100 protein-coding genes, 1 pseudogene and 2 riboswitches (2 of these 103 running past the window's edge) are annotated in these 115,343 nt (G+C 43.3%); of the genes and pseudogenes, 50 read left to right on the forward strand and 51 right to left on the reverse strand.

Annotated features, from left to right (window positions below; all coding sequences use genetic code 11):
* From QL886_RS02970 to QL886_RS02985, 4 genes are all read left to right on the forward strand, one after another.
* A protein-coding gene (locus QL886_RS02970; protein WP_290177593.1) for a LysR family transcriptional regulator crosses the window boundary here: on the forward strand, positions 1-268 show its final stretch. It extends 623 nt beyond the left edge of the window; only the last 268 of its 891 coding nucleotides appear in the window; the start codon falls outside the window, past its left edge; its stop codon occupies positions 266-268.
* A 39-nt stretch (positions 269-307) separates the two neighbouring features.
* The gene (locus QL886_RS02975) at positions 308-718 is read left to right on the forward strand and encodes a DUF2177 family protein (protein ID WP_290177594.1); all 411 of its coding nucleotides are present in this window, start codon (positions 308-310) and stop codon (positions 716-718) included.
* Between the two features lie 151 nt (positions 719-869).
* Complete coding sequence (locus QL886_RS02980; protein WP_290177595.1) at positions 870-1,430, forward strand: acyl-CoA thioesterase; 561 nt, start codon at positions 870-872, stop codon at positions 1,428-1,430.
* A gap of 207 nt (positions 1,431-1,637) precedes the next feature.
* Entirely contained in the window at positions 1,638-2,726 is a 1,089-nt protein-coding gene (locus QL886_RS02985) for a cation diffusion facilitator family transporter (RefSeq protein ID WP_290177596.1), read from the forward strand.
* A gap of 156 nt (positions 2,727-2,882) precedes the next feature.
* Here QL886_RS02985 and dps read toward each other — a convergent pair whose 3' ends face one another.
* The gene (gene dps, locus QL886_RS02990; protein ID WP_290177597.1) at positions 2,883-3,365 is read right to left on the reverse strand and encodes a DNA starvation/stationary phase protection protein Dps; all 483 of its coding nucleotides are present in this window, start codon (positions 3,363-3,365) and stop codon (positions 2,883-2,885) included.
* Between the two features lie 482 nt (positions 3,366-3,847).
* Between dps and uvrB the strand changes: the two genes are divergently transcribed.
* From uvrB to QL886_RS03015, 5 genes and pseudogenes are all read left to right on the forward strand, one after another.
* Positions 3,848-5,959 carry an excinuclease ABC subunit UvrB gene (gene uvrB, locus QL886_RS02995; protein ID WP_101206411.1) on the forward strand — a complete coding sequence of 704 codons (2,112 nt, stop codon included), beginning with the start codon at positions 3,848-3,850 and terminating at the stop codon, positions 5,957-5,959.
* A 306-nt stretch (positions 5,960-6,265) separates the two neighbouring features.
* Positions 6,266-7,318 (forward strand): histidinol-phosphate transaminase, encoded by a 1,053-nt coding sequence (locus QL886_RS03000; RefSeq protein WP_290177598.1) that lies wholly within the window; start codon positions 6,266-6,268, stop codon positions 7,316-7,318.
* Between the two features lie 300 nt (positions 7,319-7,618).
* A complete protein-coding gene (locus tag QL886_RS03005) occupies positions 7,619-7,996 on the forward strand; it encodes a hypothetical protein (protein WP_057760896.1) in 378 nt (125 codons plus the stop codon).
* A gap of 84 nt (positions 7,997-8,080) precedes the next feature.
* Complete coding sequence (locus QL886_RS03010) at positions 8,081-8,521, forward strand: transposase family protein (protein WP_290177599.1); 441 nt, start codon at positions 8,081-8,083, stop codon at positions 8,519-8,521.
* Positions 8,522-8,529: 8 nt separating this feature from the next.
* Positions 8,530-8,913: pseudogene (locus QL886_RS03015) on the forward strand (transposase family protein); the annotation flags it as partial.
* Between the two features lie 98 nt (positions 8,914-9,011).
* Here the strand turns inward: QL886_RS03015 and QL886_RS03020 are convergent.
* The gene (locus QL886_RS03020; protein WP_101206414.1) at positions 9,012-9,401 is read right to left on the reverse strand and encodes a hypothetical protein; all 390 of its coding nucleotides are present in this window, start codon (positions 9,399-9,401) and stop codon (positions 9,012-9,014) included.
* A 184-nt stretch (positions 9,402-9,585) separates the two neighbouring features.
* Positions 9,586-10,101, reverse strand: a complete 516-nt coding sequence (locus QL886_RS03025) for a hypothetical protein (protein ID WP_057760892.1) — start codon at positions 10,099-10,101, stop codon at positions 9,586-9,588.
* Positions 10,102-10,418: 317 nt separating this feature from the next.
* Here QL886_RS03025 and recJ point away from each other — a divergent pair, with 317 nt between their 5' ends.
* On the forward strand, positions 10,419-12,263 hold the full coding sequence (gene recJ / locus QL886_RS03030) for a single-stranded-DNA-specific exonuclease RecJ (RefSeq protein ID WP_290177600.1): 1,845 nt from the start codon (positions 10,419-10,421) through the stop codon (positions 12,261-12,263).
* Positions 12,264-12,345: 82 nt separating this feature from the next.
* Here recJ and QL886_RS03035 read toward each other — a convergent pair whose 3' ends face one another.
* The 6 genes from QL886_RS03035 to QL886_RS03060 all read right to left on the reverse strand — a co-directional run bounded on the left by QL886_RS03035 (position 12,346) and on the right by QL886_RS03060 (position 18,011).
* Entirely contained in the window at positions 12,346-13,011 is a 666-nt protein-coding gene (locus tag QL886_RS03035; RefSeq protein WP_057760888.1) for a trimeric intracellular cation channel family protein, read from the reverse strand.
* Positions 13,012-13,082: 71 nt separating this feature from the next.
* Positions 13,083-13,718: a trimeric intracellular cation channel family protein gene (locus QL886_RS03040; RefSeq protein WP_201567407.1), complete on the reverse strand. Its 636-nt coding sequence runs from the start codon at positions 13,716-13,718 to the stop codon at positions 13,083-13,085.
* A 100-nt stretch (positions 13,719-13,818) separates the two neighbouring features.
* Positions 13,819-14,976, reverse strand: coding sequence for a multidrug resistance efflux transporter family protein (locus QL886_RS03045; protein WP_290177601.1), 1,158 nt, complete (start codon positions 14,974-14,976; stop codon positions 13,819-13,821).
* A gap of 75 nt (positions 14,977-15,051) precedes the next feature.
* A complete protein-coding gene (gene queE / locus QL886_RS03050) occupies positions 15,052-15,783 on the reverse strand; it encodes a 7-carboxy-7-deazaguanine synthase QueE (protein WP_057760883.1) in 732 nt (243 codons plus the stop codon).
* Positions 15,784-16,008: 225 nt separating this feature from the next.
* Positions 16,009-16,830 carry a 2,3,4,5-tetrahydropyridine-2,6-dicarboxylate N-succinyltransferase gene (gene dapD, locus QL886_RS03055; protein ID WP_057760881.1) on the reverse strand — a complete coding sequence of 274 codons (822 nt, stop codon included), beginning with the start codon at positions 16,828-16,830 and terminating at the stop codon, positions 16,009-16,011.
* 224 nt (positions 16,831-17,054) lie between these two features.
* Complete coding sequence (locus QL886_RS03060; RefSeq protein WP_290177602.1) at positions 17,055-18,011, reverse strand: alpha/beta fold hydrolase; 957 nt, start codon at positions 18,009-18,011, stop codon at positions 17,055-17,057.
* A 384-nt stretch (positions 18,012-18,395) separates the two neighbouring features.
* On the opposite strand from QL886_RS03060, the gene QL886_RS03065 reads away from it, so the two are divergent.
* The 8 genes from QL886_RS03065 (at position 18,396) to QL886_RS03100 (ending at position 25,334) form a co-directional block, all read left to right on the forward strand.
* Entirely contained in the window at positions 18,396-19,592 is a 1,197-nt protein-coding gene (locus tag QL886_RS03065; protein WP_290177603.1) for an FAD-dependent oxidoreductase, read from the forward strand.
* A 250-nt stretch (positions 19,593-19,842) separates the two neighbouring features.
* Positions 19,843-20,835 (forward strand): arsenosugar biosynthesis radical SAM (seleno)protein ArsS, encoded by a 993-nt coding sequence (gene arsS, locus QL886_RS03070; protein ID WP_290177604.1) that lies wholly within the window; start codon positions 19,843-19,845, stop codon positions 20,833-20,835.
* Positions 20,836-20,956: 121 nt separating this feature from the next.
* Positions 20,957-21,778, forward strand: a complete 822-nt coding sequence (locus QL886_RS03075) for a DUF547 domain-containing protein (RefSeq protein WP_290177605.1) — start codon at positions 20,957-20,959, stop codon at positions 21,776-21,778.
* 30 nt (positions 21,779-21,808) lie between these two features.
* Positions 21,809-22,528 carry a TIGR04283 family arsenosugar biosynthesis glycosyltransferase gene (locus tag QL886_RS03080; protein WP_290177606.1) on the forward strand — a complete coding sequence of 240 codons (720 nt, stop codon included), beginning with the start codon at positions 21,809-21,811 and terminating at the stop codon, positions 22,526-22,528.
* Positions 22,529-22,612: 84 nt separating this feature from the next.
* Positions 22,613-23,275 carry a TIGR04282 family arsenosugar biosynthesis glycosyltransferase gene (locus QL886_RS03085; RefSeq protein ID WP_290177607.1) on the forward strand — a complete coding sequence of 221 codons (663 nt, stop codon included), beginning with the start codon at positions 22,613-22,615 and terminating at the stop codon, positions 23,273-23,275.
* A 98-nt stretch (positions 23,276-23,373) separates the two neighbouring features.
* Complete coding sequence (locus QL886_RS03090) at positions 23,374-23,721, forward strand: IS630 transposase-related protein (RefSeq protein WP_165597456.1); 348 nt, start codon at positions 23,374-23,376, stop codon at positions 23,719-23,721.
* On the forward strand, positions 23,702-24,214 hold the full coding sequence (locus QL886_RS03095; RefSeq protein WP_240990771.1) for an IS630 family transposase: 513 nt from the start codon (positions 23,702-23,704) through the stop codon (positions 24,212-24,214). Before QL886_RS03090 ends, QL886_RS03095 begins: the two co-directional genes overlap by 20 nt.
* A 76-nt stretch (positions 24,215-24,290) precedes the next feature.
* Positions 24,291-25,334, forward strand: a complete 1,044-nt coding sequence (locus QL886_RS03100; RefSeq protein WP_290177608.1) for a methyltransferase domain-containing protein — start codon at positions 24,291-24,293, stop codon at positions 25,332-25,334.
* Between the two features lie 160 nt (positions 25,335-25,494).
* On the opposite strand, the gene mtnP is transcribed toward QL886_RS03100, so the two are convergent.
* Positions 25,495-26,388 (reverse strand): S-methyl-5'-thioadenosine phosphorylase, encoded by an 894-nt coding sequence (gene mtnP, locus QL886_RS03105; RefSeq protein ID WP_290177609.1) that lies wholly within the window; start codon positions 26,386-26,388, stop codon positions 25,495-25,497.
* A 483-nt stretch (positions 26,389-26,871) separates the two neighbouring features.
* Between mtnP and QL886_RS03110 the strand changes: the two genes are divergently transcribed.
* From QL886_RS03110 to QL886_RS03120, 3 genes are read left to right on the forward strand one after another with little or no spacing between them, the layout of a single operon-like run.
* Positions 26,872-27,891, forward strand: coding sequence for a TAXI family TRAP transporter solute-binding subunit (locus tag QL886_RS03110; RefSeq protein WP_290177610.1), 1,020 nt, complete (start codon positions 26,872-26,874; stop codon positions 27,889-27,891).
* Positions 27,869-28,432 (forward strand): DUF1850 domain-containing protein, encoded by a 564-nt coding sequence (locus QL886_RS03115; protein WP_102092356.1) that lies wholly within the window; start codon positions 27,869-27,871, stop codon positions 28,430-28,432. The genes QL886_RS03110 and QL886_RS03115 overlap by 23 nt, the downstream gene beginning before the upstream one ends.
* Positions 28,433-28,442: 10 nt before the next feature.
* Positions 28,443-30,446, forward strand: coding sequence for a TRAP transporter permease (locus tag QL886_RS03120; RefSeq protein ID WP_290177691.1), 2,004 nt, complete (start codon positions 28,443-28,445; stop codon positions 30,444-30,446).
* A gap of 144 nt (positions 30,447-30,590) precedes the next feature.
* Here the strand turns inward: QL886_RS03120 and lipA are convergent, their stop codons facing one another.
* Both lipA and QL886_RS03130 read right to left on the reverse strand, forming a co-directional pair.
* On the reverse strand, positions 30,591-31,634 hold the full coding sequence (gene lipA, locus QL886_RS03125; protein WP_057760861.1) for a lipoyl synthase: 1,044 nt from the start codon (positions 31,632-31,634) through the stop codon (positions 30,591-30,593).
* Positions 31,635-31,782: 148 nt separating this feature from the next.
* Positions 31,783-32,193 carry a carboxymuconolactone decarboxylase family protein gene (locus QL886_RS03130; protein ID WP_057760859.1) on the reverse strand — a complete coding sequence of 137 codons (411 nt, stop codon included), beginning with the start codon at positions 32,191-32,193 and terminating at the stop codon, positions 31,783-31,785.
* 420 nt (positions 32,194-32,613) lie between these two features.
* On the opposite strand from QL886_RS03130, the gene acnB reads away from it, so the two are divergent.
* The 3 genes from acnB to QL886_RS03145 all read left to right on the forward strand — a co-directional run bounded on the left by acnB (position 32,614) and on the right by QL886_RS03145 (position 36,527).
* Positions 32,614-35,217: a bifunctional aconitate hydratase 2/2-methylisocitrate dehydratase gene (gene acnB / locus QL886_RS03135; protein WP_290177611.1), complete on the forward strand. Its 2,604-nt coding sequence runs from the start codon at positions 32,614-32,616 to the stop codon at positions 35,215-35,217.
* Between the two features lie 219 nt (positions 35,218-35,436).
* Positions 35,437-35,880: a DUF805 domain-containing protein gene (locus QL886_RS03140; protein WP_257019962.1), complete on the forward strand. Its 444-nt coding sequence runs from the start codon at positions 35,437-35,439 to the stop codon at positions 35,878-35,880.
* 206 nt (positions 35,881-36,086) lie between these two features.
* Positions 36,087-36,527: a PACE efflux transporter gene (locus QL886_RS03145; RefSeq protein ID WP_290177612.1), complete on the forward strand. Its 441-nt coding sequence runs from the start codon at positions 36,087-36,089 to the stop codon at positions 36,525-36,527.
* A 107-nt stretch (positions 36,528-36,634) separates the two neighbouring features.
* Here QL886_RS03145 and QL886_RS03150 read toward each other — a convergent pair whose 3' ends face one another.
* On the reverse strand, positions 36,635-37,432 hold the full coding sequence (locus tag QL886_RS03150; protein WP_290177613.1) for an enoyl-CoA hydratase-related protein: 798 nt from the start codon (positions 37,430-37,432) through the stop codon (positions 36,635-36,637).
* 339 nt (positions 37,433-37,771) lie between these two features.
* Here QL886_RS03150 and QL886_RS03155 point away from each other — a divergent pair, with 339 nt between their 5' ends.
* Positions 37,772-38,584, forward strand: a complete 813-nt coding sequence (locus QL886_RS03155) for an alpha/beta fold hydrolase (protein ID WP_290177614.1) — start codon at positions 37,772-37,774, stop codon at positions 38,582-38,584.
* Between the two features lie 154 nt (positions 38,585-38,738).
* Here QL886_RS03155 and QL886_RS03160 read toward each other — a convergent pair whose 3' ends face one another.
* The 5 genes from QL886_RS03160 to QL886_RS03180 all read right to left on the reverse strand — a co-directional run bounded on the left by QL886_RS03160 (position 38,739) and on the right by QL886_RS03180 (position 44,574).
* On the reverse strand, positions 38,739-39,803 hold the full coding sequence (locus QL886_RS03160; RefSeq protein ID WP_228153145.1) for an HpcH/HpaI aldolase/citrate lyase family protein: 1,065 nt from the start codon (positions 39,801-39,803) through the stop codon (positions 38,739-38,741).
* A 65-nt stretch (positions 39,804-39,868) separates the two neighbouring features.
* Positions 39,869-41,050: a cysteine protease StiP domain-containing protein gene (locus tag QL886_RS03165; RefSeq protein WP_290177615.1), complete on the reverse strand. Its 1,182-nt coding sequence runs from the start codon at positions 41,048-41,050 to the stop codon at positions 39,869-39,871.
* A gap of 65 nt (positions 41,051-41,115) precedes the next feature.
* On the reverse strand, positions 41,116-41,946 hold the full coding sequence (locus tag QL886_RS03170; RefSeq protein WP_290177616.1) for an HAD hydrolase family protein: 831 nt from the start codon (positions 41,944-41,946) through the stop codon (positions 41,116-41,118).
* Positions 41,947-41,988: 42 nt separating this feature from the next.
* Positions 41,989-43,305 (reverse strand): phosphoribosyltransferase domain-containing protein, encoded by a 1,317-nt coding sequence (locus tag QL886_RS03175; protein WP_290177617.1) that lies wholly within the window; start codon positions 43,303-43,305, stop codon positions 41,989-41,991.
* Between the two features lie 42 nt (positions 43,306-43,347).
* Positions 43,348-44,574, reverse strand: coding sequence for a trypsin-like peptidase domain-containing protein (locus tag QL886_RS03180; RefSeq protein WP_290177618.1), 1,227 nt, complete (start codon positions 44,572-44,574; stop codon positions 43,348-43,350).
* 720 nt (positions 44,575-45,294) lie between these two features.
* Here QL886_RS03180 and QL886_RS03185 point away from each other — a divergent pair.
* Positions 45,295-46,002, forward strand: a complete 708-nt coding sequence (locus QL886_RS03185; protein ID WP_290177619.1) for a hypothetical protein — start codon at positions 45,295-45,297, stop codon at positions 46,000-46,002.
* Positions 46,003-46,125: 123 nt separating this feature from the next.
* Positions 46,126-46,866 carry an MHYT domain-containing protein gene (locus QL886_RS03190; protein WP_165596807.1) on the forward strand — a complete coding sequence of 247 codons (741 nt, stop codon included), beginning with the start codon at positions 46,126-46,128 and terminating at the stop codon, positions 46,864-46,866.
* A gap of 126 nt (positions 46,867-46,992) precedes the next feature.
* Here QL886_RS03190 and QL886_RS03195 read toward each other — a convergent pair whose 3' ends face one another.
* Positions 46,993-48,144: an ATP-grasp domain-containing protein gene (locus QL886_RS03195; RefSeq protein WP_290177620.1), complete on the reverse strand. Its 1,152-nt coding sequence runs from the start codon at positions 48,142-48,144 to the stop codon at positions 46,993-46,995.
* 288 nt (positions 48,145-48,432) lie between these two features.
* Between QL886_RS03195 and QL886_RS03200 the strand changes: the two genes are divergently transcribed.
* Complete coding sequence (locus QL886_RS03200) at positions 48,433-49,707, forward strand: TerD family protein (protein WP_290177621.1); 1,275 nt, start codon at positions 48,433-48,435, stop codon at positions 49,705-49,707.
* Between the two features lie 123 nt (positions 49,708-49,830).
* Here the strand turns inward: QL886_RS03200 and QL886_RS03205 are convergent, their stop codons facing one another.
* From QL886_RS03205 to queC, 12 genes are all read right to left on the reverse strand, one after another.
* Positions 49,831-50,439: a TerD family protein gene (locus QL886_RS03205; protein WP_057760836.1), complete on the reverse strand. Its 609-nt coding sequence runs from the start codon at positions 50,437-50,439 to the stop codon at positions 49,831-49,833.
* A 76-nt stretch (positions 50,440-50,515) separates the two neighbouring features.
* On the reverse strand, positions 50,516-51,268 hold the full coding sequence (locus QL886_RS03210; RefSeq protein ID WP_057760834.1) for a TIGR00266 family protein: 753 nt from the start codon (positions 51,266-51,268) through the stop codon (positions 50,516-50,518).
* Positions 51,269-51,473: 205 nt separating this feature from the next.
* Positions 51,474-52,049: a TerD family protein gene (locus QL886_RS03215; RefSeq protein ID WP_057760832.1), complete on the reverse strand. Its 576-nt coding sequence runs from the start codon at positions 52,047-52,049 to the stop codon at positions 51,474-51,476.
* A gap of 454 nt (positions 52,050-52,503) precedes the next feature.
* Positions 52,504-53,424 (reverse strand): glutaminase, encoded by a 921-nt coding sequence (locus QL886_RS03220; protein WP_102078669.1) that lies wholly within the window; start codon positions 53,422-53,424, stop codon positions 52,504-52,506.
* 248 nt (positions 53,425-53,672) lie between these two features.
* Positions 53,673-54,740 (reverse strand): DUF475 domain-containing protein, encoded by a 1,068-nt coding sequence (locus QL886_RS03225; RefSeq protein ID WP_101206443.1) that lies wholly within the window; start codon positions 54,738-54,740, stop codon positions 53,673-53,675.
* Between the two features lie 227 nt (positions 54,741-54,967).
* Positions 54,968-55,543: a TerD family protein gene (locus QL886_RS03230; RefSeq protein ID WP_057760825.1), complete on the reverse strand. Its 576-nt coding sequence runs from the start codon at positions 55,541-55,543 to the stop codon at positions 54,968-54,970.
* A 278-nt stretch (positions 55,544-55,821) separates the two neighbouring features.
* The gene (rlmKL, locus tag QL886_RS03235) at positions 55,822-58,128 is read right to left on the reverse strand and encodes a bifunctional 23S rRNA (guanine(2069)-N(7))-methyltransferase RlmK/23S rRNA (guanine(2445)-N(2))-methyltransferase RlmL (protein WP_238052423.1); all 2,307 of its coding nucleotides are present in this window, start codon (positions 58,126-58,128) and stop codon (positions 55,822-55,824) included.
* A 150-nt stretch (positions 58,129-58,278) separates the two neighbouring features.
* Positions 58,279-59,463: a mechanosensitive ion channel family protein gene (locus QL886_RS03240; protein ID WP_290177622.1), complete on the reverse strand. Its 1,185-nt coding sequence runs from the start codon at positions 59,461-59,463 to the stop codon at positions 58,279-58,281.
* A gap of 147 nt (positions 59,464-59,610) precedes the next feature.
* A complete protein-coding gene (locus tag QL886_RS03245; RefSeq protein ID WP_290177623.1) occupies positions 59,611-61,101 on the reverse strand; it encodes a dihydrolipoyl dehydrogenase in 1,491 nt (496 codons plus the stop codon).
* 144 nt (positions 61,102-61,245) lie between these two features.
* Positions 61,246-61,743, reverse strand: coding sequence for a peroxiredoxin (locus tag QL886_RS03250; RefSeq protein ID WP_114700306.1), 498 nt, complete (start codon positions 61,741-61,743; stop codon positions 61,246-61,248).
* A gap of 175 nt (positions 61,744-61,918) precedes the next feature.
* The gene (locus QL886_RS03255; protein WP_179798272.1) at positions 61,919-62,248 is read right to left on the reverse strand and encodes a hypothetical protein; all 330 of its coding nucleotides are present in this window, start codon (positions 62,246-62,248) and stop codon (positions 61,919-61,921) included.
* Positions 62,249-62,592: 344 nt separating this feature from the next.
* On the reverse strand, positions 62,593-63,369 hold the full coding sequence (gene queC / locus QL886_RS03260) for a 7-cyano-7-deazaguanine synthase QueC (protein ID WP_101205716.1): 777 nt from the start codon (positions 63,367-63,369) through the stop codon (positions 62,593-62,595).
* A 287-nt stretch (positions 63,370-63,656) separates the two neighbouring features.
* On the opposite strand from queC, the gene ttcA reads away from it, so the two are divergent.
* Complete coding sequence (ttcA, locus tag QL886_RS03265) at positions 63,657-64,826, forward strand: tRNA 2-thiocytidine(32) synthetase TtcA (protein ID WP_290177624.1); 1,170 nt, start codon at positions 63,657-63,659, stop codon at positions 64,824-64,826.
* Between the two features lie 125 nt (positions 64,827-64,951).
* Here ttcA and QL886_RS03270 read toward each other — a convergent pair whose 3' ends face one another.
* The 6 genes from QL886_RS03270 to ccoN all read right to left on the reverse strand — a co-directional run bounded on the left by QL886_RS03270 (position 64,952) and on the right by ccoN (position 71,142).
* The gene (locus QL886_RS03270; RefSeq protein WP_057760810.1) at positions 64,952-65,533 is read right to left on the reverse strand and encodes a FixH family protein; all 582 of its coding nucleotides are present in this window, start codon (positions 65,531-65,533) and stop codon (positions 64,952-64,954) included.
* 218 nt (positions 65,534-65,751) lie between these two features.
* Complete coding sequence (ccoG, locus tag QL886_RS03275) at positions 65,752-67,161, reverse strand: cytochrome c oxidase accessory protein CcoG (RefSeq protein WP_290177625.1); 1,410 nt, start codon at positions 67,159-67,161, stop codon at positions 65,752-65,754.
* A 527-nt stretch (positions 67,162-67,688) separates the two neighbouring features.
* Entirely contained in the window at positions 67,689-68,834 is a 1,146-nt protein-coding gene (locus tag QL886_RS03280; RefSeq protein ID WP_290177692.1) for a c-type cytochrome, read from the reverse strand.
* Complete coding sequence (locus tag QL886_RS03285; RefSeq protein ID WP_290177626.1) at positions 68,834-69,013, reverse strand: cbb3-type cytochrome c oxidase subunit 3; 180 nt, start codon at positions 69,011-69,013, stop codon at positions 68,834-68,836. Before QL886_RS03285 ends, QL886_RS03280 begins: the two co-directional genes overlap by 1 nt.
* Positions 69,013-69,651 (reverse strand): cytochrome-c oxidase, cbb3-type subunit II, encoded by a 639-nt coding sequence (gene ccoO, locus QL886_RS03290; RefSeq protein ID WP_290177627.1) that lies wholly within the window; start codon positions 69,649-69,651, stop codon positions 69,013-69,015. Before ccoO ends, QL886_RS03285 begins: the two co-directional genes overlap by 1 nt.
* Before the next feature lie 9 nt (positions 69,652-69,660).
* Entirely contained in the window at positions 69,661-71,142 is a 1,482-nt protein-coding gene (gene ccoN, locus QL886_RS03295) for a cytochrome-c oxidase, cbb3-type subunit I (protein ID WP_057760799.1), read from the reverse strand.
* Positions 71,143-72,008: 866 nt separating this feature from the next.
* Here ccoN and QL886_RS03300 point away from each other — a divergent pair.
* Positions 72,009-72,398, forward strand: a complete 390-nt coding sequence (locus tag QL886_RS03300) for an SCP2 sterol-binding domain-containing protein (protein ID WP_057760797.1) — start codon at positions 72,009-72,011, stop codon at positions 72,396-72,398.
* Between the two features lie 144 nt (positions 72,399-72,542).
* Here QL886_RS03300 and QL886_RS03305 read toward each other — a convergent pair whose 3' ends face one another.
* The gene (locus QL886_RS03305) at positions 72,543-73,517 is read right to left on the reverse strand and encodes a hypothetical protein (RefSeq protein WP_201547824.1); all 975 of its coding nucleotides are present in this window, start codon (positions 73,515-73,517) and stop codon (positions 72,543-72,545) included.
* Between the two features lie 443 nt (positions 73,518-73,960).
* Here QL886_RS03305 and QL886_RS03310 point away from each other — a divergent pair, with 443 nt between their 5' ends.
* The 3 genes from QL886_RS03310 to QL886_RS03320 all read left to right on the forward strand — a co-directional run bounded on the left by QL886_RS03310 (position 73,961) and on the right by QL886_RS03320 (position 76,409).
* Positions 73,961-75,196, forward strand: coding sequence for a lipoprotein-releasing ABC transporter permease subunit (locus tag QL886_RS03310; protein WP_102092330.1), 1,236 nt, complete (start codon positions 73,961-73,963; stop codon positions 75,194-75,196).
* Between the two features lie 57 nt (positions 75,197-75,253).
* Positions 75,254-75,934, forward strand: a complete 681-nt coding sequence (lolD, locus tag QL886_RS03315; RefSeq protein WP_057760792.1) for a lipoprotein-releasing ABC transporter ATP-binding protein LolD — start codon at positions 75,254-75,256, stop codon at positions 75,932-75,934.
* 169 nt (positions 75,935-76,103) lie between these two features.
* Positions 76,104-76,409 carry a hypothetical protein gene (locus QL886_RS03320; RefSeq protein WP_057760791.1) on the forward strand — a complete coding sequence of 102 codons (306 nt, stop codon included), beginning with the start codon at positions 76,104-76,106 and terminating at the stop codon, positions 76,407-76,409.
* Between the two features lie 73 nt (positions 76,410-76,482).
* On the opposite strand, the gene QL886_RS03325 is transcribed toward QL886_RS03320, so the two are convergent.
* Entirely contained in the window at positions 76,483-77,058 is a 576-nt protein-coding gene (locus QL886_RS03325) for a DUF2062 domain-containing protein (RefSeq protein ID WP_227522947.1), read from the reverse strand.
* 245 nt (positions 77,059-77,303) lie between these two features.
* On the opposite strand from QL886_RS03325, the gene QL886_RS03330 reads away from it, so the two are divergent.
* The 4 genes from QL886_RS03330 to QL886_RS03345 all read left to right on the forward strand — a co-directional run bounded on the left by QL886_RS03330 (position 77,304) and on the right by QL886_RS03345 (position 83,565).
* Positions 77,304-80,261 carry a ComEC/Rec2 family competence protein gene (locus QL886_RS03330; protein ID WP_290177628.1) on the forward strand — a complete coding sequence of 986 codons (2,958 nt, stop codon included), beginning with the start codon at positions 77,304-77,306 and terminating at the stop codon, positions 80,259-80,261.
* Between the two features lie 222 nt (positions 80,262-80,483).
* The gene (gene sppA / locus QL886_RS03335) at positions 80,484-81,536 is read left to right on the forward strand and encodes a signal peptide peptidase SppA (RefSeq protein ID WP_238069481.1); all 1,053 of its coding nucleotides are present in this window, start codon (positions 80,484-80,486) and stop codon (positions 81,534-81,536) included.
* A 281-nt stretch (positions 81,537-81,817) separates the two neighbouring features.
* Positions 81,818-82,708, forward strand: a complete 891-nt coding sequence (locus QL886_RS03340; protein ID WP_290177629.1) for an alpha/beta hydrolase — start codon at positions 81,818-81,820, stop codon at positions 82,706-82,708.
* Between the two features lie 68 nt (positions 82,709-82,776).
* Positions 82,777-83,565: a CPBP family intramembrane glutamic endopeptidase gene (locus tag QL886_RS03345; protein ID WP_290177630.1), complete on the forward strand. Its 789-nt coding sequence runs from the start codon at positions 82,777-82,779 to the stop codon at positions 83,563-83,565.
* An 81-nt stretch (positions 83,566-83,646) separates the two neighbouring features.
* Here QL886_RS03345 and dusA read toward each other — a convergent pair whose 3' ends face one another.
* From dusA to QL886_RS03360, 3 genes are all read right to left on the reverse strand, one after another.
* The gene (dusA, locus tag QL886_RS03350; protein WP_290177631.1) at positions 83,647-84,630 is read right to left on the reverse strand and encodes a tRNA dihydrouridine(20/20a) synthase DusA; all 984 of its coding nucleotides are present in this window, start codon (positions 84,628-84,630) and stop codon (positions 83,647-83,649) included.
* A gap of 112 nt (positions 84,631-84,742) precedes the next feature.
* Entirely contained in the window at positions 84,743-86,047 is a 1,305-nt protein-coding gene (locus tag QL886_RS03355; RefSeq protein WP_290177632.1) for an MFS transporter, read from the reverse strand.
* Between the two features lie 222 nt (positions 86,048-86,269).
* On the reverse strand, positions 86,270-87,913 hold the full coding sequence (locus QL886_RS03360; protein ID WP_290177633.1) for a phospholipase D family protein: 1,644 nt from the start codon (positions 87,911-87,913) through the stop codon (positions 86,270-86,272).
* Between the two features lie 427 nt (positions 87,914-88,340).
* Between QL886_RS03360 and QL886_RS03365 the strand changes: the two genes are divergently transcribed.
* The 4 genes from QL886_RS03365 to QL886_RS03380 all read left to right on the forward strand — a co-directional run bounded on the left by QL886_RS03365 (position 88,341) and on the right by QL886_RS03380 (position 92,263).
* Entirely contained in the window at positions 88,341-89,633 is a 1,293-nt protein-coding gene (locus QL886_RS03365; RefSeq protein WP_290177634.1) for an O-succinylhomoserine sulfhydrylase, read from the forward strand.
* 111 nt (positions 89,634-89,744) lie between these two features.
* Positions 89,745-90,074, forward strand: coding sequence for a YbaB/EbfC family nucleoid-associated protein (locus QL886_RS03370; RefSeq protein ID WP_045445429.1), 330 nt, complete (start codon positions 89,745-89,747; stop codon positions 90,072-90,074).
* Positions 90,075-90,193: 119 nt separating this feature from the next.
* On the forward strand, positions 90,194-90,787 hold the full coding sequence (gene recR / locus QL886_RS03375; RefSeq protein WP_057760773.1) for a recombination mediator RecR: 594 nt from the start codon (positions 90,194-90,196) through the stop codon (positions 90,785-90,787).
* A 135-nt stretch (positions 90,788-90,922) separates the two neighbouring features.
* A complete protein-coding gene (locus tag QL886_RS03380; protein WP_290177635.1) occupies positions 90,923-92,263 on the forward strand; it encodes an HRDC domain-containing protein in 1,341 nt (446 codons plus the stop codon).
* An 80-nt stretch (positions 92,264-92,343) separates the two neighbouring features.
* Here the strand turns inward: QL886_RS03380 and QL886_RS03385 are convergent, their stop codons facing one another.
* From QL886_RS03385 to gcvT, 5 genes are all read right to left on the reverse strand, one after another.
* Entirely contained in the window at positions 92,344-93,033 is a 690-nt protein-coding gene (locus tag QL886_RS03385) for an alpha/beta fold hydrolase (protein WP_290177636.1), read from the reverse strand.
* Positions 93,034-93,240: 207 nt separating this feature from the next.
* Entirely contained in the window at positions 93,241-96,138 is a 2,898-nt protein-coding gene (gcvP, locus tag QL886_RS03390) for an aminomethyl-transferring glycine dehydrogenase (RefSeq protein WP_290177637.1), read from the reverse strand.
* A 64-nt stretch (positions 96,139-96,202) separates the two neighbouring features.
* The gene (locus QL886_RS03395) at positions 96,203-96,961 is read right to left on the reverse strand and encodes a nitroreductase family protein (RefSeq protein ID WP_102092319.1); all 759 of its coding nucleotides are present in this window, start codon (positions 96,959-96,961) and stop codon (positions 96,203-96,205) included.
* 350 nt (positions 96,962-97,311) lie between these two features.
* Positions 97,312-97,692, reverse strand: a complete 381-nt coding sequence (gcvH, locus tag QL886_RS03400; protein WP_057760766.1) for a glycine cleavage system protein GcvH — start codon at positions 97,690-97,692, stop codon at positions 97,312-97,314.
* A gap of 117 nt (positions 97,693-97,809) precedes the next feature.
* Positions 97,810-99,003 carry a glycine cleavage system aminomethyltransferase GcvT gene (gene gcvT / locus QL886_RS03405; protein ID WP_290177638.1) on the reverse strand — a complete coding sequence of 398 codons (1,194 nt, stop codon included), beginning with the start codon at positions 99,001-99,003 and terminating at the stop codon, positions 97,810-97,812.
* Between the two features lie 168 nt (positions 99,004-99,171).
* Positions 99,172-99,320: riboswitch (glycine riboswitch) on the reverse strand.
* A 69-nt stretch (positions 99,321-99,389) separates the two neighbouring features.
* A riboswitch (glycine riboswitch) is annotated at positions 99,390-99,529 on the reverse strand.
* A 249-nt stretch (positions 99,530-99,778) separates the two neighbouring features.
* Between gcvT and QL886_RS03410 the strand changes: the two genes are divergently transcribed.
* The 5 genes from QL886_RS03410 (at position 99,779) to QL886_RS03430 (ending at position 105,032) form a co-directional block, all read left to right on the forward strand.
* Positions 99,779-100,099 carry a YcgL domain-containing protein gene (locus QL886_RS03410; protein WP_057760762.1) on the forward strand — a complete coding sequence of 107 codons (321 nt, stop codon included), beginning with the start codon at positions 99,779-99,781 and terminating at the stop codon, positions 100,097-100,099.
* A 261-nt stretch (positions 100,100-100,360) separates the two neighbouring features.
* Complete coding sequence (locus QL886_RS03415) at positions 100,361-100,957, forward strand: hypothetical protein (protein WP_290177639.1); 597 nt, start codon at positions 100,361-100,363, stop codon at positions 100,955-100,957.
* Between the two features lie 299 nt (positions 100,958-101,256).
* Complete coding sequence (locus QL886_RS03420) at positions 101,257-102,120, forward strand: MoxR family ATPase (protein ID WP_057760758.1); 864 nt, start codon at positions 101,257-101,259, stop codon at positions 102,118-102,120.
* A gap of 159 nt (positions 102,121-102,279) precedes the next feature.
* On the forward strand, positions 102,280-103,503 hold the full coding sequence (locus tag QL886_RS03425) for a VWA domain-containing protein (RefSeq protein WP_290177640.1): 1,224 nt from the start codon (positions 102,280-102,282) through the stop codon (positions 103,501-103,503).
* 311 nt (positions 103,504-103,814) lie between these two features.
* Positions 103,815-105,032 carry a globin domain-containing protein gene (locus tag QL886_RS03430; RefSeq protein ID WP_290177641.1) on the forward strand — a complete coding sequence of 406 codons (1,218 nt, stop codon included), beginning with the start codon at positions 103,815-103,817 and terminating at the stop codon, positions 105,030-105,032.
* A gap of 215 nt (positions 105,033-105,247) precedes the next feature.
* Here QL886_RS03430 and QL886_RS03435 read toward each other — a convergent pair whose 3' ends face one another.
* From QL886_RS03435 to QL886_RS03445, 3 genes are all read right to left on the reverse strand, one after another.
* Positions 105,248-106,060, reverse strand: a complete 813-nt coding sequence (locus QL886_RS03435; protein WP_290177642.1) for a phosphodiester glycosidase family protein — start codon at positions 106,058-106,060, stop codon at positions 105,248-105,250.
* Positions 106,061-106,165: 105 nt separating this feature from the next.
* On the reverse strand, positions 106,166-107,980 hold the full coding sequence (locus tag QL886_RS03440) for an FMN-binding glutamate synthase family protein (protein ID WP_290177643.1): 1,815 nt from the start codon (positions 107,978-107,980) through the stop codon (positions 106,166-106,168).
* A gap of 163 nt (positions 107,981-108,143) precedes the next feature.
* Positions 108,144-108,971: an IclR family transcriptional regulator C-terminal domain-containing protein gene (locus QL886_RS03445; protein WP_290177644.1), complete on the reverse strand. Its 828-nt coding sequence runs from the start codon at positions 108,969-108,971 to the stop codon at positions 108,144-108,146.
* Between the two features lie 176 nt (positions 108,972-109,147).
* On the opposite strand from QL886_RS03445, the gene QL886_RS03450 reads away from it, so the two are divergent.
* Positions 109,148-110,332, forward strand: coding sequence for an acyl-CoA dehydrogenase (locus tag QL886_RS03450; RefSeq protein ID WP_290177645.1), 1,185 nt, complete (start codon positions 109,148-109,150; stop codon positions 110,330-110,332).
* 198 nt (positions 110,333-110,530) lie between these two features.
* Positions 110,531-111,748 carry a CaiB/BaiF CoA-transferase family protein gene (locus tag QL886_RS03455; protein ID WP_290177646.1) on the forward strand — a complete coding sequence of 406 codons (1,218 nt, stop codon included), beginning with the start codon at positions 110,531-110,533 and terminating at the stop codon, positions 111,746-111,748.
* Between the two features lie 53 nt (positions 111,749-111,801).
* On the opposite strand, the gene QL886_RS03460 is transcribed toward QL886_RS03455, so the two are convergent.
* Positions 111,802-112,572 carry an IclR family transcriptional regulator gene (locus tag QL886_RS03460; RefSeq protein ID WP_290177647.1) on the reverse strand — a complete coding sequence of 257 codons (771 nt, stop codon included), beginning with the start codon at positions 112,570-112,572 and terminating at the stop codon, positions 111,802-111,804.
* A gap of 220 nt (positions 112,573-112,792) precedes the next feature.
* Here QL886_RS03460 and QL886_RS03465 point away from each other — a divergent pair, with 220 nt between their 5' ends.
* Together QL886_RS03465 and gabT are read left to right on the forward strand one after the other, a co-directional pair.
* Entirely contained in the window at positions 112,793-114,256 is a 1,464-nt protein-coding gene (locus QL886_RS03465; RefSeq protein ID WP_156410706.1) for an NAD-dependent succinate-semialdehyde dehydrogenase, read from the forward strand.
* 201 nt (positions 114,257-114,457) lie between these two features.
* Positions 114,458-115,343: the 5' portion of a 4-aminobutyrate--2-oxoglutarate transaminase gene (gene gabT / locus QL886_RS03470; protein ID WP_290177648.1), read on the forward strand. The gene runs 374 nt beyond the window's last position; the window shows 886 of its 1,260 coding nt (coding positions 1-886); its start codon is at positions 114,458-114,460; its stop codon lies off the right edge, out of view.

The following is a 115,343-nucleotide window of genomic DNA, read 5'->3' on the forward strand; positions in this document are numbered from 1 at the left end:
AACTCCAGTTAAACTGAATTTTCATATGACTGGAAGTAGCGGCGAGACCTTACGTCAGCTATGTTTAAATCACCAAGGTATCGCTTTACTTTCACATTTTATGATTGGTGAAGATTTGGAATCTGGCAGATTGGTTGAAATATTGCCTGAGGCGATAGTCAGACCAAACAACCGTGAAGCCATACAGGCGGTATATTACAAAAACAGTGCCGTATCTTCACGTATTCTGGCATTTTTAGACTTTATCCAACCACGACTAACACTATAAATTTTATCCGTTTTTATTCATTTTATAAGAGGTAATATCATGGGTTACGTTTTTACTTATCTCGCTGCTGTGGTTATCTTTTTGGGTGTCGATGCTGTATGGCTGACGACCATGAAAGGCGCCTTTTATGAGTCGCGTATCGGGCATCTATTGGCTGATGAACCGAACATGATGGCGGCTGGCGTGTTTTATATGTTTTATATATTGGCGCTTTGTATTTTGGTTCTATATCCGCAAATCAAAGCTGGCGCATCCGTTGGTCATATCTTCTTACTCGGCGGGCTGATTGGCTTGATGGCTTATGGAACATACGACTTTACCAATTTGGCACTGTATAAGGGCTTTACGCTAGATACAGCGTTGGTTGACTTTGTATGGGGTGGTATTTTGACCGGTTCGGTTAGCGCCATAGTAGCGTGGCTTGCGTATCGCTTTCACTGGTTAAGCTAGCGCCTATATCTTGGCCTATATAACGCTGTTTAAATAGCCCTAATTTACACAATTTAGACTGTCTAATGACAGAGGGCTGTTTGTGCTATACGGCGACCTGCTGTATAAATGGTAGGCATAATAAATAAGTGTCAAACCATTAAGGAATATTATGCCGCAATACAATACCAGCTCCACTGCCAAAAAAGCCCCATTAAACCATGAGCTATACATGTCAGTACTTATGACGCCTGATATGGCGAATTTCATTGGCAATGTGCATGGTGGGGACTTGCTCAAGATGCTTGATCAGGTCGCTTATGCTTGTGCCAGTCGCTATAGTGGTAACTATGTGGTGACACTGTCTGTCGATCAGGTGATGTTCCGTGAGCCGATATATGTGGGTGAGTTGGTTACTTTTGCAGCCAGTGTCAATTATGTTGGTAATACCTCGATGGAAGTAGGTATCCGCGTCGAAGCAGAAGATGTGCGCGGTCGTACCGTCCGTCATACCAATAGCTGTTACTTTACGATGGTGGCTATTGATGACAATGGTAAACCGACATCCGCACCGCCACTCGATATAAAAAACAAGATGCAGCAGTGCCGAGCTGATGCGGCTAAAGAACGAAAGAAGCTGCGTATGGAAAGCTCGCATCGTCCTAGCTGCGACTTTGAAGAGATTAACAAGCAGTTTAGCGAGAACGAAGAAAATGCCGAGGTGGAAAAGTAGTCCAAGTTATTCAAAGCTATCTAAAGTTATTTAAAGCTATCTAAAATTGTATAAAGTTATCTAGGTTTATTGAGTTAATAATTCATACAACGACTCACTAAAAAGACACTGATATTGTAGAGCGCTTATTTTAAGCTGATGTATGTTTCAAGCCATTTATCTACGGTAAAAATTCTACTATCAATACGTTATTTCAGTGAGTCTAGCATGAGTCTAAAGCCATCTATTGCTAATCCGCAGCGCCATTTACCAGCCTCTCCTAAAGCGCAAACACCTCGCGCGCGTGGGGCAGGTAATCCTAAAATTCTAAATGACCCTGAATTAAAACATACCCTTAATCAAAGCCCTGAAACCAATGATGAGCATTCAGGCTCACTTATCACTGTGTTAATTGCAGTCGGAGCCAATCTGGTTATTGCAATCGCAAAAACCGTTGCCGCCTTTATGACAGGCTCAGCCTCCATGATTGCAGAAGCAGCTCACTCATGGGCAGATGCTGGTAATGGTACATTACTCATCGTCGCAGAAAAAAAATCCATCAAACCTGCTGATAAAAGCCATCCACTAGGCTATGGTAAAGAGTCTTATGTTTGGTCGATGATTGCGGCTTTTGGTGTCTTTACAGCAGGTTCGATTGTCTCTATCTATACGGGTATTAAAGAATGGAATGCTACTGAGTCTGAGGCTAACTATACGATTGGCTTTATCGTATTGGCAGTGGCGTTTGTGCTCGAAGGGATCTCATTGGTTCAGGCATACAGACAAAGTAAAAAGCATGGTGAAGCGCTCGATATAAGTGCACTTGGCTATGTCGTAGATACGTCTAACCCAACGTTACGCGGTGTATTCTTTGAGGATTTAGCAGCGGTCATCGGCTTGGTGATTGCCGCTGCTGCTATGGGTATGCACGCTTATACGGGTGAACCGTATTGGGATGCGTTAGGGTCTATCATCGTCGGTCTACTATTGGGCGTCGTCGCGATATTCTTGATTAGTCGTAACCGAGATTTCTTAGTCGGCCATAGAGTCACTGACCGTATGCACGAATATGTTTTAAGCGAGCTGCTAAATCATCCAGATATCGACAGTGTGTCCTACCTGCACCTAGAGTGGGTTGGCCCAAAGAAGATATTTATGGTGGCGGCAGTAGATATCGCTGGCAATCAAAAAGAAGAGCATATCGCTCAGAAGTTTGAAGAGATTGAAAATCTATTCAGAGGTAACCCAGTCTTTCAAGAGGCTATCTTGACGCTGTCAGAACCTAATGCTGAGCTGCTAAGTTTAGAGAATATTTGATTTAGAGGTTTCGTAGATTAGACGTGTGGTAGTGAGCCTTATCGAATGCTTTTAAGTACGCTTTCTAAATTTAAAAGCTCAGACACAAAAAAGCCGTCAACTATGACGGCTTTTTTTATAACTCTAGTGCTTAGTGACTAGTTAAATTAAATGCTATTATTTTTTCGGTGCGTTTGCGCCGATAAACCATGCGTCTTTATCAACGATACGGCTAGCTTCTGTAAATAAGTCAGCGGTGTCTTCATCACCTGCGTCGCCAGCAGTAGCAATCGCTTCGCGCAATGTCTCTGCGACTTTCTTGTAGCGGCTAGTCAGCTCACTAACATGCTGATCTACTTCAGTAATGTCGGTTGGATAATCATCTAGGATAGACTCTTTGACTACGCGACTTGCCAAACCGTTTGGTTGGCCACCTAGGATTACAATACGCTCTGCGATAGTATCTGATACTTCAAGGATACGATCTGATGTCTCATCTAATAATTGATGCACACCGATAAAGCCAGTACCTTGTAGATTCCAATGGCACTGTTTGCCATCTAAGGTTAAATCAATAACATTTGCTAGGTTAGCGTTTAGCAAATCAATCATTTTTTTCGCAGTTTCGTCTGAAATACCACTTGCGTAACGTTCTCTCATATTTTACTCCGTCATTTATTTAAAATTATTATATTGAATGAAAGTTCAATGTATTTTTATTGGTCTTCTGTTCGATGACAATCAAGTTAAAGCTAATGATATGAATTGGTATAAAGCTATCTATTCATTAGTACTGATCACTAGTACTGAAAAGTCATCAACTTGTTAATTCAAGAACGATAATAGCAGCTTAACTCAGTGTTGGAACCCTTGAGTGTTAGGCTTTGTTAGGTGGTCGTGTAACGAGTTTGTTAACCATGAAAAGCTTTGTAAATTTATCGAATACTATGTGCGTTTTTTATAACGATGTAAGTTTTATCCGCTAATATTAAGCCTTAACTTTTGATAAATCGTACATTCATATACTCATGTTTTTGGCAGCGAGAGAGCGTTTCGACTATAAGATAAGACTCCTTATTATCCTTTAAAAACCGCTGCTCAGACCCCATATTGTTATAAACCTTAAGAAGAAGAAAGCCATTATGCGAATGCCTGAACCGCGCTCATCGCGTCAGTTAAATCAATTGGCCACTCAGCTCCAAGGCGAAGCTGAAATTAGTGGTGTTAATGCGTCAGGGACGCAAATATCAAGTCGTGCCTTTGAGATGGTTACTGACTTTGAGCCAGCAGGCGACCAGCCGCAAGCCATCAAAAAGCTAGTTAACGGTATCAATTCGGACATGGACGAGCAGTTGCTATTGGGTGTGACTGGTTCTGGTAAAACCTATACCATGGCAAAGGTCATCGCTGAAACTCAGCGTCCAACCATTATTATGGCGCATAATAAAACGCTAGCCGCTCAGCTATATGGTGAGTTCAAATCATTTTTCCCGAACAATGCGGTCGAATATTTCGTCAGCTATTATGATTACTATCAGCCAGAAGCATATGTCGCTGCTAGTGATACCTTTATCGAAAAAGACAGTGCCATTAACGATCATATTGATCAGATGCGCCTGTCAGCCACGCGTGCTTTGTTAGAGCGCCGTGATGCGATTATTGTCGCTTCGGTATCCTGTATCTATGGTTTGGGTGATCCAGAGAGCTATCTAAAAATGCTATTGCATGTCGTCGTAGGCGATAACATCGACCGTACAGCGACTATCAAGCGTTTGGTTGAGATGCAGTACACGCGTAATGAGCTAGATTTTGGCCGTGGTACGTATCGTTTGCGTGGAGAGCTGTTAGATATCTATCCTGCTGAGTCTGAGCAGCTAGCCGTACGTGTGCATTTATTCGATAACGAAGTCGAAAAGATTACGTGGTTTGATCCTTTAACGGGTAAGACGGTGCGCAGTGTGCCACGTATTACCATTTATCCAAAGTCGCACTATGTGACGCCGCGCAATAAGTTAGAAGCCGCCAGCCATACTATTCGCGCGGAGCTTGAGCCACGTTTAGAGTACTTCCGTGATAACAATAAGTTGATTGAAGCACAGCGTCTCAAAGAGCGTACCCAGTATGACTTGGAGATGATTCAGCAGCTTGGTTACTGTAACGGTATCGAAAACTACTCACAGCATCTCTCTGGGCGTCCATCAGGGGAAGCGCCGCCGACGTTGTTTGATTATATTCCAGAAGATGCCTTGTTATTTCTCGATGAGTCGCACGTGACGGTTTCACAGATTGGCGCGATGTATAAAGGCGATAGATCGCGTAAAGAGAACTTGGTCAATTACGGTTTCCGCCTACCAAGTGCGATGAATAACCGCCCAATGAAGTTTGAAGAGTGGGAACGTATCAAGCCCAAAACCATTTATGTCAGTGCCACGCCAGCGCTATATGAGCTTGAACATAGCGAGCAAGTCGTAGAGCAGGTCGTCCGTCCGACGGGTCTGATTGACCCTGAGATTGAGATACGTCCTGTCTTGACGCAAGTTGATGATGTGTTATCAGAGATTACCAAACGCCGTGAAAAGGACGAACGTGTATTGATTACCACATTGACCAAGCGCATGTCAGAAGATCTGACCAGTTACCTTAAAGAGTACGATGTAAAGGTCGCTTATCTACATTCGGACATCGATACTGTGGAGCGTATGCAGATTATTCATGAGCTCCGTACTGGTGTGCATGATGTGCTGGTCGGTATCAACTTATTACGTGAAGGCTTGGATATGCCTGAGGTATCATTGGTAGCGATATTTGATGCTGATAAAGAAGGTTTCTTACGTTCTGAGCGTTCGCTTATTCAGACCATTGGCCGTGCAGCGCGTCATTTGAATGGTAAAGCCATTCTCTATGCTGATCGCATTACACCTAGTATGCAAAAGGCGATAGATGAGACGGATCGTCGCCGTGATAAGCAGATTGCCTTTAACCTTGAGCATAACATCACGCCAAAAGGTGCTCGTCGTAGTATCACGGACAAGATTGATACGGGTGAAAGCTTGGATGCCAATGACAATCAAGCTATCCCAGTTAAGAGTAACCTGCCAGATGTCGATATCAATATCTTGCGTAGTCCTGATCTGCTTGCCAAAGAAATCAAACGATTAGAGAAGCAAATGCAGCAAATGTCGCGTGATTTGAAGTTTGAAGAAGCAGCAAAAACGCGTGACAAAGTGCTTGAGTTAAAAGCACATTTAATTTGATAGATTGGGTTAAATATTGAGGTTAAAAAGAGGCTAAACAATAGCTAAGGTGGGGTGCTTTTTAAGTACCTCACTTTTTTATGGTTTATTCAATATGGGAATGTGCAGAATACTTGTAATACAGCGCATTGCCACTTACCATATCCGCATAAACCTCACCATCCATAGAATGTTTCAAAAATTTAGGTCATGAGCGAACAAGCCGAGAGTGAGTAACGCTCTAGCTAGGCTTGCTTTTCTTATAGATCACACTGTCAACACAGACTAAATTTTTGGAATGGACATAATCTAGGCGTATTATTCACTGTGCTTACCAACAACTTAATAGAATTAAACTCTAACGAAAATTCACTCGGCATGTCAGATGCGGCCAAACAAGCCGTTATCGACTCTTTAGACATCGGCTTTCGTTATCCCGATGACCAACGTTCGGCTCTGATTACCAAAGTCGCTGAGACAAACGGTGTGACAGAGAGTCAAATTTCTCTAGGCAGTGGCTCTAGTGAAAATATTCGTACTGTCGTCCAAATGCTACAAAATCAAGCTTTGGTAGAAGGCAAAAAATTCCAAGTTATCGTGCCGCATCCAACCTTTGCCTATGCTGAGTTGTATGCGACATCTATCGATGTACCTGTGGTAAAAGTACCACTGACGACTGAAAATTACGCCTTTGACTTGCAAAGTATGCAAAAAGTCGCTGATGACTTTGACGGTATTAGCTTGTTTTATCTATGCAATCCAAACAACCCAACCTCGACTATTACTGACACAGCAAAGCTCAAAGAATGGGTAGGGCATGCACCAAGTAACCATTACTTTTTATTAGATGAAGCTTATTCAGAGTATGTGACTGATCCAAGTTTTGAGAGTGGTGTTGCATGGATACGAGAGGAGTACTCAGAAAATATCGTTGTGGTGCGTACTTTTTCAAAGCTATGTGCACTCGCCGGTATGCGTGTCGGCTATGCAATTGCTAGCTCGCAAATGATTGCTAGATTAGAAACATTTATCTCGATTGATAATACCAACTTAGCAGGTGCTGTAGCTGCGTTAGCGACTCTTGATGATGAAGATTTTTTGGCATTGAGCTTACGTACGGCCAATCAATCGCGTCAGCTGGTCGAGCAAACATTAGATGAGCTTGGCTTACGCTATTTGCCATCGCAGGCAAGCTTTATATTCCATGAAATAAAAGGCGATGTGCAAACCTATATCGATAGAGTGCGCGAACATGGCATTGCTGTCGGGCGTGAGTTTGCGCCAATCAGTGGCTTTAATCGCTTAACACTTGGCAGACCTGATGAGATGGCAGTATTTGTAGAGGTACTCAAATCATTTCGTGAGAAGGGCTGGGTCTAACTCAGTTAGTCAATGGAGTTCGATAATAAAAAAGGGAAGTTGCTTATTGGTCGCTTCTTTTTTTGTTGAGTCTATTTTTCTGGTTCTGTTTCGTTGGGTCTATATCCCATTCAAAGTCAATCGCACATTTTTACCAACATCAAACGCAGTTTTACATATCGCACCTTAAATAATCTAGCACTATCTTATACGATAACTGAGTAAAGCATGACCCGTTAATCACGCAGATGAATACTGGGTAACAGTCACAGTGCTCGGCATGCTCACGTATCTTATAATTATAAAGTTAGGGATGTACCTATGTTCGATATCAAATCATTTTTTAAACGAGAAGTAGAGAAAAAGCTTATCAATGTAGATGACTATATTTTTATGCCAGAACGCGTAGAGATGGAAATTGAAGGCGGACTATTAAATTGTGTGTTGAATAGTGATGGTCGCGTAGATATTTTTTATAGCAAAGACGGTGTCACTGAGGTGGGTTCAGCGTCGCGCAAGCACCCATTTACAGCATTTGAAAAAGAGTTATATCATGGTATTTATGATGACGTAATCAATGATTTAATTAAGGAAGTAGATAAGATTATTGATAGCACCTCGAAGTATTTCCGTCGTAGCCAATCATTACCTTTTACGGCATCTATAACGTCTCAACCATCTGATACAAATAAATTTTAGGCTAATTAATTGAACCAATAGACCTCTTGCAAAAGTAGTTGTAATACACAACGTATATTATTGAACTCTACTTACTTAATAGATATGCCAAACATAGATAAGCTACTCAAACAAAGTGACGCTGGTTTTAAACGCTACACAGGCATTCATAAAGCCACCTTTTATGACATGCTTGAGGCCATGCAAGAGCATGAAGCATCTAAGACCAAATCAGGCAGACCAAGTGTGCTCAATATTAAGGAGCAGATACTACTAGCCCTGACTTATTGGCGTGAATACCGCACGCTTTATCATATCAGTATGGACTTTGGTATTCATGAGTCTTCTGCTAGCCGTATCGTTCGTAAAGTAGAAGACACACTGATTGACTCTGGCAAGTTTGAATTGCCCAAAAAGCTGCCTAGTCGTGTCGATGAGGACATCAATTGGTCAGTCGTCATTGTCGATGCCACCGAAACCCCAATTGAGCGTCCAAAAAAAACCAAAGAGACTACTACAGCGGCAAGAAAAAACAACACACCTTAAAAGCGCAGGTTATCGTCCATTGGCAAACCGGCTTGATACTTGATGTGCAAACCTGCAAAGGGTCAATCCACGATTTTAAGCTCTATAAAGATACTTGTCCTGATTGGCTTCCTGACAATGCTAAATTACTAGCAGATAGTGGTTATCAAGGGTTAGCAAAGCTACATAAGCAAACTTTCACACCATTTAAGAAACCTCGTGGTGGTCAGTTATTGGAGATATGCAAACAGGCCAATCACTATCTGGCAAAGTTCCGTATTGTGGTTGAGCACAAAATAGGCTTAATCAAGTTATTTAAAATCGTGGCTCATAAATATCGCAACCGTCGTCAGCGCTATGATCTTAGAATGAAGCTGTTTGCTGGTATCATTAATTCCGAGCTTAAACTATGACTTTTGCAAGAGGTCTAATCTATTAGCAATAAAAAGGGTGCGTTATGTATAACGCACCCTTTTTATTATCTTCTATTCTAACGAATTATTTGATTGTTCTATTGAACAAAGCTTGTATAGCAGCTCTGTAGAGATTTGGCGACGACTTGTGCGACTAACTGAGTACGGTACTGAGAGTCAATCGCGGCATTGCCCAGCTCAACAATCGTCACTTGCTGCGGTGCTTGCTCACTGACACAGCCACAAACATTGGTTTTAACAGATTCTTGCTGTGCTTCTGTCATGGCGACGCTTGCAACACGCCATGCGTTTTGTTTTTCAATTTGGCTACGGCATTGGTTGTCGATCGCAGCTCTAAAAACATTCATGCCGATCTCGTTTGCGGTACCGATTGCTGTACCTGTACCGTTGTTTGTAGTACCTGTTGAGGTACATCCCGCCAAGGCAAAAGTCGCTAGCATCATCGTTGAAGCCAAGATTTTTTTCATAAGTTAGTCCTTTAAGGTGTCTGTCATAAATAAAGCTGTATATTATCAGTAAAACCTAGCAATGACATCATTAACCACAAGCGCATGTTATTTTAGAACTCTATGACCTATTTGTATAAACCACAAAAAAGCCAGCTAAGTAATCACTTAACTGGCTTGATATAGGCTAAGCTATTTGGCTTATTTATACGTTTTTGCCGTGTTCTTTTTGCTGGATATCTTTTGCCAATTTATAGCATTCGTTGATATGGTCATTAGCGATTTTCTTAAAAATCGTATAGCCCATAGTCGCAGCAACCAATTGACCGCCAAGTGGGATAAACTTAGTCACTTGTTTGGCAGCGATACGACCACCGAAACCTTGAATGGTTTTCTTAACGATACCGCGTGTTGCCATGAGTCCAGCGAAATCTACCGTACGATCTTTTACTGCGCTCCAGTGCACTTCGCGAGATTCCAAGTTAATGGCTGACTGACGGTCTTCAATGAGACCGAAACGCTCACTAATTTCTGGAATCAACTGCGTCAACATGCCCGCGTCAACTGCCACATCAAAAAATGGTACTGGCACAACCGCTACACCAGCAGAAACTCTAGCGCGTCTTTTTACCATTCCCTGACATTCTTTTTTAACTTTATCAAGGTCTAGGTTAGGGTCGATAGTATTTGGAAGTTTTTCAGCAAGTGGCGTGGTTTTCATAAAGTGTCCTTATAAATAATTAAAATATAAATGATAAAAAGTTCAATAGATAACAAATCCTTCAGTTGCTTACTATTTTATGGATTTATGCGTGGCTTACAATCATTGCTTTGTAGCAAAATGAATGAAATTACTCACACTGTGCACCTTTTTTGTAAGTGATTAAATGAAGGTGGTTTATATAAGCTATAAAAATGGCAGTCTCAATTATCACTAATATATGGGCATTATTCATCAAGTTGTACAATGCCTAATGATATACAGAGGTAGTATAAATTGTCATTGTGACCCTCTACTAAAGCCAGTAGAATACGCTCATGCTAAATTTAACCCCCCGTTATACCAGCACTCGCATCGACGAGTTGCCCGCCGCGCTGCAACCATTTGCCGCTCAATCATTCACGCTTGCCCGTCTGTATGCAGGGCGAGGTATCACTGCGCCTGATGAGCTGGAGACTAGCCTATCAGGTCTATTGCCTGCTGAGGCCCTGCACGGTGTCACAGAAGCCGTGCGCTTATTAGATGTGGCCATTGATGAGCATCAGCGCATCCTGATCGTTGGTGACTTTGACTGTGATGGTGCTACCAGTACGGCCTTAATGATGCGAGCGCTCACAAAGATGGGTGCGGTCGTTGATTTCCTAGTGCCAGATCGTTTTAAGTACGGTTATGGCCTGACGCCAGAGATTGTCGAGTTAGGTATTGAGACTTTTCAGCCAGATATGATAGTGACGGTTGATAATGGCATCTCAAGTCATGAAGGGGTAGCGCGAGCCCAAGCTGATAGTATCACGGTGATTATCACTGACCATCATCTCACGACCAAAGAGACGCCACCTGCGGAAGCGGTAGTCAATCCCAATCAGCTAGGTTGTGACTTTGCCAGTAAAGCACTGGTCGGAGTTGGAGTCGCGTTTTATGTGCTCGGACGCTTAGCAAAGCTGCGCCGCGAAGCTGGCAAGTCTACGGTACAGGTTAGCCAATATTTGGATTTGGTCGCACTTGGGACGATTGCAGACGTTGGGGTACTCGATAAAAACAACCGTATCTTGGTATATCATGGATTATCGGCTATTCGTCAAGGCCGCTGCTGTATGGGAATATTAGCATTGCTTGAGCAAGCGGGCCGTGATCCCAAGCAGCTTCATGCACAAGATTTCGGTTTTGTATTAGGGCCACGTATCAATGCAGCTGGGCGTATGGATAATATGCGCATCGGTATCGAATGCTTATTAACTGAAGACTGGAGCACCGCACAACGTTTGGCACAAGAGCTTGAGCAGCTGAACCGTACGCGTCGTCATGTAGAGGGCGAGATGCGTGCGCAAGCTGATAGTATCGTACAAGCATTGGCTAATAAAGATGATAGCGACGAGAGTATGAGTGGCGATATCAATGATAATGATAATACCAGTAACGATGACACAATTACTCAAGCTGTCTCCACTTCTAAAGCCAGCAATGCAGGCGCGCGTAGTATTATTCTGTACCAAGACGACTGGCATCAAGGAGTCATCGGCATTGTCGCTGGCCGCCTAAAAGAAAGCCATTATTTACCCAGTATCGTTTTTGCACCAGCAGACACTGAACAAACGGATGAAGATAGTGCCATTAAAGGTTCTGCGCGTTCTATCGCTGGCGTACATATTCGTGATGCGATTGAACAAGTTGCTGAGCGTTATCCAGACTTGATCAGTCACTTCGGTGGGCATGCGATGGCGGCAGGTTTAACCCTCAAGCGCCGCAACTTTGAGGCATTTGTCACCGCTTTTAATGAAGTGATGGCTCAGATGGATGATGAGGTATTTGCAGAGCAAAAATTCACCGATGGACCTTTGCAAGCAAGCGATTTTAGCTTATGGTTTGCCGAGCATTTAGCCGATGCCAGTATCTGGGGTCATGGGTTTGCGCCACCAATATTTGATGGTGTGTTTGAGGTATTAAGCTTCAAGATTTTAAAAGACAAACATCTTAAGTTATCGCTGCGCTATCCAGACGTTCAATATCCGATAGAGGCAATTTGCTTTAACTTCGATAATGAGGCGTGGGATTACCGTGCTAAGCAAGTCCATTTGCTATTTCAGCTAGACATCAATGAATGGAATGGCAAACAAAGCTTACAGCTGATGGTCAAGGATTTGGCTGTGGTAGAGCAAGGGTAAAGCGACAATGTCAAACCGATAATACTAAACGCGCTCAAATATGGGCGCGTTGGTATTTTTGAAATGAAGACACGCCCTAGTATTAGTATTTCCACTCTAATGTGGGGAACTGCCAATCGTAACGAATGGCCAGCATACGCAAAGTAAAAATCGTACTCATCGTAGAGATGTCAGCTACCCAATCTGTCACGCCTAAATTCTTTAGAGCAAAGTACAGAACCCCACCTGTCAACGCTGCGGTGATATAAATCTCTTGCTGTAGTACCAATGGAATCTCATTGCAAATCATATCGCGAATGATGCCACCAACCACGATGGTAATCACACCTAACAATAGTGCTACAGGCACATTGGCACCCATACTATCAGCGACTTTGATACCGATCAGCGTAAATGCTGACAAGCCAATGGTGTCAGATAGTTTGAGGAATTTATCCACTCGTCTGGAGTTTGGATGAAAAAATATCTGCATCGCTAGCGATGAAATCGTAATGAGGGTCAGATAGCTCATATCTACCATCCAAAATAACGGATGGCGATCCAGAATGACATCACGTACCGTACCGCCACCGATAGCAGTGACAATAGACACGAGCAGACAGCCGAAGACGTCAAAGTTTTTGTGCTTGGCAAGTATCGTTCCGGAGACGCTACAGGCGATGATGCCAATCATATCGAAGAAATATATCAAAGAGCGCGGGTCAAAAGTAGTGATCAGTACGGTAGGGTCCAATACGATAGCCAACATGGGCAGTTCTCACTATTTTCAATTATTGTCAGTCAAACAAAGGCTATCTCAGCAGAGTCTTGCTCAATTAATCAGTTTACGAGCCGAATAGAAGGCAGATGCCAGTCGAATCTGAGCGCGAGCATACGTACCGCGAAGATGACAAACAGCATAATAAATTCGTTGAGACTGGCGCCCACCCCAAAATACTGTAAGCATAAATAGGTCACAGACCCTGCGATACTGGCAGTAATATAAATCTCACGCTGTAGTACCAGCGGAATCTCATTACAAATGATATCACGTAGCAAACCACCAATGATGGCAGTCCAGACGCCCATCATAATAGCAATGAGGGGAGACATATCTAGGGTTAAGGCCACCTTAAAACCAATGACACTAAAAGCGGCCAACCCAATGGCATCAAAGAGCTTTAACGCATTATCAATCTTATGATAAAGGTGAAAGAATATTTGTAAGATAAGAGAGGTCACCGTGATAACGATCACGTAATTAAGGTCAGTCATCCAAAATAGAGGATGGCGGTCGAGAGCCATATCACGTAATGTACCACCGCCGATGGCATTGACCATCGCTACCAGAATACAACCAGCGATATCGAAGCCTTTATGCTGCGCAAGCAAAGTCCCTGCAATCGCGCAGGCAATAATGCCAACCATGTCCAATAAATATAATAGAATATCAGGAAAAATCAAAGCATTACCCATGGTTATAGTACCAAATCGAGATCATCAAAGTGATAGGTGTTTTTTAGGTGGCTATTCAATGTATAAATTTGACGAAATGGGCGTAGTGTTATAGCGCCATTTAGCCATCTTTTGCAAAGAATATCAGCCCTACAATAATTAGCCCTATACCGACCAGTCCCATCGCCGAAGGTATGGCGTTATCTAACAGTAATATACCCCCAATCAAAGCAAAGATAACTTCACTGGCTTGGGTTGAGTCAACGCCTGCAACCTCGCTTGAAGTAACAGCTTGCTCGCGCGCATACAAAAATATAGTGGTCGCTGCCACGCCTGCTAATAGAGCAACGAGCAACGTATTGATTATTTGTGAGGCGTGGGGCTGGTCAGGGCGCACTATAATGCCCAAAAACAGCCAAAATGGCAAACACCCAAGAGTCATTAGCCACACTTTGTTAAAGGCATTTTGCAGTAGCGTGGTTTCGATAGAAGGAATACGAGCAATTAGATTTTGTAGGGATGAGGTTGCCGCAGTGTTGTTACTTTGAAGTACGCTATCGAGGTCGGTAGCATCATATGTCGTAGCTGGCAAATCATAAGCTTCGGATATGAGCGGTTCACTCTGCTCACTGATATCAATACCAATACTGATGCTAGATTGTTGAGCATTCAACTCTGCTGCCTTCTGCAATTCAGTATTGCGCTGGCGGGCATTATGAGAAGCCTGCCAAACCAGCTGGTTACCAATTGGGTAGCTAAAAGCGGCGATAAGAGCGGGTAGCGCACCGTAGAGCAGCATGTCAGACATGGGGACGGTGTCGGTTATAGAAGCAGCATGCAGACCTTCACTGATATTGACGAGTGCTACACCGATAAAGACAATGACAGCATATACGATGAATTTTTTATCAAAACGTTGACCAAATGCTAATAGCACAAGCAAACTGGTGACGACGGTAAACATAAAGGTAGCCGCTACTACCCATCCCGCAACATGATCTGCGGCATAGCAAATACCGGTGTAAAACAGTCCAAACCCAATACTGCCAGTAATGCACCAAAAGCCCCAATGCTGTAGAAAAATTCTCATTAGCGCTTTAATACGACCAAAGCCATGTTGCATCGTAATAACGGCGGTGATAATCAATAGCATAAAGACATAGCGCAGACTCGCTGACCAAAACCAATGTCCACCTGCGCTACTCATAAGCTCATTTAAGATAAATGTTGAGCTAAAAAACGCACCTGCTAGCAAGCCCAGTAAAATGAGTTTGATCATACCGCTACCTTATCCATGGCACTCAACGTGTTCACACTTTTTGTTTGTTACTTGCTGATAATTACTTGCTGATAGTTACTTGCCTTTGGCATCTGCCCAAATGATTTTATGTAATTGCAGCTGAAAGCGAACTGGCAAGGCATCAGCCAACATCCATTCTGCTAGCTCGCGCGCCAATACAGGTACTTCAGGGCTTAGCTGTTCATCGACATCATCTGCGACGTTAAACATTGGAGAGAACCACACCGTACCGACCAATTCGTTTAGCTTATACTCGGTCAATTTAGCTTTTGCCCAGTCGTAATCTGTACGATTCATAATGACAAACTTGATCTGGTCGTGCTGAGTGAGGTAGTCGAGGTTTGACCATAGATTTTTATCGACTTCGCCTGAGCTTGGCGTTTTGAGATCCATTACCTTACTGACTGCTGCTGGCACGTTTTCTACCGTGAGTGCGCCTGCGGTCTCAAGGGATATCTCATACCCATCGCTCAGCAAACGTTTCATCAACTCAATGGCATTTGGCTGTGCTAATGGTTCACCACCAGTCAGACAGATGCGCTTGCACGGATAACCTTTGATGGTTTCTATGATGGTTTCTAATGATTGACGTTCGCCGCCAGTAAAAGCATATTCGGTATCACAATAGACGCAGCGCAGCGGACAGCCTGTTAGACGTACAAATATCGTCGGCAAGCCTGAGGTGATTGCCTCACCTTGTAAGGAATAAAAAATCTCAGTCAGACGCAACCCTGCTTCAGGGTCAGTGACAGGGATAGCGGCGGTGCGTAATGATGATTCACTCATAATATTTCAAATACAGTTAAAGGTCGATAAGACGATGAAGCGCTTATCAATCGTAATAAAAAGGCAGGGGATGGTACGAATGATTTTGTGTTTGTATAAAGACAAACTAAAAGAGGATTATAACGTAACGCGTTATATTAAGCTGCAAAAAAGATGCTGGAGTCATCCTCCAGCATCTTCATATAAAACAATATTATGTACCAAATAATGGTACGTACTAAGTATTTAGGCTAGGCGTAATAGCTCGTTTACTGATGTTTTTGCACGAGTTTGCGCGTCAACTTTTTTCACAATGATAGCAGCGTACAAGCTGTGAGTGCCGTCTTCTGACGGTAAGCTACCTGGTACAACAACAGAACCTGCTGGTACACGGCCACGATGAATCTCGCCAGTCTCGCGATCATAGATGCGCGTCGATTGACCGATGTAGACACCCATAGAGATGACAGCGCCTTCTTCAACGATAACGCCTTCAACGATTTCAGAGCGCGCACCGATGAAGCAGTTGTCTTCAATGATAGTAGGGTTTGCTTGCAATGGCTCTAATACACCACCGATGCCAACGCCGCCTGATAAATGCACGTTTTTACCGATTTGAGCACATGAACCAACAGTCGCCCATGTATCAACCATTGCGCCTTGATCGACATATGCACCGATGTTGACGTATGACGGCATCAATACTGCGCCTGCTGCGATGAATGAACCTCTACGAGCAACAGCTGGTGGTACAACGCGTACGCCTGCTTCTTTAAACTGTGCTTCAGTCCAGTTAGCAAATTTAGTCGGTACTTTGTCATAGAACTGTACGTGTTCGCCAGCAGCTTGGACGTAGTTGTCGTTTAGACGGAAAGACAATAGTACGGCTTTTTTGGCCCACTGATTGACAACCCATTCGCCATCTTTCTTTTCTGCTACGCGCAGGCTACCGTTATCTAGTTGCTCAAGTACTTGGTTGATAGCATCGCGCACGTCTTGTGGCATATTGGCTGGGCTGTATTCGTTGCGATTTTCAAATGCTTGTTCGATGGTTTGTTGTAATGACATAAAGGTTCCTAAAATGAATGAAAGGGAGGGTGATCTTAATGTTATGGTTAAAGGCTTATATGACCCAGCCTAAAGAAAATTCAAGGTATGGCTTGGTCCAAAAACTTGCTTGCCGTATTGTCGCTAATTTGACCGCTTTTAGCAAACGCGTTGAGGGTCTTATTGTGACAATATTAAATGAGTTATTTTCAGATATCCCCTCAAAACAACTCATTAATCATGATTTAATCGTCTGTCGTGTTGGTCTCTATCCACTCTAAAATATCTTGATAAACGGTCTGTTTATCCTTTTCGTGCAGCACTTCATGGCGCATATTAGGATACAGCTGAATATCGACATGACTGAAATGACGCTTGTCCAAACGTGTGACAACCCTACGTATACCGCGACCCATTTCACCAATCGGATCATCTTCACCGCTAATAAACAGCATTGGGAAGTTTTTGGCAATAGTGGTAGCCCAATTTTTATTTAGTCCAGTATCCATGAGCGTGAACAATGTCATAAAGCCATTATTGGTAAAGTCAAAACCAGTCTTAGGATCGGCTTCATAGGCTTCAATGTTTGCGGTATTTTCACTGAGCCACGCAAACTGTGAGGACGAATTGCGATCAGATAGTTGGCTGTTCAGGACTTTATTCATTACCTTGGCAAAAACTGTATTCGGTTGTCTTGGGGCGACTCTGGCCAGTAGCTTGTTAATAGGTAGTAAAACCTTGGCCAGTGGGTTAGTGTCTGCGGAACCCATTAGGATGGCACCTGTGAAATTATGCGCATGATGCTTGAGTACATTGCGTACGATAAATGAGCCCATCGAGTGACCCATCACAAAATGCGGGACGTCTGGATGACGGTCTTTTAGGCTATCGGCCATGACTATCACGTCTTTCAAAAGCGACTGTACCGGATGCTCTTCACCAAAAAACCCAAGATCGGCTTCAGTCTTGATAGTCTGTCCATGACCCAAATGATCATAAGTCGCCACAGCGATACCATTATCTGCCAAAAACTGTGCAAAATCGCTATAGCGCCCGCTGTGCTCTGCCATGCCATGCACAATCAATAAAGTCGCGCTAATCTCGACGTCTTTGCTACTTGGTTCAAAAAAATCATGGTGCAAGTAGTGAATATTGTCAGAAGACAAAATGTGATCGTTATTGGTATCGATATTGGTACTCATGTAAGGTTCCTTGATTACTTATAATTTTCATTAACGGTTTTGACGATGTTTCTCAAATAATGGGTCAAGCAGCGCAATTTATTATGCGGCTCTTATAATGTCCTATTGTACTGGGCGATGATAAATAATTTCACCTTATTTTATGATTTTAATTCAGTTATACAAAATATCATTCTACTAATAACGGTTAAAGCAGTAACTATGATTGAATCCGTATAAGTCACATGAATCACATAAGCCATTTACGCTCTTACTGTTCATCCGCAACAGACTGGTCTTATTTATATGATACTTTTAAATGAGTTTTTAAAGTCATTTATATCAATCAACATCCCATCAAACACTAACAGCAACCAACCGCCAACCCCTTTGATAAAATCATCTATGACAAAATTTTTACCGAAAAAGACACTACTATTGGCAGGCGCAGGTCATGCTCACATTGGCATGTTGCGCCAACTTAGCGCAGCGCGTTTAAAAGACGCTGATACGACAGAGGCAGACATTCACTTAATTAGCGAGCAGCCGCAAACCATCTATTCTGGCATGTTACCGGGTTGGATGGCAGGGCATTATCAATTGCATAATATCAGTATCGATGTCAAATCGCTTTGTGTGCGAGCAGGCGTGCGATTCATTCAGCAATCGCTTGTACAAGTAAACGCAGCGTCAAACAAGGTGGTTACGACTGGCGATGAACAAACGGATTTTGACTATGATGTCTTGTCTCTAAATACGGGCGCAGATACAGACATGCGTTGGCAACCTGACCACAATAGCTACAACGAGTACAGAAGCGACAGTAACGATAACAATACTGGCGCTACCAATAATGATACTGACGTGATTGCCATACGACCGTTATCAACATTCATCACACAATGGCAGCGGATTCTAAAGGAAGCTCAGCAGTCTGAAAAGTATCAATTGGCTATTATCGGGGCAGGTGCTGCGGCCATAGAATTGGTGATGGCAGCCCAAGTCGCGCTACGGAACATCAATCGTAATCATCAGGTGACATTAGTATGCGGTGAGAATCTATTGTCAGGGTTTAACTCAGGCTTTCGTCACCGAGTTGTTCAGCAGTTACATCGCCATGGCATTACGATAATTCGAGAACGAGCGACCGATTATCGTGATGGCAAATTATCGACCACCCATAAATCATTGCCCATCAATGCTGTCATCGCTGCGACTGGCGTCATAGGGTCGGCATGGACAGCTTCTACGGATTTGGATATAGAAGGTGATGGGTTTGTCGCGGTAAACGATAAGCAACAGAGCGTCTCTCATTCTAATGTGTTTGCGGTTGGTGATGTGGCGACACGAATCGATAAATACGTGGCGCACTCGGGGGTTCACTCGGTGCATGGTGGTGCTGTCGAAGCCGATAATCTATTGGCCTATCTGGGTGACAACGTAATGAGGAGTTATCAGCCAAAATCACGCACGCTATATCTGCTGTCTTGCGGTGATAAATACGCCATTGGTAGTTGGGGTAATGTAAACCTACAAGGCCGCTGGGTATGGCATCTCAAGAAGTATATCGATAAGCGTTTTATCGAAGTTAATAAGAATTGACGAAGCTGATAAGAACTAACGAAGGTTAATGCTCATTTAGAATAAACCATAAAATCCATATGATTAGTTGTCAATGCTTATTGATAATCAGGTATGATTGATTAGATAAACCGTAAAGTGAGCAATCAGGTTTTACGTTGTAAATCTTATAAATAAACAGTAAAAGCAATGCGCTATCTGTGTTTTCTAATCTTTAATGTCACGTTGCTATCCTTTTTTAGTTGTACTGCTAACAGGATTTTAGACCACCATGAAATCAACTATCGAGTTACTTGAGCATACTGATTTTCCAGCGATAAAACGACGTCAATTGACGATATTACAAGTCAATATGGGCTACTTATGCAATATGTCCTGTGTGCACTGTCATGTGGCTGCAAGCCCTTATCGTACTGAAATGATGTCACGTGAGTTGGTTGAGCTGATACCAGAGGTATTGCAAGCACAAAACATCGATATGCTTGATTTGACCGGCGGTGCGCCTGAAATGCATGAGGATTTTAAGTATTTGGTTAAGGCCGCTCGGGCATTAGGTGTCAAAGTAATAGACCGCTGTAACCTGACCATTCTCATGGAAGAGGGTTATGAGGGTATGGCGCAGTTTCTAGCAGATAACCAAGTGGAAGTGGTGGCTTCTTTGCCTTGTTATTCCTTAGAAAATGTAGACAAACAGCGCGGTAAAGGCGCGTTTGACGACAGTATATTGGGATTACAGAAGCTCAATCAGCTGGGGTATGGCAAGCTTAATTCAGATTTAACATTAAACTTGGTTTTCAATCCGCAAGGTGCGACGCTACCGCCCAATCAACAACAGCTTGAAGCCGACTATAAGCGTGAGTTAAAAGCGCACTTTGATATTGAGTTTAACCATCTATTTGCCCTAACAAATATGCCGATTCAGCGTTTTGGGGCGGTGCTACTGGCAAAAGACCAGTTCCACCCGTATATGGATTTGCTTAAAGCCAATTATATGGCTGCTAATCTGGCCGAAGTCATGTGCCGTTCGACCATTAGTGTCAATTGGTTGGGTGAGCTGTTTGACTGTGATTTCAATCAGCAGTTAGAGATGCCTGTACCAAATAAAACACGGCGACACCTAAGTGATTTGTTAACGCAGAACCCGTCTGGCGATGACATTGCCATTGCTGACCACTGCTATGGCTGTACAGCAGGACAGGGTAGTAGCTGTGGCGGCGCGTTAGAAGAAGAGGCAGTAGAGCCAGTGCTAGCAGACACGCCTTAGCCATTCTAATGTAAGCACTTTCAATATAAGCACTTTAAACATAGGTGCTTTAAGCCTAAGTGCTTTTAGTATAAATAAAAAATTTAAGTAAAAAACAATCAGTGTAAACGGAGTAAGTCCTATGTCAGTATTTAACTTTTCCGCGAAAACATTGTTCGCACAACCAGTGATTGCCACGACTATTTTATTAGCAAGCGTGGCCGCTCATGCTGACTTTAATCATCAGAGTTGGGATAGTTTATTAAATAAGCATGTGACCATGACCAACGGTGGTAAAGCTTCAGTGGTCAATTATGCTGGCATGAAAGCAGATAAGAGCAAGCTGACAAGCTATCTAGAGGCGACGAGCAAAGTGTCTCAATCAGAATTCAATCGTTGGAGTAAAAACGAGCAGTTGGCATTTTTAATCAACGTTTATAACGCTGGTACGGTTGATTTGGTATTGACGAAATATCCAAACGTCAAATCTATCAAAGACATCGGCGGACTGTTTGGGTCACCATGGAAGCAAGAGTTTGTTTCGCTACTTGGTAAGACGCGTTCACTTGATGATATCGAGCACAATCTCATTCGTGGCTCTAAACGCTACAACGATCCGCGCATTCACTTTGCAGTCAATTGTGCCAGTATCGGTTGCCCTGCATTGCAAGATAATGCCTTTACCGGCAAGCGTTTAGACAGTCAATTAGAGCAGGCAACGTCTAAGTTTTTAGCAGACAGTAGCCGAAACAGTCTTAAAGGCGATAGGCTAAGAGTGTCACCAATTTTTAAATGGTATAAAGAAGACTTTGCAACCAATTGGCGTGGCACAAAAGATTTAGCAGGGTTTTTGGGTCGTTATAGCTCGTCACTAGGATTGAGTAAAGCTCAGACAGCGGATCTCAAACAAGGCAAGATAAAAATAAGCTATACCGATTACAACTGGAATTTGAATAAAAAATAAGCCAGTTTTTAATCTTAATCGCTGATTAACGTGACGGTATATCCATTGAACCTATCAATTATTGTTCCATTATTAAATGAAGCGGACAACTTGCCTGAGCTTATGGCTCATATTGTCCGTCTCGATCCAGCACCGCAACAAGTGATATTGGTCGATGGTGGTTCAGTGGATGGTTCGGTTGCTATCGCCAAGAGTGTGCTCAAAAATGCAGAGATTACTCAATCAATCATTGATTGGTATATTATCGAATCTACCGTAGGACGTGCTCAGCAGATGAATGCGGGCGCTATGTTAGCAACAGGTGATGTGTTGCTATTTTTACACGCTGATACCGAGCTGCCTACTGACGCGATAGACAACGTTCAACAAGCAATAGCTCAGTACGATTGGGGCCGTTTTGATGTCCGTTTAGACAGCCGTGAGCCATTGTTAAAAATCGTCGGATTAATGATAAACCAGCGCTCGCAATTAATGGGTATAGCCACTGGCGATCAAGCAATATTTATCAAAAAGTCTTTGTTTGAGCAGATTGGTGGCTATCCTGATCAACCACTGATGGAAGATATCGAGCTCTGTAAGCGGCTAAAGAAAATTGCTCGCCCAGCTTGTCTAAAAAGCAAAGTCACGACCTCAGCGCGGCGTTGGCAGCAGCATGGTACATGGCGGACAATTTTTCTAATGTGGCAGTTGCGCTTTGATTATTGGCGCGGCGTATCGCCTAGCGTCTTAAAGCAACGCTACTATAATTAGTGAAGTTGTTTGATTTATCAACATGATAGACAAGATAAGAAAGAGTTCATACTGGTGCATTTGACTAATTGAGAGACCGTTATAATGACAGCTGATTCATCTGCAAGACAGCAAGATACCTGCATCATTCTGTTCGCAAAATATCCAGCGCCCAATAAGGCGAAGACCCGTTTGCAGCCAGCGCTAGGATTAGATGGTGCTGCACGTATGGCAAGGCAACTATTACTGCATAGTATTGAGCAGACCATTGATACTGGTTTTCCCGTTGAGCTATGTGTGAGTCCAGCACCAATAGATCCATGTTGGCAGGCGCTTGATTTGCCTGACTCATTACGTTGGTCTGCGCAGGCCGACGGTGATTTGGGTTTGCGTATGTTGATAGCCAGTCAGCTCGCATTGCAACGTTTTAAAAAGGTTGTGTTAATTGGTACGGACTGTCCCAGTCTTACGACAGCACGTATTCAGACAGCGGTACAGCAGCTAGATCAACACGATGCGGTCATGCTTCCAGCGACTGATGGTGGTTATGTGTTGTTAGGGTTTAAGCGAGTTGATGAAAGCCTGTTTTCGGACATAATCTGGAGTACGGCTAGCGTAGCCGCTGTCACCAAGCAGCGCATGGCGGCATTAGGTTGGACACTGGCACTATTTGACCCTTTGCGCGATATTGATGAGCCTAAAGATCTAGTGCATTTACCGTCAGGCTGGCTAGATTCTTACATCAATATTAAGGTCGATAATAGCTGATAACGCATAATTAATAACTAGGTCAATAAACTCACTATAGTCAGTCCAAAATAGAAAAGGTACAATGCTTTTAAACCAAGCAAAGAGAAATATAAAAGATGACCTACTCAGCAGATTTTCGAGCACAAGTTATCAAAAACATTGAGCAAAAAGACATGAGCATCCGTCAGGCCTGTATTTTTTATAATATCAGCAAGAGTACACTACAGCGCTGGCTTATAGACCCAAGCATCCAAACGACCAGAGTCAAAACGCCAAGCAGTATACCCAATGAAGCCCTTCTACAAGACGTTAATCAATACCCAGATGACTACCTGTATGAGCGAGCTCGTCGTTTAAACTGTAGTAAATCAGGTATTGGCTATGCCTTAAAAAGATTAAATATTAGCCAAAAAAAAGACCTTAGCACATCCAAAAGCGTGTCCAATAAAAAGAGCGGTATATAAGAATAAGCTTGATCATTTTAAGCAGCAAGGCTATCCCGTTGTCTATATGGATGAGAGTGGCTTTGAGGCTGAAACTATTCGTCCTTATGGCTACGCACCGATAGGTAAACCTTGTATTGATAGCTACAATTGGCAAGCTAAAAAACGTACCAATGTCATCGGTGCTCTGTATGAAAAGATGCTTTTTGCGCTTGATTACTTTGAGAAAAACATCAATGGCGATATATTCTATGACTGGTGCAAATACACGCTCATTCCAAGCCTTAAAACTAAATGCGTGATCGTCATGGATAATGCCAGTTTTCATAAACGAGTGAAAAGTCTTCTGAATAGGCATGGTCACAGGCTTTTATTTCTACCATCCTATAGTCCTGACTTAAATCCTATTGAAAAGAAATGGGCACAAGCTAAGTTTCTACGACAAGGTTGGATGGAGAATAATCTACCTAAACTATTTCATAATATGGGTTGTACTTCTTTTATTTTGGATTGACTATAACGTAGTTGTATATTCTAAAATGATTTACTAAGACTTTTAATTGGATGGCACATTCAATAAGGATATTGTTATGCATGACGTCGTGCAAAATTACTATGGGAAAGAGTTACAGAGTACCGATGATTTAAAGACTTCGGCTTGTTGTGATATTAGCAATATGCCTGAGTGGCTCAAGCCCTTACTCGCAAATATTCACGATGAAGTATTGAGTCGTTATTACGGCTGTGGTCTGGTGTGTCCAGCGCTGCTTGAAGGCTGTCGAATTTTAGACTTGGGCAGTGGTTCAGGCCGAGATGTCTATGCACTAGCACAATTAGTTGGCGAGAGTGGCCACGTAGTCGGTGTTGATATGACCGATGAGCAGCTAGCCGTTGCCAAACAGCACCAAGCTTATCATGTCGAGAATTTTGGCTATGACAATGTGACATTTTTGCATGGCTATATCGAGAAACTAGATGAACTAGACCTTGAAGCTAATAGCTTCGATATTATTGTCTCAAACTGCGTTATCAATTTATCACCAGATAAAGCTTCGGTCATGGCCAGTGTGCAGCGTTTGCTGAAACCTGGTGGGGAGTTTTATTTTTCTGACGTCTATGCCGATCGCCGTATCCCGCAACACTTAATTGATGACCCAGTCTTATATGGTGAATGTTTGAGCGGTGCATTGTATTGGAAGGATTTTAACCGTTTGTCACGAGATGCAGGATTCTTAGACGTACGTTTGGTTGAAGATCGCCCACTTGAGATTACAGATCCTGCTTTGGCAGCCAAAATTGGTGATATTCAGTTTTTCTCTGCAACTTACCGTTTGTTTAAGATAGCATCGCTTGAGGATGCTTGCGAAGATCATGGACAAGCGGTGATATACAAAGGAACTATCGAGCAGTCACCGCATCGGTTTGATTTAGATAAACATCATGCTATCGAAGCTGGTCGGGTACTCCCAGTATGTGGCAATACGTTTCGCATGCTGCAAGAGTCTCGCTTTGCGCCGCATTTTGAGTTTATCGGTGATGACAGTCGTCACTACGGTATTTTTGCGGGCTGCGGTGAGTTAATGCCGTTTAATCAACCTATGACGCTGGCATCTGGTGCAGGTGGTTGTTGCTGATATCAAAGTGATATATTTAGCATCAATTTCGAATATACATGCTAAATTATAAAAAAGGCCATTATTTTAGATAATGGCCCTTTTTTATATGCATAGTATTATAACGTTTCTCTTGCTATCTTTATTTCAGATAAACATCTATTCAACCACTTTTTATTGTCTAAGGTAGCAAGGCGGCTAGTCTGATCTTGGTATGCTCGTCCATCGCATATATAGGTGTGACCAATGCTTGTGCAAGAGCATTATGGGCGATTGAATCAGGCAGTTCAGCGGCAATTAAAGCAACGGCTTCCCTTATTACTTTTTGAGCATTATCCGCATTTTTCATTAGGTTTTTTATCGCATAGTCGGCACTGACGGCTTCTTCTGTCGGATGCCAACAGTCGAAGTCTGTCACCAGAGCTAAGGTGGCATAAGCAATACTGGCTTCACGTGCCAATTTGGCTTCTGGCATATTGGTCATGCCAATGATATCTGCCTCCATCTGACGATACCATTCTGACTCTGCCCGAGTTGAGAACTGAGGGCCTTCGATGCAGACATAAGTTGCTTTAGAATGACTGCTACCTTCTGTAATATCCGCTTTGTCATAAGCGCGCGTCAAGAGTTCTGCTAGGGCAGGGCATAGTGGGTCTGCCATAGATACATGAGCGACGGCGCCCGCGCCAAAGAAAGTACTCACTCGCTGCTTGGTCATATCAATCATTTGATCAGGCACGACCATATCTAATGGCTTAAGATGCGCTTGCAATGAGCCAACTGCTGATACGGAGACGATATAGCGTACCCCAAGCGTTTTTAGCGCATAGATATTGGCTCGATAAGGTACTTCGGACGGCGTCAGTCTATGTCCCTGACCATGCCTCGTCAAAAAAGCAACGGTCACTCCCTCAAGCTCACCTAAGACAATATCATCAGATGGACTGCCATAAGGCGTCTGTATCGTCACACTGCGTTTGTTGGTCAGTGATGACATTTGGTAGAGACCGCTGCCACCGATGATAGCAATATCAGCAGATAATGTTGCTAGTACTTCCGTGTGAGGTATTGTCATAAGGACTATCCGAATGGGTTAATAAAAGAGAGACACAGACTAGTGCCATGTAATATCCTGAACCAAAAAATAGCTCAGATAAAATATAGCAGAACTTTTGTCCTTATAGTTATAAATTGAGATAGTTATAAATAGAGAATTCTCATTAATTTGCTATATCTAAAGATTCCTAAGAAATAATGCGATATGACAATACTCTTTAAATATCGATAAAGGTTTACAATAGCAACAATTTTTGTTTTAATATTTATTAAATGAAACTTTGTTTCGCATAGCAAAACATACATATATATTAGTACAATTGATGAATGACCTATATTTTCTCTAATAGCTTTAAATATAAGGTATTGAAAGAAAAATAGAAAGTAAGCTAAGGTTTATTTATTGACAGAATTGCTATATTATTACTCGTCTGTAACGTATTTATGTATAAATACGGATATTGTTAAACGTATAAAACCGATTACTTCAAGGATGAATTCAATGCTTAATTCTTTAAAATCCCCATTACTTTTGTCAGCTATGTTGAGTGCTGCGCTAGGTCTAACCGCATGCTCATCTCCAAGCTCAGAGGGCAGTGATACTGCATCTGCAGATAGCGCGGCAACGGATACTGCAGCAGATAAGCTTGATACTAAGTTTTTGACCATCGCTACTGGCGGTGCATCTGGCCCTTACAACATCATTGGTACTTCATTGTCTGAAGTCTATGTCAAAACTTTTGGTGTAAACTCAAAAACTCAAACCACTGGCGCATCGGTTGAAAACGTCAATCTATTAACCCAAGGCAAGGTCGACATGGTCTTGGCATTGAGTGACGTAGTGACGGATGCTGTCGAAGGTAAAAACAACTTTGAGCAGCCAATCACTAACATTCAGCAGATTGCTGTTTTGTACCCTAATGTGGTGCAAATCGTAACCTCAAAAAAATCTGGCATCAAAAACATTGAAGATTTACGAGGCAAGCGCATTGCTGTAGGAGATCAAGGTTCTGGTACAGAAGTAAATGCTCGTACTTTACTAGAAGGGTTTGGTATCACATATGATGATGTCACCGTTGATTATCTAGGCTTTGCTGAAGCTGCTGATGGTATGAAAGCAGGTAAGATCGAAGCGGCATTCTTTAGTAGCGGCCTACCAAACTCATCTTTGATGGAGTTAGAACAAGGCTTAGATTTGCAGATTGTCACTATCAACCAAGACAAGCTAAAAGAAATCATTGCGACCAAGCCTTACTTCAAAACCTTTGAGATTCCTGCTGGTACTTATGGCAACGAAACAGCCGTACCAACTGCAGCAATCATGAATGCATTATTGGTTAGCTCTGATCTGTCTGAAGCAGATGGTTATAAACTAACCAAAGCATTGTTTGAAAACTTGGACGGCCTAAAAACAGCTCACCAAGCGGCCAATGATATCAGTCTAGAAACCGCTCGTGATGGCATGGTAGCCCCAATCCATCCTGGAGCTAAAAAATACTATGACGAACAAGCAGCCAAGTAATTCATTATGGTTATCAACTGGCGCGGCATTTATTGCAGCGCTGGTTTTTTTTACGCTATGGTTAGGCTCTACGCTTCAGTCTGTCGTTGAAGTGCGAGTCGCAGGCGTAGACGGTGCTGATGATAAGGTTTGTTATTTCACTGAGCCTGATTTTCAGCTACGTTGGATACATTCTGTAGAAAAACAGTGGTGGGAAGAACAGTATCAACGCATAGACGGCAGCAGTACAGCAGGTGCGGAGCTGTTACTGACCACGACCTATTTTGAAGCGTTCGGTGCAGGGACGCCCTCCACCGAAATGCTCGCTCCTATACAAAAGCCTGGCTATCTGGGTTATCAAATTAACGAAAAACTGCCTCGCCTTAATTGGGTCGTATCTAGACTGACCAAAGGTGAAATGGATTATGGTGGTCATCGTTTCTTGATTCACCAGTGGGTGCCAGACTATTCTGAAGTGGTGATCATGCCTAAGACGTATGATTTAATTGATAGATTTAAAAAGGACTTTTGTCATGAACTCCCAAGTGACGGATCAAGGTAGTGTGCCTACCATGCCAGATGCTCAAGTTGATAACGATGCTGAGGCGGATGCGGTCAACCGAGCAGTATTGGAAAAATATGACCGAGAGTCAATCACGCGTCATATCACTCAAGGACCAGTGAAGTATTTTATCGCTGGCATTTGTATACTCTATTCACTGTTTCATTTATATATCACTTTTAATCCAATGCCGGCACTGTTACAGCGCTCTGTACACGTGGGTGTTGGTTTTGCATTGATATTCCTGATTTTTCCAGCCAGTAAAAAAAGTAGCCGAAAAAGTGTGGCATGGTATGACTGGATTTGGTTTGCCCTGTCTCTATCCGGTATGAGCTATCTCATCTATGAATATCAAGATATCGTGACCTCGCGTGGCGGTATGGCCAATCAGGTCGATGTGATATTTTCTTTGATTACGGTAGTCTGCGTACTAGAAGGCAGTCGCCGTATCACTGGTTGGATTTTGCCAATCTTGGCAGGCATATTTTTGGCCTATCCATTTGTCAGTCATTTAGACTTTATGCCTGACAGACTTTTGACTCGCCCTTATGATATGGGTGATATCTTTGGTCAATTATTCTTAAAAACAGAGGGTCTATATTCTGTTGCGATTGGTGCATCGGTCACCTTTATCTTCTTGTTCATTCTGTTCGGTGCGTTTTTAGCACGTTCAGGAATGGGGCAGTTATTTAATGATTTGGCATTGGCTATCGCTGGTCACAAAAAGGGTGGCCCTGCAAAAGTAGCAGTCATCTCTAGTGGTTTTATGGGTAGTATCAATGGCTCAGCTTTATCGAATGTGGTTAGTACAGGTGCCTTTACCATTCCGTTGATGAAAAAGGTCGGCTATCACAAAGATTTCGCAGGTGCAGTTGAAGCCAGTGCTTCGGTCGGCGGACAGATTTTGCCACCGATTATGGGTGCCAGTGCCTTTATTATGGCTGAGACAACAGGCTTGCCGTATAGCACGATTGCCTTAGCAGCATTATTACCAGCGATATTGTACTATTTAGGCGTCATCGCGCAGGTGCATTTCCGCGCTGGACGTCGTGATCTAAAAGGTATTGCTAAAGAAAATCTACCAGCGGTCAAAGAAGTATTGAAAGCCCGCGGTCATATGCTATTGCCGATTGTCTTTTTGATTTTCTTATTGATCAGAAACGTACCTGTGGGATATGCAGCAGCTTATACCATTGGCTTTACCGTTGTGATCAGTATGCTACGTGCCGAAACGCGCATGAGTTTTTCTGATATTTTGGGTGCATTAGAAGATGGTGCGCGCCAGTCATTAGCGGTTATGGCGGCTTGTGCGGTCGTTGGTATTATCATTGGGGTTGTGAGTCTGACCAGTTTTGGTACGGTGATGACGTCATCTATCGTGACCTTAGGTGCAGGATCGCTATTCTTTACCCTTATCTTAACGATGTTGGCATCAATGGTCTTGGGCATGGGATTACCGTCTATTCCTGCCTATATCATCACGGCGACGATGGCTGCGCCAGCATTGGCCGGTTTTGATATTCCAATCTTATCAGCGCACATGTTTGTTTTCTATTTTGGTATCTTTGCCAATATTACACCGCCTGTATGTCTTGCAGCCTTTGCGGGTGCAGGTATATCCGGTGGTGATCCGATGAAAACAGGGTTCTTGTCCCTCAAACTTGCTCTCGCGGGATTCATCGTGCCGTTCATGTTTATCTATAATCCAACGATGTTGATGATAGATCCAACTGGCCTGGCAGTTACGGCAAAAGATTTCCCGCTGCCACCTATTGTAGATATTATTACAGTAGTAGTGACTTCAGTGACAGGTGTCATTGCACTGAGCTCGGCACTTGAAGGCTACTTCAGAGGCGGTATGAATACGGTGACTCGTATCATCTTAGCTATTGGTGCTTTACTATTGATTTATCCTGAGATTACGACTGGTATTGCAGGTGGTATTATTGTCCTTGGTATTGCTGCATTCAATATAAAAACAGCTGGAAAGCCAACGCCAACTTTAACCGTGTAAAGCGTTAGGTTTAATCATTCTTAAATTTAACAAAGCTCAAAAAAAGGGTGAATAACAAATTTGTTATTCACCCTTTTTAATATTCTTAAGAAATGTTTTAGCGACTGCTGTTCGCAACCACTTTCACATCACTTTTTTGCTAAATTAGCAGCCAAGTTTGCCTTCAGCTTCTAATGCTTTTTTGCTACGGATAGGTGCTGGGCAGTCTTCGCCGTAGTACTGACGATCGGCAAAGTAGCTTGAACGTACCATTGGACCTGCCCAAATGCTAAAGAAGCCAATCTTTTTACCGTAGTCCATATAGCGTTGGAACTCGTCTGGATGGACATAACGATCGACAGGCGCGTGGTTTTTACTAGGCTGTAGATACTGACCAATCGTGATCATATCTACATCATGAGCTTTTAGATCATCGAGTAGGGCATAGATCTCTTCTTCTGTCTCGCCAAGACCAACCATAAAGCCGCATTTGGTGGCGATATCAGGACGACGCTCTTTATAAATCTTAAGCAAATCTAGCGAATGCTGATAGTCAGAACCTGGACGGAAGGCTTTATATAGACGTGGCACCGTTTCGATATTGTGGTTAAACACATCTGGCGCAGTCTCTGTCAATAAATCCAACGCAATATCCATACGACCACGGAAATCTGGTACTAGGATTTCAATCAAGCAATTTGGGCTAAGCGCTCTTGACTCGTTTAGGACTTCTACAAAATGTCCAGCACCGCCGTCTTTTAGATCGTCACGATCGACAGAAGTGATTACGGCATATTTAAGCTGTAGACCTTGAATCGTCTCAGCGGTATGACGCGGCTCATCCTTGTCTAGCTCATTAGGACGACCATGACCTACATCACAGAATGGGCAGCGACGCGTACAGATATCACCCATGATCATAAAGGTGGCTGTACCATCAGCGAAGCACTGTGGCAGGTTAGGGCAGGCCGCTTCTTCACAAACGGTATAAAGCTTTTGCTCACGTAAGGTTGCTTTGATACGAGCAACTTCAGCAGGCGAGGACATTTTTACCCGAATCCAATCAGGCTTTTTCTTTGCCTCGACAGTCGGGATTACTTTAATTGGGATACGGGCAACTTTGTCATAGCCACGTAGCTTTTCGCCTTGGATGGCTTTTTTTGGTTTGGCCTTAGCAGCAGGTACATGTGTTTGTACGGCAGTTGTCATAATGGAGTTATCTCTTAACCCTTTATATTATAAGGGTTTATGGAATTATCAGAATGTTTTATGAGTGTAGATATTATAGCAGAAATTTGGTCGTCAATTTTTAAACAATATTGTTAAGATTACTATGATTGCTCGGACGACCATAGTTTTAAATATCTATATCGATTTCTAACTCATTCAGTATATCTATGGCAGCGCGAAACGCTTCTTGAGTAGCAGGTGCACCGCAGTACGGCAAGCTATGCATGAGCACTTCTCTAATCTCAGCGACACTAGCCCCGTTGTTAATGGCACCGCGTATATGACCTTTCAACTCGTTTGGGCTTTTTTGGGCAATTAAAAAGGCAATAGTGATTAATGAGCGATACTTGCGTGGTAATACTGAGTCATCTTGCCAAGTGCTGCCCCAAGCGTGTTCGATAATCCAGTCTTGCAACGGTTGGGTAAATCCTGTGGCAGCATCAAGCGAGCGTTTGACATGCTGCTCACCCATGACCTCAGTGCGTACCTTGAGACCATTGTCATAGTTAGGATTGTTGTCCGTATTGCTATCAGTCATATCGTCGTCCTTAATGTTTACACCAAAATGTTTTTACCAAATCGACTGTTAATACATCGACTATTAATAAATCTAAGTTGCTACATTTTTTTAAGCGAAATTTTATCGAAGTTGTTTCTTACAAAATCGTATATCAGTCATATGGTGTCTGCTCAGTCATAAAGCAAGCGCTTATTGATAAGCGTAATCAGGCAAATGCCAGTTATAATGAGCGCTACAATCATATTATTGATGGCACTATTTTTATAATAAATGTTCAATATGGCCTTACTATGCGCCTTTTCAGAGCTGAGCCATTAACATTTAAAGCGTTTTAAGCTATGATTGCACGGATAATTATTTCATATAGTATATAGACGCAGGCAGTCATACTGACTACCCACGTAATGTGCTACACCCCAACTGACGAGGACGACTATTGTGTTAGAAGCTTATCGTAAACATGTCGAAGAACGTGCTGAGCTAGGAACTGTACCCCTACCACTAAATGAGAAACAAGTAGTAGAGTTGGTTGAATTATTAAAGAACCCGCCTGCAGGCGAAGATGCGTTCTTGATGAACCTATTAGAAAACCGTATCCCTGCTGGTGTTGACCAAGCAGCATACGTTAAAGCGGCATTTTTGGCCGCTATCTTAAAGGGTGAAACATCATCACCACTTATCAGCAAGCAAAAAGCTGTTGAAATTCTAGGCACTATGCAAGGTGGCTACAACGTTCAGCCACTAGTTGCTGCACTAGATGATAGCGAAGTTGCACAAGACGCTGCTGAAGCATTAAAGAAAACTTTGCTAGTATTTGACGCGTTCAATGACGTGACTGAAAAAGCTGAAGCTGGCAACACTATTGCTAAAGAAGTAATTCAGTCTTGGGCTGACGCAGAATGGTTCTTGAACCGTGCTGAAGTACCAAAGAAAACCACTTACACGACGTTTAAAGTAACTGGCGAGACCAACACGGATGACTTATCACCTGCGCAAGACGCATGGAGCCGTCCTGATATCCCATTGCATTCACTAGCCATGCACAAAAACTCTCGCGACGGCATCAATGCTGACGAAGAGGGCGTTGTCGGTCCAATGAAGCAGATCGAAGCGCTAAAAGAAAAAGGCCATCCACTCGCTTATGTTGGTGACGTGGTTGGTACGGGTTCTAGCCGTAAGTCTGCGACCAACTCAGTACTGTGGCTGATGGGTGAAGATATTCCTAACGTGCCAAACAAACGTGGTGGCGGTTTAGTATTAGGTAACAACATCGCTCCTATCTTCTTCAACACGATGGAAGATTCTGGCGCATTGCCAATCGAAAAAGTAGCGGTTGATAATCTAAACATGGGTGATGTTTTTGACATCTATCCGTACGAAGGCAAAATCACTAAACATGACTCTGATGAAATATTATCAACGTTCTCACTAAACTCACCTACTTTGCTTGATGAAGTTCGTGCTGGCGGCCGTATTCCATTGATCGTTGGTCGTGGTTTGACTAACCGTGCTCGTGAATACATGGGTCTTGGTCATTCAGACATCTTTGCTAAGCCAGAAGAGCCAGCTGATACTGGTAAAGGCTTTACGCTTGCCCAGAAAATGGTTGGTAAAGCTTGTGGCCTGACAGGCGTACGTCCAGGTATGTACTGTGAGCCTAAGATGACTACGGTTGGCTCTCAGGATACCACTGGTCCGATGACGCGTGATGAGCTAAAAGACTTGGCATGTTTGGGCTTCCAAGCGGATCTCGTGATGCAGTCATTCTGTCATACTGCCGCTTATCCAAAGCCAGTTGACGTTGAGACTCAGCACACACTACCTGACTTTATCATGAACCGTGGCGGCGTAAGCTTACGTCCAGGTGATGGTATCATTCACTCATGGTTGAACCGTATGCTACTTCCAGATACCGTTGGTACTGGTGGTGACTCGCATACTCGTTTCCCAATGGGTATCTCATTCCCAGCGGGTTCTGGTTTGGTTGCTTTCGCAGCTGCGACTGGTGTGATGCCACTTGATATGCCTGAATCTGTCCGTGTTCGTTTCGTTGGTGAGCGTCAAGCTGGTATCACGCTACGTGACCTAGTACATGCGATCCCTTACCAAGCGATCAAAGAAGGTTACTTGACAGTTGATAAGAAAGGTAAAATCAACGAGTTCAACGGCCGTATTCTTGAGATTGAAGGTCTAGAAGATTTGACCGCTGAGCAAGCATTTGAATTATCTGATGCCTCAGCTGAGCGTAGTGCTGCTGGTTGTACCATCACCTTGTCTGAAGCGTCAGTGACTGAGTACCTAAACTCAAACATCACGCTGCTTAAGTGGATGATCTCAGAAGGCTATGGCGATGCGCGTACGATCAGCCGCCGTGTTGAGCAAATGCAAGAGTGGTTGGCTAACCCAAGCCTCATGCGTGCTGACGACGATGCTGAATACGCTATCGACATCACTATCGATATGAGCGAAATCAAAGAGCCTATCCTTTGCTGCCCGAACGATCCAGATGATGCAAAAACGCTAGCAGACGTGGCTGGTGATACCATTGATGAAGTATTCATTGGTTCATGTATGACTAACATCGGTCACTTCCGTGCCGCTGGTAAATTGCTACAAGACGTACCAGCAGGTAGCTTAAAGACTCGTCTATGGATTGCACCACCTACTAAGATGGATGCACGCCAGTTGATGGAAGAAGGTTACTACAACATCTATGCACAAGCCGGCGCCCGTACTGAAATGCCAGGTTGTTCACTATGTATGGGCAACCAAGCACGTATTGCACCGAAATCTACTGCGGTATCGACCTCGACTCGTAACTTCCCGAACCGTCTAGGTCAAGGCGCTAACGTATACCTAGCGTCTGCAGAGCTTGCAGCAGTCGCAGCGGTACTTGGTAAATTGCCGACTAACGATGAGTATCAGCAGTATGCTGGTATGCTAAACAGCATGGGCGATGAAGTCTATCAATATATGAACTTCGACCGTATGGAAGACTATACTGAAGAAGCAGACAAGATTAACGTTGCTCAGTTGACCTAATCTTGAGTATATAAGCTTTTAAAATTAGAAGCTTTATACTAAAAACTTTATACGTAAAATAAAGAAACCCCGTATCGTCATGATGCGGGGTTTTTTATTGATGACTCTAAGAAAACTAGTATTCATTTACAAACTTTTATTGAGTATCTATAATCAAAGCCAATTGTTGATAATTTTCACTGACGATTTCTACTTTTCACGACCGAGATAAAAAGCGCTATGGAAAATAATATTAAGCTTGATAAAGCGACTCCGCCGCCACTGCCCAGATCTACGATGGCTAACAATCATAATGCTGAAGCAAATTATGGAATCATTGATTGGTTCAAAAAGTGCATGAGAAATTATGTCAATTTCTCTGGTCGGGCACGCCGTAAAGAGTTTTGGTATTTTTCTTTGGTATATATGATCTTGGCAATTTTTGCGATGATAATAGATGCAATTATTTTTGACGCAGAAACAGGGCCTGTTTATATAGTTGTAGCGCTTGGTCTTGCTTTACCCAGTATTGCTGTTGGTATTCGCAGGTTACATGATACGGGTCGCTCAGGATGGTGGTTTTTAATATCCTTAATACCACTGATAGGCGGCATTGTGTTTCTTGTATTTTGTGCTAATGATACTAAGCCTGAAACCAATCAATGGGGCCCGCCAGCAAAATAGTCTGGCCTAGGATAAAGTCGGTTTTTGATAAATCTGTTTACGTCTGTATAAATGTACTGGCTGATTTTCTACGCTATGTTATGTATAATATAGGGGCAGGCGGAAACCGTGGCTCTGCACTTCCTTTATCTTTTCTATCTCGGGACGGACCGATACTTTGATACGCACTTCTTTGTTTAAGAACAGGTGCTTTGGAGTCTTGGTTGATGACCTTATCACCGCTTAAACGTCGCTTAATTTATGTGACCGCTTTCGAAATTATCGCGATTATCTTATCTACCCTTATATTGATGAAACTCAGCAACAGTGATGCGTCAGAATCGTTGCCTGTCGCGATGATGGTATCGCTGGCTGCCATCATTTGGAACTTTATATATAATACCGCTTTTGAAGCGTGGGAACGTCGCAAGCGCATTGTACGTCGCACATTATGGATACGCAGTGCTCATGCTTTTGGTTTTGAAGGTGGGCTGGTATTAATCTGCTTGCCACTATATATGATTTGGTACGATGTTGGTCTAGTAAAAGCCTTTATGATGGAAGTGGCGCTACTGCTATTTTTCTTAGTTTATACGTTTACGTTTACTCTGATTTTTGACAAGATATTTACCTTACCTTATCACTATAAATCCGCGAATGCCTCTTAACTAAAGGCCTTGAACAAAAAAAGCTGCCTATATATGGGCAGCTTTTTCGATGATACTATTCAATAGAATCGTTGCAGTTATTCAAATTTATTATGCTACAGCATTATTTACTTACCTTGATAAACAGGTTTACGCTTCGCTATAAAGGCGCTAACCCCTTCGATAAAGTCATCAGTTTTTGCCATTACGGTCTGTTGCTCTACTTCCGTATCTAACGCCGCGCTCAAACCAGAGAAGGCGTGTACATTGAAACTCTCTTTCATAGCGGCCAACGCTTTGCCTGGTAGTTGGCTCAATCGTAGCGCCAATGCTTGTACGGTGGCTTCTAGCTCGTCAACACTTACCACGTTGTTCACTAGATTTAAACGTGCCATGTCTTCGGCTTTTAACTTATCACCCAACATCACAAGCTCAGTGGCTTTTGCGGCACCAACCAATTGGTTTAATAAGTAAATACCACCTGCATCTGGCACTAGGCCAATATTAACGAACGCTTGTACAAACTTCGCATTGTCTGCGGCAATTCGGAAGTCGCAAGTGAGTGCCAAGTTCATGCCAGCACCTGCCACGGCACCTTCTAGTTTGGCAATAATCGGCTTATGGATATGACGCAATTTTAAGCTGACTTCGCCTGCACCTTCTACCATACCTCTTAATTTTTTTGAAACAATATCCTTGTCTAATCCTTCAGACAACATCTCTTTAATATCGCCGCCGCTTGAGAAGTTACCACCAGCCCCTTGTAAAATAATCACTCGTACTTGATCATCTGCAGCCGCTTTATCTAGCGCTATCAAGACTTGGTTTTTTAAGGGTGTGCCAAAGGCATTTAAGCTTTTTGGATCGTTAAAGGTAATGGTAGCAATGTGCTCTGCAACTTGATAATCGACGAGAGACTGTGACATTTGAGATTTCCTTATTTTAAATGACTGTTTTAATATTCTGTATCAATGACAATACTTTGAGATAAAGGTAAAAATGGTTCAATGCTGATTACTATAGCAGCTTGCTACGATTATAAAAGCATGTTTTGTGGGCGCTTAAGACACATCTACATACTGGTAAACTTTACTATTCTATTGTAAAAGCTGATGCTAGCTAATGAGACAAAACGACTGGCTCGTAAAAAGGCTATGACCTAAGGGGCTAATGGATTATGCTAATATGCCAGGTTGAGCGTAAAAGAGTCGTAAAAGACACAAGGGTACGCTCGAACTTTTCATTGATCAAACAAGGATGTGGTTATGCCAACTATCACTGTAAATAACGCTGATATTTATTACGAAGACAGTGCACCGAACGACACGCAAAAGCCCGTTATCGTATTTGCTCACGGTCTACTGTGGAGCTCACAGATGTATGATAAGCAAGTAGAGCATTTTCAAACAGACTATCGTTGTATTGCTTTTGATTTTCGCGGGCAAGGTCAGTCGCAGGTTACTAAGTCTGGCTATGATATGGAGACGCTGACTGACGATACGCTTGGCTTGCTTGCAGCGCTTGGTATTGATAAGTGTCACTTTGTTGGGCTATCTATGGGCGGGTTCGTGGCTCAACGTATCGCGCTCAAACGCCCTGAGTTGCTGTTGTCATTGACGCTGTTAGAAACCTCTGCTGACCCTGAAGATCCAAAAAACATACCTCAGTATCGTAAGCTGGTTAAAGCGATTCGCTGGCTAGGTATGAAGCGTGTGAGTAATAAGGTGATGCCAATCATGTTTGGCAGTACTTTCTTGGCAGATAAGTTACGCAAATCTGACCGTAAGCAGTGGCTAACGATGCTACAAAGCAATCGCAAGGGCGGCGTGGTCAAAGCAACAATGGGCGTGATTGAGCGTACAGGTACTTATGAGCAGCTGGGTGAGATTACAACGCCAACACTAATTGTGGTAGGTGATGAAGATGCTGCCACGCCTTATGCCAAATCTGAACGCATGCATTTTGCTATCGCTGGGTCCAAGCTTGCTATTATCAAAGGTGCGGGTCATACATCGACAGTAGAAGAGCCTGATCAAGTGAACCAAGTCCTCCGTCAGTTTTTGGAAAGTTGTGCTTAATGTAGATACTGTTCGAGAGCTTTAAAGCCTCATATCTATACAGAACCCTAAGCAAATATCTATATAAAAAAGCCGCTACCTATTATTTGATAGCGGCTTTTTGTATGGTGCAAGTTGTTAAGTAGCAGACAGCTAGCTATATCAGCGATAACAGTTACATTCGTGAGCTGTACTGGCTATGTCCATCATCAATAGTTCCAAAGGCTTCTGCACGATTGACAATCTCAGTCGCCCAAGCACGGTGCGTCGCAGGCTCTAGCATCGTATTATTGTACTTAAATACTGCTTTGGCTTCAGTGTGAAGGATCGCTTGTGCTTCATCCAATGTACTCAATGGCACACAGTAAGCTTGCTGTACTAGGGCGATTTGGCTTGGATGAATGACAGTTTTGCCCACCATCCCTAAGCTGACATCTCGGTTTAGCTCTTGCATAAACAGTGTCGGCTGATCCAAATATTCAAATACTGGCGCGGTAAGATAAAAACCATGCGGCACAAAACAGCCAAGCATTTGATAAGCCAACGTACCGATAGGCGAGTCATAGACAATACTGTTTTTTGGGCGACGTAAGCGCAATGCTGCGAACAAGTCATTTCCACCGATACGCAATGCAAAAACTGGCTGGCTAAACGCTTCTTTAAAAGCGATGGCAAGCTCCTGATTGTGATGCGGATTAAACAGCGCTGCGGTTTCGAGCGTCGGCATAAGTAGTTGATCTACTTTTAGGTTCTGACAAGCCATGCGCCAGTTAGATAGGCTATACATATCGACTTTTGGCATAACGAAACCATCGATAAGGTCAATATGGGTGTAGTCAGCCAGTTGCTGTAGCATCATTGGGCTACGTGGACGTATAAAGACCAGTGGACGTGTCGGGTGTTGAGCATGAATTTTCGCTGATTTAGATGGCGCATTGATGCTATTCACATGTTCTGCCCATGTCTCCAGAAGGGTTCGCAAACGCTCAAGCGCTAACTCAACATCCTGCTGACTGACCGCATCTTCTAGACAGATAATAATACTATTAATCGTCGGTAATTTATCTCGCTTGATGACTTGCCAAATATCTTGGCGAGTCGCAGGCATGTATAAGCTAGCACCGAGCTGATATGGATGGTGCGTGTGCGGTTTGACCATCGCATGACGCTCAGTGATCAGATGCGCATAAGATTGGGTATCATTGTAAAGGTCTGACTCGGTTTTTAGCATATCTGACATAATTGGCATCATAAGTAGAGGGTATAAGAGAACGGAAAAGAAAGTATTTAATACCGTTAAATGTATTAAGTGTCTTGGGAGCGCTGCTTGATAAGCGTGATGGCTTGATAAGGCAGTATTTTATCACCTAATACACTGATAGTGATATTTCGTTGTGCACATAAATGGCGTAGCAGTACGGTATCAGGGTGCTCAGCAGTGGCGAGCAATATACGTTCGGGATCACGGCGTAATATGGCACGTGTTGCCTCAGCAATAGTCGGCTTAATACGGTTACGATTGATAATCTTATAGTCTGCGGCCAACGTCTCTATCAACGCCGCAGTCTGGTAGCGTGGCTGCTGGTAAATCGGTAAACGCGCTAGAGTGGTAGCCAATGAACGTCTCACGGCATCGATACGCTCAATAAATGCCAAACTGTGATCTACCTCAATTAAATCATCATAAAAGACACTGCGATGCAGACCTGATGAAGGCTCTGTATACAAGCTACGTGAAATTAATCCTGATACGGTGCTATTTAACAAACCCGATGGGATCAACCAGTCTTCTTCACTAGCCGCCATCCAAGCAACACCAGCAGGATCGGCAAGGGTCAGTAGCGGAATGACATCAGTGCCTTGATGAAAAATGTTGGCAAAATTAACATGAGTAGAATCGCTAAACGTCTCTAGACTACGAGCCAATTCTTGATAAATAGCACCTTTACCTGTCCAGCCATCGACGAATACGACTGGACTGTTTGGATAAGCCTCTAGTAGCATTTGCAGTGCCACTGGATCAAGACCACGATCCCGAATAATACTGATGCCATAATGTACACTTGGCAAGTGATAGCTACTGTCTGTATCCGACAGCGCACGTTGCAATAACACACCAATCGGTAGACCAGCTCGCACCAAACTGACCAAAACCAGTGGGTGCTCATCACTCACATTCTGCTGGAACACATGATGTAGCGTATGAGACAAATGAGCGATATCGGTCGCGGTCCTTGTTGAGCCTTGCTCTAATGCTTGTATGTATAGCTGCTCATGCATTGCAGTAGGTGCTTGCTCTAAGGTCAACATGTCAGAGTAATGGCGTTGTCCACTTTGGATAAGTGCTTCTTTTTGACTGACGGGCACATCGGTAACCGCGTCCTTATCTACCATATCGAGTAGGACAGTGACATCGCTTGCAAGATAGCTGCCTGAGCCATAGTTTTTTAAATCGGCTCTTTTTATCTGTATATTAGGAAAAGTCATAGTATGAATAATAGCACTCGGAATGATAACAGTGGATTTGCGTGGCTGTTGTTTAAGCTGATGGTTTAGCCTGACGATTTAGACGGGTATTGCTCATGCAATTGGCCATGATTGGGCATACCGTACCAGTCTAATAACTGTAAGAAAGGCAGGTCAGCTAAGCTATCACCAAAACCAAAACTGGGACGCTGATGGTCTAAATGATGCTCTAATAAAAACTGTACCGCATGACGCTTATGAACCGCATGGGGCAATATCGCTAGGTTATTGGCATTCACATGCACATAGAAATCTTGATCAAAATCACGTATCAGAGTGGGCAGTTTCTCAGCTAAATCTACGAGCGCTTGATGATCTTTCTGCGCATGTTTGACAGCCAGATAAATGGTTAGCTCTTCATCAACAGAACCATTGTTAAAGCTATCGATATGCGGTGTGAATACTAAATGACTTTGCTCGCTTTGACTATGACTGGCAAATAATTCGCTTAACTTATTAAGCTTATTTTGCAATGGCGCGAGCTTACTATACATATGCTGCTGCCAACTGCTTAGCAGCGCTCCGTCAGACGTTAAAATAATCGCCCCATGAGTTAATACTTGCCAACTATCAAAAGGCAGCTTCACACGTTTTATTTCACTACGATCCCGTGCCGTTACTACGATTAATTCAGTACTAGCAAGCAACCAATTAAAAAAGGTTGCTTGGCGCTGGCTCATAAAACTCAAAGGCTCGTCTTGTTTATTGACCGTCGCACAAACCAAAGTTTCACGCTCAGTAGTGGGTAAGTCCCATGCATCAATTTTACGCTGGGTTTGGAATAACGTATCGTCTAAATCCATCAAGGCATAAGGCTTGATGATATCTGGGTTGGCTTTAAAAAATGAGGTAGTCATGGTGTCGTCCGTAAATAATAGGTTTGAAAGTTAGAGAGCAATTTAAAGACTAGGGCCCACCACCAGCACGTTATCTAAACCTCGCCACATAGCATCCACACTATCAGCTGATGTTTCTATACACAACACAATCAAATCCCAATCACTAGGCTCAACGTTATAAGCAAAGTTGGTCATACCAAGCCCGTAATTATCGCTAAAGCTCAGCATCGTGGTAATCGCTCCACCAAGCGCAATCGGTGAGCGGGTTAATGCGCTAAAATTAACCATGGACGCTGTATCTTCGTTGAGCTTGCCGGACTCTGTTTCAAGCCATTCAGCCAATAGAAACGGCAACCAAACAAACTCATTGCTGCCCAAGACTAAGATTTTTCTTGGTAGCTGAGTAACATCAAAGTTTTCTTGGCCATCGAAGCGCGTAAATGCACTCTGAAAACTTGAAAGATAGTTAGCAAACCCATCTGTACTGTCTAGCGTTGGAAAACGCCCCCAGTTGCCCGTATCACCGAGCGCCTGACTACCAGCGGCAGTAGTATCAACAGATGGCATTGTAATAGGTTCAGGATTGGGTGCATCAGTCCATTGCCATGCGCCAGACAGTAAATGATGACGATGAAACTCAATACCAGCGAGACGATCGGCCATACGTGTAGGCTTAGCATCTGACTGTGGATTAGATGTTTCTTGATCTAATGACCAGTCTACCAATGTTGTTAGATGCACTTGCTCTAACTGGCTCAGTCCTGCTTCACGTAAGGCAGTGACGACATTCACACAGGTATTGCCCGTTGAGGCTTCATCATCGACCATAATCAGTGTTTTACTGGCCAGGAGCTGCGCTTGAGTAACGCTATCTTTGCTCTGATAAATCAAATGCTGGCTCGCATGACTGTGGTCTTCACAAAATGTCGTCAGCAAGGATTTGGTACCATTTGGATCACTACTTTCATTGTGCTGTGCATGACGCGTAGAGTTTAATAGCAGCGCTTGAGGATAGCGCGTTTGCAATGCTTGATGGACGCCAGCAGATAGACCAACAGCGGTCTCTGCCATACCAATGACTAGCACTGGCTCGGCCAAGTCACTAGGCACTAAGTCAGCTAAATCAGTAAATGCCTCTCGCATAGTGCTTGGCGCAACGGGAATATGACGACCTAGTACTTTTGAGACAAACAAAAACGCACGCTTTGGATTAATACGCTGGGCAAATCCTAGCAAATCTTCTAACTGATAATGGGCGTGTTGTTCTGCGCCATTTTTATTAGTGACTGATTTATTAGTGGCTGAGTTAGTTTGATAAGTCAGATCTAGCGTACCACGGGGTAGGGTGATGGTCGTACTGTGTTGCTCATTTAACATTCATATTCCTTGGCGCTTTTATTTATATATCGTATAGATTTCTTAACCCTGACAGCCAACCAGCCATAGGGCACTGCGACTTTGCTTGCTTAGCTGAGGTGTGGTAAGAGGCGTAGCATTGGTCAAATCAGACGTGTTCTCCAAACTGATGCCAGCGCTCGCCAGTAGGGCAGATAATAACTGAAATTTCACCGCATAGTTCATATTTTGTGCATGTTCATGAACCAGACTGGATGTGACCATACCGACGACCTCTCCAGTCGGCAATAATAAAGGACTACCACTAGATCCAGGCTGAATGGGTGCAGTGAATTGTATATGACGGATATCGTTATTTAAACCTGTCAATCCTGATATACAGCCTTGGGTGACTTGCAGTTGGCTACTCAGTCCTGATAACGGAAACCCCAGTGTGGTAATGGTCTCACCCAATATATCAACACATTGCTGCGCCAATGGGAGGTAGCTAGGCAAAGGATCGCTAACTCTAATAATGGCTGAGTCGCTTCCGATATCGCTGAATACGACTTGTGCCTCGCGATCAGGCTGACCTTGCTGACGTATGCCAATCATTGCTGCTGACTCAATCACATGATAGCAGGTCAGCAGATGATAGGGATCAATAGCAAACGCTGTTCCTGTCCAAGTCTCGCCTGCTTGTACATGACGGGGAGGGCGAGCTTCGTTGTTTGGTTGAGTACGCTGCTGCTGTTGTGCTTCTTGAATAAGTGTATGTGTGCTAGGTGGACGAATATCCAGACTAACCTGTACATGATGTTCAAGGCTCGCTAAGCCTTGGGTTGATGCCTCGCCAAGCGCACGACATTTGAAATGTCTATTACGTTGATATATTTCTAATATAATCGCCGCTTTGACATGCCGCTCGTTCGTTGTGAAGTTATAGCGAACATCCCCGTTGTTGAGCGTGAGGCTTACGTCATTTAACTCTACCGCTGGCAAGTTTAGGCTTGGCTCATGATAAACATAAGCAATCAGTTGTAAGAAATTAACGCCAAGTGTATCAAATAACTGGGGTAAATCTAACTGCCATGCGCTTGGATTATCCTTGTTATCGAGCTGAGCCCAGTCTTTAGACTCATGTAAATAAGCAGGACTACAAACTGCTTTACGGTGGGCATCTAATGGCAACCATAATAGCCCAAGCTGCTGTCCAAACTCTAATGGTTTAGTAGTAGAAAATGCGATCGAGCATTTTGGATTTTCGATAACCGTATTGGCTCCTAGCACTAATTCGACTTGCTTCGACATCACATTTCCTTAGTTTATTTGCGCGATTATAATTATTTTATTGTTTAATGATTTTATCCTTGAGACTAAAGTTTGACTACACAAAGGGTTTTGATTTTATTTTGAACCTATCATTCTACAAAGAGAAAATATTAATAGGGGTTTTAATATACAGTTAAGATTAATTGCATAATAGATATATCAAGATATATAGGTTTAAATAATTTCGGAATTCCTTTTAATAATTAATTACTTTTAGGAAATAATGATGAAGTTTTACAGTCTAGCCATTTGTCGGCTAATGAAGCCACTTATCGGACAAAGCCATATAGTGTATTGCTACAAAACAGGATTCCGGTGATAATACAGTCAAAATCTATTGCTATTTAGTAACTCTACTGTGACCAAATATTATCTGTAAAGTCTGAAAATAGTATTTGATTTAAACCTATTAATTCTAATCTTATTTTCAAGCTTGTTACTGTTTCTCGATTAATGAATTTCTAGTAGTTAGAGCACTTGTATGCTTAATAACTATAAAAGTCGAAGTTTCATCTACTGAATATATTTCATTTCTTATAATATAAAAGATATACAAAAACTATTGTGTGGTTGATGTCTGAATATTTTTTATATTGTGAGAAAGTCAGTTGGTGGACCTTTGAAACGTTATTCACATTAGTTTATCTAGATAGCTTGATATAAGAAAGCGTAGCAGTATTTTAAGAAAAGGAGTGCTCTGTGAAATTCTCTTGTGCATTAGAAACGTCTTCTGAACGTATTCGTCTGGTCAATGTTATTTCGCCGCTTATCAAAGCAGGTTATCAGCTAGTCTCCCAAAAGCAAGAACCTTCAGAGAATGGTGGTAATATCATTCATGTGATCGCAAGAAGCCTAGGCTCTAAAACGCAGGAAGATCTAATCGATGACTTGTCTTCAATTGAAGGTTGTACGCTTTTTAATCTAGAAATAGAAGAAGAAGGCGAATCGTCAGTTGCCCCTGCAAAAAAGACATTGGATGAGAAAAGTGTCTTATCAGCCATTGGTGCTTATTACCCTAAAATAGCAGATATTGTCAGCCAGTATGAAGATAGTTTACCTATTGAGCGACGTGTGACGGCATTGCAAGAGTTGGGTCGTAAGGTTGGCGGCGGTATTTACCAGCGTGATTATTCACTTGGCAGTCCACTGAAGATGCCTACTACGATCACTCGTGAGCTTGTGCCAGCACTGAAAGGTCTGTCTAAAGTTAAAGCAAAAAACAATGTGATCTATTTAATCAAATGTCCGTTCTGTAAGTCGTCAGATCATACTCACTCAGGATGTCATTTTATTGTGGGCTATATAGAAGGCTTTTTGGCAAGCAACCCTGCTATAGATGTGGTTCAAGTTGAAGAGACTAACTGCGGCGCCGGTAGTACCAATATTTGTGAGTTTACCATTGGGTAGGAAAAATTGTGTGTAGATAATTTCATGTCTATGCAAAAAAAATCAACGAGCGAATGACGCACCGTGTTGCAATAAAAGTAACGTTATTTGACTCAATTCTTATGATAGATAAAAGGCAAAAAAATGATGGAAGTTGAATATAACTTACTTTTGGTGTTGGTCTCATACGCCATTGCAGTATTTGGTTCTTATGTTGGCTTAAACCTTGCCATTCGAGTACCTTCTGCTAAGCCAGGAACGGATTTGTATTTTTGGGTAGCGCTATCATCGATTGCTATCGGTGGTGCGATTTGGTCTATGCATTATATTGGTATGATGGCAGTAGATATGAAAATGCCTGTGACTTATGACTTGGGTCTGACGATTGTTTCAATGCTACTCGCGATTTGTTTCGTTGCAGTCGGTATTGTCATCGTAGGTCGCGGTGAACCAAGCGTTGCTAAGTTAATCGGTGGTGGTGTGCTTACTGGACTGGGTGTTGCAGCTATGCATTATACCGGTATGGCCTCCATGCAGATGGACGCTACCATGTCATACAATATACCGCTGCTTATCTTATCAATTGTGATTGCTATTGCAGCTGCTATCGCTGCGCTATGGTTAGCATTCAATCTACGTGGTACATTACAGCGTTTTGGTAGTGCCTTCATCATGGGTCTTGCAGTTTGTGGTATGCATTACACTGGTATAGCCGCGATGGAAATGACGATGACGGATCACTCGATGTCTATGGATTATACGCATGCAGGTGCCATATCTTCATCAATTATGATCTTCATCGGTTCAGCAATCGTACTTAGCTTACTATGGGTCATTGCTTCTAAAAATGCACCTAAGCAAGCAACATTAGCATTTGGCGAGTAATTTTAAACGCTCATTTTTAATACCAATTGAACAGAAAATAAAAAAGGTTTTTAGATTAATATCTAAAAACCTTTTTTATTTTCTGTTCAAATCATTTACTAACCACGAGCATGCCTAGCGGACTATTTATTCATCACCCTTTTCAATTTTCACACTCAACATAATAGAGCGTACTTGGCATGGTTCAATATGCTGAATATTGGTCTCTAAGTTAGGTCTCTCTGATAACCCCAACCAATAAGAAAAGCCGACTTGCGTCAGGTCAGTTCCACTATGAGAAGTATAACCAATACCACCTGATGGACGACTATTGATCTCAAGAACACGGTGCTGACCGCTATCATCAGCTTTGGTTTGTACACTGACGATGCCATCACAGCCAAAAGCCCTAATCAGTGGGATTACGACATCCATGACAGACTGCTCATAACCAACATGTTGTATTTTTCCTGTTTTATGACGAGTGACAGCAGCTAGGACTTCGCCATATTCACAGACTACATCGATAGAGTACTCTTGCCCAGATAGATAAGGCATCAGCAACATGGGAATAGGGCGCTCGTGTACCATTTGGCTGTTGGTATAGGCATTCACAAATTGGGCTGTGTTGATTTTTTTCTCTTCAGTGAAGTATAAGTGCTCAAAGCTGTCGTACTGCTCATCATATTCTTTACCAGTGTCTAGTCGCCAAAACCCTTGTGCAAAAATACCGACGACAGGTTTCACACATAGAGGCTGGTCGCCATGCTCGGCGAGTAAAGCCTCAAGTTCAGCAGTATTGTTAAAACGCCATGCGTCTGCCACTGGAATATTATAAGTGTGACAATGCTGCATAAAAGCAAATTTATCATCGATTGATTCTAGTGCCGCCACGCTGGTTGCACCTGTTAACAAGCGAATACCAGCAGCGTCAAATTTTTCACGATGCACTTCATAATCGATACCATTGCGCCCAGTCAGTAGTACTTTTACGTTATGCTTTTGAGCTTGCTCTAATACGAACTGCCAGCGTGGTATAGCAGGTTCGCTAGTCGTCTGGGCATCAGTATCCACAGCTGAATTAGATGGCTCGCGATAAACCATATCGGCGAATTCGAAAATCTCAGGTCTATCATGACGGTGTGAGGCAATAACTTGAAAAGGGTTGTTTGAAGGACTGCTTGATTTGCTCTTTAAACTTTGTAAGCTATCTAACATATCACGCTGGCTAGATTGACCTTCAGCTAACCACGCCGCTACTGGTATTGAAGGGTTACTATTGTCAGCAAGATTATTCATAATTCTCTCAGCGTTATCATTAGGTGTAGGGGAATGGGCAAGTCAATATTGCTACTGCAAATCTAGTAGTAATATTAGCAAAGGTATACGGTTTAATAGGACGTATTATATACAAATGATATGCGTTATAAACGCCTCTAATAAAATAGTCATAGGGATTTGTAAGGACGACTTTAGCGCTTATATCGCGATTGTCTGGTTCAAAATTTTCATAATATCCATGCTACTATATGACGACAGTCAGCATGACAATGACAACAGCATAATAAATAATCTAAAGGACGTATGATGAGTCAAAACCAACCTCAAAAACTAATTGCAGGTGCCAATGCGCCACTACCGACTGACAATATTAGCATTCGTATTTTAAGCCAAAATGCCATCGATTGTGCTGCTTATCGCCTGACTAATGACGGCAAAGTGCGCGGTGATGGTGACATGATATTTTATGGTCAGACACGTAGCGATGATGGTAGTGTTAGCTTCCGTGGTCATGACAGTGATGGTTTTTTTGATGTCAATTTGTCTGCACAGCCTGCAACTATTGAGAAAATTGCCCTAGCGTTCTCTAGTGCGCAAACATTGTCGCAAGTTGGCGATGTGGACATTCAAGTTCTGCAAGGCAATCAAGTGCTAATGACTTGTCAGCTGAGTAGCGCTGGACGTAATGAAAAAGCCATTATATTGGCTGAATGCTATCGCAGACAAGGAAGCTGGAAATTTCGTTTTATCGCCCAAGGATTTGAGGGAGGGCTAAAACCTTTGTCTGAGCATTTTGGTGTGGAAATCGCTGATGACGCGCCTGCCCAAAATCATAACCCTGCACAAAGCCAACCTCAACCTATCAACACGCAGCGACCAATCAATACGCAAAAAGCAGGCAACACGTCTCAAGCTAACAACCCGCCACCGATTCCCGCTAACCCTTCGATTAACTTAAGTAAAATAACATTAACTAAAAACCAATCTAGCATTAATCTTAAAAAACGTGATGACTTTGGCAAAATTTCGGTCAATTTAGACTGGAACCAACGCCCGCAAAATGATAAATCAACACCTAAGAAAGGCATACTGGGTGATTTATTTAAGCAGCATCAATCAAGCGGTATCGATCTAGATGTCGGCGCTATGATTCATCTAAAGAATGGTGAAAAAACCCTGATTCAAGCACTGGGTAATCGCTTTGGTAGTTTACAATCAGCGCCTTATGTTTGCCTACGTGCTGATGATAGAACGGGGCAGGTAAGCGGCGGTGAATGGCTAGATATTAACGGTCAGCAATGGTCACAGATTGAAGAAGTATTTATCTTTGCGTTTATCTACGAAGGCGCACCTAACTGGGAAAAAACCGATGGGGTTGTGACTATCCATGTACCCGATCAATCACCGATTGAGACACGTTTGACCGAAGGTGCGGGTAATCTACCAATGTGTGCCATTGCCCGTTTGGTCAATCAACAAGGCAGTATCAATGTTGAGCGTATCAACCAATATTTCAAAGGTCATCAAGAGATGGACAAAGCGTTTAATTGGGGCTTTAGCTGGAAGCGTGGACGTAAATAGTGTTTTTTAAGATCTAAATAATAAACATAAAAGAGCGGCCCATCTACTGATAGATGGGCCGCTCTTTTTTGAAATAAACTATTTAACTAGATTGGTAATAATCCAGTTAAAGTCTTCAGTCAATTATGCATGTGGTGTGATAGCAGGCATTAAGTCGTGGAAGGTGCGGCCAGAAGCTGTCTCGCCAATCGCATGCATTTTCCATTCATTGTTGTGACGATAAACCTTTGCCATTACCATCGCTGTATGTCCACCTTGGGCAGACAAGTTATAACGTGCTACTTCGCTATTGTTATTGGCATTAACGATACGGCAAAAAGCATTTTCTACTGTCTCAAACGTTTGACCAGTAAAGCTATTGACCGTAAATACCAATGAGACCACATTAGCAGGTACTCTTGAGAGGTCAACGTTTATGACTTCATCATCGCCATCACCGTCGCCAGTACGGTTATCACCAGTATGCACGATACTGCCGTCTTTCGATTTTAACTGACTGAACCAAATGGCATCGACCGCTTGCTTGTTAGCATCGAACATAATGCATGAAGCATCTAAGTCGATAGAGTCGCCACCAGAACCGCCGCCGAATAATTTTCCTAAGAAGCCACCTTTTTTATCCTGTGGCCCTTGCGCGACATCCCAGCCTAGACCTAGTTTAACTTGAGTAAGCTCGCCACCAGCTTCTTTGCTTAGGGAGATTTTTTGACCTTTTTGAAGACTAACTGCCATGTGAGTATCCTTATAATAACTGTGAGTAAAACCGTTTAAAAATAAAGTTAAAAATTGGTATAAATTGTGAAAGGTGCTATAAGATATTGTCTAAGAAGCCACCGCCGCCGCCACGTCCGCCTGAGCTACTACCTAGGACGCTTTGTATCCAACCTTGATAACTGTCGCGATTGCGCGAGCAAATAATGACTTTGCCACTTCCTGAGAAGTTCAGAACCATACCCTCGCCACTAGTAACAGAATTGATAATATTGCTCATGATGCCTTTTTTCTTACTGGTCGAAACTGACAATTTGTATTCAAGATTCGAATCCCAACAGACCACATGACCGTTATCAATGATGACGTCTTTGTCTGGTGTGACATCAATCTCAAACAACGAGCCAAAACCAGATACCACGACTTGGCCTTGGCCTTGGGTCTGCATCACCATGAAACCGCCCGTATCACCAAACACTGCGCCGCCTAAATTGCGCTGAATATTGGCTCTGATATCGACGCCAGTTTGGGCCGCGACAAACGCACCATCACTCAATGTATACTGCTGCTTGCCAACTTCTATGATTTGCATATCACCATCAAGCGTGGGCGCAAGCAAACAGTCGCCCTCACCATTAACCGCTTCAATCTGCTGTTGGAACAATGATTCATCGTTTGCAAAGCGGCGCATCAGTGACTGCATCAGCCCACCTTGTAGCTTACCTTTCAGCTCAAGATTGGACTCCATCATCACCATCGCGTTGGCTTCACAATAAATTGAATCGCCTTTTTTAAGATTACAATGCAAAAAAGGTTCAATAGTACCGATTAAACTGAATGTTGCGGCCATGGCTTGCAAATCCTTATTCTAATATCTTTGTTAAATGCTCTTAATATGTGCGTGTGCTTTTAGGTGCTCTATAGCTTTTATGATAAGCCAATTAAATTTAAAGCCATCAAATGCGTTAAAGGGGCACACTTGATGGCTTATTAGATCACAACCAGACGTCTGATTATGATAATCGGCTTGCTAAACGTTTACGTTGGTTTTAACGTTAAACATTTACGCCATAAGAAGCTGCTAATGGTCCTAGACCACCGCTGAAACCTTGACCGACCGCACGGAATTTCCAATCACCGCTGTGACGATATAATTCACCGAAAATCATCGCTGTTTCAGTGCTGCCGTCTTCTGATAGGTCATAACGAGCGATTTCAGATTCGCCATTGTCGTTTACAACGCGAATATAAGCATCACCAACTTGACCGAAGTTTTGATTACGTGCTTGGCCTTCATAGATGATGGCACAGATAGCTACTTTGTTGACGTCAGCTGGAATGCTCGCAAGATTGATTTTGATTTTCTCATCATCGCCATCGCCTTCGCCAGTACGGTTATCACCAGTATGCTCAACAGCGCCATTGTCTGACTTTAGGTTATTAAAAAAGATAAAATCTTGGTCGTTACGGACTTTGCCTGCTTCGTTAATCAAGAAACCGATTGCATCTAAGTCAAACTCTTGGCCGTCAGTGGCACGTGGATCCCAGCCTAGACCGACTGTAATGTTAGTTAAACCTGGCGCTTCTTTTGATAAGTTTACGTTGCCGCCTTTTGTTAAGCTAATAGCCATACAAATATCCTTTGGATTAATAGTTAAGTGGATTGATTGATAAAAAATAAACTAAAAGTTGTGCAGTGACTGATATCTCAGAGCAAATAATAAAAACTTACCTGTACGCTATGCCCTGCATATCATTACGTTTTACTATACTAAGCGTTTGCTCACTAAGCAAGGCGTATTTTGTGCGCTTACTATATGCTTACTAAGGGACATAATACTTCTGTATCTTTGATAATTTCTAATCAACTTAGCAATAGTCGTTAAGATATTGTTATGAAAAGTAATGTTTCATACAAAAGGGATTTAGCACAAAGGTAGCTTAGATAAAACAATCGCTTTAAAAAGCACCGACTGACTATATGGGCTTAGAACAAACTAACTCATGGCTTAGGTATGCTTCGCAGCTAGTATGAGAGCTTGGCATTATATAAAAAACCTATTTAGACAAATAGACATGTATCTCTTATTCTGCAAAAACCGACCAGCCAGTTTTTTGTACGAAGCGCTCTAGTGCTTTTAGTCCAAGCTTAGAGTTACCTACATGATCAAGCCCTGGCGACCAGACAGCGATAGACCCTTTACCAGGTGCTATCGTCAAAATACCGCCACCAACACCACTTTTGCCTGGTAAGCCCACACGGTAAGCAAATTCGCCAGAACCATCATAATGACCACACATCATCATCAATGAGTTAATACGGCGTGCTCTTTTTTCATTGATTACACGTACTCCTGAGTGCTTATCAACTCCGTTAGACACTAAATAAAGACCGGCACTAGCCAGCTGTTGACAGTTCATTGCAATCGAGCACTGATGAAAATACGTACCTAATACATTATCCACATCGTGTTTTAAACGACCAAAGGATTTCATAAAGTGCGCCAGAGAGGCATTTCGGTCCTTGTGCGCCATCTCAGAAGCCGCTACTTTATGATCAAAGCGAATTGACTCATCATCTGCAATGAGGTGAACAAACTGCAGGATTTCACCCAGTGTTTCTTTAGGTTTATGCCCCATCATAATAGCATCCACCACGGCAATGGCACCAGCATTGATAAATGGGTTGCGCGGTCGGCCAGACTCATGCTCGAGCATCACAATTGAATTAAAAGGATCGCCAGATGGTTCGCGTCCGACGTGTGTCCAAAGTGTATCGCCTAGCTTGCCAAGACCAATGGTTAAGGTAAATACCTTAGAGATACTTTGGATGGAAAACAGAGTGCTTGCATCACCTGCTGCATACATATGCCCATCAGGAGTCGCTACGGCTATACCGAACTGATTAGGATCAATATGAGCCAATTGAGGGATATAATCTGCGACTTTGCCGCGGTCAGTTTCTCTTGCCATCTCTGCAGCAATATCATCAAGAATTTTTTGCATATCGTTTATAGGGTCTTTTTTCGACAAGTTATTTAAGGACGAAGATTTTAACCGAAGATAGGGTAATAGTAACAGGGCAAACGTAATTTTAACCATTGATTGTCTTAATTATGGGTTATTCCGATATTTTGGGGCTTCCACAAGACCTAACAGTATGACAAAAACAGTATGACAAAAAAACAGGCCATACCTGATGATATGACCTGCTTAGATGTATAACTAGATACAGACTACACTGAGAACACGCCTTAGTTTAGGCTTGCTTTCTCAGCTTTACGATGCTGAAGTGACGCTAGCAGCGCCCAACCAATAAAGGCAATACCAATCAAACCAGTGATAATCTCTGGCACATGGAACTTCACTGACAATAGCATAATCAGTGCCAATGCGCCGATGGCATAATGTGCGCCATGCTCAAGATAGATGAACTCGTCAAGCGTGCCTTTGTCTACCAAGAAAATAGTCATAGAACGTACGAACATCGCACCAATTGCAAGACCTAACATGATAACAATCACGTCATTGGTGATTGCAAATGCGCCAATCACACCATCGAAACTGAATGAAGCATCTAGGACTTCTAAGTATAAGAAACCAATGATACCGCCCTTCATAATGGCACTGGTCGCCGCAGCGCCCGAACCATTTTCTTCGTTTTCTAGGTCTTCTTCCAGATCGCCCTCAAGCATACCCGATACAACCTGTACGCCCAGATAAACCAAGATACCCCAAACACCTGCGATTAGGACAGCGCTTGACTGCTCTGCATTGGCCCATGATACCGCGATCATCAAGACGATAAGCGCTACAAATACGCTCATAGCATCGACTTTACCTAGCTTGGCTAAACGGCTCTCAAGCCAGTCAAACCAATGCACGTCTTTGTCATCAAAAATAAAGTTCAAGAATACCAATAGTAAGAAGATACCACCAAATGCTGAGATTTCTGCATGGTGTGCCATCAGTCTTGCTGAGTACTCTTCAGGGCTATATAAAGCCAAGTTGATGACTTCCATCATACCAAGGTCGGCAGTAACCGCGACGATGACAATAGGGAAGACCAATCGCATACCGAATACGGCGATTAGGATACCAACGGTTAAAAATATCTTTTTCCAAAATTCGTCCCAGCCCTTAAGGACTGAAGCATTGACCACCGCATTATCAAAAGATAATGAAATCTCCATGACGGCCAAAATAGCGGTAATAGAAAGAGTGGCTATCATGCCACCCATACCGCCATGTGAATATCCCCACCATGCTGCTATTGCCAAAGCAATTGCGGTAAAGATAAAGTCTAAATAAAAATGTCTCATGACACATCCTGTATGGTTGCGTAAAGCTAAGGTCTACCTAGTATAGGCATGAACCGCAAAAAAGCGGTTATTACTAACCACTTTTTATGCATAATTTTAAACGAAACGTAAAGCATTACTAGTCATTTGGCCATTAAAAATTGTGACTATTTGCAACGATGGCAGTTTACTGTTTTGGACGTGATGACGGTGACTAATAACTGACTAAATACCAGTAAATAATGGTTTTAGATATCGACACCGTATTGCTGACACATCGCTTGCAAACCGCCTGAATAGCCTTGACCAACAGCACGGAATTTCCATTCGCCGTTGTGACGATATACTTCGCCAAACACCATTGCTGTCTCAACAGAATAGTCTTCTGCTAAATCAAAACGTACCACTTCAGTGCCTGTTTCCTCATTGACGACGCGGATAAAGGCGTTTGCGACCTGACCAAAGTTCTGGCTACGAGCAGCAGCGTCATGGATAGTCACTGTCACGACTACTTTATCTACGTCTGCAGGTACTTGAGTGAGATTTACTTTGATAACCTCATCATCACCGTCGCCTTCGCCAGTACGGTTGTCGCCAGTATGCTCGACAGCGCCATTGTCAGACTTCAGTTGATTATAGAAAATAAAGTCATGATCGCCGCGTACTTTACCTGCGCCATTTAGCAAAAATACGCTAGCATCAAGATCGAACTCAGCACCAGAAGTGGCACGCTCATCCCAGCCAAGACCGATAAGTAGCTTGGTTAAATTTGGGTCAGTTTTCGTTAGCGATAAATTACCGCCTTTATTAAGTGATAAAGCCATGGTGTTATCCTTTTTATTAGACGTTAGTGGTTTATGAGGTCATCGAAAAAAGGCGATGCTTACGCAATAACTGCGCAAATCCATCGCCTAGTAACGCTCTATCATAGCAACAAAAAATGGCCCAATCAAAGCTGATTGGGCCATTGTTATATTTCATATACATTCGGCAAAAAACAGAAGTTTCAGGTACTTATACTGCCACTATAAATATTCAACTTTATTTATCAAAATCCTGTTTACGGACTTTAGATTCTAAACTATAAACCTAAAACTTCGAATTATAGACTTTGACGATGACGAATCTCAAAGCTTTGATGAATCGGTTTTTTGATATTGAAATCAAAGCCAATGGTTTTTTGCGTAATATCAATGATGTCATAACGCTGAGTCAACTGCTCATCTAACTCAAAACGCGTAAAGTTGTTAGAAAAGTACAAGACGCCATCAGAGGTTAGGCGGTTCATCGCACGATTAATCAATGCAGCATGATCACGTTGCACATCAAAAGTACCTTGGAATTTCTTAGAGTTTGAGAAGGTTGGTGGATCAATAAAGATAACATCGAACTGTTCGGTATTGTCTTTAATCCACTCAAAGATATCGGCAGCAACGAACTGGTACTTATTGCGGCTAACATCCAAACCGTTCAAGACAAAGTTTTGTTTGCCCCAATCTAGATAGTTCTGTGACAAATCAACGCTAGTGACTTTTTTCGCACCAGCAAGCGCTGCATGCACACTTGCAGTACAAGTATAAGCAAACAGGTTAAGTACTGCTTTACCGCGGCTGTTATCTTTGATACGAGCACGCATATTACGGTGATCGATAAACAGACCAGTATCTAAGTAATCGGTAAAGTTGACATAAAGGTAAGCACCATCTTCGCGCGCAACATGAAACTTGCCACGTTTTTCTGTGGTGTTCTGCTTGCTGTACTGATCGTTACCAGACTGACGAGCACGCGTTTTGATAAAGATCTGTTCACGGTTAATATCAAAGACTTCACGGATACCCATCAATGCCAAGTTAAAGCGCTTTTTTGCAGTCTCAGGTGGGATGGTCTTTGGCGGCGCATATTCTTGCACATGCGCATAATCACCGTATAAATCGATTGCGACTTTGAAATCAGGTAAATCAGCATCGTAAACACGAATGTTGCTTACATGGTCTTTTTTGGCCAGTTTCTTGAGTTTAGCAAGGTTTTTTTGCAGACGATTAATGAAGTCTTGACCCTCTTCTACTTCAATCTCGCGTTTCTCAAAACGACTGACAAGGTTGCCTGTTTGCCCAGCGATAAGCGTGCCGTAGCGGAAATAGACAGTGATAGCACCGTTATGACAACGTAACGTTTTTGGTTCTTTGATCGGTAGAATATCTACTTGTTCGACATGAGAGGCCAATATGCCAAGCATCGGGTCAATGCCACTACCGGCAAAGCTGTCTTGCAATATCAGCCCAATCGCTTGATACAACGGCTTAATCATTTCTTCATCGCCTAAACGCTCACCATACGGTGGGTTGGTAATGACCAAAGGATTGCTCAATCGACCATCATTGACTAATGGCTTGAGCACGTTACTAAGTTGGTCAAGCGCACGATGTTCGATATCGAGTAATGGTAAAAGGTCTTGTAAACCTGCGGCAATTAAGTTTTTTTCTGTGGCAAGAATCGCACCACTATCAGCATCAAAGCCCAACATAAGCGGCAATGTATCAGGCTGCTCATTGGCAATCTCTAATGCTTCGCGGAAACGTGTTTGAGCATCATCAATCATCTCTTGCCATAGCGTCTCATCATGATGCTGCCACTGGTAAAAGCCAAATTGATTGGCGGCTTTGTCGATGCCCACGGCATAGTCGCAATGCATCAATAACGCTTCGATAAGGAACGTTCCAGAGCCGCACATTGGGTCGATTAACGCATTATAAAAAGGTGCGTCGCCAGCTTCATTTTTCTTGTGCCAACCAGCGCTATAGAGTAGGGCGGCTGCCAAGTTTTCTTTTAATGGCGCTTCTGTCATGGCCACGCGATAACCACGGCGATGCAAACTGGTACCGGATAAATCTAAATACAGCTCGGCTTGCTTGTCATTGATGGTTGCAAAAACAGAGAAGTCTGGGTTTTTGCTATCGACGTTAGGACGGCTGTCGTAAACTTCGTTAAAGGTATCGGCAATCGCATCTTTGATACGTAGCATGGCAAACTGCTGACTGACGGCGACACGCTTATCGACAGACAGACGAATAGCAAAGGTTTGCTCTAGGCTAAACTGCTCAGTCCAATTGACCGATTTTGCCAAGCCGTATAGCTGCTCCGCAACGTCGTATTCTGCATTGATGTTTTTACGTTTAATTAGCATCAATACCCGCGATGCCACGCGTGACCATAGGCAGATAGTATATAGCTCACGTAAGCCACCAGTGACAGCTAGACGGCCGGTACTTTTGATTTCGCTGTCAATGCCAAAACTGGTTAGCTCAGTCTGCAGTGGTGCCTCAAGCCCATCGGCACAGGTAATAATAAGATCAAGCGACAACTCTGGTGAAGCTGCTGTTAGAGATGCGGGCGCGGTTTGTTCGGTCATACGGGTACCTGTGGGCTAAATTGACAAAAAAGCAAATAATAAGATAATCGGTGTAACCGGCAATTTTACCATAATTCACAGTAGGATGGTTCAAAGTAGCCGTGTTTAAGATTTTAAGATGTGATAGTCAAATACGTGAAAATAAATTCTCTACTTACCCTTCGTCAGTGGTAATTCCTCTGGAACGATTTGAGTGGTGGTTGCAAAGGGCTTGGTCGCAATAGGGTAGTCAACATCCTTTGGCATTAGCAGGCGCATATGCGGATAGGGCGTAGAGATATTAGCCGCGTCAAACGCGATTTTAATCTCTTCTTGCAGCACTTCTTTGATTTTGGGTATGCGGGCAACGGCTGCTGGTTTGACCCAAAAGCGTACGATAAAAAATACCCCATACTCGCCAATTTCTGCCACAGTCGCTGAGGTTTCAGGACGATTAAGCACCGCATCGGTATTGCTGAGTACTTGCAAGATTTCCTTGCGAGCCGTTTCTATATCATCTTCGAATGCGATACGTACACGAATATCAAAACGGATAAAGTTTTTGGAAGTTAGGTTGATGACTTCTGATGAGGCAACGTTGGAGTTTGGGATAATGACAGTAATATTGTCTCGAGTGAGGATATGAGTGGTGCGCAAGGCGATAAGTACCACCCGCCCTTCATTATCATTGATATGAATCCAATCACCGACTTGAAAAGACTGCTCAAGCAGAATGGTGATACCAGCGATAAAATTAGCAAGGGTAGACTGAGCGGCGAAACCAACCGCCAAACCAACAATACCTAAACCCGCCACTAACGATACGATGTCAAAACCAAATTGCGCCATGACGCTGGCAAGCCCGAGTACCAGTAGTAGTACAGATAAAATATTTTTGAGCAACTGTTCTATGGAAGCATTGAGACCATAATGCTGTAGGACTCTGTGAATGATTTGTCCTGATGATGCCCAAAGTACGTAATAGATACCTGCCCAAGTGCTTGCCTTTGCGGTGGCTTTGATGGTCTCTGGTTCAAAGTTTATCTGACTCATAATCGCTATCAGACTGGCGACAATCCAGACATAGCGCAAAACTGAACGGATAATCTTAGTGCGGCGATCATTTAAACGAATTTTGGCTCTGCTTTGCTTGAGAATATAATTGGCCAACCAATAAAAAAATCCCAATACCGCAAGCAGTATTAGGATCTTTATGCCAGTGCTAGCAAGCTCTACTGCTTGAGAAGACCAATTGAGCGACTCTTCATCTATAGATCCGCCAAGCGCAAGGTAGAGACTAGTATGTAGGTCACGAATGATTTCTTTAAAAAAGTCGGTAACACTAGCGATTGACATTGCTTCGTCCATGCAGGGTGTGTGTATACAAGGTTTGATAAATGAGGTGTCCGGTCACACGTCACCTCAAGTTGTCTAGTCAATCAAATATAGCATGAGTGATGACTAAGCCTAACTCTATTTTTTAGAGCAAGACCTAACTGTAAATTAAAAATTGTCTTCTTGCGCGTCTTGAGATTGATAGGGTATCTCCATTTTGTACTGCACATCACGTAACGCCGTACGTAGTCCCTCTAGTATCGTCGGATGATAAAAAGGGGTGTCGAGCATATCTTTAATACTCAAATCATTGGTAATCGCTGTAGCAAGTATATGACCGATATATTCAGCATCAGGACCGACCATACTGGCGCCTAAAATTCTGTCTGTCTTTTTGCAGCCATAGATATGTAGTAAGCCGCAGTTGACACCCATCACACGGCTACGTCCTTGATTATCAAAGCTCACACTACCGATAACAAATTCGAGTTCTGAATCTTTTTGAATTTCTGGTAGCGACATACCAACATTAACGATTTGCGGTGAGCAAAATACGATAGAGAAAGGAGTCGCAGGTGGGCGAATATAGGCCGCTTCTGTGTTTTCGCAGACCATACTGCCCGCACTATAGCCTTCATCGCTAGCCACATGCAGTAACGGAATATTAGCATTAGCATCCCCAACGATATAAACGTTTAAGTCACCAATCTGGCCTGTTTTTTTACTTAAATCTTTTGGACGGTTTTTATCGTCTAGCTCGACACCTAAGTTTTCGACACCTAGCTGCTTAATATTGTTGCGACGACCAGTAGCAACTAAGACGTACTCGCCTTGCCATTGCTGAGACTCACCAGCACTATCTTCATATTTGATAAACGCACTTTTGTTACCTTCACCTGCTTTTGTGCCTACATCGGTAATTTCGCTACCTAGATGCATGGTTAATTCATGACTTAAGCAATCCATGGCTTTATTATTAATATCATCGTCTTTTAGACCAGCCACTTGTTTGGCACGGTTTAGCAGCGTGACTTCTACACCTAAACGTGTGAATGCTTGTGCAAGCTCTAGACCGATGGCACCAGCACCGACGACAGCCATCGTTTTCGGTAAGTCTTCAAGTTCAAAGACACTATCAGAAGTGAGCATGGTATCACCAAGCTTATCCGCCCACCCATCAGGAATAAACGACGAGCTACCGGTGGCGACAATGATTTGCTCAGCAGCAATGAGCTCATCATTGACCTCGATTAGCCCTTGCTCATTGATATGAGCACGACCGTCGATTTTCTTATGGTCAGGCCAGCTGTCTACTTGCTTTTTAATATAGCTGGCAAAATGACTGCGCTCATCACGTACACGCTCCATAACTCGTTTGCCATCAATTTGCGCGGTCGCATGAATACCAAACTCAGCAGAATGGTTGGCATCATGTGCGCGATCAGCAGCTGCAATTAGCAGCTTACTAGGCATACAGCCGACCGCAATACAGGTCGTGGTCCAAAAACCTTCATTAATAATGACCACATCATCTTTGATTTTACTTGCTTGGCGAAACGCATTTTGACCTGCGGTACCCGCGCCGATAATAGCGACAGATACTTTACGCGTGACTTCTTTTGGCGTATCGTCAGTGGTCGTGTCAGATTGTTTATTCAAATTATTCTCTAATAGGGTAAAGGTTATATTCAGTAATAGACTAAATTCTCGGCTTATATTTTTTATTCTATTTTTATCGTTCTTATGATGAATATTGACTTAATTATAGTGCCAATAATACTGATTTAAGTACAGAACCAGTAATTATGGCGCCAATATAGTCAGTAAGCGACTGGTATAGTCTTTAGCACGTAAGTTACGCTGAGCATGAGTCAGCTCACTGTTTTTATCGAATACAAATGCCGAACGTACAAGGCCTAACGTAACTTTGCCGTACATATTTTTTTCTTTGATAACATCAAAATACTGGCATAGCTTTTCATCAGTATCACTGATGAGTGGAATCTGTAAGTCATATTTGTCGATAAATTTTTCATGAGATTCAACACTATCACGAGAGACGCCAATAATGTCGTAGCCCAATTCATCAAAGTCATGAAGGTGCGAGGTAAACTCTGTTGCCTGTGTGGTGCAGCCTGGCGTGTTGTCTTTGGGATAAAAATACAGAATAAGGCCTTTATCGGTATTGGCAACCATTTCTTTTAAATTGATTTCATCATGAATAAAATTACCAGCAAGCTTGCGTACTATGGTTACTGGGAAATCAGGTAGGTGAATGGTTTCTGTTGTTGGCTTGGCCATTGTAAAATCCTTATTAGTTTTAGTTGTGTGTATTGGCTTAATGATGGTTCTATTTATAGTGTTCTTATTATAGGCAGATTAGTAGAAATAAATAATCAGTTTTACACTTTGCCCATTCATTGGCAACAAAAAAGACTGGCAATAGCCAGTCTTTTGTATATCAAACGATTAGAGGTTAAGCAGGTTTTTGTGGCTTCTTCAAATCCAAGCCAACGGTGCACTGCTGCAAATCTTTTTGCATCGCTTTCACATATGGCAGATTAGAAGGGTCTTTCTTATCTTGCGCGTAGCTTTCGATTTCCCACATTTGACCGATAGTCATGTTGCTGCGCACACCAATAGTACAGTTACATAGTTTGGTTGCGTTGCTTTTGTCAGCGACTTTATATTTGACTGCGCCATTGACACATGAATTGATATTATCTTGCTTAATGTCAGCAGCGTTAGCTTGTGGCAAGGCAAACAGGGCCGCTAAGGCTAGGGGTAGTACTGGCAAAAACTTCATAAATTTCCTCTTACGGGTAGCGTCAATTTTTTATCTTTTGCTCAATGCAAAGTCAACTCATCAATATATGAGTGACCGATATCGTCATGTACATCTTTCGATAAATATAATCGTTCATACGATAGCAAGTATGTCGATTAGAATACAAGAACGACGTGCTGTGTTAATGCAAGCGAATGTTGCGCGAATGTTGATGGGTATCGTCATTCCACGCAATATTTAGCGTTAATACATAGTTGTCTTAATATGCTTTGGGTACAAGGGAGATAAGTAGACGTACTACAAGTAGTGGACTAAGCACGCCTGATACCGTATCCAACTGATATAGGACCGACTAAAATTAATTAAGACTGATAATGAGTAGGGTCGGTTACGCCAGCTTGGGCAAAGCCCTGACGACGCAGTGCGCAGCTATCACAAACACCGCAAGCAAGACCATTGGCATCTGCACGATAACAAGAAATCGTCTGGCCGTAATCGACACCTAATGACAGACCAAGCTCAATAGTTTGGGCTTTTGATAATTGCTGCAATGGCGTTTGAATCGATAAGCGATGGCCAGTAACGCCCGCTTTTGTCGCGAGATTGGCCATATGTTCAAAGGCAGCTATATACTCTGGGCGACAATCAGGATAGCCAGAATAGTCAACTGAGCTGACACCGATGACAATATGATTTGCATCAGCGACTTCGGCGACTGCTAACGCGTACGATAAGAATATTGTGTTGCGCGCAGGCACGTAGGTATTAGGAATAGCGTCGTTATCGATTTCGTCGCGCTTTTTGCTAGGGAATTTGTCCGAATCACCGTCTGGCACGATCATACTGTGGTCTGTTAATGATGAGCCACCCAGTTGTGCGATATCAATATCGATGATTCTATGATTGACGCCTGCTGTCTCAGCGATGGTCTTTGCGGCCACAAGTTCACTATTATGACGCTGACCATAGTTAAAGCTGACTGCTGTCACTGATGCATAGCGTGCTTTTGCCCAATATAAGCAAGTCACCGAATCGAGACCGCCAGATAAAAGGACAACCGCATTTTGGCTTTTGGTAAGGGCAGCTAAATCAGCATCTGATACTTGATTGGGGGTGTTTTGCAAAGTAACGTTAGTCATAGTGATATCTATTATTGGTTTACGAAAACGGCTATTTTAGCAAAAATACGTCTACTACAGAACCACGAAGCGACCAATCACCCGTCACTAAGCTGCTAAAGCAAATTTAAACAGCATCGTAATAAAATAAAGTCGGTATTACTGTCATCTTTTCAATCTGTTAGCAATATTTGTTATAATCGCAGCTTTTAAAGTATCAGTCACATAACATTGGTGATAATGCTTTAAAAGCCTTATCGCAAATCGCTTTATAGTAAAACCACCCTTATAAAGATATTGAGTAACTTATGACCGCAGCAACCTTATTTACGCCAAATATTCCTTCTCAAGCTGATGATGTATCTGATGCAACGAGCTTTGATACTCAGGCTTTAGACATCAGTACTGACAGTAGAGAGTACGATGACGTCTCTGAAGATGGCAATGATGAGGACATGATTGATGAGCAGTTTGCCGATGCGCAAGCACCTACCGAATCAGCGTACTTTCGTAAACTACAAAAGAAGCTGCGTCGCCAAGTCTCTTGGGCAATCCGCGATTTTAATATGATCGAAGATGGCGATGTGGTGATGGTCTGTGTTTCGGGTGGTAAAGACAGCTATACCTTACTCGATATTTTATTGCTGCTAAAACGCATTGCACCGATTCATTTTGATATCTTCGCTGTCAATCTTGATCAGAAGCAGCCAGGCTATCCGGAAGACATTTTACCTGCGTATCTAAACGAGCAGGGCATTGCCCACTATATTTTAGAAAAAGACACATATAGCATCGTCAAAAGTGTGGTGCCAGAAGGCAAGACTTACTGCTCTGCGTGCTCTCGTCTGCGCCGCGGCTCACTATATGGCTTTGCTAAACAAATTGGCGCGACTAAGATTGCCCTTGGCCATCATCGTGACGATATGCTAGCGACCTTCTTTTTGAATTTATTCCATGGTGGTGCGCTCAAATCCATGCCGCCCAAACTGCTGAGTGATGACAAGCAAAATATGCTGATTCGCCCATTGGCCTATGTCGAAGAGAAAGACATTATTGAATATGCCAAATTAAAGGAATTCCCAATCATTCCTTGTAACCTATGTGGCAGTCAAACCAATCTACAGCGTGCCATCATCAACGATATGCTGCGTGAATGGGATGATGCTCATCCGCAGCGTTTGGCTTCTATCTTTAAGGCCATGCAAAACGTCGCGCCATCACAGTTAGCTGATCGTGAATTGTTTGATTTTGAAACACTCAGTCTTGACCGTGATAACGATGAGCGTTTATTTGAAGGCGACAATATTCAAGCTGGGCAGACAGATAGTTTGGCTGAGATTGGTTTACCTGTCTCGCCAAGGACGCAAACGTTCAATCCTAAGTTCGCTAGTGACAAGCCTTATTCAACAGAGACGGACAAAGCCGCGCAAAACGAGCGTAAAGCACAGAAAATCCCAACGATTAACCCTGTGATTTAGTAGTTATGAATCAGGGTTATATTAAATAGTACCTATTCATTAGTAGAATATTAAATAGCTCAAAAAAAACCAGCCGATCTCTGACGAGCGGCTGGTTTTTTTATGTCTAGATGCTACTAACAGCATTAACTTTTAGCAAAAACGGGTAGCGGGTCAAAGCTGACCTTTGAACGAGGCAGTTTTGCGACATCTTGCATACGCCAATCATCTTTACCGTCGTTGCTAACCTGTAGGTAATATTTGGCTTTTACAGGATCAATATCGACTTGTGCGCTGTATTTATTTCCCTCAACATGCTTAAGGACAACATCGCGGTCTTTTTTGATATCCGTCGCATGAGAAATAGAAAGTTCCAACGTATCAGGATAAGTAAGTGGTGTGCCGTTTAGCAGCTTGCCTGACTGGACGCTTTGCTCAGGGTAGTTAAGATAAAACACAATATCGCCATTTTCTGCAAACTGCATTTGTCCATGCAAGTCTAAGTCATACGTGAGCTTATCACGGGATACATCATGATAGAGCGTTTTGCCATCCATATACCAGTCGTCACGTACCACGCTATCACGGATCTGGTAAGAGTAATAAACAAACCAAATACAAGCGATCACGACCGCAGCAGGCATGCCAATCACAAAGATAACGACCATGTAATTTTTATACCATGGCTGCTTATCTTGATGTTTAAAGTTCGGTGCTGGAGTAGACATAAAATACCTATGCATCAGATACGCATTCAATAGATAGCTGTTCATTAGACATCTACAAATGGTATCAACGGATAATTCGGCGGCTAAGTGCTGCCAGTTTAATGATAAAACGTGTATCCAATAGCCTTTCGCTAGAACAATTAGTTATTTAATTACTTGCACTAGCTACAGACTACCGAATGATATACATGAAATTAAACAATAGGTCTGCTAATCATTTACTGACCTTGGGTCGTAAAGATATTTTGCTTACTTACCTTGTACTTACCGTTTTCGCTGCTCACATTTAGCGTGACAGGCGTTTGGCCAAACTCTATCACATCAGGATCACCATAAATACTGACTGGCATATCAAAGCTTTCGCCTGCTTCTAACGGTACATCATTAAAGCGCAGCTCTAAGCTCAACCCTTTTTGCGGTGCTAGTGTTATCGTGTAGGTATGAGTATCCTGTGTCTTATTGGTTAGCTTAACGATATAGCTGTTTTCGATCATGCCTTGATTATTGATAGACGACAACTGATTACGGTCACGGCGGATATCAATCTCTAAGGGCACGCGATCGGTTAACGCATATATCACACCGCCACATAGCACAGCTAATAACGTCAAATAAGCAAATAATCGTGGGCGTAGTACGCGGCTTGGCTCTTTTTCTGCTAACTGACGTTCGGTCGTATAACGAATCAGTCCACGCGGATAGCCGACCTTGTCCATCACTTCGTTACAGGCATCAATACAAGCTGCACACTGGATACAGCCAACTTGCAAACCATCACGAATATCGATACCAGTAGGGCAGACCTGCACACACATGGTACATTCAATGCAATCGCCTAAGTGCTCTGGATTTGTGCCTTTTTTACGGGCACCACGTGGCTCACCGCGTTCATAATCATAAGATACGATCAATGTGTCTTTATCAAACATCACACTCTGAAAGCGGCCATAAGGACAAATCTGTACACACATCTGCTCACGCATGTAGCCTGCATTGGCATAAGTAGCAAAGGTGAAGATAAACATTGAAACCCATACCCACGTTGGCCAGTCAGGGAATGGAATTACTCCTATTGACTGCCAGCTATGATATAGAGAGTCTGTTCCCGCCACATAACTAACAAAGGTCGCTGCTGTAATCACAGAAAGCAAAAACCAAACTGAATAGACAACTGTGCGCTTGAACACTTTGCTCGCACTTAACGGTGCTTTATCAAACTTGATACGTTTATTACGATCGCCAATTACCCATTTTTCAACATATTGGTATAGATGCGTCCATATCGTTTGAGGACAGGCGTAACCGCACCAAACGCGTCCTGCATATACCGTCACCATAAACAGCGTAAACGCGGCAATAATGGCAAATGCAGCAATAAAATAGAAATCTTGCGTCAAAAACGTCATGCCAAAAATATAATAATGCTGCGATGGCACATCAAACCATATCGCTTGTCTATCATTATAGCGCAGCCATGGCAAAAGTAAAAAAGCCGCCAAAAGAGCATACATCGTGATGACACGAATATTTTGATAAAAACCTGTTACAAACCTTGGGTGTACACGATGCTTGGTTGCATCAAGATCGACTTGTTGTACAGGAATTTTATTGGATTGTTGTGCTGACATAAACGTGCCTCTTTAAAAAAAGAATCAGTCTGCTGGCATGATGAACAAACACCTCTAGCGTCGAGGTATATGAGTGTATGATGTTATCAATGTCAGTAAATAGCGGATAGAAAATGCAATAAAAAATCTTCTAATCTGCTTACCAAATGATCGATTGTAAATATAGTCGGTTCAACATAGTTTTGATGCAAGGAAAGGGGAGCAAAGGTACTACAAATAGTAGACTAAACAAGCCTGCATCTAATTTATGTGAAATTGACTATCGTGTTATGTGATTGAGTCAGAGCGATATAAAGCCATGACCAATAGACTATTTTAAAAAATAGCTATTTTAGCATTCTCCTTACTAATAATGGGGTGATAATCATAAAAAGCAACGAATATATGAGAACGATTTCTAGTGTTTATAGCCGCTCATCATTGTCATTTCTAAATGAAAATCAATACCACTATACGAAAAAGGGAGAACTGCAATAACAGTTCTCCCTTCATTAAATCTCGTCCATATTCAGTACAGTAACAACGTCTTAGTTAGCAGTTGCTTCTTCAGTTGCTACAGGCTGAGTAGCTGCAGTAACTGGTGCTGATTCAGGTGACTTGCCTGTTTTATCTGATAATGAGTAGATATAAGCAGCAAGTAGCATGATACGCTCATTACCTAGCTTAGTTTCCCACTGAGGCATAACGCCAGCACGGCCATAACGTAATGTGTTACGTACAGTCTCACGCTCACCGCCATATAACCAGATATTGTCAGTCAAGTTCGGTGCACCTGCTGAAATCATACCTTTACCGCTTTCAGAGTGACATAGTGCACACTGCTGCTTAAAGATAGCTTCGCCTTGATTAACCAAAGTTTGGTCAAGTTCACCGTTACTCTTACTACCGTTGTTTGGAGATAGTGACAATACATATTCAGAAGCTGCACGTACACCGTCTTCGCCGATCTGATCGCGCCAAGCAGGCATACCGCCGATACGACCATTGTGTAGCGTGGTCAGAATGTTGCTAGCTTCGCCGCCATATAACCAATCATTATCTGTTAGGTTAGGGTAGCCTGTCGCACCTTTAGCGTTAGAGCCATGACATACAGAACAGTTCTGTAGGAACAAGCGGCTACCAACTTTTAAAGCATTTGGATTTTCAGACAGTTTTTCGACATAAGGAGCAAGTTCTGCAACTTTTTCGTCAATTTTAGTCTGTAGATCTGCTGGCGGGTTTTCGCTACGACGCATGGTCGCTTGTAACTCGTTTAGCGTACCAAGTGTCGCAGTCGCACCTGCAGCATCTGCTTTTACCAAAATGCTTTTTTCAAAGTTATCGGTAAATACTTTGTTGTTGCTTTCAAGCTCACTGAACAACTCGTTTTTAGAGGTCCAAGGTACCGTTTCGCCATCGACTTCTACTGTGGCAATACCGTCCCAATGCTTAGGGAACATGGCTGGGAAAAACACCCAGTAAGCGATGCCCCAGACGATTGAGCCAAAAAATATCACTAACCACCACTTGGGCAGGGGTTTGTCGTATTCTCGGATGCCATCATATTCATGACCTGTTGTACCGTCTTCTTCTACTTCTGGCTTGTACTTTAGAACCATCAAAAGGACGCCAAGAATAAATAGCCAACAAGCAAAACTAAATACAGTGATCCAAGAACTCCAAAAAAATGTCATCATTTATCCTTATTGCGCTGCTCTTCAGACAGAGATTTTATATCCTTGTCATCAAGCGCAAGTTGTGCATCTTCTTCGAAGCGTTTTTTGTTTTTTGGCGAATACGCCCACCATGCAACGCCTACGAAGGCAATAAAGGCAGAAACGGTCGCAATTGTTTGTAATTCACCAATACCCATTAGCGCTGTCCTTCCATTGCGGTACCTAACTGCTGTAGATAGGCGACCAAAGCGTCAAGCTCAGTAGCGCCAAGCACTGCATCTGGAGCGCCTTCAATGTCTTCTTCAGTATAAGGAACACCGAAGCGATCGCGGAATAGACGCATTTTAGCTTGAATGTTTTCGCCATCTACTTCGTTAGTCGCCAACCAAGGGAAACCTGGCATAACTGACTCAGGCACTAGCGAACGTGGATTGATCAAATGTTGCTTTTGCCAATCTTCAGAATAACGGCCACCAACACGTGCTAAATCTGGTCCAGTACGTTTCGATCCCCATAAGAATGGATGATCCCACGTCGACTCGGCGGCACGTGAATATGGTCCATAACGTTCAACTTCTGCACGTAATGGGCGAACCATTTGAGTATGACAAACGTGACATCCTTCACGGATATAAATATCACGACCTTCAAATTCAAGCGCTGTCCAAGGCTCCATGGCAGGAAGGGGAGCGTTCACCCCACCTTCTTCAGGACCGTTGTTGTCATAGATCAATGGCACGATTTCAACTAGCGTTGCAAAACTAATAGCAATCACGATACCAATGACTAACAAGCCTGTATTTTTTTCAATAATTTCATGCGGTGTACCAGCCATGATCGCTCCTTATACGTTAGCTGTCGAAGGTTTTTCGACACTAGGTTCATGATCCGTTGGATCAGCGACATCTACAGGCTTACCTTCTGGCATTTTGAGTGTTTTATAGCAGTTATAAGCCATTACAAACATACCCGATACATATAAGAAGCCACCAAATGCACGGCCAATATATGGAAAATGCGAGAATTCAACAGTATCAACGAAGCTATATACCAAAGTACCGTCTGGGTTAGTAGCAAGCCACATCATGCCTTGGCCAATACCTGAGATCCACATAGACACGATATAGAAAATCGTTCCTGCAGTCGCAAGCCAGAAATGCGTGGTGATTAAGCTGATAGAGTACATCTTCGGTTTGTTATAAATACGTGGTAACAGTACGTATAGCGAACCAATGGTAATCATACCAACCCAGCCAAGTGCGCCTGAGTGTACGTGACCAACTGTCCAATCAGTATTATGCGATAGCGCATTCACTGTTTTAATAGACATCATTGGGCCTTCGAACGTCGACATCGCGTAGAACGACAATGCAACAATCATAAAGCGAATGATTGGATCGGTACGCAGCTTATCCCAACTACCTGATAGCGTTAGTACACCGTTAATCATACCACCCCAAGATGGTGCGAACAGGATGATTGAGAAGACCATAGCAAGAGACTGCGTCCAATCAGGAAGCGCTGAATAATGCAAATGGTGACCACCGGCCCACATATATGAAGCAATCAATGCCCAAAAGTGAACGATAGACAAACGATAAGAATAGATAGGACGGCCAATCTGTACAGGAACGAAATAATACATCATTCCAAGGAAGGCTGCCGTTAAGTAAAAACCTACCGCATTATGCCCGTACCACCACTGCACCATCGCATCAGTTGCACCGCCAAATAGCGAATAAGATTTGAACGCGCTAACTGGAATCGCCATGCTGTTTACGATGTGTAGTAGTGCAATCGTAATGATGAAAGCGGCAAAGAACCAGTTAGCCACATAGATATGTGAGGTTTTACGTTTGATGAGCGTACCAAAAAATACAATGGCATAAGAGATCCATACCAAGGCAATTAGGATATCGATCGGCCACTCAAGCTCAGCGTATTCTTTAGTTGAGGTCAAACCTAGAGGAAGGGTAATAACAGCGGATACGATAACCGCTTGCCAACCCCAAAAGGTAAACCAAGCCAAATATGGCGCAAATAAACGCGTCTTACAGGTACGCTGAACGATGTAGTAAGACGTTGCGAACAGGGCAGAGCCACCGAACGCAAAAATCACCGCATTGGTATGCAGTGGTCTTAAACGACTAAAGGTCAGCCATGGAATGTCAAAGTTGAGTGCTGGCCATGCTAACTGTGAAGCAATGAACACACCAAGACTCATGCCGACGATGCCCCAAACGACAGCCATGATCGTAAAAAATCTTACGATAGTAATTTCATACTCACGGTCAACTGGGGCGACTGCTGTGTTTTGTAAACTCATTGGATGATTCCTTTACAGCCCGAATTATCAACAGAATTAACCAACAATCTATGTTGTCTGCACTATAAATACTCTCAAATCTGTATTTATACTAGCGCCAACACATGTTGTTTTTTGGCTTATTTAGCGCAATGACGTCATTAACTATCGATTTAGGCCCTTACTGTCTATTAGTTAATACTAATAAATAGAAATAGGCATTTCGTACATCTTACTTAAGGTCAATCGATAGTAGGATTGTTAATAGATCATCAAGGTAAATAAGAAGACGCGCCGTTTTGAGCATCAAACATCTCATAAGGCTAAATATGTATCTTAATTATTACGAAAAAATCTGTACTAATGAAGATAGATACCCATATCTATAGGGCTATTAAAACGCATTGACCATAGACGTATGCTAGCGGCGGCTGACAAAAAACACGATTATGTAATGTTTGGTTAAAACTCCCGACTCTGTTTAAGGGTATTGTAACGCAATCCTAATTAAATATCATCAGAACTATGCGCCAAAATACAAACTCTTTGGTATAAATGTTAGCGAGCAACTTATTATTGCTGTGCTACTCCTCTATTTTATACACAATTTTGTCACTATTCTAGATGCTTATTTTGATTGAATAGGGGAAGCGCTCGCTAGACATAAGCGTAGGCTTGCAAAGAAATTTTGTAACAATAACATTGCTGAGCCGATAAATAGGTTTTACTTCTTATCAAGTCGCCCTTTATAATGAGGCTGAACGTCATTAATGGCTATGTATCGCATAGGTCTATTGATAGCAATCATTTTAATAATTCTAATAGTTAGGCCAATAGTGCCTCAAGGGATATTGGTCTGACAGAATATCAATTAAGGATAATATAATATGGCAGTTTTTTTGACAGATGAATGGTTTGAGCAAGTAGAAAAAATGGGCAACGAAGCAGGTGAGTTAAATTTACCACCAGTACTTGCCAATATGGTCGTCAACCTAAAAGTGGCTGAAGCTGATAAAACTATCGAAGCCAATTTTGCAAATGGTTTGCTGCATCGTGGCTTAAATGATAATGCAACGACGACGCTGCTATTAGATCGCGATATCCTACAGTCTATCATCACTGATTTTGATACCAACCAAATCATGGGTGCGTTTATGAGTGGCAAAATCCGTGTCGAAGGCGATATGTCACAGCTAATGGCCGTACAGACTGCACGTCCAAGCGCAGAGCAAAAAGAGCTATATACTCGCATCAAATCAATGACGACGATGGCTTAATCATATACCTATACGATTTTTACGTTACGTTTTGCATTGAAAGAATTCATAAGACACAGAAAAGCCCCTAATTCATATTAGGGGCTTTTTTATTGCGTAAGTACATAAGTAAGCATGAAAGCTAGAGAAGATTTCTCAAACAGGCTAGCTAGCTTTTGATTGCTGCGTCACATTTGATTGGTTTTCTTTGTATATCGCTGCTTGTAGCCATACGTTCGCTTGAACGTAGTCATGTACTTTAATACTATTAGTTTCAGCAGTATTAAGCGCACCGATACGCACTACAAAAGGATCTGCATCTTGCTCACGTAGCGTTACCACATCAAACAATATGATAGATTTACCGTTAAACACGGTTTCTTGCTTGCCAAGCACTTGCCCCTGACACCAAGCTTCGTCTTCTTGTCCTAGCGTATCGCCAAACAAGTAAGCGCACATATGGCCTAAATTAATCTCAACAGGTGCCATTTGCTCTTTGGTTTCAGGTTTCCATTCACTGATTTGCTCTTGCAGATCATCAGGGATTTTTCCGTCATTTGCTGCCACGATGTCATTAAAGGCACGGTGATAACGGATAGACTCTTGATCTTCTACCATGATGACTTCGTTTTGCTCGCTTAGCTTAATTTCGTGCGCCCAAGCACTAAAGTTGACATAATAAGAGGTGTCGCGCTGATATAGATGACGGTTGGTCGTATAGAGCTGATCAAACGCATAAATAATGCTGCCATCAGCAGTACGTAAGCGCAACACGGCATCGTGCGAGTTGTCATTGGCGATGACACGCTCAATTTTGCAGTTCAATCCGTAAGGACTATCGACACAAGGATAGGCATTGATAAAGCATTCTGGCTTACCATCTTTCATCGCGAGCACTTGATTAATATGGCATGGCTGATCTTCTGATAAAAGCAGGCAGCTGTCTTTTGCACTGACGTTGTTGTTCAGGCCTTTAGGCATCGCTGCGACTTCGATCATTTTTTGTAGCCATTCAGGCACATCATGACTCATATCATCGGTCAGAATACGCCAGTGATCGGCGTGACCTGCAGACTGCTCATCGGTCAACGTGATCTTGGTGGGAGATTGAATGTTTTTGTATTGATAATTTATGGTCATGAAAATACTCAAAATTAAGTCAGCGTGAGGTTTGTATCTAATACTGTGTTTGCTTGTGTACCATCCAACATTTTAAATGATTGGTTTATGATGGTCAGCAGCCTAGCCAGTAAAAGATCAGAAACCTCAATGAGGGGTTAATGACAATTGTCTTTAGCATATAATATATAGGTATTGGTACAGCTAATAGCAAGCCCCCTATAAAAAATAATAACAAAACCCAGTTTTTTGGTAAAAAATACTCTCAGTTGTTGCTAATGACTGGCACATATCAGCTAGTTTGTGTCAAACTAGCTCCCTTTTGACAGCTGTTATTGGCTCGTCTGACACCCTGTTTTTGTGTTTGATTTATATGTGAGTAGTAGCAACTGTATGATGCATTTACTACTGCTCGTTATGCAACCTATATAAAGTCGCACGTAGATAAGATAAAGAGTTTGAATATGTTTCGTCCTTTAGCGTTATTTATCGGCTTACGATATACCCGAGCAGAACGTAGTAATGGCTTTATCTCCTTTATATCACTCATCTCGATGATTGGTCTGACGCTTGGGGTTGCCGTATTGATTACGGTGCTATCAGTGATGAACGGCTTTGACCGTGAACTGAAAACCCGTATTTTGGGAATGGTACCGCAGGCTACTGTGGTCTCATCAGAAATTATTGGCGACTGGGAACAGCTAGCCGATCAGATCAAAGAAGACCCAGAAGTGGCAGCTGTGGCACCATTCATTCAACTGCAAGGGATGCTGACATCAAATGGTCAGGTCGCAGGGATCATGGTGACAGGCGTCGAGCCTGAATACGAAAAAAACGTCTCCATCATCAATGAACATATGATTGAAGGTAGTATTGACACTCTGAAAAGTGGTGACTTCAGTATCGTGTTGGGCGAGGAGATGGTGCAGTCCTTGGGTCTGCAAATAGGGGATAAAGTGACGCTAGTATTGCCAGAAGCGTCACCATCACCAGCAGGCGTGATACCGCGATTTAAGCGTTTTACTCTGACAGGCATCTTTACGATCAGCCCAGAAGTAGACAGCCTTATGGCGTTTATCCCGATGGGAGATGCGGCAAAATTACTGCGTTTACCAGAAGGTGCGCAGGGCGTACGCATGAAGCTTAACGATATCTTTACTGCGCCGATAGCTGCAGAAAAAGCGGCTGCGATAGCACCTGAGAAGCTATATCCAAATGACTGGACACAGACTCATGGCAATCTGTTTGGGGCAATTCAAATGGAAAAAGCCATGGTCGGCCTATTACTATTTTTGATTATCTTAGTTGCTGCTTTTAATATTGTCTCAAGTCTAGTCATGCTAGTGACCGATAAAAAAGCGGATATCGCAATCTTAAAAACCTTTGGTGCGTCTCCTCGTTTGATTACGCAAGTCTTTATGGTCCAAGGTGTGGTTATCGGGGTTATCGGTACTATCGCTGGTACGATACTGGGTGTGATATTTGCGCTTACGGTCAGCGATATTTTAGGCTTTATTAACCAAGCCTTTGGTCTGAACCTATTTGATGCGTATTTTGTCAATTACTTGCCATCACAGCTGCGTTTGTTAGACGTGGTATTAATCACAGGTGCGTCGTTTGTACTGAGCTTTTTGGCAACGATTTATCCAGCGCGCCGAGCAGCTAAGATTCAGCCTGCTCAAACGCTACGCTATGAGTAATCGCAAACGCCTAAACATCGAAATAAATACCGAAATAAATAAAATAAAGGAAGCGCTATGTCTGCCATTTTAGAGGCGACCAATATCAATAAGATATATGATGAAGGCGCGGTCAGTACACAAGTATTGACTGGTCTTGATCTGACTGTTCATGCGGGTGAGCGCATCGCTATCGTTGGAACCAGTGGTTCAGGTAAAAGTACGTTGCTACATTTGCTTGGTGGTCTAGATACGCCAACCAGTGGTGAAGTTTGGTTGCACGGTCAGCTATTAAATAGCATGAATGAAACTGAGCGCGGTGCAATGCGAAATAAGCATTTGGGCTTTATTTATCAGTTTCATCACCTGTTGGCAGAGTTTACAGCAATCGAAAACGTAGCCATGCCATTGCTGATGCGTCCAGAAGTATCAACGACTGATGCTCGTAAGCAAGCGGTTGAGATTTTGGAAAATGTCGGTCTTGAGCATCGTTTGATGCATAGACCAGGTGAGCTATCAGGTGGCGAGCGCCAACGTGTGGCAATTGCACGTGCGCTAGTGACTAAGCCATCGCTTATTTTGGCAGATGAGCCAACAGGTAACTTGGACTATGATAATGCACAAAGCGTCTTTGGCCTGTTGTCAGAGCTACAAAGCACCATGCAAACCGCGCTACTTATGGTGACGCATGATCGCAATTTGGCGGCGCTTGCTGACCGTCAGTTGTTGCTACGCAATGGGCATTGGGAACAGTATTAATAATTTTTTATATTAGGTCGAGAAATTGACCGAAACGCCATCTGTTTGCGTTTTTCAGGACTGTTACGTTAAAGGTTTATTGTTGTATTATTAAGAAAATATATCATAGAAACTAGCGATTAAGCGGTTGTGAGCCAGCCGCCTTATCTATTTTATAAGGATGCGTAAAATGCGTGAAGATGATAATCCAATTGCGGCTTTTGGCAGTGCAGAAGAAGGTGATGAGCCGTTAAAGCCTTACATCGATCCAACTTTGTTTGAAACGCTCGATAGACAGGCGCAAACCGAGCTACTGACTCCTGTGTTTGATGCCATCACTTTGGCTGGGGTTGATTACGACTTAAAAGTCCAAGATAGCGCGACAGGTAAGCGTTATACGCTCTGTAAAAATGATGAAGTCATTGAGATTGTACCGATGGATAGCAATTTCACTGACAAAGTCTTAAATGCTATAGAGAACAGTAAAGAAGAATAAGCTTTGCTAGCTAAGCTAAGCTAAGCTAAGCTAAGGCGTAAGCGTTATAGCTATATAACAAAGATAAATTGCCTTATAACTTGTCAGATTCGTCAGAAGGTTTTTGCTGACGTTTCTGCCAGCTCGCCACAGTTTTGTAACGCCAAATGGCTTTAAATGCCAAACCACAAATAAGACTGGTGACCACGGCCAAAATCGTTAGCCCGATACAAAATGCAGCAAGCGATACGGTACCGCGATAAGTAATGAACGGATTGGCACCATTTGATAATGCCCATAAGCTAAAGTCCGCAATCATTCTACCAATGAATCGTAAGCTAATCACAGGTGCATCAATGATCTTTGCACCGATATAATATCCAGCATAAAATATTGGCAAGCTAGTGACTGGGTTGGTAATCCATGTCAAACCAAGCGCCATAGGGACATTGGCACGAAAAATAAGCGAGCCAATAAGTGCCAGCAACATCTGTCCTGGCAGTGGAAAAAATGCACTTAGTACACCGATATATACGGCCTTATTTAGGCTGTGTCGATTAAAATGCCATAACCTTGGATCAGCCAAGTGCGGTGCAAACAGCTTTAAAGTGCGACTTTCTAAGATTTTCTCTGGTGTAGGAAGTAGGTCTTTTAGACGTTTTTGGGGCACAGGATCGCCTTTAATCATTAACTACAGTCTACTCAATGGTATTGAGAAGCTGGTATAAAGTAATATATGGTGAGTAGGATAAAGGTTAGAACACACAGAATGGTGGTGTCAGATAGTTACCACCTAATACGTTGCCTCAGTATAGGGTAATATAAATATAAATGCTATTGCATCGCGTGCCATTTGCTATAGTAAGTAACCATATTTGGCCGAATAATATTTAAGTCATCAAGCAAGGAGTGCTGGTGTACTGGTTGATTGGTAGCCTCATAATTACAGTTATGATGGGCGTATTGGCAGTCGCAGATAATGTGATATTGCCAACTGACTTATCCTTGCTAGAGACAGTTGGTACGTCTAATCTGTCGTTGGCGCTGATTGGATTTGCCACTTTTCTGTTGGCGTCTGCTCAATTCAACATACCCTCGATAGACAGCCACAGCGCTGATAACAACACCTTTAACAATGCATCTCGTCATACTAAACCTCCTTTCCGAATTATTAGACACTTAGTCTTAGCTTTGTTAGCGACTGTGTTAGTGATAGGCAGCGCACTGCAAGCTTTGGTTACTCATCAACGAGCAGAAAGCACTGAAGTAACTGCACCGTTACGAGTACAAGCACTCGTGCGTATCGAAGGGTTGAGCGACAGTGTTTATGATGCCACTACAGACAGCGGTTATCGCCAAGTAGCAGTGATAACAAACATCACTCCATTAGTAGCTGAGCTAACGCCGATAGAATTAGCAACTAAAACATCCGACTACTTAGATGCAAATAAAAATAGCCTAAGCACTAATCACGATATTAATTCCAATGAAGTTAGTCTCAAAGTTAGCGAACACCGAATCTTACTTAACGCCTATCCAAGAAAGTCTGCAAATGATAGTCAGCTTACATCCTTAAACGATTTGCAGCCCGGTGATGAGGTATTCATGAGCCTAGCATTGGCGCCGTTGGCTACTTCTGAGCAAGCAGTCAATAACCCTACTGGTTTTGACAGTTATCGCTGGTTGCGAGGTCGGCATATTGATGGCGTTGCAAATATTTTGGCCATGAGTCCTACATTGGTAAATAGTAGCGAAATTAGCAATGAAATCAGCGCTGAAAAATATTCGAAGCAGTCGCTAGACTCTGATTCATATCTTCAGCGCTTTCGTACTCGTATTGATCAAGGGCGTTGGCGATTACGACAGCATTTTTATCAAGACTGGTCAGCACAAACGACAGCAGAACAACAAGCAAAAGCCGTGACATTAAGTCTGCTTACGGGTGATCGTAGCTTGATTAATCGTGATACTAAGGATTTATATCAACTGGCGGGTATCTCACATCTGCTCGCTATTTCAGGTACGCACGTACTGTTTTTAGCTATTGTGCTAGCAGGTATAGCCGTACTGCTGTTTGATCGTAATTATTCGGCGATTTACCGTCGTATTCCGCGCTGGCAAGTGCGCTGGTGGGTAATGATCGGTGCCGCTTTTATTTATGCGCTATTTACTGGTTTTGACGTGCCTGCTGCCCGTACGGCTTGGATGTTATTAGCGATTGGATTCGTTAGACTAACATTACTTCCTATCAGTACGATGCGCGTGCTATTGGCATTGGCTATATTTATGGCTTGGCATGACCCTTACGTATTATGGCAGGCGGGATACTGGCTATCTTTTATTGCAGTGGCGTTATTACTCAAGTATGACGATAAGTCGTATGAGCACCAAACTACTGCTACAACGAATTTATACGATGATAAGCCACGTACTCATCTCAATAACGCGCTATCTAACCGTGTTTGGCAAACGATCAAGCGTGTATTTAAACTACAGTTTTGGCTGTTTCTTACTTTATTACCCGTTACGTTGCTTTTATTTGGTAAGGCGTCGTTATGGGGACTTTTTATCAATTTATTTGCTATCGGGCTATTTGGTTGGGTGATTGTACCGCTCAATCTATTAGCAGGACTATGTTACCTTCTGGTGCCGAGTATCGCGGATACCATTTGGATAGTTATCAGTACGATAGTCGGTCATCTACACAATCTGATGAGTTGGCTGACGTCATTGCCAGCGCTATCGGATGCATGGCTCTATACACCAGTTAATATCGCGATACTATCGATGGCTTTGCTAAGTGCATTGCCTTGGCTGTTGCCACGAGGTTTACTCAGTCGTTGGTTAACGTTGCCACCATTGACGTTGCTGATGATGACGGTGTATGCCAATCAGCAGTCATTTGTCACGATGCCGACCCTATATATTTTGCCGACAGGTGATTCGTATATAACGGCGGCATTGCTACAATATCCTACCGTCAATGAAGACAATACCAATTGGTTGTTCTTAGCTGATCATAGACCAGCCTCTACACGAACGATGCCAAGCAGCCTGACAGCAGACAAATTATCTAAAAATTTAGAGCAGCAACTGGGCAGTTTATCTGTCAATAAGTTAGAGAGCATTGTCGTGCAGAGTAGCAGTGTCGGCCTGACTGATACATTAATTCCTGACGATAAGAATATTGCTAATACCAAAAATTCTGAATTACTACCGATGATTGTTGCTCAATTAAATGACCGGTTAGCCATTAGCCAATATTGGCAAGCAGGACGCTCTGATCGTTGGTCTGCATTTCAGCAAGCTTACAAAACAGTTAAGCAGTCTGAAGATACGCCCACTATCAGTGCCCAACGTTGTGAGCAAGGCAAAATATGGCAGTCGGCCAACGATGAATTGTCAGTACAGGCCATCACTGGTTGGACTAAGATAGGTGATACCAGCGTTTGGGATTGTACGATTGCTCTTGATACTAACTTGCCTATACGCGTTCTAAGATACAATGCGGCAGATCCACTCAACTCGTTACCTGCCAATTCACCTGTTAGCCCTCAAGTACAAGTAGCATCTAACAAGTTAACTAGCAAACAGTCAGAGTCCCAGTCACGTCTGATTTTAAATGCTGATACTCATCAACGCGTTTGGCAAATGTGGGCATTACTATGTTCAGCTGAATCAAATAATGATGACATGCTATTCAAAAATACACGTTGGCTTGGTCATAGTGCCTCGCAAATTACAGGCGATATCACAAGTCGTCAGAGAATCGATGAAGTTATAACCTATGATAATAAGCCGTTAGAAGCTGCATTATCGCTAAATAACATTAATAGCACTCCCAATGCCGAAACTACTCACCCTCAAAAATAAGGCTTATATTACCAGCGTTACAATATAGTGATATTTCACAGTTATACTATTGAACCATTATCGAAATACCACCATACTTAGCAGCCTATTAATACAGGTCACTGACTATTAACATAGGTCACAGATATGGTGAGACAGTATCAGGTATATATCACCGTTCTAGCTGTATTTCTCGACAACCTCATTTTATTGTTTTAGATTGTTTCTAACTTAGGAAGTTATATGCCCAACTGGCCACCAGACCCTAACAAACGTCCTGATAACTCGGCAAATCAGCCAACGCAACCGCAGCAACCAAGCCCGCCAAGTGGACAAGAATGGAAGGTGCTGGAAAACACGTTATTAGCGAGTGTGGTTGAGCAGCGCCGCGCTCGTCGCTGGAGTATCTTTTTTAAACTACTGACCTTTGGTTATATCTTATTGATATTTTTGACCCTTGGTCGTGGTTGCAGCAGTACGCCAACAGGTATGGACGCAGTCGATACTAGCGATCCACATTTAGCAGTGGTTGAGCTGCAAGGCGTCATCAGTAATGACGATGTGGCTAATGCGTATGATGTCAATGAAGCATTGAGAGACGCTTTTGCAAATAGCAACTCAAAAGCAGTGGCATTGGACATTAACTCACCTGGCGGTTCACCGGTACAGTCTGACGAGATTTGGCAGACCATGATGGACTTACGCCAAGAATACCCAGACAAAAAGCTTTATGCGGTGATTGGTGATATCGGTGCGTCAGGTGCTTATTATATTGCGTCTGCTGCAGATGAGATTTATGTCAATCCATCAAGTTTGGTCGGCTCTATCGGTGTCATTATGCCAAGCTATAACGTCAAAGGTTTGATGGACAAAGTTGGCGTAGAAGATCGTACGATTACGGCTGGTGAGTATAAAGATATCTTAAGCTTATCTCGTCCGTTGACTGATTATGAAGAAAACCATGTCGAAAAAGTACTAGCAAACACGCACAAGCATTTCATCAATGCTGTCAAAGAAGGTCGCGGTGACCGTCTGAAGAATCCTGAGCAAAACAAACTATTCTCGGGGTTATTCTGGACAGGTGAACAGTCTATTGAGCTAGGCTTAGCAGACAAAACAGGTAGTATCACAAGTCTAAGTAAGCAACTAGATCTAGATACGATCATTAGCTATAGCCCAACTGATCCGTTCCAAATGTTTATGGATCGTTTTGCAGTAAAGTTAGGTGCAGGTATTGGCTCTAGCGTTAGTCTCGACGTATTGCCACAAGAAAGCAACACTGGGCAGATGCGTTAAGCGTTTTATGTTTTAGATATAATGTGTATGATTGTTAAGGCTGAGCATATAATTGTGCTCAGCCTTAATTGTATGCAATACCAAATAAAAAACCTTGGTCTGAGTGATAGCCTGATTAAATTAGCTATACAACTATAACCATCAAACACAGTCGTCAAATTTGCCATATAAACATGGTTGGTTTTGATTAGGGTAGTTTTGATGCTGTTGATTTTAATAATGGTACAAGGTTCAATCATTAACAATAATATATAACATAAACGATCCCACGAGAGTCTGTCATGAGTGATGAAGTAAATTTGCAGTCCTTTACTAAACTGCCTGTCTCTAAAATAACCAATAAACCTGTGCTGCATTTTGCCCATGCTAATGGAATGCCAAGCGCGGTATATGAGCCATTTTTTAAAGGTTTATCAGAATTTTTTACGATTGAGTATATTGCGATGTTGGGTGATACGCCCGATTATCCAGTCGATGATCATTGGCGTAGTTTGACGCAGCAAATCATCGATAGCGTAAAAAATGCCTGCGAAGAGCATGGCGTAGCGCAGGTGGTAGGAGTGGGGCATTCGCTTGGGGCCATGTGTACGTTGCAGGCCACGTATCGTCAGCCTGATTTGTTTGCACAAGCGGTGCTTATGGACCCGCCTTGGATTTATGGCAAAGTCAGCTTGTTGTGGCATTTGGCAAAGACAGCAGACAGATTACCGCTTATGAATAATCGTCTGATGGACAAACTATCACCAGCTGGCGTGTCCAAACATCGCCGTGATGTGTGGGATAGCCGAGATGAAGCATATGAGAAAATGCGACATAAAGGGTTTTTTAAAAATTTTGATGAGCGTAGCTTTCAAGGATATATCGATCACGGCTTACATGAGCGCGCGGATGGCAAAGTGACATTGGCTATCCCTAAAGCTAGCGAAGTTGCTGTGTTCCGTACCAATCCATCTTGGTATTGGCTGGCACCGAATCGTGGTCCTAAAGTGCCTGTGACTTTAATTATTGGTCAAGACAGTATCTTTTTGAAACGTCGCTTTCCGCAGCAGATAAAATCGCGCTTGGGTATTCCTTATGAGACTCACAAAGGAGGGCATATGTTCCCACTTGAGCATCCAGAGTCTGTCTCAACGCAGGTGTTAGGATTGATTAAGCAGCAATTGTCCAACTAAACGCAACATATCATTAGTTATGCTTGTAATAGATATGAGCTGCCAGAGTATTTTTAAGTGATACCTTTATGCCAAAAAACCTAACTGCGTCATCTAGTACGACTGCCTCACCTAAGTCTCTGCCGCTATTTTCGCGTGTGGGTACATTCGTACTAACAGTAGGAATGGTGCTTGCGTTTTTTATCAGTCAGTTGGTAGGTGTTTATGTCGCTGGCAAGTTGGTATTACCTGCCGATGAAAGGACATCGATAGGGCGTATATTCTTTTTCGGTAGTAATGACGGAACGGTCGTGAGCCTGTCTATACTTATCGGCTGTGTATTGCTAGTGGCAATTAGCGTGCTTATTATTCGTTTCAAAGGTGGCAGTCTGCGTCAATATTTAGCACTAAAACCGTTCTCACTGTCGGTGGGTATAGGAATGCTTGGGCTGCTACTGATATTTATGATTGCCAGTCAGGCACTAACGTATGTACTCGATATGACACCACTGGTGTTTGTCGATCCTCTCTATCAGTCTGTCATTTCGGTTTGGCTATTGGTGTTTGCCATGGTCGTCGTCGCACCAATTTATGAAGAGGTTATCTTTCGCGGTATATTGTGGTCAGCCATCGCAGAACGGTTCACGGCACCATCCTATTCAGCGAATTATGGGGCGATTGTCGCCAGTATTGTAACAAGTTTGATATTTGCTGTGATCCATGTGCAGTATGGTATCTATGAGATTAGTACCATCGTAGTGTTAGCATTGATATTTTGCTATGCACGGATTAAGTCGGGCTCGCTATTACTGCCAATCGTACTACACATTGTCAATAATGGTGCAGCGATGTGGCAGTATATTGCGCAAGCGGCGTAGATGAAATACTGACCACCACGACGGCTGGCATGTAAATTCTGTCGAGCCAGTCAGATATAAAAATTTGGCTACGTGTTAGGGCTATGCATCAGGATTTAATAGTAGTACTTCATCGGCAGCTCGCTTGATATCATCAATCGTCAGCTGAGGTTTGCCGCTCAAGGCTTGACGCCACTTACGCGCGCCCATCAGACCTTGGAAGAGTCCTAAATAATGCCGTGTCATCGTTGGCAGCGCTTCGCCTTTTGCGAGTTGTTCTTCGAGATAGGGATAAAGCTGCGCTAAAATCTCCGAGCGCTTAGGTATTGTCTCAGGAGTTGCCTCATTCCATAAGCTATTGGCCTCTGCTAATAGATACGGATTGTGATAAAACGCCCGACCAATCATCACGCCATCGATATGCTGCAGATGCATTTTTATATCTTCAATTGTATCGATACCGCCATTGATTTCAATATCCAGCTCAGGGAAGTCCTGCTTTAGACGGTACACATCATCGTAACGCAGCGGTGGTATTTCGCGGTTTTGCTTAGGGCTGAGCCCCTGCAACCATGCCGTACGCGCATGTACGATAAAGCGGGTACAACCTGCCGCTGCGACTGTCTGCACAAAGTCCACCATAAACTCATAACTATCAAAGTCATCGATGCCAATACGATGCTTGACCGTCACTGGAATATCGACTGCAGCTTGCATATGCTTGACCAAGTCAGCGACGGTCTGAGGTTCTGCCATCAGACAGGCACCTATCTTATTGTGCTGTACGCGATCTGAGGGGCAGCCAACATTGATATTGACCTCGTCATAGCCATATTGCTGAGCAAACTCTGCGCATTGTGTCATTTCACCGATGTCTGCACCGCCGAGCTGCAATACAAGAGGATGCTCAAGCGTATCAAAGCGCAAATGCCGTGCTCGATTGCCATGTATCAATGCGCCAGTACTGATCATCTCGGTATATAGATAGGTATGTGGATTAAATAGTCGTGCAAAATAACGATAATCTGTCGTCGTCCAGTCGATCATTGGCGCAACTGAGAGGCGTTTGTTGGTCATATCAACCATGGTTATCAAGCCTTAATATCTGTGTCTTAAATAATGGATAAGGTGCAATGGATGAGATATCCCATTGCACCTTAGTTTTAAATATCGTTCAAATTAGTGACTGATTTATTATTTATAAAATAACATGGTCAATCTTTTTGAATTCGGGCAAATTATAGAAATAAAGCCCCATAATGATACCGATAGAGCCCACAAAGGCAATATATAGCGCTGGTGAGAAGCTGATAAGCGTCGTGGCGTAGCCAAGACCGAAGGGTATCAGCACACCAACGATACCGTAGGTAATATTATAACAAAAAGAAATGCCGGTGAGACGTACATTGGTCGGAAATAGCTGCACCAAAATGGCAGGCACCATGCCCACGATACCGGCACAGAAACCTAGCAGTGCATACATAATCAATATATAGTCGCCACCCGCCTGCAGATGATAAAAGAACGCCAGTGTTTGAGCGATAAGTAGAACAGAGCCAACGACCAAAATTTTACCAAAGTTCTCATGGGTTGAGATAATCCCATAAAAGACACAGCCAAGAATCATAAATACGATGCCTAAGCTATGGGAGAAGCTAAACAAGTCACTGTCTAACGTAAAGTTAATTTCTATTAGATCTGGTAGTAGTAAGACAATGACAGAGGTGATGCTAGAGATCACTAGCGTCAGTACCATACTGACGAAGATAGAGTGCTTGCAGCGTTTGAATAATACCGTAAATGGTCTACCCAAATTTTTACCAGTTTTTGGCTTATCTAATGCCAAGAAAAACGGGGTCTCTTTAACCAATCGCCATACCAACAAAGGTAGACAGGTTAGTAAAGCACCAACAAAAAATGGTAAACGCCAGCCATAATCAGTCAGCTGTACAGTGGTCATAAAGTCAGTCAACCACAGAAAAAACGCATTAGAGAAGAGTACACCTACCAAAAAGCTAGCCGTAACGTAGCTGCAAGCCACTGATAAATACTGCCTAGGCACATGCTCTGCTACAAACACCCAAGATAATGGTACGTAAAGACCAAATGCCATACCCTGTATGATTCTTAGCAATATGAATAACGCGGGTGCAAGCGCGCCCCACTGCGCATAAGTAGGCAGACATGCCATCGCTAGGAGACTACATGCGGTGACTATGATACTTAGCAATAAAACGGGTTTTCTACCTTTTATATCACCATAACGACCGATGAGAACACCTCCGATTGGACGTGCTAAATAACCGATAACAAAAAGCCCCATTCCTTGCAGTTTAGCAACTCTAGGGTCAGCATTAGCAGGAAAAATTGCCGCTGAAACAATATCTGAGATATACAAGTAAATCAAAAAATCAAAAAATATCACAGCGCTGATGAAGCTAATGAACATCACTATGTTTTTGTCTTTAGTAGACATTAGGGCGTATTGAGAACGAGACGGCATAATAGATCACATATCCACAGAGTAAAGTGGTCATTAAGACGATCATCGTTTGGATAACCGGCCATGATAAAAACGGCAAATCAAGATATATGAAAGATGATTTGCCGAAACAATAAGTTGGGTGTTTAAAATAAAAGTTTTTAAATGGTACTTTGTTTACTTGATACAACTGAGTCGCAAAACCAAATGTTCTAGAACTGTCGAAATTAATAAGCTATATATCTACAATAGCCAGTCAATGGGCAACCAAGACATAATGGTTAACCAAACATGGTCAGCCATGTCCACTCGTGGCTCTGAGTCATAGACTACCTTTTCGCCTTTCTCCATGGTGTGCCATTGCAGGTTGCCATTTTCTAGTAGCTTGACTTCATACGCTTGATTTAATAGATCGTCGCTCAAAGCGCCATGCAGCTGCCTTGCTAGTTCATCATCATTAATGATTACGCCCATTTCGGTATTGATATTGGCAGAGCGTGGGTCAACGTTGTATGAACCGATAAAGACTTGATAATCATCTACTGCAAACGTTTTTGCGTGCAAACTGGTCGAAGATTGGCTGCGTGCTCGCCACAGTTTATTGTCACGTTTTTCTTCAGCAGCGGTCGATTTAAGCTCATATATTTTGACGCCTGAACGAAGCAGGCGAGGTCGCCACTGGCTATAACCAGAATGAACGGCAGTCACATCGGTCGCATCAAATGAGTTGGTTAATATTTTGATGTCAACGCCAGATTCGGCCAGCTTCACCAAAGTATCGACCCCATCTTTGGTCGGGACAAAATAAGACGAGATGATTGTCAGTTTTTTGGTTGGGCTACCGAGTAACGTACGCAGTTGATGCACCAAGTTGGTCTCAGATGAGACGCTTTTGGACAGCTTGCCAACATCGTCACTCAAAAACTGCATGTCTGTCCAACGAAACGGCACGCGTTTGTTGATCAGATCAGTGTCTATCGTCGAGTCTTTGATGGCGGCTTTATAAACCGTCAAGCTACTGCCTTCGTTATTTTCCTCATCTATACCCAGCTTGTCTAATGCCTTCAAAAAATCAGGCGTGACGTCATCGTCGAACTTGGCTAAAGTTTCGATGTCAAACGACAGCGGCGATGACCAGTAACTGGCAAAGCTATTATCAATGTCTGCGACGACTTTACCAATCAGTAAAACATCCAAATCCGCAAACTGGCTGCTTTGATCGTTACTCAGGTACTCATTACCGATATTACGTCCGCCGATAACGGTAATCTGTTTATCAAACGTCATGCTTTTATTGTGCATACGGCGATTGATACGCGGCAAACCTGTGACGTAGTTCAATGTTGAAAACTTACGGTGCATTAATGGGTTGATGATACGCACCGCGATATTAGGGTGGCTCGCAAAACGTAATAGGTGCTGATCAAACTTTGCACTGTTATTAAAATCATCCAACAACAAACGCACGATCACACCGCGCTCAGCCGCTTCCCACAAGTCTTTTAATAGCAGTTGGCCAGCCTGATCATTATGCCAAATATAATACTGCGCATCGATATTGCGCGTGGCCATACCTGTTAACATACTACGGGCGGCAAACGCATTGGCGCCAGTCACGATCGGGTGATAGCCTGACAGATCAGGATGAATCTCATTTTGTGCTGTGATGGCGGTCACTAAATCAGTATTGTTGGTTGTAGTCGCTGTATTTTGCTCAATCTTTGGGCTGTCTTCTTGTTGGTATAAAGCATTGACTCGCGCTGATAGCGCTTGGCTCTCAGGTAGATGTGGCTGTTTGGGTAGGCTCTGGCAAGCGCTCAGACCTAAAGTCAGCCCAAGTGTCAGACTCAACGATAAGCTGCTTGGTTCTATACTGAACATCGACATAACGAATTTACCTTGATGAGCCTAAATATACTGATAAATAAAATGCATGGATAAGTAATTTGCTGAAATTGTTCATCTATTTTTAAGGATGATAGCATTGATTGGACGGTCTATAAAAATATCACCAACGCCAAAATTCAAATCGTCGCTAAGCTTAGCAGCTGTTAGCATATCTGCCTATTATAAATACGTTATTTTTGTTAGGTTTGACGATGGATGTGGTCTGTTTTTAAGGCAGTTCAACCTGTCTGATACTCCTTATCCTGAATCGTTTGAGTCTGCAGTAGGCACAAATAATATGGAGAGGTATCTGAAAGCAGATGTTTGAAATAAGTCAGCATGTTATGATAACGATGATGAATTTGCTTAATAATCAAAAAAATAAGCAGTCCTTTTATATCAACCAAAACACAGCAATGGAACGTCTATGAGTCAGTCGCAAACGAAAGATGAGAATAATTTGAACCAAAAAAACTCAAACGATGGGTTAGATCCAAACTGGCGTAACGATGCCTTAGATTTAGGATTAGATTACGGTATGCAAACCATCGCCGTGCGCGCAGGTCAGCATCGTACCGATGAGGGCGAGCATTCAGAACCGATCTTTACCACCAGCTCGTATGTCTACCAATCAGCGGCGGATGCGGCGGCACATTTTGACGGTACAAAGACAGGAAACGTTTACTCTCGTCATACCAACCCAAGCGTCCGTACTTTTGAGCGTCGTCTCGCCGCGCTAGAAAACGGTGAGCGTGCGGTTGCAACGGCCTCTGGTATGGGTGCAATCCTGACCATGTGCTTGGCATATCTAAAAGCGGGTGACCATCTGCTCGCTGCCAATCAGTTATTTGGCTCGTCTATCGGTCTGTTTAACAACTATATGGCGAAGTTTGGTGTTGAAGTTAGCTATGTTGATTGCTTTGACAATGATGCATGGACCAATGCGGTACAACCAAACACCAAAGTGATCTATTGTGAAAGTCCAAGTAATCCATTGGCTCAGATTTGTGATATCGGTTATCTAAGCCAGCTATGCAAAGCCAATGACATATTACTCGTCGTCGATAACTGCTTTGCGACACCAGCCTTGCAGCGCCCATTAGACTTGGGTGCGGATGTGGTGATTCACTCTGCGACCAAATACTTGGATGGACAGGGTCGAGTGCTGGGCGGTGCGTTAGTTGGCAGTGATGAGCTGATGCAAGAAGCGTTTACTGTTGTGCGCTCAGGCGGTATTAGCATGAGTCCGTTTAATGCTTGGGTATTTACCAAGGGGCTTGAGACACTTAAATTACGTATGCAAGCACACTGCCAAAATGCCAATCAAGTGGCAGAATTCTTGGTCAATCATCCTAATGTGAGCACGGTACATTTCTCAGGCTTGAGTGATCACCCCGCGCATGAGCTTGCCACACGTCAGCATCATATGAAAGATGGCTATGGTGCTATCATGGGCTTTGAAGTTAAGCCATCTGCTAGCCTTGACTCAAAAGCGGCTGCGTGGCACGTGATTGACTCAACTCGAATGGTTTCTATCACCAATAATTTGGGTGATGCCAAAACCACGATTACCCATCCTGCGACGACCACACATTTTCGCCTGAGTGCTGAGGCGCGTGCTGAAGCTGGCGTTAAAAATGGCCTGATTCGTCTGTCGGTAGGTCTAGAAGATGTAGACGATATTATCAAAGACTTAGCACGTGGTTTAGACAGTTTGTAAAGATAACGGTATAATCTGCACTAACGCATTGCATTAACTTTACGTTGTTAATTATTCATTACTATACGCACTAGCATAAAATACAAACCATAAATAACAAAAGAGGCAACTATGAACATTCAAGCATTGATGCAACAAGCACAAACGATGCAAAAGAAAGTAGAAGCAAACGTTGAAAACGCCAAGAAAGAACTTGCTAACAAAGAAGTGCAAGCAGAAGCGGGCAGTGGCTTAGTTAAAGTAACGATGACTGGTCGTCATGTGGTTAAGCGTTTGACTATTGATCCAAGTCTGCTAGAAGATGAGCCAGATATGATTGAAGATCTTATCGCTGCTGCTATTAATGATGCGGTTCGTCAAGCAGATGCACTATATGAAGAAACGATGGCTGGCGCGACTTCAGGCATGGGTCTGCCACCAGGTATGCAAGGCATGTTTTAAGCATTAAATACTTTAGACTGAACACAAAAATGGGGTTGTTATCGACACGATACGACCCCATTTTTATAGCTACGATTTTTTAAATTAAGTTAAATTCAGTTAAATAAAGGAAAGCTACTTTGCTTACAGCCAAATTTGATCAGCTGGTCAAACAGCTGCGTATATTGCCAGGCGTCGGTCAAAAAAGTGCCCAACGAATGGCGTTACATCTGCTCAGTAAAAAACGCCCACAAGGCATGGCACTCGCCCAAGCACTAGATGAAGCCATGCGTGATATTGTTGAATGTCAGCGTTGCCATAGCTTTAGTGATGAGGCTGTATGTCCGCTTTGCCAAGATGTTAGACGTGATGACAGTCTGCTATGCGTGGTCGAGACAGCAGCAGATGTAATGGCGATTGAACAGACAGCTGGTTACCGTGGTCGTTATTTTGTGTTGGGTGGGCATCTATCGCCAATTGATGGTGTCAGCGCCGATGACTTAAATATTGATCAGCTCGTATGGCGAGTGAAGCAAGAACCTGTCGAAGAGCTGATACTGGCAACAGGTACGACTGTCGAAGGTCAGACTACGGCGCACTTTATTAGTGAGGCTGTCAGTCGCCATGTCAATAAAGTGACGCGTTTAGCACAAGGCGTCCCGATGGGCGGCGAGCTTGAGTATCTGGATAGTATGACGCTTGGTCAAGCCATGCAAAATCGTTCTTTTTTATAATGTTTTGATTGCGTCAAAGTCTTACCCAATTCATTTCTTGGAATTGCTATAATTACTTTATTATTGTTTATCTTTTAATTTTATTAAGGCGCGGTTTAGCGTTTTATTTTCTCCTATTAATGCAGGTATCTGCCCGTGTCCAATACCGTTTCAAACGCCTCAGCTCAATCAAATGCTTCTGATATCAATGATGGCTCATTACAAGAAGCCGCTAATACTGAGCCAATGTCAGCAGCCACTTCATCTGAGTCAGTGTCTAATACTCCAGATGCTGAGGTGCTAGATATTGATGCACTGCTAGATATTGCTGATGACGTTGCTATTACATGGGTACGTAAGCAAGGCGATTTAGATGAGGTTATTGATGCCTTAGCGACTTGCGGACGCGTGGCCTTAGATACTGAGTTTATCAAGCGTGATACTTATTATCCGCGCTTGGCACTGGTGCAATTAAATACTGGCGATCATGTTTATTTGTTGGATGCACCGCAGCTACAACTGACTGAACTGTGGGAAGCGCTACGCAAAGTAGATGTGGCTATTTGGCACGCTTGCGGCGAAGATTTGGGCATTTTTTATCTATTGTCTGGCTGTCCACCGTTGACCAATATTTTTGATACGCAAATAGCGTTGTCTTATCTAACCGGTCAATTACAAATGGGGTATCAGCAGGCACTGGCTGATCAGCTAGATATGCATATTGATAAAGAACACAGCCAGTCTGATTGGCTCCAGCGTCCGTTGACAGATGAACAAGAGCAGTATGCCATCGATGACGTGCGTTATCTGCCAGCGCTGTATCTTAGTATCGAGCATGCGCTTAAGGCGCAAGGGTTATACGATTATGTTTGGGCTGACTGTCAGCTTTATGCCAGTGATTTGTATGACTCGCAGCACGTCGAAGATGAAGCGATGTATCTCACGATGGCAGATTACCGCTATAACTCGCAGCAAATGGCGATACTCAAAGGAGTGGCTACGTGGAGAGAAGAGCTGGCACGTGCGACCAATCAACCGCGTACCTTTGTGATAAAGAAACAAGCAGTACGTGAAATTGTCACTGAAAAGCCAAACAGCATGCGCGAGCTGGCACACAAAACAACCATGCACCGTAGTATGCTGCGACTATATGGCGAAGAGCTGCTGAAAGTAATCAGAGATGCCAAGAGTCTACCGCCTACAGAGCATCCAGATTGTCTAGTGCCGCCATATCGCTCAAAAAATAAAGTATTATCGAAAGCAGTTCAGCAAGCGATTGATGAGCATGCGCGCGAAATCGGTATACCTGCCAGTGTATTGATGCGTAAAAAATGGCTAGGACAATTATATGAAGTGGTTGCTCTTGATAAAGATGTGAGCGAACTCCCACAAGGGCTAAAAGGTTGGCGTAACGATTGGGTTGTTAAAATCTTAATTCCAGTCATCAAAAAGCATAAAACCGAACTGCAGCAGGGCATGGGTATTCGTGTTCAATAAGGAATCGTTCGATAAGGCACCGTTTAACAAGAAATCGTTCGATAAGACTGCAAACTGACACTCAAGTATTCATACAGCTCTTAGCGTTTAAATCGTCCATGCTCTAAAAAGTATCGAGTCTGTTCGGCGACCTCTGGGTTCACTAGCATGCCAGTATGTGAGACTGGCATAATGATATGATCAGCTGCAGACTCTATCCTCGTCTCTTCTATATATACTGTCCCGTCATGTGCAAGTTGCTCGTTAAGAGGTGGCTTGTCAGATTTGCGCATTTTGCGATTATGATATTGCAAAAACAGCTGACCTAGACCATACGGGCGGTTGCCAGCGATGACACCTAGCGTTACGTGTTTGGGCAATGGCGCGACTGTGCCGTCCAGTGCGTCGACATACGAGCGACCTACGACAGCAGGAGTCAATCGCCAGATATAATCTGCACACACACTGCCTCTATGCGGTGTCCCTAGAGTCACGCAACGTCCAATTTTCCATTTTGGATACTGAGCGACAAAATCACGAATGATCAAACCACCCAAACTATGCCCGACCAAATCTATAGGATGATCTGGGTGATGATTTGTTTCTAGCCAGCTATTTAGGCGAGCGCTATTGGTTTTGATACCATCACGCATACTACGGTAGCCATACTGATGGGTATTAAATCCTGCTGCTTGCAGGCGCTTGGCTAATGGTCGCATGATCCATGGGGTTTGGTGTAGCCCATGAATTAGAATAACGCGAGTTTTTTGTTTAGGCGCTTTATGTTGCATAGCAGTGTCCAAATGATTGCTTCAGAAATTTAAGGTAAATAGCTTATTATCAATATAAGCTTTTATTACATTGAGTTCTTATCGTTTATTTTATTTATAATATTACCTACTAATGTAATAGATAAAAAGTCAGCAAAACAAAAACCTCCAAGTCAGCAGCTGACTTGGAGGTTTTTTACTACAGAGAATAACTATCAAAAATGATAATTACATATAGTTTTCGATACTTGGGCAAGAGCACATTAGGTTCTTATCACCATAAGCATCATCGACACGAGCGACACTTGGCCAGAACTTGTTTGCCCGGATGTACGGCAGTGGGAATGCAGCAGTCTCACGGCTATAAGGATGCGTCCACTCTTCACTAGTAATCATAGCAGCCGTATGCGGTGCATTGACTAATGGGTTATCTTCTAGCGTCCAGTTATCTTCACCAGCTTTGGCTTTCATGGCTTCAGCTTTGATAGATTTTAGCGCACTGATAAAGCGATCCAACTCTTCTTTTGATTCAGACTCTGTTGGCTCAATCATAAGCGTACCAGCGACTGGGAAGCTCATCGTTGGCGAGTGGAAGCCGTAATCCATCAAGCGCTTAGCGATATCGCTTTCCGTGATGCCAGTTTCTTCTTTTAACGGACGAATATCGATGATGCATTCGTGAGCCACGCGGCCATTTTTGCCTGCATACAAGACAGGGTAGTGACCTTTTAATTCGGCTGCTACGTAGTTGGCGTTCAGTAATGCCAGCTCCGTTGCTTTTAATAGACCATCACGGCCCATCATAGCAATGTACATCCATGAGATAGGTAAGATGCTCGCTGAACCATAAGGTGCTGCTGATACTGCTGAGCAGTCCTTTTGTGCATTGTGTACAGGGCTCAAGGTATGATTGGCCATAAACGTTGCCAAATGCGCTTTCATACCGATAGGGCCCATGCCTGGACCGCCGCCACCATGCGGAATACAGAAGGTTTTGTGCAGGTTCATATGTAGTACATCAGCACCAACGTCTGCAGGCTGCATCATGCCTACCTGAGCATTCATGTTCGCGCCGTCCATATAGACCTGACCACCATGCTTGTGGGTCAAATCACAGATATGACGGATGCCTTCTTCGAATACACCGTGCGTCGATGGATAAGTGATCATTAGAGCACCTAGGCGGTCGCTATATTCTTCACATTTGGCCGTTAGATCATCGATATCAACGTTGCCATTTTCATCAGTTTTGACCACGACCACTTGCATACCCATCATCATGGCAGTAGCAGGGTTGGTACCGTGCGCCGACATAGGAATCAAGCAAACATCGCGATTGGTTTCGCCCAATGACTCATGATAACGGCGAATCGCTAACAGACCAGCATATTCACCAGAGGCGCCAGAGTTTGGCTGCATAGAGACATCATCAAAACCAGTAATGGCTTTTAATTGATCTTGCAAGCTATCGATCATCGCGATATAGCCAGTGACTTGATCGCGCGGTGCAAAAGGATGCACGTTGGCAAACTCAGGCCAAGTAATCGGTAGCATCTCACTGGTGGCGTTTAGCTTCATGGTACAGCTACCCAGTGAAATCATGCTGCGGTTCATCGCCAAATCTTTGTCTTCAAGCGACTTTAGGTAGCGTAGCATTTCATGCTCGGTGTGATGCGAGTTAAATACTGGATGAGTCAAAATGTCATCCGTACGCAAGTGTGCGCTATCTAGAGAGACGCGAGCTGTTTCAGGTAGATCGTGTGACTTGTTGACGAATAGCTGAGTCAACGTGTTGAAATCTTGCTGATCGCTAGTTTCACTAAATGCAACGCTCAATTTGGTGTCGCTTAGACGCCATAAGTTATAGCCAACGTTGTCTGCATTTTTAAAGATTTGAGTAGCAAGCTTCTCTGAACCACAATCAACGACGACTGTATCGAAGAATTGATCATGTACCACGCTCAAGCTGCTGTCATTAGATTCTGTGATAGCATCAGCAAACGCAGTGGCAAACGCATGAATACGAGTGGCAATACGCTTCACGCCGCCTGGACCATGGTATACCGCGTACATACCAGCGAGGTTAGCTAGTAATACTTGTGAGGTGCAGATGTTTGAGTTGGCTTTTTCGCGGCGGATATGCTGCTCACGCGTTTGTAGAGCCATACGTAATGCAGTATTGCCTTGTGCATCTTTTGAGACACCAATGATACGACCAGGTGCTGAACGCTTGGCTTTATCAGAAAACGCAAAATAAGCGGCATGCGGACCACCAAAGCCCATTGGTATACCAAAGCGCTGCGTACTACCTAGCGCTACGTCAGCACCCATATCGGCTGGTGATTTCAATAACACCAAGCTCATGATGTCACTGACGACACTGACGTAAGTTTTGTTTTCTTTTACGGCCGCGATGACGTCTGTTAAGTCTTTAACGTCACCTTCAGCACCGACATACTGGAATAGCGCACCAAAATAATCGCCTGATTTAGCCGTTTCAAAATCACCAACGACCACTTCCCAACCAAAGTATTTAGCACGAGTATTGATAACATCTAGCGTTTGCGGATAGACACGCTCGTCGACGAAATACTGCGTTGATTTGCTTTTGCTCACACGCTTTGACATCGCCATCGCTTCTGCCGCTGCTGTTGCTTCATCAAGCAATGACGCACCAGCCAGCTCAAGACCTGTTAGATCAATACATACTTGTTGGAAGTTCAGCAATGCTTCTAGACGACCTTGAGCGATTTCAGCTTGATAAGGGGTATAGGCGGTGTACCAGCCTGGATTTTCAAGGACGTTGCGCTGAATGACGGCAGGCATACGAACCGGAGAGTAGCCTTGACCGATATAGCTTTTGTTAACAGTGATGTCATCTGCCATCGTGCGTAGTTTGGCAAGTGCCGCATGCTCACTCATCGCCACTGGCAAATCCAGCTCTTTGTGCAGACGTACTGGCTCAGGCACAGTGTCATTGATAAAGCTTTGCATATCTTTATAACCAACAGCGCTGAGTAGGTCAGCTTGCTTGGTTTCGTTCGAACCTAAGTGGCGATAGACAAATTCAGCTTCGTTGAACAATCCTTGAAAGGTATCAAACGATGGGTTTTGAGAGATAGTCATGACAATCCTTGGTTAAGGGAGTAATAAACAAAATAGCAATTAAGGGAATAATGTGAGCGGTACGTTATACGTAATGCACAAACTGTTTTTGATCAAAGCGGAACTGGGTGTTGTAAACGCCACTGTCAGCGCGCTCGCCTGCGCCAAGCATCATAACGATATGATGGTCGTCGCTAAGATTGAGCAACGCTTTCATGGCAGGCTCATCAAAGCCGCCCATAGGACAGCTATCAAAACCATGAGCGCGTAATGCTAGCATCAGGTTTTCGGCGGCAAGCGCGGTGTTATTGGTTGCCCAGTTTTTGGTGTCTTCAAAGGTATAGTAAGGCGATTTAATTGGGCCTTTTACGCGTCTGACCACTTGCGTTGCGCCCCATTTTGCAGCCGAAACCACGTTGGCTGGGCCGCGCAAAAAGTCCATTGTGACGACTTTGTTGTAGTAGTCTTTCACTTTCTTTGGCACTGGCTGATCAGGATATTCGCGCAATACTTGCTTAGCGTGATCGTGCCAAACATCAGTACGAGCAACGATGGCAATCAAACGGGCTGATGTTTTTGCGGCGTTTTGATTCATACAGTTTTTGACGGCGCGTTTGCGATTGTCAGCATCATCGATAACATAAAATTCCCACGGCTGTAGGTTGCTAGAGTTTGGCGCTAGCATGGCCAAACGCAGACAGTCTGCCAATACGTCATCAGGGATAGGTGTGTCAGTAAAACGGCGCACGGAACGGCGTGACTCTACGATATCGCGAAACGCTTGTAGCTGCGGCGTATGGTTTGGTGTGGCAATGGGGTCTTTATTATCGGTGTTGGCATTCATATTAGGATCCATGCTGAGAATTGGGTTATCAGTTTGCGTCGTTATTGATAGCACGTATTCATTGGGATTCGAATAGGTGATCAATACGAGTCAATGAGATAACGCTTGGTAGCAATAACATCGGAGGATAATGATTGTTGGAGATCTACATATAAAGCTGCTTTCAAATAATAAGCATGGTCAATGAGCCAATACTTTTAATGAGAAAGGTTGTTCAAACAGTTTAAATAGAGAGTATAGATACCAGCTGTTGCCAGTATCTATGTTTAGTCGGGGCTAGTGCTTTGTACGAGCTAAAGTCTTACAAGTGCTAATGTCTTGTGAGAGCATGCTTAGCTTGCGTGCTTAGCTTATAAGTCGCTTTCGTACTCGTCAGCAGTCATTAGTGCTTCGTAGTCAGCGATGTTGTCAGGCTTCATTCTGAAGAACCAACCTTCGCCGTATGGGTCAGAGTTGATGATTTCAGGATCATCTTCTAGTGCTTCATTGATAGCGATCACTTCACCTGAAATAGGCGCATAAACGTCAGAAGCCGCTTTTACTGATTCAACAACTGAGATTTCGTCATCAACAGCGATGATATCGCCCACATCTGGTAGCTCAACGAATACCACATCACCCAATAGATCTTGAGCATGGTCAGTGATACCAACAGTGATCGTACCGTCGTCTTCTAGGCGTAGCCACTCGTGACTAGCAATATATTTTAGCTCTGCTGGGATGTTGCTCATGGTCTCTCTCCTAAGTGATAGAGGTTAATTAACAAAAATAATGGAGGCTAGGCGTGTTGCCATTTTTATAATTGCGCGCAAAATGACAACGCGCTCTAATGATAGAATTTATAAGACCTAAGAGTCAAACTGTTGCTTGCCGTTACGGACAAAAGGTAGCTTTAGTACGCGTACATCGACGAATTTACCTTTGCCGCGTAGATCGACTTGTACGCTGTCATCTTCTGATAAGCTGGTAGGTACACGAGCAATCGCGATTGAATTTTTTAGGCTAGGGGAGAATGTACCGCTGGTGATAATGCCAGTTTGCTCGTTATCAGTGCCTTGATTGATAGTCACTGTCATGCCTTCACGCAATACGCCGCGCGTGGTCAATAGCAAGCCCACTTGCTTCATAGCGGTGTTGTCTTCTTTTGACTGCTTACGTTTGCTGACCAATGCTTCACGACCGACAAAGGCGCGGTCGTCTTTGAGCGCTAGCGTCCAGCCCATGTTGCACTCGTAAGGGCTGATGGTCTCGTCCATGTCATGGCCATAAAGGTTCATGCCTGCTTCCATACGCAAGGTATCACGTGCGCCAAGACCGGCAGGTTTGATGCCATTTGCTTTTAGCTGCTCAAAGAAAGCAGGGGCATCATCGGCATGCATAATGACTTCGACGCCATCTTCACCAGTATAGCCAGTACGAGCCACAAACCAATCGGTGCCTTCGATATCGGTCAAATCAGCACCAACGAAAGGTTTTAGTGCTGCTAAGGTATCTGTCCAGCTTGGTTTGGCCTGAGCCAGTTTTGCAATAGCATTTGGACCTTGCACGGCAAGCATAGCAAGCTCAGGTCGCTCGGTAATCGTAATATCGAAACCTTCGGCGACTTTATTAAACTGTGCTAAATCCTTGTCACGAGTGGCCGCGTTAGAGACGATACGGTACTCAGTTTCCTCTGCATTCATGAGATAGACGATCAAATCATCGATGACGCCGCCTTGCTCATTGAGCATACCAGAGTACAGCGCTTTACCAGCGGTAGTGAGTTTGTTGACATCGTTTGCGAGCAGCTTTTGTAGCCATGCTTTAGTATCAGCGCCTTTGATATCAGTCACAACCATATGTGAGACATCAAACATACCTGCATCTGTGCGTACTGCTTCGTGCTCTTCGATTTGTGAACCATAATGAATTGGCAATTCCCAACCAGAGAAATCGACCAGTTTGCCCTCACTATCAATATGAGACTGGTAAAAAGGGGTGCGCTGAGGAGCTTGGCTTTGATCGTTTTGAGAAGTGATGTCTTGAGAATGGGTATCAGTCATAACAAATCCTTATGTGTACATCAGTCGTACTCGGTAGAGTAAGGAGTGATGCGCAACGTAAAAGTAGCGAGAAGCAATATTGCAAGGCGCAAATATCACATCAAAGGGTGACACAGAAAGCAAAGATGAAGACGTAAGCCAAACCAACACTGAACGTCGGTTTAAGCTAAAGCCCTATCTGTCCTGTGACCTGAGATTTTCAACACGAACCATCATTTTTGGGCAGTTGTATGAGCCCTATCGTCGATGATAGCGTATTTTCTCCCCTTCGGTGGGTAAGGCGTCGTCCGTTCTTACCACTCTCCAGATTTGTTATGCCTTATGTTTGATAAAAAAGTAGTGCGCTATGAGCGTCATACTACTAAACATTATCAAACAACAGTGACATGCGTTTTTCAGTCCTTTTACCTGAGCGATTGGCAGGGTGGATGCGCCTTCGGTGGTTATCTAGCAATTGCGATAGTTGTATAACCAATAGGGTTCAATACAAAAACGATGCTGATAAACTCTCTCCTGAAAAACGCTTTTATTATGAAAGGTTCAAAGCGCTTTTACAAGTCATCAAAGCCATTAAAATAAATAAATTTGGCAAAAATAATGTTTTGATAGGGCAGTCTATGAAATAGGTTATGTTTTACAACGATATTTTTATCGCTCATATCAGCGTTTTATCTGTGTGTTTTGACAAAAATTACCATAGCAAAACGCAAAGCGACTACTGGTATTTGCCTGAAATATGCTAACCTACGCCCATAGTTTCTGATAGGTGGTTTTTATGCATTGCGATATTTATAAATTTCCCAAACACGACGACATGTATATCTACATTGCGCGTCCTGATTATCCTGATGATACTGATGAAATCAAAGACTGGCTTGGTGTATTACCAAAAGATTTCCGTGCAGGTTTAGGCCGTAGTAAGTTCGTCATGCATTTGGACTTATCAACTAAAGATAAGCTCGCTCGTGTCGACAAAGAAGAAGTACTGGCAAAATTACAGTCTCAAGGCTACTTTGTGCAGTTGCCGCCGCAAGATGTGATGCGCCGCCAAGCAGAGCTGCGCGCTCGTGAATCGCAGGACAGCATCTATAATTAATAGGTTTGTCAGCAAGTAAGTGTGGTAGAAAAGATCAGTACGCTACCTTAAAAACAGCGTCGATAAAAACCTACGACACATTTGCTCACATGCATTTGAGTAGAGAGTCGTGATAAACTGACACCCTACGCAACGTACATATAAGCCTACATAATGCATAAGTTCATTATGTAGTTGGCCTCATTCTGGTTCTACAGAACGCACATATACCGCTAGACACAGATTGTGTCACCGGCGATAAACGCAGGTAAATAAACACGCATGGACTGGTTAAAAAATATCTTACATAGCTTACCGCTAGAGTCTATCAGTGAGATTCTCGGTGAGATTGCCATTTGGTGGGGCCAAATGGTAAAGGATGTCCCGCCCGCTGATTTGCCGATGTATGCTTATCTGGGCGGTGCTGTTTTGGTACTAGTGCTATGGATACTCGTTGCTCGTGTATTGCCAAAGCCATTGGGCGGTATGAGTTGGATGGTTCTGTTTGCAGTATTATTAGCACCAGGTACAGCGCTTGGTGATCCGAGCGAGCTTGCACCAGCCAGTATCAGCGTCGTCTATGCTGTGATGATGAAAGATTACGCAGGCGCGGTTGCCAACATGTTGCCAATATTAGTTATACTGGTCGCAGGGTTGTTTGTTGGTTTTGTATGGCAGTTGATACGCAGCGCATTTGCATCAAGCTTGGACAAAGCCCGTAGCCGCAGTGCAGAAGATACACAAGCCACGTTACAAATGACCACAGGCAGTTATTTGCCAGAAGGCGCTACCGTAACCGAACAGCCTGACACTAACGTTAGCTTAAAAAAAGACAGTACGTTGGCTAAGAAAACGAATAGCGATACCTCTGACAAGTAATAAAAATAAGCTAGGCGTTGAGACAACATTATTGTCTTAAAAGTTATTTGATACCTGAATAAAAAGACACCGCTGCGTGTCTTTTTTTATGCCAGTTTGTTTATTAGTCACATAAATAATTGCTCACTATACATTGCACATAACAACTGTTAATAAATGCGAACGCATGAGTATTTTGGCAATGCATCAGGCTGTGCTAATCTAATTTATTCTTTACTAATTTATCCTTTATTAGTCATTTATGTTTTAGACCTATCCATTTATAACAACTTATCTATAACAACAATCGAGATCTGATTATGACCACAGCTGACAATACTAAGCAAAACTTTACTGGTACCAGTAGTTATATTGCTACCGATGATTTGCAACTGGCCGTAAATGCCGCTATGACCTTACAAAAGCCACTGCTGATTAAAGGAGAGCCTGGTACAGGCAAGACATTGCTTGCTGAAGAAGTTGCTGAGAGTTTGGGCATGCCATTGATTACTTGGCACGTCAAATCGACGACTAAGGCTGAGCAAGGACTGTACGAGTATGATGCAGTATCACGCCTGCGCGATTCGCAGTTGGGTGATGATAAGGTCTATGACATTGCCAACTATATTAAGCCGGGCAAGCTGTGGGATGCTTTTACCAGTACAGAGCGTAGCGTACTGCTGATTGATGAGATTGATAAAGCCGATATCGAGTTCCCAAATGATTTGCTGCATGAGCTTGATAAGATGTCTTTTTATGTTTATGAGACGGGCGAAACTATTACAGCGGCGCAGCGTCCAGTGGTTATTATTACTTCAAACAATGAAAAAGAGCTGCCAGATGCGTTTTTACGTCGTTGCTTCTTCCACTATATTGACTTCCCAGAAGAAGAAACCATGCGCCAAATCATCGAAGTACATTTTCCAGACATTCAAGAAAAACTGGTCAATGATGCATTGGATATTTTCTATAAGCTGCGCGGTATTCAAGGTCTTAAAAAGCCGCCATCAACGTCTGAGTTGGTTGATTGGTTAACTTTGTTACTTGCTGATGATATGGCTCAGGACGAGCTAGAAGAAAATTTGCGCGGCGAGAAATCTATCCCACCGTTATATGGTGCGTTGCTCAAAAACGAGGCAGATGTGAGTTTATTACAGCGTTTTGCCAATATGATGCGTCGATAATGTTTGCAGCTTGCGTTGGCTTTAACCTTTTATATCCAATATCGAATGTCTGATGTAACAGTCAATGCAAACGCTCAACCTGTAACTGTAACTGTACCAATTAACGATATCAGCAATATCACCAGATAATAATATCAGCCAATAAGTGATACGACTCTTATGTTTATCAAACTATTCTATACCTTGCGTACTTACGGCGTGCCAGTCAGTACGCGCGAGCTGCTCGATCTCAATGCCGCGTTAGATAAAGGGCTGATGATGCAATCGCATCCTGAAGACCCAGCACTGACTACTTTTGCCAGCCGCGAAGATATGTATCGGCTGATTCGACTGTGTATGGTCAAAGACGAGCGCCATTTTGATAAGTTCGATCGAGCCATGGCGGATTATTTTGAAGGTGTCGATAGTCTCGATATGGATGAGCTATTAGCCAAGCTAACGGACGTGCCCAAAGAGTGGCTAGATTTAAAGCTCGATCCAAAGAATCTGACCGAAGAGCAAAGACGCCTACTGAAAAAGTACGGCTCGCTTGAAGAGCTGATGAAGGCGTTAGAAGAACGGTTAAAAGAGCAAAAAGAGCGTCATCAAGGTGGTAGTAAATGGGTAGGAACGGGCGGCACTTCGCCATTTGGTGCCTATGGTGACCATCCAGAAGGCGTGCGTGTCGGCGGCGAGTCTCGCAAACGTAGCGCAGCAAAAGTCTGGGAGCAACGCAAATATCGCAATCTCGATGACGACAATCAGCTCGGTACACGCCAAATTCAGATGGCGCTACGCAATCTGCGTCAGTTTGCGCGGACTGGCAGTGCTGATGAGCTTGATATTCATGAGACGATTAAGCGTACGGCAAAAAAGGGTGTGCTCGATATACATATGCAGGCAGAGCGCCGAAACCGAGTCAAAGTGCTGATGTTGTTTGATGTGGGTGGCAGTATGGATGTCCATGTCGAAGCGCTCGAAAAACTGTTTTCTGCGGCAAAAAATGAATTTAAAACCTTAGAGTTCTTTTATTTTCATAACTGCTTGTATGACTATGTGTGGAAGGACAACAATCGTCGCCATAGTGCACCGATGCCAACGTTTGAGCTGCTCAATAAATATGGCCGTGAGTATCGTGTTATCTTCGTCGGTGATGCATCGATGTCGCCTTATGAGCTGATGACAGTCGGTGGTAGCGTAGAATATATGAATAATGAAGCGGGCATCGTATGGCTGAAGCGCGTACTTGAACATTTTGATAAAGTAACTTGGCTCAATCCTGAAAACCCGTCGTATTGGCAATATACGCAAACCATCGTTGAAATTAAAAAGCTGTTCGAAAATAAAATGTACCCGATGACGCTACATGGTGTTGAAGAAATGACTCAGTATATGGCACGGTAATTTTGATATTAAGCCTGATTGATAAATAAATAAAGTCTGTTAACACAGCTTAAATCCCTATAACAACAGCCGTTATGACAACATAGCGGCTGTTTTTTCGTCGATGAAAATGAACTCAATATTGATTGTATATTGGTATGTCTAATAAAGTGTGTTAACATTCATTTAAAATGAATGTTATAAATATTCTGAATTGTGCGGTTAAAAATTTTGATGACTACTGTAAAAAGGTCTGCTCATTATTGCCAGTTTAGACCGATGATTTTTAACATCTCAATTTATCAATGTAGTTAATGATTAAGAGAAACAACATGGCCTCACCAAAAACGTTAGAAATCGTCACCGCAACTGTTCCTGTACTCGAAGAGCATGGCGTTGCGATTACCACTGTGTTTTACAAAAATATGTTTAACGAGCATCCTGAGCTGTTAGACATTTTTAATGAAACCAATCAAAAATTGGGAAGACAGCAGACGGCGCTAGCGACGACAGTATTAGCCGCTGCCAAGCACTTGGACAAGTTGGCTACGCTATTGCCACAGGTTACCCAGATTAGCCATAAGCATAGAGCGTTACAGATATTGCCTGAGCATTATCCTATCGTCGGTAAGCATTTGATCGGTGCGATAAAAGAAGTGCTAGGAGAGGCAGCTACTGATGACATTATTGACGCTTGGACAGAAGCTTATGATGAGATTGCTTCAGTATTTATTCAGATTGAACATGGCATGTATGAGCAGGCGATGTGGAAAGGTTTTGCGCCGTTTAAGGTAATTAAAAAGGAAGCGGTCGCTACAGATATCGCAGCCTTTACCGTGGTACCAGTTAATCAGAGTGAGAACAATGCAGACAATGACTCAGTAAACAGTCAAAATATTGACCTGAGTAAATTGACCTTAACCGCTGGTCAATATATCACGGTGAAAACAGACCCAAAAGACAGCGACCATATAGCCTTACGTCATTATTCTTTATACTCTGCCAGTACTGATAAAGGCATTCAGTTTGCGGTTCGACGTGACAACCGTAATGAGCATCATGGATTGGTCTCTAACTATATGCATGACCAATTAGAAGTCGGTGACACGGTGTTATTGTCGGCTCCAGCTGGTGATTTCGCGCTCAATCAAGATTTGGTACAGCAAAATGATACTCCTTTGGTGTTGATGAGCGCAGGGGTCGGGGTCACGCCTGTACTATCTATGCTAGAGGCGCAAGTATTGGTCAATCCAAAACGACCTATTATTTGGGTTTATGCATGTCAAAATATCGCTCATCATGCTTTTTCTGATCAGGTAGAAGTATTACTCGAACAGGCTGAGAACGTAGAAAAACATATCTTTTACTTTGAGTCTGGGCAGATATTAGATGAGACATGGCTTGCTACCTTGCCTAAACCTGCCGATATCTATGTGTGCGGCTCGATGCCATTTATGGAGAGCATGATTGACGGGTTAGTAGCCTTAGATCATGGTGCCGATAGCGTTCACTATGAACCTTTTGGCCCTAAGATGAGTTTGGGTGGCTAGTTTTTAACATATAGTCGGTGAACTACTAAACCGCTACGGCGTTATCCTCCTTAGATGTACTGTTTGTACAATCTGCAGTCGGCTGCCTTGTACCCATTTTAGAGTTCTTTGACTACAATATTCAAAATAAACGTTTATAAAAAAGCACTTAGCATGAAATAATCACGCTAAGAGCTTTTTTAATCTTAGTTGAAAATAAAGAGTATCAGGGCACATTACTCTTTATTTTCAACCAATCCAATCATCACGCCCATCTCTTTTTTATCCTGCTTATCGATACTAGGCGCATACAACGCTGAGGCAATACCACCGTCTAAAAACAGCGCGTTTGAACAACCCAGCTCATCCTTAAATAGCTCTGCAAACTGATAAAAAGTCACAGGCTCGTCGCTATTAACGAGTTTTATACTGCCGTCACGGCAAACGCCTGCACCATTGCGCAGTTTGATTGAACTGCTATCAGGATTGAACTGTGGGTGTATCTCGTCATTGATGACCAACATAGGACCCGATTGCGTCGCATACCAAGGCTGCACATCACCATTGCTTATCTGCTCATTTAACGCATTACTTTCGGTGATTTGCACATTGCCAGCTTGGTCCCACCATATAACCCCATTAGGTAGTAGATGAAAATTACCGCCACCTTCTCTTACATTTAGCGATTTGAGTTCTTTGCCTTCGATGACTGTATAGCCAATCGGCGCATAGTTTTCATTATACATGCCTGCATTCATCGCAAAGTTGAGACTCTCATTGTTCGGTAATGTGGCCAATAACGTATCAAAGGTTAGCAGAGGCTCATTGTTATCAGAGGATTGCCAAAACAGTTGTAATGAATAACGCTCGCTCGCTAACGCGGTAGCATCTACACGGCAAACACTATAAGTAAAAGGCGTGTCTTCAGTCTGACATGACCAGTTATCGGTGTCGCTACTAGCCGCATTGGTATTTGTCTGCTGGCAGGCACTCAGACCGAGCGCAAGCACTATCGTTGATAGGGATAAGGTAAAAATAGAACTTGGCATCAATCACGCGTCTTTTAATGTGTAAATTATTTAAGTTTGGTTGCTATCTACTGCTTAATTACACTTTCATTGCCATTCTTTGAGTACAACGATTTAGGCGCTGATTCAGTCGCTAGTAGGCGGCAAGTCGCGGATTGTATTATTCACATTACCAATTAATCGTCCACCATCGGTGAGGTTGGTTAAATGCTCAGAATTATATCCAGCGCTGTGTTCTGTTGGCGCACCAGTTTCTTTGCCTTTATCGCGTGAGTCTTTGTTATAAGCAATGAGTGCATCGTTGTTGGCTAAAAAGCTATCAGGGTTTGCCATGACCCACATCTGGTTGAATACGTCGGCACGGGCACTATGATCGAGCAATGCGCCTTTATCAGCAAAATAGAAAAACTTGGATAGCAGCTTAATCTGCCCATCATCTAGACGGCGTGCGATATGATACGGCTGTAATTGGCTAGGATGCTGTAAACCGACCGCGCCTACGATACTGGCAAGCGATTTTAGCGTGTTTTTGTGGAAACTTGCAACACGCTTAGCCTTACTAGGGACGTCGAGCGCCTTTTGACGATAAGGGTCTTGAGTTGCCACACCTGTCGGGCAAGTGTTGGTATGACAAGAGCGCGACTGAATGCAGCCGACCGCAAACATAAAGCCACGTGCCGAGTTACACCAATCGGCACCTAGCGCAATCATGCGCGCGATATCAAAGCCTGATACGATCTTGCCACTGACGCCAAGCTTAATTTTGTCACGGATGCCTGCACCAACTAAGGTATTATGTACGAGCAAAAACCCTTCAACCATTGGCATGCCGACATTGTCCATAAACTCGACGGGCGCTGCACCTGTGCCGCCTTCTGCACCATCGATAACGATAAAATCAGGATAGTTATCCGTCTCTATCATCGCTTTGACAATCGCCATAAATTGCCATGGCTGACCAATACATAGCTTAAAGCCAACTGGCTTGCCACCAGATAACTCACGTAGCTGCTGCCAAAAGGCGACCAACTCGCGTGGGGTGCTAAATGCAGTATGCGAAGAGGGCGAGATACAGTCTTGACCCGTAGGTACTTGACGTGTGTCTGCAATCTCTTGGGTGATTTTGCTAGAGGGAAGGACGCCACCTTTACCAGGCTTGGCACCCTGTGAAAGCTTGATTTCAATCATTTTAACTTGCGGATCGACGGCTTTTTCAGCAAAAGACTGTGGATCAAAGTTACCATCATTATCACGACAACCAAAATAACCCGTACCCAACTCCCAAATCAAATCACCACCGAACTTGCGATGATAGGGGCTGATAGCGCCTTCGCCCGTGTCATGAGTAAAACCGCCGAGTTTTGCGCCTTGATTGAGTGCCATGATAGCGTTCGCTGACAGGCTGCCAAAGCTCATTGCTGAGATATTGAATACCGACATATCGTGCGGCTGCTGACAACGCTCACCGCCTACCATGATACGAAAATCTTTGTTCTCTAGTGGTGCACTGATGGTGGATTGCAAAAACCATTCTTTACCATGGGTATATAAATTATCTAGCGTACCAAAGGCATTAGTATCACTAACGTTCTTAGCACGTTGATAGACTAGTGCGCGCTGCTGACGTGAAAACGGCACTTGTTCTTTATCGTCCTCAAGCAGGTACTGGCGAATCTCAGGACGGAAATCTTCCAACACATAGCGAATATGTCCAGCGACAGGGTAGTTGCTCAATATCGCGTGCTTGGACTGAATCAAATCATAAATACCAAGTGCCACAGCAAAGCCACCGATCACAATCAGCCACCAACTTACCAATAATAAACCCGCCAATAGAATTAAAATCGCCGCGCCAAACGTACTATATCGAAGTAATAATCCGATCAAATATGGCGAGATGGTTTTGGGTTCAGGGTTTAGATTGGTACGAGATTCAGGCATAGCGAGGCTCAATAGTAATGATTGATATAAATAAGATGCTTACATTTGTCGCGTACATCATACACGCATGATGTCATTACGTCGGTATCAATGGGTAACAGGGCTGCAGACGGTGTATTAATTAATCTAGCCTAAACCTTGATTTTATTCATTTGAATATGCTCTATGTACTACTGCCAATTCGCTCAGCCAACGCCTGCAATTTTGGCACTATGATTACCGCATACTTATCCGCTTCCCAATTAGCACTTGGTACACTGGCATTCAGCGAATACGCGTATTGCCCCGTTGCAACATCATAGACCCCAACCGCGACTGCCAATATGTCGGTAGAAAACTCTCCATCAGACACGGTATAGCCATACTGTTCATAATGCTGGGCTGCTTGAGTGAGCGCTATCTGTGCATGAATGTAATCTTCATCAGATAAATTCTCTTTCAAATTGCTAGTAATGATCGCCTGTCTCGCTTGCGAGCTTGCGGCATAAAACGCCCGCCCAATCGCCGTGCGTGCAACAGGTACGGCTGAGCCAACCTGTAAGTTGACCGATAGGCGTGCAGGACTACGACAGCAAGCATGATAGCGCATCTCTCCTTCAACTTCGGTCGCTAGATTTACCGATACCTCATTTTCGCTAGCGAACTGACGTAATAATGGTTCAGCCGCTGCAACCATATCATGGCGACTCCATGCGGTCGCACTTAGGCGTACAGCGCTACTACCCAATTGATACTGTCCGTGCTCAGTGACACGTAAAAAACCAAGCGTGGTCAACGTATGAATCAGGCGAGTAATGGTTGCTTTTGGCAGTTTGGTCATTTGACATAGCTGTTGATGGGTGAGCCGCTCATGGTGCTCAAAAGCCGCCAGTATGATCAGTCCCCGTCCCAATGCCGTCACAAACTGTCGGTCATTCTCTTCCTTATTTTGACTCATCGTTGCATGCATACGTTCGAGTAGCGGAGTAGCTGTTGATAAGGGTTTCATCATTTTATACTCATCTTTTTTTGATAAAGGTTTACAGGGCTGCGAAAGTTTGGTTAAATGGTTTTAAATTATGAAACTAAGTTTCGCACAGCGGAATAACGAAGTCAATGACTTGTTAGACCAAATGATGTATCAATCACTATTCGTCAGTCAGGATGACTGATACCAAGGAGATCCACATGGCAACATCTACTAGCCCACGCTTTGATTGGGAAGATCCTTTTTTACTACGTGACCAGCTCACTGAAGAAGAGCGCATGGTCACCGACAGCGCTCGTCAATTTTTTCGAAAAGAGCTGATGCCTGGCATTATTGAGGCTAATCGTAATGAAAATTTTGATCGTAATATTATGCGTCAAATGGGTGAGATGGGCCTGCTGGGTGTCACGATTGAGGGCTATGGTTGTGCTGGTTTATCGAGTGTTGCCTATGGCCTGATTGCCAAGGAAGTGGAAGCCGTTGATTCGGGCTACCGTTCAGCGATGAGCGTACAGTCAAGCTTGGTTATGCATCCTATTTGGGCGTATGGCACAGAAGAGCAAAGAGAGCGTTATTTGCCTAAGCTTGCTTCGGGTGAGTATGTTGGCTGCTTCGGTCTGACTGAGCCAGATTCAGGATCTGATCCTTCATCGATGTCGACTCGTGCACGCGCTGTGGATGGCGGTTATGAGCTGACGGGTAATAAAATGTGGATTACCAACAGTCCTATCGCTGACGTATTTGTCGTCTGGGCAAAAGATGATGCCGGTGAGATTCGAGGTTTTGTTTTAGACAAAGGCATGAAAGGCTTATCTGCGCCGAAAATCGAAGGCAAGTTTTCACTACGTGCATCAGTCACTGGTGAGATTGTCATGGACAAAGTATTCGTCCCTGAAGCCAATGCTTTCCCAGATATCCGTGGCCTAAAAGGGCCATTTGGCTGCTTAAATAAAGCCCGTTATGGTATCGCTTGGGGTTCGATGGGAGCGGCTGAATTCTGCTGGAAAGCGGCTCGTCAGTACACGCTCGATCGTAAGCAGTTTGGTCGTCCGCTAGCGGCAACGCAGTTGGTACAGCTAAAGCTTGCCAATATGCAGACAGAAATTACCTTGGGCTTACAAGCAGCGCTACGTGTCGGTCGTTTGATGGATGAAGACAACGCAGCGCCTGAAATGATTTCACTTATCAAGCGTAATAACTGCGGCAAGGCGCTTGATATCGCTCGCATCGCTCGTGATATGCATGGCGGTAACGGTATTTCTGATGAGTTCCATATCATTCGTCACGTGATGAACTTGGAAGCTGTCAATACTTACGAGGGTACACATGATATTCATGCGCTTATCCTAGGCCGTGCACAGACAGGCATTCAAGCGTTCTTCTAAGCGTTTTTAGCTAATAGTTTTTGGTACAAATGTATTTTATGGCGTACGTCACTGCTTGGCTTTTTATCAAAAGAGCATTAACAGTAGCGTACGTTTTTCAGTTGTTATTCATGATTTATAACTACTTTGTAATTACATCCTGAATAACAATTTTCTAATCAGAAAATCGAAGAATACGCCACAGAGTAAGGGATTATTATGACTGTCGATAGTAACAGCAATGACTTGGCAAAGGGCGCATTGCATGGTATCAAGGTGCTCGATTTATCGAGAGTGCTAGCGGGCCCTTCTTGTACGCAAGTGTTAGCTGATCTTGGTGCCGAAGTTATCAAGGTCGAGCGTCCGAATATCGGTGATGAAACGCGTCATTGGGCACCGCCAACATTCAGCGATGATACCTCCGCTTATTACGCTACCATTAACCGCAATAAAAAATCGCTGACGGTAGATATCACTACGCCGACAGGGCAAACCATCATTAAACAGCTAATCGCTGAGAGTGATATTTTGGTCGAAAACTTCAAAGTTGGTGGTCTGAAAAAATACGGCTTAGATTACGACAGTCTAAAACAAGATAATCCACGGCTGATCTATGCATCATTGACAGGTTTTGGGCAGACAGGTCCCGATGCCAAACGCCCCGGCTATGATTATATTATCCAAGGATTGTCGGGGCTGATGAGCATCACAGGGCCGAGTGATGGCGAACCGCACAAAGTTGGCGTGGCAGTGGTTGATTTGTTTGCAGGTTTACAGTTGACGATTGGTATTCAAGCGGCACTGCTGGCGCGTCAAAATACTGGACTTGGACAACACGTCGATGTGGCGTTGCTCGATAGTGCGCTCGCCATGCTAGCCAATGTCGGTATGAATCATTTGGCATCCGATAAGGTACCGCCAAGGTTGGGCAATCAGCATCCTAATATCGTGCCGTATCAAGTATTTGTAGGTCAGGGCGAGCAGCATTTTATTTTAGCCTGTGGTAACGACAGTCAGTTTGCCAAACTGTGTGACGTACTTGCGGTTGATTGGTATACCGATGAGCGCTTTGCGACCAATCCACAACGCGTTGCCAATCGCGAACTGCTGTGCGGTGAGCTGACTAAGCAATTTGCCAAGCAGCCACGTACTTACTGGTTAGAGGTTTTAGATCAAGCAGGTATTCCATGCGGTGCGATTCATAATGTAGCTGAAGCCTTGGCTATGCCACAAGCGCAAGCAAGGGAAATGATCGTTAATTTTGCGGCACAAGGCAGTCCAGTACGCGCTCTTGGCAACCCTATTAAATTGTCCGCATCACCTGTCAGCTATCGTACGCCGCCACCGCAGTTAAGCGAGCATACTGATAGTACGTTGGCAAATTTAGGCTATGATAAGGCTACGATAGCCAAGCTAAAAGCCGATGGGATTGTTTAGTAGAGTTTTTTAGATTATATTTTTTAGACCTGCACCGATATTTAATCCTAACGCTACCTTTCAGCGTTAGGATTAAAACCTAAATGTTGCTCAATTTGCTCGGCCAATTCAATCAATACCGCACTGACCTCAGCCCGTTTAGACTCATACTCTCCTTGCAAAAAACTCACCGCCATACCAGCGACCGCATTGCCTGATGCATTACGGATATAAGTGCCCAAGCAGTACATCCCATCTCGTAGTTGACCGTCATCGAGCGATACTCGGCTTTCTTGTATCGCGACAAGCTCAGTTGCCAAATCGGTAAAATTCTTGACCCCATGTTGGGTCATCGGCATCGGAAACGTATCTTTATACAATGATTTGATACTGTCTATCGACAACGTCGATAGCATGGCTTTGCCTGTCGCCGAAAATACGGCAGGTACACGAACGCCTGCTCGAAAAGTAAATCCAAGCGGTGCAGGTGACTCATGACAAGCCAAAAATACCACTTCGCCCAAATCAAGCTTTGACAAGGTTACTGTGTGCTGGAGAAGCACCGGATACTGCACAATCAAATCTTTAAACAACTGCACCACGCCTTGCTGCTGCTCGTACTTGCCTGCCCAGTACATCAAATATGAACCCAAATAAAAACGGCTTTCAGGGTCTTTGTAAATGACATGCTTGGTCAATAGACTCTGCAAAATGTTGTGAGTGGAGCTACGCGGTAGCCCAAGCTCTTTTGCGATATGAGCCGCTGTCAGAGGCTGTGAGCTATCGGTAATCAAGTCCAAAATCTGAAACGTTTTGTCTAGCGCAGGTACGGCAGTCGAGCTCATAAATAACCTATAAAGTGAAATAAAAGAAAGAAGTACAAGATAATTTTTAAAATAATGAGATTAAGGGTTGCAAATCGCGTCATATCGTTCTTATAATGACGTCTCGTATATAGAATACGTGTTCAGTATATTGAACAAATAATGAATTATCAATAATTATTTACGACTTACTATTTTATTCATTCTTATAAACACACCCTATATGACAAGGAGCGTCAACATGTCACATGCGCTGCAGTTATCAAATCCAGATTTACTCAAACAATCTTGCTTCATTAAAGACGGCTGGCATGCTGCTAGTGATGAAGCTGTGCTTGATGTCAACAATCCTTTTAATGGCGAGCTCATTGGTACTGTACCCAGCCTGACCACAGAAGATGTCAACGAAGCCGTTGCTTACGCTCATGATGTCCAAGCAGACTGGGCAGCAAAAACAGCCAAAGAGCGTGCAGAGCTATTGCAAAAGTGGGCTGATCTAATCGATGCCAATAAAGAAGATTTGGCCATTATTATGACCGCTGAGCAAGGTAAGCCGCTGACTGAGTCACGTGGTGAAGTAGGTTATGCCAACAGCTTTATCCGTTGGTTTGCTGAAGAAGGCAAGCGCGTCTATGGTGATGTGATTCCTGCTAATAGCACACAGTTACGTCACGTTGTTCTCAAACAGCCAGTTGGTGTTTGCGCTGCTATCACACCTTGGAACTTCCCAGCTGCGATGATCACGCGCAAAGTTGCTCCTGCACTAGCAGCAGGCTGTACGATTATCGTCAAACCTGCTACCGAGACACCTTACTCTGCATTGGCACTTGGTGTATTGGCAGAGCAAGCGGGCATTCCTGCTGGCGTCATTCAGGTCGTCACTGGTAAGTCTTCTGTCATCGGCGACATCTTAACGGGTGATGCACGCATTCATAAACTGTCATTCACAGGCTCTACAGAAGTAGGCCGTACGTTGATGGCACAATGCGCGCCAACTATTAAGAAGCTATCGTTAGAGTTGGGTGGCAATGCGCCATTTATCGTCTTTGATGATGCCGATCTAGAGAAAGCCGCTGCTGGTTTAATCGCTTCTAAATATCGTAATGCTGGTCAGACTTGTGTCTGCGCCAACCGAGTATACGTTCAAGACAGCATTAAAGATAAATTCTTAGATGTCTTTGTCAAAAAAGTTGCTGAATTAAAAGTAGGTAACGGCTTAGAAGAAGGCGTAGATATCGGTCCTCTTATCAACAAAAAAGCGTTAGATAAAGTACAAGCCTTGCTAAAAGATGCTCTGGATAAAGGCGCAAAACTGGTCACTGGTGGTAGTGTCAATGACGCATCAGAACTGACTTATAACCCAACGGTTATTACAGATATTAGCAGTGATATGGACATCGCCTCTGAAGAAATCTTCGGACCGATTGCGACCATCTTTACCTTCAAAGACGAAGCAGAAGTTATCCGTGCTGCTAACGATACGATTTATGGCTTGGCCGCTTACTTCTATAGTAGCGACTATGCCCGCTCATGGCGCGTTACCGAAGGTCTTGAGTACGGCATTATCGGTCACAACACGGGTTTGATTTCTACAGAAGTTGCCCCATTTGGTGGTGTGAAGCAGTCTGGCTTTGGCCGTGAAGGTTCAAAATATGGTATCGAAGACTATATCACGACCAAATACTGGTGCTCTGATATCACCTAATAGCCATAACTTAATGAGTTGGCTTAATGGTTAGCACAGTAACAATTAAAAAAGAAAAAACTAACGCAAATTTTTAGATATCTATGGTGTTTTGGGTCAAACAAGCACCATTTGATATCTACTGAGTACAAAGATAAACATCAAATAAACCGCCATTCACTAGATGGCACTTATGTTACGAACAAAGAAAAGGACATTCCCATGACTACCAATCAATCATTACTTGAGCGCCGCAAAGCTGTTTTACCAACAGGACTTGGGGTTGCCTTTCCTATCTTTGCAGAAAGAGCAAAGAACTCAGAAATCTGGGACATCGAAGGCAAGCGCTATATCGACTTTGTCGGAGGTATCTCAGTATTGAACACGGGTCATAGCCATCCAAAAATCACTCAACGTGTGCATGAGCAGTTAGACAAATTTACGCATACTGCGGCGCAAATGATCAACTACGAATGCTATGTGGATTTGGCTGAAAAGCTGTGTGAAAAAGCGCCTATCAGCGGCGACACCAAAGCATTCTTTTTGACCACTGGCGCAGAAGCCGTTGAAAACTGCATCAAGATTGCTCGTGCTAAAACCCGTCGTCCAGGCGTGATCTCTTTTGTTGGTGGCTGGCATGGTCGTACCATGATGTGTATGAGCCTGACAGGCAAAGTATTGCCATACAAAAAGAACTTTGGCCCGATGCCAGGACCTGTGTTCCATGCGTTGTTCCCTGCAGAAGAGTTGAACGTGACAGAAGCGCAAGCGCTACATAGCCTGGACATGATCTTTCAAGCAGATATCGATCCTAGTGAAGTGGCGGCAATGATCATCGAGCCAGTCCAAGGCGAGGGTGGTTTCCATCAGGTGACGCCTTCATTCGCTAAAGCGTTGCGCGAGATTTGTGATGAGCATGGCATCGTGCTTATTTTTGACGAAGTACAGTGTGGTTTCGCCAGAACCGGCACCTTGTTTGCAGGTGAGCAGCTAGGTGTTGAGCCTGACTTAATGACAACTGCCAAGAGCTTGGCTGGCGGCTATCCTATCTCAGCCGTGGTTGGTCGTGCTGACATCATGGATGCGCCGCAAGTAGGCGGCTTGGGTG

The organism is Psychrobacter sp. APC 3281 (assembly GCF_030407815.1).
Lineage (GTDB): Bacteria > Pseudomonadota > Gammaproteobacteria > Pseudomonadales > Moraxellaceae > Psychrobacter.

Bases quoted from the DNA above. Each gene is read 5' to 3' on its own strand.
- QL886_RS02975 (WP_290177594.1), top strand. From the start codon at position 308: ATGGGTTACGTTTTTACTTATCTCGCTGCTGTGGTTATCTTTTTGGGT.
- QL886_RS02980 (WP_290177595.1), top strand. From the start codon at position 870: ATGCCGCAATACAATACCAGCTCCACTGCCAAAAAAGCCCCATTAAAC.
- QL886_RS02985 (WP_290177596.1), top strand. From the start codon at position 1,638: ATGAGTCTAAAGCCATCTATTGCTAATCCGCAGCGCCATTTACCAGCC.
- dps (WP_290177597.1), bottom strand. From the start codon at position 3,365: ATGAGAGAACGTTACGCAAGTGGTATTTCAGACGAAACTGCGAAAAAA.
- uvrB (WP_101206411.1), top strand. From the start codon at position 3,848: ATGCGAATGCCTGAACCGCGCTCATCGCGTCAGTTAAATCAATTGGCC.
- QL886_RS03005 (WP_057760896.1), top strand. From the start codon at position 7,619: ATGTTCGATATCAAATCATTTTTTAAACGAGAAGTAGAGAAAAAGCTT.
- QL886_RS03010 (WP_290177599.1), top strand. From the start codon at position 8,081: ATGCCAAACATAGATAAGCTACTCAAACAAAGTGACGCTGGTTTTAAA.
- QL886_RS03020 (WP_101206414.1), bottom strand. From the start codon at position 9,401: ATGAAAAAAATCTTGGCTTCAACGATGATGCTAGCGACTTTTGCCTTG.
- QL886_RS03025 (WP_057760892.1), bottom strand. From the start codon at position 10,101: ATGAAAACCACGCCACTTGCTGAAAAACTTCCAAATACTATCGACCCT.
- recJ (WP_290177600.1), top strand. From the start codon at position 10,419: ATGCTAAATTTAACCCCCCGTTATACCAGCACTCGCATCGACGAGTTG.
- QL886_RS03035 (WP_057760888.1), bottom strand. From the start codon at position 13,011: ATGTTGGCTATCGTATTGGACCCTACCGTACTGATCACTACTTTTGAC.
- QL886_RS03040 (WP_201567407.1), bottom strand. From the start codon at position 13,718: ATGGGTAATGCTTTGATTTTTCCTGATATTCTATTATATTTATTGGAC.
- QL886_RS03045 (WP_290177601.1), bottom strand. From the start codon at position 14,976: ATGATCAAACTCATTTTACTGGGCTTGCTAGCAGGTGCGTTTTTTAGC.
- queE (WP_057760883.1), bottom strand. From the start codon at position 15,783: ATGAGTGAATCATCATTACGCACCGCCGCTATCCCTGTCACTGACCCT.
- dapD (WP_057760881.1), bottom strand. From the start codon at position 16,830: ATGTCATTACAACAAACCATCGAACAAGCATTTGAAAATCGCAACGAA.
- QL886_RS03060 (WP_290177602.1), bottom strand. From the start codon at position 18,011: ATGAGTACCAATATCGATACCAATAACGATCACATTTTGTCTTCTGAC.
- QL886_RS03065 (WP_290177603.1), top strand. From the start codon at position 18,396: ATGACAAAATTTTTACCGAAAAAGACACTACTATTGGCAGGCGCAGGT.
- arsS (WP_290177604.1), top strand. From the start codon at position 19,843: ATGAAATCAACTATCGAGTTACTTGAGCATACTGATTTTCCAGCGATA.
- QL886_RS03075 (WP_290177605.1), top strand. From the start codon at position 20,957: ATGTCAGTATTTAACTTTTCCGCGAAAACATTGTTCGCACAACCAGTG.
- QL886_RS03085 (WP_290177607.1), top strand. From the start codon at position 22,613: ATGACAGCTGATTCATCTGCAAGACAGCAAGATACCTGCATCATTCTG.
- QL886_RS03090 (WP_165597456.1), top strand. From the start codon at position 23,374: ATGACCTACTCAGCAGATTTTCGAGCACAAGTTATCAAAAACATTGAG.
- QL886_RS03100 (WP_290177608.1), top strand. From the start codon at position 24,291: ATGCATGACGTCGTGCAAAATTACTATGGGAAAGAGTTACAGAGTACC.
- mtnP (WP_290177609.1), bottom strand. From the start codon at position 26,388: ATGACAATACCTCACACGGAAGTACTAGCAACATTATCTGCTGATATT.
- QL886_RS03110 (WP_290177610.1), top strand. From the start codon at position 26,872: ATGCTTAATTCTTTAAAATCCCCATTACTTTTGTCAGCTATGTTGAGT.
- QL886_RS03115 (WP_102092356.1), top strand. From the start codon at position 27,869: ATGACGAACAAGCAGCCAAGTAATTCATTATGGTTATCAACTGGCGCG.
- QL886_RS03120 (WP_290177691.1), top strand. From the start codon at position 28,443: ATGCCAGATGCTCAAGTTGATAACGATGCTGAGGCGGATGCGGTCAAC.
- lipA (WP_057760861.1), bottom strand. From the start codon at position 31,634: ATGACAACTGCCGTACAAACACATGTACCTGCTGCTAAGGCCAAACCA.
- QL886_RS03130 (WP_057760859.1), bottom strand. From the start codon at position 32,193: ATGACTGATAGCAATACGGACAACAATCCTAACTATGACAATGGTCTC.
- QL886_RS03140 (WP_257019962.1), top strand. From the start codon at position 35,437: ATGGAAAATAATATTAAGCTTGATAAAGCGACTCCGCCGCCACTGCCC.
- QL886_RS03145 (WP_290177612.1), top strand. From the start codon at position 36,087: ATGACCTTATCACCGCTTAAACGTCGCTTAATTTATGTGACCGCTTTC.
- QL886_RS03150 (WP_290177613.1), bottom strand. From the start codon at position 37,432: ATGTCACAGTCTCTCGTCGATTATCAAGTTGCAGAGCACATTGCTACC.
- QL886_RS03155 (WP_290177614.1), top strand. From the start codon at position 37,772: ATGCCAACTATCACTGTAAATAACGCTGATATTTATTACGAAGACAGT.
- QL886_RS03160 (WP_228153145.1), bottom strand. From the start codon at position 39,803: ATGTCAGATATGCTAAAAACCGAGTCAGACCTTTACAATGATACCCAA.
- QL886_RS03165 (WP_290177615.1), bottom strand. From the start codon at position 41,050: ATGACTTTTCCTAATATACAGATAAAAAGAGCCGATTTAAAAAACTAT.
- QL886_RS03170 (WP_290177616.1), bottom strand. From the start codon at position 41,946: ATGACTACCTCATTTTTTAAAGCCAACCCAGATATCATCAAGCCTTAT.
- QL886_RS03175 (WP_290177617.1), bottom strand. From the start codon at position 43,305: ATGTTAAATGAGCAACACAGTACGACCATCACCCTACCCCGTGGTACG.
- QL886_RS03180 (WP_290177618.1), bottom strand. From the start codon at position 44,574: ATGTCGAAGCAAGTCGAATTAGTGCTAGGAGCCAATACGGTTATCGAA.
- QL886_RS03190 (WP_165596807.1), top strand. From the start codon at position 46,126: ATGATGGAAGTTGAATATAACTTACTTTTGGTGTTGGTCTCATACGCC.
- QL886_RS03195 (WP_290177620.1), bottom strand. From the start codon at position 48,144: ATGAATAATCTTGCTGACAATAGTAACCCTTCAATACCAGTAGCGGCG.
- QL886_RS03200 (WP_290177621.1), top strand. From the start codon at position 48,433: ATGAGTCAAAACCAACCTCAAAAACTAATTGCAGGTGCCAATGCGCCA.
- QL886_RS03205 (WP_057760836.1), bottom strand. From the start codon at position 50,439: ATGGCAGTTAGTCTTCAAAAAGGTCAAAAAATCTCCCTAAGCAAAGAA.
- QL886_RS03210 (WP_057760834.1), bottom strand. From the start codon at position 51,268: ATGGCCGCAACATTCAGTTTAATCGGTACTATTGAACCTTTTTTGCAT.
- QL886_RS03215 (WP_057760832.1), bottom strand. From the start codon at position 52,049: ATGGCTATTAGCTTAACAAAAGGCGGCAACGTAAACTTATCAAAAGAA.
- QL886_RS03220 (WP_102078669.1), bottom strand. From the start codon at position 53,424: ATGCAAAAAATTCTTGATGATATTGCTGCAGAGATGGCAAGAGAAACT.
- QL886_RS03225 (WP_101206443.1), bottom strand. From the start codon at position 54,740: ATGAGACATTTTTATTTAGACTTTATCTTTACCGCAATTGCTTTGGCA.
- QL886_RS03230 (WP_057760825.1), bottom strand. From the start codon at position 55,543: ATGGCTTTATCACTTAATAAAGGCGGTAATTTATCGCTAACGAAAACT.
- rlmKL (WP_238052423.1), bottom strand. From the start codon at position 58,128: ATGACCGAACAAACCGCGCCCGCATCTCTAACAGCAGCTTCACCAGAG.
- QL886_RS03240 (WP_290177622.1), bottom strand. From the start codon at position 59,463: ATGTCAATCGCTAGTGTTACCGACTTTTTTAAAGAAATCATTCGTGAC.
- QL886_RS03250 (WP_114700306.1), bottom strand. From the start codon at position 61,743: ATGGCCAAGCCAACAACAGAAACCATTCACCTACCTGATTTCCCAGTA.
- QL886_RS03255 (WP_179798272.1), bottom strand. From the start codon at position 62,248: ATGAAGTTTTTGCCAGTACTACCCCTAGCCTTAGCGGCCCTGTTTGCC.
- queC (WP_101205716.1), bottom strand. From the start codon at position 63,369: ATGACTAACGTTACTTTGCAAAACACCCCCAATCAAGTATCAGATGCT.
- ttcA (WP_290177624.1), top strand. From the start codon at position 63,657: ATGACCGCAGCAACCTTATTTACGCCAAATATTCCTTCTCAAGCTGAT.
- QL886_RS03270 (WP_057760810.1), bottom strand. From the start codon at position 65,533: ATGTCTACTCCAGCACCGAACTTTAAACATCAAGATAAGCAGCCATGG.
- ccoG (WP_290177625.1), bottom strand. From the start codon at position 67,161: ATGTCAGCACAACAATCCAATAAAATTCCTGTACAACAAGTCGATCTT.
- QL886_RS03280 (WP_290177692.1), bottom strand. From the start codon at position 68,834: ATGACATTTTTTTGGAGTTCTTGGATCACTGTATTTAGTTTTGCTTGT.
- QL886_RS03285 (WP_290177626.1), bottom strand. From the start codon at position 69,013: ATGGGTATTGGTGAATTACAAACAATTGCGACCGTTTCTGCCTTTATT.
- ccoO (WP_290177627.1), bottom strand. From the start codon at position 69,651: ATGGCTGGTACACCGCATGAAATTATTGAAAAAAATACAGGCTTGTTA.
- ccoN (WP_057760799.1), bottom strand. From the start codon at position 71,142: ATGAGTTTACAAAACACAGCAGTCGCCCCAGTTGACCGTGAGTATGAA.
- QL886_RS03300 (WP_057760797.1), top strand. From the start codon at position 72,009: ATGGCAGTTTTTTTGACAGATGAATGGTTTGAGCAAGTAGAAAAAATG.
- QL886_RS03305 (WP_201547824.1), bottom strand. From the start codon at position 73,517: ATGACCATAAATTATCAATACAAAAACATTCAATCTCCCACCAAGATC.
- QL886_RS03310 (WP_102092330.1), top strand. From the start codon at position 73,961: ATGTTTCGTCCTTTAGCGTTATTTATCGGCTTACGATATACCCGAGCA.
- lolD (WP_057760792.1), top strand. From the start codon at position 75,254: ATGTCTGCCATTTTAGAGGCGACCAATATCAATAAGATATATGATGAA.
- QL886_RS03320 (WP_057760791.1), top strand. From the start codon at position 76,104: ATGCGTGAAGATGATAATCCAATTGCGGCTTTTGGCAGTGCAGAAGAA.
- sppA (WP_238069481.1), top strand. From the start codon at position 80,484: ATGCCCAACTGGCCACCAGACCCTAACAAACGTCCTGATAACTCGGCA.
- QL886_RS03340 (WP_290177629.1), top strand. From the start codon at position 81,818: ATGAGTGATGAAGTAAATTTGCAGTCCTTTACTAAACTGCCTGTCTCT.
- QL886_RS03345 (WP_290177630.1), top strand. From the start codon at position 82,777: ATGCCAAAAAACCTAACTGCGTCATCTAGTACGACTGCCTCACCTAAG.
- dusA (WP_290177631.1), bottom strand. From the start codon at position 84,630: ATGGTTGATATGACCAACAAACGCCTCTCAGTTGCGCCAATGATCGAC.
- QL886_RS03355 (WP_290177632.1), bottom strand. From the start codon at position 86,047: ATGCCGTCTCGTTCTCAATACGCCCTAATGTCTACTAAAGACAAAAAC.
- QL886_RS03360 (WP_290177633.1), bottom strand. From the start codon at position 87,913: ATGTCGATGTTCAGTATAGAACCAAGCAGCTTATCGTTGAGTCTGACA.
- QL886_RS03365 (WP_290177634.1), top strand. From the start codon at position 88,341: ATGAGTCAGTCGCAAACGAAAGATGAGAATAATTTGAACCAAAAAAAC.
- QL886_RS03370 (WP_045445429.1), top strand. From the start codon at position 89,745: ATGAACATTCAAGCATTGATGCAACAAGCACAAACGATGCAAAAGAAA.
- QL886_RS03385 (WP_290177636.1), bottom strand. From the start codon at position 93,033: ATGCAACATAAAGCGCCTAAACAAAAAACTCGCGTTATTCTAATTCAT.
- gcvP (WP_290177637.1), bottom strand. From the start codon at position 96,138: ATGACTATCTCTCAAAACCCATCGTTTGATACCTTTCAAGGATTGTTC.
- QL886_RS03395 (WP_102092319.1), bottom strand. From the start codon at position 96,961: ATGAATGCCAACACCGATAATAAAGACCCCATTGCCACACCAAACCAT.
- gcvH (WP_057760766.1), bottom strand. From the start codon at position 97,692: ATGAGCAACATCCCAGCAGAGCTAAAATATATTGCTAGTCACGAGTGG.
- gcvT (WP_290177638.1), bottom strand. From the start codon at position 99,003: ATGACTGATACCCATTCTCAAGACATCACTTCTCAAAACGATCAAAGC.
- QL886_RS03410 (WP_057760762.1), top strand. From the start codon at position 99,779: ATGCATTGCGATATTTATAAATTTCCCAAACACGACGACATGTATATC.
- QL886_RS03415 (WP_290177639.1), top strand. From the start codon at position 100,361: ATGGACTGGTTAAAAAATATCTTACATAGCTTACCGCTAGAGTCTATC.
- QL886_RS03420 (WP_057760758.1), top strand. From the start codon at position 101,257: ATGACCACAGCTGACAATACTAAGCAAAACTTTACTGGTACCAGTAGT.
- QL886_RS03425 (WP_290177640.1), top strand. From the start codon at position 102,280: ATGTTTATCAAACTATTCTATACCTTGCGTACTTACGGCGTGCCAGTC.
- QL886_RS03430 (WP_290177641.1), top strand. From the start codon at position 103,815: ATGGCCTCACCAAAAACGTTAGAAATCGTCACCGCAACTGTTCCTGTA.
- QL886_RS03435 (WP_290177642.1), bottom strand. From the start codon at position 106,060: ATGCCAAGTTCTATTTTTACCTTATCCCTATCAACGATAGTGCTTGCG.
- QL886_RS03440 (WP_290177643.1), bottom strand. From the start codon at position 107,980: ATGCCTGAATCTCGTACCAATCTAAACCCTGAACCCAAAACCATCTCG.
- QL886_RS03445 (WP_290177644.1), bottom strand. From the start codon at position 108,971: ATGATGAAACCCTTATCAACAGCTACTCCGCTACTCGAACGTATGCAT.
- QL886_RS03450 (WP_290177645.1), top strand. From the start codon at position 109,148: ATGGCAACATCTACTAGCCCACGCTTTGATTGGGAAGATCCTTTTTTA.
- QL886_RS03455 (WP_290177646.1), top strand. From the start codon at position 110,531: ATGACTGTCGATAGTAACAGCAATGACTTGGCAAAGGGCGCATTGCAT.
- QL886_RS03460 (WP_290177647.1), bottom strand. From the start codon at position 112,572: ATGAGCTCGACTGCCGTACCTGCGCTAGACAAAACGTTTCAGATTTTG.
- QL886_RS03465 (WP_156410706.1), top strand. From the start codon at position 112,793: ATGTCACATGCGCTGCAGTTATCAAATCCAGATTTACTCAAACAATCT.